This window comes from Stenotrophomonas sp. TWI169 (assembly GCF_039674705.1).
In the GTDB taxonomy this organism is placed as follows: Bacteria; Pseudomonadota; Gammaproteobacteria; order Xanthomonadales; family Xanthomonadaceae; genus Stenotrophomonas; species Stenotrophomonas maltophilia_P.
In genome coordinates this window covers 1-111,550 of the sequence record NZ_JBDJOB010000012.1, presented here as the reverse complement: position 1 = coordinate 111,550, position 111,550 = coordinate 1, and the positions used below count along the sequence as shown (strand labels likewise).

The following is a 111,550-nucleotide window of genomic DNA, read 5'->3' as shown; positions in this document are numbered from 1 at the left end:
CGCTGGCGAACCAGCGGCTTTTCCAGAACAGCGTGAAGAAAGAAGTTATTACTTCTTGGCTTCTTCAGCAGCGTCCTTGGCCTGCTCGGCGGTGCCTTCGGCAGCCTTGGCAGCGTCCTTGGCCTGTTCAGCAGCAGCGTCGGTAGCGGCGCCAGCAGCCTGGGCAGCGGCGTCAGCCGAAGCGTCAGCAGCGGTGGCGGCGGTGTCGGCGGCCTGCTGGGCAGCGTCGGCGGTCTGGGCGCCAGCAGCGGCGGCCTGATCGGCAGCAGCCTGGGCTTCGGTGGCGGCTTCGTTGGCCGAAGCAGCGGCGTCCTGGGCAGCTTCCTGCTTCGAGCAGGCGGCCAGGGCCAGAGCCAGGGACATCGCGACCAGCAGCTTGTTGATGCTCATTGTGTGAATCCTCGTCGTTAGATTAGGCAACGCGCAACTGCGCGCCGACAACATGATGACAAGCCACGTTTGGCTGTCAAGCGATCCCGCATTCATTTTTGCGAAATCGCAGTTAAACCCTTTTAAATCAATTCGATGGCAATTGCGGTCGCCTCGCCACCACCGATGCACAGGGTGGCAATGCCGCGCTTGCCACCGCGCGTGCGCAGGGCGTTGACCAGGGTCACCACCAGGCGTGCCCCGGATGCGCCGATCGGATGCCCCAATGCGCAGGCCCCACCATTCACGTTGAGCTTGTCGTGGGGAATGCCCAGTTCGCGCATCGGGGCCATCGCCACCACGGCGAAGGCTTCGTTGATTTCGAACAGATCCACCTGGTCCAGCGACCAGCCGGTCTTCTGCAGCAATGCGTGGATGGCGCCGATCGGTGCGGTGGTGAACCACTCCGGCTCCTGCGAATGCGTGGCGTGGCCGACGATGCGTGCCAGCGGGGTGATGCCGCGGGCCTTGGCGTCTTCCTCGGTCAGCAGCACCACGGCGGCGGCGCCGTCGGAAATGCTGGACGAGCTGGCAGCGGTCACGCTGCCGTCCTTCTTGAACGCCGGGCGCAGGGTCGGAATCTTGGCGATGTCCGAGCGGCCGGGCTGTTCATCGGTGTCGACCTCGACCTCACCCTTGCGGGTGGCCACCTTCACCGCGACGATCTCGTCGGCGAACGCACCGTTGGTCTGCGCCGCCTGCGCGCGCTTGACCGATTCGATGGCGTAGGCGTCCTGCTCCTCGCGGCTGAACTGGTACTTGTCCACGGCGCACTCGGCGAATTCACCCATGGCCTTGCCGTCGTAGGCGTTGACCAGGCCATCGTGGGCCATGTGGTCCACCGCCTGGAAGTTGCCGAAGCGGTTGCCGGTGCGCGAGTTGGGCAGCAGGTGCGGCGCGTTGGACATCGACTCCATGCCGCCGGCAACCACGACCTTGGCCGAACCGGCTTTGATCAGGTCATGCCCGAGCATGATGGTCTTCATGCCCGAGCCGCACACCTTGTTGAGGGTGCTGGCACCGACGGACAGCGGGATGCCGGCGGCGATCGCGGCCTGGCGGGCGGGCGCCTGGCCAAGGTTGGCCGGCAGCACGCAGCCCATCAGGACTTCGGAAACGTCGCTGGCCGGGACACCGGACTGCTCCAGCGCTGCGGCGATGGCGGCCGCGCCGAGGGTCGGGGTCGGCACACCGTTGAACTGGCCGAGGAAGGAGCCGATGGCGGTGCGTTTGGCGGCGGCGATGACGATGTTGGACATGGCAATCTCGTTGATGCGTAAGCAATGTTCGGAAAGGAGACCGGGGGGCGTTGGATGCGCTCCGGTTTCCCGGCAGACTGCGTGGGGGTCGGCCCAAGTATAGAGGGTCGGGGATGGCTGCCGCTGGATGGCGCCGCATGCCCGCCGGGATGAAGGCGGGCCAACGTTCATGGGATGGAATCGATGGAACGCACGACGATGGCACGGTCGGTCCTGGCAGCGGCGCTGGCGATGGCGCTGACGGCGTGTGGGGGCGGAGGTGGCGGTGGCAACGTGCGCGTTGACCCGCCGCCCACCACGCCGCCGCCTGCACCGCCGCCGCCGACCACGCCGCCCCCGCCCAAACCGCTGGAGCCGGCGTTCGATGCGCACCTGTCGGTCACCCATGCGGGTGCCGCGCAGGCCACCGGTGCCACCGGCAGGGGCGTGCGCATCGGCATCGTCGATTCGGGTGTGCAGCGCGCGGCCGCCGCGCTGAACGGGCGGGTAGTGGCCAACCTCACCTACATCGACCCTGCCCGCAACAATCTGGGCGTGGACGATGTGGTCGGCCATGGCACTGCCGTCGCCAGCCTGGCCGCGGGCGCAGCGGTCGGGCGCTGGCCCGGCGGCATCGCGCCCGGTGCGCAGATCGTGTCGGCGCGGATCATCTCCGACAAGCCGCCGGCAGACGACGGCAGCGGCCAGGGCAATTCGTTCAGCGGCACCCTCGGTGTGGCCCAGGTGCATCGCGACCTGATCAGCTACAACGTCAAGGTGATGAACAATTCCTGGGGCGGGCTGTACTGGACCGACCTGCCCACCACCGCCCAGGTCGCCGGCGAGTACCGGCCTTTCGTCATCAATCACGGCGGGCTGGTGGTGTTCGCCGCGGGCAACGATGCGCGCAGCGAGCCCAGCAGCCTGGCGGCGTTGCCGGGCCAGGCGGGCGTGGCAGGCTCGCGACCGGCTGCGGATCTGGAGCGCGGCTGGCTGGTGGCCACGGCCGTCGATCCCTACGCGCCAGACACGCTGGCCGGTTACGCCAACGCCTGCGGCCAGGCGGCACGCTACTGTCTGGCGGCGCCCGGCAGCGCGGTCTATCCGGATGACGCGGGCACCAGCTATTTCTGGAACTACGGCACGTCCTTCGCCGCACCTCTGGTGTCGGGCGCGGCCGCGCTGGTGTGGGAGCGGTATCCGTACTTCGACAACAACCTGGTACGGCAGACCCTGCTCGGCACGGCCAAGGACATCGGCGCCCCCGGCGTGGACCCGGTGTTCGGCTACGGCCTGCTCGACATCGGCAGGGCCATCAACGGGCCGGGACGTTTCGACTGGGGCGACGTGATTGCCAATGTCGACGCAGCATCCACCGGTTCGGTCTGGAGCAACGACATCGTCGGCAGTGGCGGCCTGGTCAAGCAGGGCGCCGGCGTGCTGGCGTTGACCGGCAACAGCAGCTACAGCGGTGCCACCCGCATCGAAGGCGGTGTGCTGTCGCTGCGCGACGGCGGCGTGATCCGTTCCAGCGTGAGCATCCTGCCGCAGGCCGATCCATCATCCAGCGGCCTGCAGTTCAATGGCGGCACGCCCCGCGTGGTCGGCAACGTGACCAACGGCAGCAGCGTGTTCCTGACCACCGCCAATACCACGGCGACCATCGAAGGCAACTACGTGCAGCAGGCCGGCGCACAGCTGATGATCGCGCTGGGGGCCAACGCGCTGCAGGTCACCGGCAGCGCCCGTCTGGACGGTGGCGTGCACGTCCACGGATTCGTCGATGGCTACGTGCCGCAGGACGGTACCCGGCAGGATCTGATCCATGCCGCCGCCGGCGTGACCGGCACCTTCAGCACCGCAGCCACATCCAGTGGCCTGCAGGGGCTGGCCCTGCTGCAGACCAGCTATGGCTATGACAGCAACAACGCATGGTTGAACCTGACCCGGATCAGTGTCACCGCCGCTGCGCGTGGGCTCGATGCCGGTGTGCAGACAACTGCGGCGCGGCTGGAAGGCGCGTTCGTCGAACTGGACGGCAACCACGCGTTGCAGGATTCGCCATTCGGTGGTGCAGCGGCCGGCCTGCAGCGCAGCACGGGCTTGGCGGCCACGCTGGAGAGCCTGTCCGGCAAGGCCCACGCGCGTGCCGAGGCGGCGACCTTCGACAGCATCGACATGTCGCGACGCGCGGTGGCCGCCCGTTTCGATCGCGTGCAGGCTCTGCCTGCGCTGCGCGGTGCCTGGCAGAGCACGTTGGGCGAGGCAGGGCAGGGCAGTTTCGCTGGCAGCGCCACCGACAGCCGGGGCTGGATGGCCGGTCAAGACGTGCCGCTGGGCAGCCATGGCCTGCTGGGCATGGCGTTCGGTGAAACACGCAGCAACGGTGGCAGTGCCTTCAACGGTGATCGCGGGCAGGACCGCCAAGCGCAGGCGCAGCTGTATGCCGGCTGGAGCGTTGGGCGCGGTTATGCACTGGCGCAGTTCGGCGCAGGGCGGTTCACCCGCGAACTGGACCGGCAGCTGCTGCTGGGTGCAGGTGCCTACGGCGTTTCCGCGCGCTACGGCGGTCGATTCAGCAGCGCCAGTGTCGAAAGCGGCTATCGCTTCGGCACCGTCGGCGCGTCGTTGACACCGTATGTCGGTGCCAGTGCCACGCGGGTGGATACCGCGGCGTTCAACGAGCGCGGCGGCTTCGGTTTCGGCCTGCGGGGTGAAGCCAATCGTGCGCAGCGCAGTCAACTGCTGGCGGGGCTGCGCGGCGAGCGTGGCTGGGGACGCTGGACGCTGCGCGGGCACGCCGAATGGCAGCAGCGCCTTCAGGGCGCCGCCGGGGAGTGGCAGGCCAGCTTCGTCGGTGTCGACGCGTGGGCACCGTTGCCCGGTGCCGACTCATCGCGTGGCAGCGCGCTGCTCGGGCTTGCGCTGGAGTCGTGGTGGGGACGGAGTGGCCGTCTGAGCCTGGGCATCGATCAGCGTGTCGGCGGTGATGACGCACGGCAAGCGGCGCTGCGTTACAGCGCCGGGTTCTGATCCATCATGGGGTTGCCGGCGCCCGGAGGGGCGCCGGGCCGAGGCCCGGCAGGGGCGGTCAACCGCCGCGCAGATTGCCCAGGCGCGGGGTGCTGCGGCCCAGCGGCATCTTCAGCTTGCCGATCGACAGGATGCGGCTCTCGGCGATTCGGTCGGCCGCACGTTGCGGCGCGATGTTCTCGCGCTGCGACAGTTCAAAGATGCGTGTCAGGTTGTGGTAGATGCTGCGGATCAGGCGCATCGCGCGCTCGCGGTTGTAGCCATCGATCTCCAGCGACACGTTCATCACGCCACCGGCATTGACCGCGTAATCGGGTGCGTAAAGGATGCCGCGCGCGTGCAGTTCATCGCCGATTTCCAGGCTGGACAGCTGGTTGTTGGCGGTGCCACAGATGATCTTGGCCTTGATCCGCGGCAGGGTGTCGGCATTGATCGAGCCTTCCAGCGCGCACGGCGCGAAGACGTCGGCATTCACTTCGTGGATCTCGTCCGGCTTCACTGCTTCGGCGCCGAAATCGCTGACTGCGCGATCAACCAGGGCCGCGTCCAGGTCGGTGACATACAGCTTCGCGCCGCGGTCGCGCAGCAGCTTGACCAGTTCCATGCCGATGTGGCCCAGGCCCTGCACTGCGATGCTGGTCTTGCCCACTTCCTCGTGGCCGAACTTGAAACGCATCGACGCCATCAACGCCTGCAGCGCGCCGTAGGCGGTGAACGGTGCGGGATCTCCGGAGCCGCCATGCACCTGGTGGACGCCGGTCACGAACTGGCTTTCCAGGTAGATGTTCTCCATGTCGTTGACGTCGGTACCGACGTCTTCGGCGGTGATGTAGCGGCCACCCAGCGAATCGACATAGCGACCGAAGGCGCGGAACAGGACTTCGGTCTTGTCCGCTTTCGGATCGCCGATGATCACCGCCTTGCCGCCACCGACATTGAGGCCGGCCAGCGCATTCTTGTAGGTCATCGTCCGGCTCAGCCGCAGCACGTCGGCCAGCGCTTCGTCGGTGCTGGCATAGGGACGCATGCGCACGCCGCCCAGGGCCGGGCCCAGGGTGGTGTTGTGGATGGCGATGATCGCCTTCAGGCCGGCGTCATGGCTGTGGCAGAACACCACCTGTTCGTGGCCGGTGGTGGCGAGGGTTTCGAATAGCATGGCGTCTCCGATGGTGCGAACGGCGGCGAACTGCAGCGAACGACCAGTGAACGGTAGGGTCCCAAAACAAAAAAAGCGACGTCGTCGGTGCAGGGGGACGGGTCGCGCGGCGCCATTCTAGTCCATTCCCCGAGTGTCTGCCGTCGACGTCGATGGGCACTGCGGGTTAAAGAAGATGAAAGCGCGGCCGATGCTGCGTCGATGGCCAGTGGCCGGATCGTGTGAAGAGACAGAGACGGGCCATGGCGAGCGCAGTACGACATCGACAGGATCACGGCCGGTGACGCTGGCCTGGGCACGCAGGGTACGCGGCTGGCTTGCGTCGCTGACCGGCGCGGCGCCGTCGCGTCTGTCGGCGGGGCCGCGTCAGGCGGTGGCCGCTGCGGCTGCCCGCCTGCAGGGAGACCCAGTGCCCCCGAGAGAGATCGCCGCGCAGCTGCAGCGTGGCCTGCACGCGCTGGCGCTGTACCCGCGACTGGCGGGCGAGCCCGGCCCTGTCGATGCCGCCAGCGCCGGACTGGCACAGGCGGTGGCGGACGCGCTGCAGGATCGCGACTGGGCGACGCGGCAGCTGCCGCGCCGGCCGCAGCTGCTGCCGCAGCTGATCCAGACCGTCAACGATGATGCCGCCTCGGCACGGGTGATGGCGGCGATCATCGGCCAGGATCCGGTACTCACGGGCAACCTGCTACGCATCGCCAACAGTCCCGCGTACAAGGTGCACGAACGCCCGGTCGAGAGCCTGCAGCGGGCGGTGACCCTGGTCGGCACGGAAGGCGTGCGGCAGATCATCAGTGCGGTGCTGGTGCAGCCGGTGATGCAGGTTCAGTGCGAGCGGTTCCCGCAGTTCAGCACGATCACCTGGGAGCACGCCCTGCTGGCATCGCGTGCTGCTGCCGACCACGCACGCAGCGTGAACTCCGGCGATGCCTTCGCCGCGCAGTGGCTGGGCCTGGTGCAGGGACTCGGTGCGGCGCTGGTGATGCGCCAGCTGCTGCAGGAAGCCCAGGCGCGCGGCGAGGACGTGCAGCCGGCCCTGGCCCTGCAGCTGCTGCAGCAGTGGTCGTTGCCGCTGGCACAGCGGGTGGCCGCCGCCTGGGAGCTGCCCGACCCGGTGCACCAGACCCTGGCGGCCGACGCCTCGGGCCCTCTGTCCGACAGCCTGCGGCTGGGCAGCGCAGCGGCGGCGGCGAGCCTGCTGTGCCGGCATGGCCACGCCACCCAGGGCCGGATGCTGGCCCTGCTGGAGCAGCTGCCGTCGGCACCGCCCCACGCGTTGCGCTGGATCTGGCGGCGCCTGCATGGGCGCAGCGTGGAAACACTGGACGACGCCCCGCATGAAGGCGAGGCCAGGGCACACTGAGCGCTACAGCTGCGATTCCACCGGCAGCCAGCTGATGATCCGCGACAGCCAGCGCTGGCGCCGCGTAGCACCTGGCTCGTCCTCCACCCAGCGCGGCGGAGGCTCACGCTCCAGCCAGCGCAGCCGATCGCGGTTGTCCACTGCCAGCCACCAGCTGTGCCTGGCGTCGGCCAGGCGCAGGTATTCGTCGCGCAGCTGCGCGCCCAGCACGGGGTCGTCGAACAGCACCCCCATTTCGGTGTTGAGATAGGCCGAGCGCGGGTCGAGGTTGAAGGAACCGACAAAGCCACGGCGGTCGTCCACCAGGAAGGCCTTGGTGTGCAGGCTGGCCCCGCTGCTGCCGAACAGGCCTGCATCGCCCGCCTGGCCCTGTGCCTTCAGCTCATACAGGTGCACGCCGGCGTTCAGCAGGGGCACGCGGTAGCCCATGTAGCCGCCGTGCACGGCCGCAACGTCGTTGGCGGCAAGGGAGTTGGTCACTATGCCCACGTGCACGCCGCGCGACGCCATTGCCGAGAGCCCGTCCAGGCCCTCGTTGCCCGGCACGAAGTAGGGCGAAATCAACAAGGCCTTGCTGCGCGCAGACTCCAGTTCACCGATCAGCCCGGTAACGAGCCAGCTGCCGCGGTCGTCGTTGCGGTGTTTCATCGGCGGATCCGAGACGATGCGCACGGTGCTGCTCCAGTGCAGCGGCTCGGGGCTGGGACGCTGCCGATGGCGTGATTCGGCCACGCGCGCAAGATAGGGCCGGGCAGCATCGCGCTGCGCTTCATGGTCGGACTCACGCACCAGAAGGCGAAGCTGCGCGTCGGTATGGAAGGCCAGCGCGGAGACCGGAATCGCCGCCGGGCTGTTCCAGTAGTCGTCGAATATCCGGTTCGCCTGTGCAACGGCAGGGCCGGCGACCAGCAGGTCCAGGTCCTGGAAGTTCACATCCGTGCGCGCGCTGAAATACTCCTCGCCGATGTTGCGGCCACCGACGATGGCAACACGGCCATCGGCGATCCAGCTCTTGTTGTGCATGCGGTGGTTCACGCTGAAGAAGCGCTGCACCATCTCCACCATGCGCAGGATGCCGCTGCGGTTGCGGAACGGATTGTAGAGCCGGATCTCGATGTTCGGATGCCGGTCCAGCGCCATCATCAGCGCGTCCTTGTCCTTGGCATTCATGTCGTCCAGCAGGATGCGCACGCGCACCCCGCGCTCGGCGGCGTCATGCAGCGCTCTGGCCATCAGGTGACCGATCAGGTCGTCGTGCCAGATGTAGTACTGCAGGTCCAGACTGCGCCCGGCCTGCGCGGTGATCATCGCGCGCGCCGCGAATGCATCCATGCCATCGCCGAGGAAGGCCACGCCGGATTGCCCGGGGTGCGCCTCCTGCAGCGGCACGACCTGCTGGTCGATGCGGGTCTGCGCCGGTTGCAACGGCAGTACGTGCGACGGCTCACCGTGCGCCTGTGGCGTCAGGTGGTCGGCCAGCAGCAGTCCGGACAGGACCAGCAGCAGAAGGATGGCGAAGATGATCGCAACGACGCGCAACAGGCGTCGCCACACAGGCGCAGGCGGGCTCATGGCCCCATGCTAGTGGATCGGCGTGCCGCGCGGCGGCGGGCGTCAGAACCGTTCGTCGCTGCCCACGTAGCGCCACTGTCCCGGCGGCAGCGGGCCCAGTGCCACCCGGCCGATGCGCAGGCGGCGCAGGGCGGTGACCTGCAGGCCGGCGGCAGCCACCGCGGTCTTCAGGCCCTTGGCCGTCAGCCCCTTGCCGGCGAAGCGCAGCCGCTGCTCGCTCTGCCAGCTCACCTTGGCCCCGCCCGACTCCTGCTGCAGCCGGGCCAGCAGCCAGGGGCCCCGTTCCGGCCCGCCTTCTGCCACTTCGACCAGATACTCCTGTTCGGTGCGGCCGAGATTGCGCTGCAGGTGGGCCAGCGTGGCCGGGTCCTGGCTGACCACGACCAGGCCGCTGTCTGCCGCGGGCAGGGACGCAGCCAGCTGCAACCCGTGGAAATGGCGCTGCAGTGGCCGGATGCCGCTGGCGTCCAGAGCGCTGTGGCTGTTGCTGCTGACCAGCGCACACAGGGTTTCGGCGGCAGCACCAGCCGGCTTGTGCAGCAGCATGCCCACGCGCTCGGCCTTGCTGTCATTGGCCTGTTCATCGACCACGATCACCGCAGTGTCATCGACCGGGCGCTGTGGCTGTTCAACCACCTCACCATCGACCGTGACCCAGCCACCTTCAATGTAGCGCCGCGCTTCGCCGCGCGGGATGCCGAGCAGGGCGGACAAGCGTTTGTCGAGGCGTATCGGTTCCATGGGCGGGCAGGTCGGGCGGGGGCCGCGCAGTGTAGCCCCTGCGCGCGGTCAGCGCTGGCTGCGGTTGGCCAGCTCGGTCAGGTACAGGCGGGTGTCGAATTCCAGCTGCAGGTAATCGGGCTCCATGTGCTGGCAGAGCTGGTAGAAGGCCTTGTTGTGGTCGGCTTCCTTCAGGTGCGCCAGCTCGTGCACCACGATCATGCGCAGGAAGGCGGCCGGCGCCTGCCGGAACACCGTGGCGATGCGGATCTCACGGCTGGCCTTGAGGCGGCTGCCATGCACGCGGGAAATGGCGGTATGCGTGCCCAATGCATGCTTGATCACTTCCAGCGTGCTGTCGTAGCAGACCTTGTTGAGCGGTACCGACTTGCGCAGGTAGCGGTCTTTCAGCTCCTGGGTGTAGTCGTAGAGCTGGCGGTCGCTGCGCACCTCATGGGGCTCGGGATAGCGCTGCTGCAGCCACGGGCCGAGCCGGCCCTGCGCCAGCAGTTCGCTGACCTGGGCGACCAGGGGTTCGGGATAACCGGTGAGGTACTTCAGGACTGCCATGCAGGGGCGGCGGGGCGTCGGTAGAATGGGGGCATCCAAGATTACACGCGGTACGCACCGACCATGGCAAAGCCCAACGCGCTGCAGGAACAATTGCTCAAGGCCGGCCTGGCCAAGAAGTCGCAGGCCAGCGCCGCCGCACGCGAACAGGCCAAGGCGCGCCAGGGCAAGGCTGAATCGACGTCGGCCGAGGTCCAGCGTGAGGCTGAACGCGCCCGCGCCGAGAAGATCGAGCGTGATCGTGCCCTGGCCGCCGAGCGCAACGCACAGGCCAGGCTGGCCGAGCAGAAGGCGCAGGCAAAGCAGATCATCGCTGCCCATGCCGTGCCGCATAAGGGCGAGGACGAGTATCGCTTCAGCGATGGCAGCACGATCCGCACCCTGCTGATCGACCCCAAGCTGCGCAAGGCGCTGTCGGTGGGCGTGCTGGTCATCGTCGCCCAGGGCGAGGGTTACGCGTTGCTGCCCCGTGCTGCGGCGGAAAAGGTGCGCGAGCGCGCGCCGGAAGCCATCGTGGTCGACCACGGGCAGCCGGGCTCGACGGAGGAGATCTCCACAGGCAACGCCGAAGATGATGCCTACTACGCGCAGTTCCAGATTCCTGACGATCTGGTCTGGTAAGCCGCTGCCGCAGGCGTCCCCACGGGCAGACAGGTAGCTGAAGCACGGGCCGGGCGGGGCACTGCCCGGCCTTTTCCGTGGGTGTATCGTCCCCATATCAGGCCACACACCTGCGGAGGACGGACATGGCTACCGGTTGGGCGGGAGATGGCGCGGTCCAGGACCAGATCGACGCGACGGTAGACGATGCGATTGCCCGCGCGCGGCGCCAGCTGCGCCAGGGCCCGGGTCTGGAGCACTGCGAGGAATGCGACGCACCGATTCCGTTGGCGCGGCGCAACGCCGTGCCCGGCGTACGGCTGTGCGTGGCCTGCCAGCAGGCGCACGATGAGGAAGAGCAGGCGCACAGCAGCTACAACCGTCGCGGCAGCAAAGACAGCCAGCTGCGTTGATGTGGGCGGCTCAGCCGTCGCCCTGGATGCCGCCCGGCGCCTGTGCCGGATCGCGCCAGCGGCGTACGGTGCGCTGGAAGAACAGGTTGTTCGGCAGCTGCAGCACCGTGCCTTCGTGGCCTTCGCCGGTCTCCTGCAACGTGGTGTAGATCAGGTTCACATCGATCACCCGGCCCTTCAGTCCGGGCTTCTCGCCGTTCTCCAGCACCTCGATGTAGTCATGCAGGCGGAACGGGCGGGTAGTGAAGATCAGCAGCGTGCAGAAGATGTTGGAGAGCACGCTCCAGGCCGCGAAGAAGGCCACCGCACCGACGGCTGCAAAGCCCGTGAATGCCGTCCACAGCACTGCCGGTGAGGCCCCCAGCAGGCTCAGGATGTACAGCAGTGCACTGAAATAGACCACGAAACTGGTGATGCGGCGCGCGCCCATCACCATTTCCGGCGGCAGGGTGTAGTGGTCGGCGAATCGGCGGATCAGGCGGCGCGCCAGCAGCCGCAGCAGCCAGGCGGCCAGCAGGACGAGCGCGATCTGCAGGGCGATGCCCATGTTGTGCAGCCAGGGATGGGTCCAGGCCGGCAGGTGATCCTTCAGCGACAACATCATGGGGCGACAGCAGGTAGCGGTGGTGGTCGCCGATGTTACCCGGCACGTGCCGGCGATTCGACCATCGGCCTCCACGCCAGGCACACCAGCTCCTGGCGCTGCTGCTGCAGGCAGGCCCGGCCGCGCTCGGGGTGGAGCTGCAGCGACAGGCCAAGCACCTGCAGCGCGACGCAGGCAGCGACGGCCAGCAGAGCGGCACACGATGGGCTGGACATGGCGGGCTCCCGGACGGTATTTCACGAAGGACCCTCCATGGATGCAGCGGCCGCCGAAAAGGTTGCATCGTGCCTGGCAGGAATCGGATCTAAACCTTCTGCGGGACTGGCGCATCCAAGGACTATGCTCGACACCACCATGCCCGCACCGCCTGCTGCCTCCGACTCCGTCGACGAACCCGCCCTGGTACGGGCGGCAGCCGGTGGCGATACAGCGGCCTACGAACTGCTGTATCGACGCCATGCGCCACGGGTGTTCGCCGTGCTGTGGAGGCTGTGTGGCGGCCAGCAGGCACGTGCGGAGGATGCGCTGCAGGAAGCGTTCCTGCAGGCGTGGAAGGCACTGCCCGGGTTCCGTTTCGAAAGCAGCCTGTCGACCTGGCTGCATCGTCTCGGGGTCAATGCCGCTCTGATGGAACTGCGCGGCCGGGCGGGAGGACACGATCACGACAGCCTGGATGACGTGGACGGTGGTGTACCGGAGCTGGCCGTGCATGACCGCTGCGCCGGCACGGAGCGCGACCTGGAACGTGCGCTGGCGACGCTGCCCCCGCGGGCGCGGGCGGTGCTGGTGCTGCACGACATCGAAGGCTGGAAACACCAGGAAATCGCCGAGCAGCTGCAGATGGCTGTCGGCAGTTCCAAGGCACAGTTGCATCGTGCGCGTGGCTTGCTGCGTGCACGGCTGGGAGACATGACATGACGATGAACGACCCCGACTACGACCACGACCTGCTCGCGCGCCTGCGCGCCTTGCCCCGCGAGCGCAGCGTTCCGGAGGACGGCTGGGCGCGGCTGTCGGCCAGCCTGCCACCGCGCGGGTCCGCCCCCGGACCGCTCCCGGCAGCAGGCAAGGTGGTGGCGATGACGCCGCGTCCGCGACGGCGCTGGTGGCTGCCGGTGGGCGCGGCGCTGGCCGCCAGCCTGGCGGTCTACGCGGTGGCACCGTGGTGGCAGCCGCCGCAGGCCACGCCGGCGCCTTCCGGGCTGCAGCTGCAGGCCGCAGCGATGACCGAGCAGTACCAGCAGGCGGTGGCCTCCCTGCCGCAGGGCGGGGCAGCGGAGTGGCAACCGGCCCTGCACGAACTCGACCGCAGCGCGGAGCAGATCCGCGCGGCGATGGCGCAGGATCCACGTGCGCCGCACCTGCTTGGACAGCTCAAGCGCACCTATGCGCTGCGGCTGGAACTGACCCGGCAGGCGGCGCAGGCCGCCGCCGGACTGACAACCTGAGGAGACCCATGATGCGACCCCTTCTTTTCTGCTGCGCCGCGCTGCTGCTGGTACCGGCTGTGGCACTGGCCGACACGCGCGTCGACGAACGCCATGCACTCGCCACCGGTGGCCGGATTGAACTGAGCAACGTGGCCGGCAAGGTCACCGTGCGCGGCTGGGACCGCAACGAGGTCCAGCTCACCGGCAGTCTCAGCGACGGCCTGCAGCTGCGTCAGGAGAAGAGTGCCAACCGCGTGCGGTGGGAGGTGGAATATCCACGCCGCAGCAACAATGGCGGGGCCACCCTGGTGCTGAACGTGCCACGCTCGGCGGAACTGCTGCTCAGCACCGTCAGTGCGAGCCAGGACATCAGTGGCATCGATGTGCGTCGGCTGCAGGCCGATACGGTCAGCGGCAGCCTGTCCGCGGCAGGCCGCAGCGGCGACACCAAGCTCAACACGGTCAGCGGCAGCGTCACTGCCCGCCTGCAGACGCCGCGGCTGGACGTGAACACCGTCAGCGGCCGCATTGACGCGGGGGGAGGCGTGTCCGGCGACATCGGTGCGCAGACCGTGTCCGGACGCGTGGATGTCGATGCGGGGCGCATCCAGCGCCTGGCGGTGGAGACGGTGTCAGGCAGCATCGAACTGGCCGCTGCCGGTCTGGCGCCGGGGGGGCGCATCAACGTCGAATCGGTGAGCGCATCGGTCAATCTGCGGTTGCCGCGGACCGTATCGGCGCAGCTGTCGGTGAACAGCTTCAGCGGCTCGATCAACAGTGATGCCGGCACGGTGGAGCGGCCGCGTTATGGGCCGGGCAGCAATCTCGACACGCGGCTGGGGGGCGGTGACGGCGATATCCGCATCCAGTCGCATTCGGGCAGCGTGCGGGTCCGACTGGACCGCTGAGCATCGACCGGCAGGCCGCGGCGGCAGCGCCGCCGCGGTCAGGGAGGGTCAGCTGGCTTTCTTCAGCGCCCAGGTCGTACCCAGCACTTCGATCTTGCCACCGGCCTTGCGGAAAGCGGCCAGGTCAGACGCGATCGAGTCGCTGCTGACCACAGTACTGGCGGCTGCACCCTTGCGTTCGCTACGGATGCTGTTGTTAGCCTTCGCGGGGGTCTTTGCCTTGCGGGGCATGGTTGCTCCTGTCAGGTGGAAGGGGAGGAAAGCGCACAGGCATCGGCCTGGCGCAGGTAATCCTGCCGCTCGCGGCGGCAGTCATCGCCGCCCATCGAAAACTGGCGGCAGATCGCCGGGCGCTGCGAATAGATCGTGCAGCGCAGGTGATAGGGATCGATCGCCGCGCACCAGCCTTCCTCGTTGCGCGCCATCACGGCCCGGCCGTGGGCGTCGCGCGCGAGGAACTGGCCGGGCACGTGGTCGCCGGGCTGCAGCAGTACCGGCAGCCGGCAACAGACCGCGTCACAACGGCGGCAGTCGATGGGTGCAGGTGCGGCGTCAGGTTGTAAGGCCACAGGGGCCTGGCGGGTGCCCAAAGCGGGTCTCGATGGCGGCTCGGGTGATGCGCGGCCATGAACGAGCCAGGAAGGCACGGCCGCAAGACCCGCGTGGCGGGCCGCGCTGCACCCGGAACACACACCGGCAGGGCCGATGGAAGGTACAGCTGTGGATCAAGCCTACCGAGGGTAGCAAACCCTGCGTAACGTTTTGTTAATCCCGGCTGGCTGCGGCCAGCGCCAGGCCTTGTACCACCCCGAGTGAAGGCTCCCCGTGGACCATCCGGGCACCCGGAAACGCCTCCGCCACGGCCTGGCGCAGGTAACCCGCACGGGACATGCCACCGGTCAGGAACACCGCGTCCGGGTCGCCGCCGATGTCGCTGCGCACCTGGGCGAGCAGCGTGCGGATCTGTTCCAGGTAGCCATTGGCCGCACTGGCCAGGCCCTCGGCACTGCTGTCGGCGTGCAGGTCGCGGCCGATGTAGTCCAGCGTGCTGCGGTGCGTGGCAGAACTGCTCAGGGCGATCTTGGCGCGCTCGACATCACGGTACAGGCGCGCGGTGTTGCCGGTGTCCTGCAGTGCCTGCAGGCGCGGGCCCCAGGGTGCGTCGACCGCATCGTAGTTGTGCTGGCGGAAGTCGCGCTGGCGGGTCATGTCCTGCACGGTGGCGGCTTCCACGTAGTGGTGGGCGGGCACGCGGGTGATGCCACGACCGAACAGCGGCATGTAGCTGGACAGGCTCAGGGCCAGGTCGATGTCGGTGCCGCCACGGGCGATGCCCCAGGCACGGTGGATATGCGGGGGTACTGGTCCCCCCACTTCGGCATGGGCGATGTCGGTCGTGCCACCGCCGATGTCGACGATCACGGCCTGGTGCCGTGTCGCGCTTCCGGCGTGATAGTGCATCGCCGCTGCGGCAGGTTCTTCCAGGAAATCGATGCGGTCGAAGCCGGCCTGCGCCGCCGCCTCGCGCAGGATGTCCAGCGCCTGCGCGTTGCCGGCCTCGCCGATCGAGCTGCGGAACTGCACGGGGCGGCCGAGCAGGGCGGTGCGCAGCGGCTGGCCGAGCTGCGCGCTGGCGGTCAGGCGGATGTGCTCAAGGATATGCGCGGCAATGCCGGTGATGGTCTGCTTCGCGCGCGGGTGCAGGTTGTAGCCGAGCATCGACTTGGGGCTCTGCACGAGGTTGCCTTCATGCTCCTCGAAATAGGCTTCCAGCGCGTCATCGCCGTAGATCGCGTTCTGCAGCAGGTCGCTGGCGCTGCGCGCTTCGCGGGCACGGGCTTCCATCCATTCGCGGCGCAGTGCGCGCAATGCTTCTCGGCGCAGTGCCTGCGGCGGGCGCTCCTGGCCGGCAGCGCGGGCGGCACGCGCCGCGCTGTCGATCATCTGCTCCAGCGCATGCTGTTGGCTGGCATCGGGCTGGAAGTCGTCCGGATCGGGTACTACGCCTGGGAAATAGACGCTGGTGCGGAACTGTTCGGCATCGCCGAAGCGGATCGGCAACAGGCGGCCCTCGTGCACGATGGCGGCGGCAGAATTGCTGGTACCGAAGTCGATGCCGAGGCGCATGCGGAATTCCAGGGACGGACAAGGGCCGCGCACTCTGCTGCAGTTTGCGGTCCGCTGCAAGCGCCTGCCGGCCATCTCGGGCGGGCAGGGGGAGCGGCCGCGGGAAAACGGGTGAAAAGAGCGGGCGGTTACAATGGCGGCCGTTGATTCATTTTGAGGTACTTGCAATGTCGTCCGTTCCCGCTTGTCCGCAGTGCACCCTGGAAAACACCTATGCCGATGGCGCGCTGTGGATCTGCGCCGATTGCGGCTTCGAATGGACCGCCGAGGAGGGCGCGGGGCAGGCGCTGGTCGTGCGTGACAGCAACGGCAACACCCTGCAGGCCGGCGACACCGTGACCGTGATCAAGGACCTGAAGGTCAAGGGCTCCTCGATTCCGCTCAAGCAGGGCACGGTGATCCGCAACATCCGGCTGGTCGAGGACGATGCGGAGCACATCGAAGGCAACTCGGACAAGATCAAGGGGCTGGTGCTGAAAACCTGCTTCCTCAAGAAGGCCTGACGGGCCCTCAGCGCCTGGCCTGCTGCTGCGCCCGCCAGCGGGCCAGGCTGTCCAGCTTGGCCTGGTAGCGGGCCTGCTGCGGCGCCCCGCCGAGTTCCTGGGCCCGTGTCAGTTCCTTGTCGGCGCGGGCCAGCTGGCCGGCGAGGAAGTACACCCTCGCCAGGCCGAAATGGAACTGGTGTGCGGCATCGTACAGGCGCACCGCCCGGCGGTAGCAGCGGATGGCCTCCGCCAGGTCGCCTGCGCGTTCGGCGCGGGCCCCGAGCATGTACTGGGCAAACGGATCCTCGCGCTGTACGGCGCGCAGGCGGCGCTCCAGCTGCTGCGCTGCTGCCACCAGGCCCAACCGCCGGTAGAGCGCACTGGCGTTGTTCAGTGCTGCATCCTGACGGCCGTCCAGGCGCAGTGCCATTTCCAGCGCACGACGTGCGCCGGCGGTGTCTCCCTTCCGGTTGTCCAGCACGCCCAGGTTGTTCCAGGCCGGTGCGAATCGCGCGTCCTGCGCCACCGCTGCATCGAAGAACACCCGGGCACCATCCAGATCGTCGCTGGCCATGCGTTCGGCGCCACGATTGTTGTAGAAGTGCGCCAACGCACGGGCACGGTCGATCGGCTGCGGGCCGTGGCGGTCGTACAGCACGTTGCGGTCCAGATCGACCGTGCCGAAGCGGCCGCCGACGTCGACCCCGGCATTGACGTGGCCGACGCTGTAGACCACGCCCTGGTCCTGCTCCTGATACCAGGACACCACGCTGCCGACTTCCTGCACCCGGGCCTGGATGCCGGCCTCGCGTGCCAGCGACACGAACAGCAGCGTGAATGCCAGGCAGTTGGCGCGGCGGTACTGCCAGACTTCGCCGACGGTATAGGTCGCGTCGGCGTCGTACTGCAGATCCAGTCCCTGCCGATCAAAGATCATCTCCACCAGGGCCTGCAGGCGCTGGTCGCGCGAGTGGCTGCGCGCGATCACCTGTCGGGTCAGCATCGCGCGCAGCGCCGGCGGAATCGCCAGCACTTCGTCTGCGGTCGGCACGCTCGCTGGGGCGGGGCGGTACTGAGCGGCCGGTGCGGCGGCAGGACCGTCCAAGGCGACGGCGGCCGGCGCCGCCAGCGCGAGCAGGGCGAGCAGCAGGAATCGGGTGGCAGGACGTTGCATGGCAATTCCCGGCAGCGGCGGGCGCATCCGCCTGCCGCCGAGTGTAGTCCTGCCCGTGCGCCGGTGCATCGACCGCCGGTCGGCGGCGCGGTCATCCACAGGCGATGTGGACCAGCGCTCGGCAAAGCTGTGGACAACTGTGCTCCGCCCTTGCCGGACGGCGGCTGTGAGTGCGTGGTGAATTATTGTCCAGCTTGCTGGCCGGGGCGTCTGGCAGGATCATGCCGGCATGGACTTCGCCCCGATTCCGCTCGATCCGGCGCAGTGGCAGGCGTTGCAGGACCGATATGCAACGCCGCCACGCGCGTACCATCACTTCGGCCACGTGCGCGCGGTGCTGCAGCACTGCCAGGACGTCGCCGATGGGCCGGGTTGGCGGCAGCCCGCCGAGGTCTTTCTGGCCGCGCTTTACCACGATGCGGTCTACGAGGCGGGGCGCAAGGACAACGAGGCACGCTCGGCGGCACTGGCCGTGCAGGCCATCGCGCAGGAGCCTGCGCTGGCGGGCATCGACGCCGCCCGCGTCGAGCAGCTGATCCTGCTGACTGCCCGTCATGGCGAACTCGGTCCTGCGGATGTCGACGCCGAAGCGGCGCTGTTCCTGGATTGCGACATGGCGATCCTGGGTGCGCCTGCACCGGTGTTCGATGCCTACGATCGTGGTGTGGCCGAGGAGTACCAGGGGGTGGTCCCGGGTTTCCTGTACCGCGCCGGCCGCCGCCGCTTCCTGCAGGGGCTGCTGCGCGCACCGCGGATCTTCCTCAGCGACTTCTTCCACCAGCGCCTGGATGCCGCGGCACGCGCGAACCTGCGCCGCCGGCTGGACACCTGAGCGGGGCAGTTACACTGGCGGCCTGCATCTGCAAGGTAGCGCCGCCCACCGTGTCCGTTCCCGATCCTGATCCCCGGCCAACCGCACCGGAAGAACCTGGTCCCAACGAGTGCTGCGGCAGCGGCTGCCCGCTGTGCGTACTCGATCTGTATGCCGAAGAGCTGCAGCGTTACCGCAAGGCGTTGGCCGAATGGAAGGCGCGGCACCCGGAGGCCACGCCATGACCGGAGCGCGTCCGGCTGCGCTGCTGGCCCTGGTGGCGCTCCTGTTGTTCGTGGCGACGGCCCTGTGGACGCAGTTCGCGCGCGCTGATCTGGATTGGATGCGCGCGACCCTGAGCCTGTACCTGCACGGTCCCTGGGGTCTGGCGCTGCGCGCCGCCTACTGCCTGCTGGCGGTGGCGATCGCCGCGCTCGGCATCGCGCTCTATCGTCACAGCGTGGGGCCCCGCCGCAGCGCGGCCGCGCCGCTGCTGTTCACCGTGTCCGCCCTGGGCCTGGCGACGGTCGCCATCGGCGACAGCTGGCTGCCGCAGGCGACGCCGCTGCTGGCGCCGCTGGTGCATGGCGTGGCTGCCAACACGGCCTTCCTGTGTGCCAGCGTCGGCATGCTGCTGCAGGCGTGGTACCTGCGTCGCGAGCCGGGCTGGCAGCGCAGTGCTGCCCTGCTGTGGGGCTGGGCCTGGCTGGCCTTCGCGTTGCTGTGGCTGCATGTGCTCTGGCGTGACGGGCCGCCGCGCGGGCTGGGGCAGAAGCTGGTGATCGCCGTGATCGTCGGCTGGCTGCTCTGGCTGGCCGTCACCCTGTACCGGCGCGGTCTGGCGCGCACACGCGCCTGAACCCTGGCCGCGGGCCCGGCGAACGGCCGTGACCGGTACGTGTCGTGCACGCGGTGGCGGCGTATCGTGTGCGCATTCCACTGGGGTTGCGACATGACGCGTGCAGGGTTGGGCAGGGCGATGGGACTGGTGATGGCACTGGCGGCGTTGCCGGCGGTGGCCGCGGCATCCGTGCAGCAGGTCAGCCATGGCCGATTCGAGCAGGTGCCGGTGCATCTGCCGGCGGGAGTGCCGCAGCGGGTGGTGATCTGGTTCCACGAAGGTCCCTATGGCGCTGCCAGCCTGGCGCCGATCGAAGCACTGCGTGCCGACGGTGCGCTGGTGGCGGCGGTGGATGTGGCGCACCTGCGGGGTGTTCTTGAACGCGAAGGCGACAGCACCTGTTCGTTCGGTGCTGGCGACGTCGAGAATTTCTCGCGCTGGGTGCAGGCGTTCCTGCACCTGCCGGGATATCACCTGCCGCTGGTCGGCGGCGATGGTGAGGGTGCCGAGCTGGCCTACAGCCTGGCCGCACAGGCCGACACCCAGGTGTTCGCCGGCCTGCTGACCTCCGGTTTCTGTCCCGACCATGCCCACGAACGCATGGTCTGCGGAGACGGCGTCAAGGAGGGGCGGCTGCAACCGGCCGAACTGAACTTTCCCTGGTTGAATGCCATCGGCGATATGGGCTGCAGGGGTCAGGGAGCGGGTCCGTTCGTGCAGCAGGTCGCGATGGCGCGCGGATTCAAGCGCAGCGCCCGCGGCGATGCCACGCCGGGACTGGTGGCTGCCGCGCGGGTGATCGGTGCGCAGGCCGGCATCAGCCTGGCACCGCCGCCGGCGGCGTTGAAGGGCCTGCCCGTGGTGGAAGTCCCCGCGCACGGTGACGGCGATACGCTGGCGATCTTCGTCTCCGGTGATGGCGGCTGGGCGGGACTGGACAAGGACGTGGCCTCGTCGCTGGCCGAACACGGCGTGGCCGTGGTGGGCATCGATTCGCTGCGTTATTTCTGGAGCGAACGCACGCCGGAGGGGTTTGCCGCTGACCTGCAGAAGATCATCGACCACTACCGCCAGCAATGGCGGCGCGACAAGGTGATGCTGATCGGCTTCTCGCAGGGCGCCGACGTGCTGCCGGCCACCATCAACCGGCTCGATGCCGGCAGCCGCGAAGCACTCGAGCGCATCGTGCTGCTCTCCGTGGGGCGTAAGGCCGATTTCGAGTTCCATGTCAGCAACTGGCTGGGCGGTGGCGGCGATGGCCTGCCGATCGCGCCGGAAGTGGCCAGGCTGCCGGCGGCCAAGACCCTGTGCGTCTATGGCGACAAGGATGAGGACGCGCTGTGTCCGGACCTGCCTGCGGACGATGGCGTGCGCAGGATCAAGCTGCCCGGCGACCACCATTTCGGTGGCGACTACGATCGTCTGGCCGAGGTCATCCTCAAGGGCGGCGCGTAATCAGCACACGCCTGCAGGAGCAGCGCCGGGCCATGCCCGGCGGTCGGGTGGCTCAGCCGCGGCGTGGATCCAGCGAAATCAGGCGGGTGGCGTCCAGCAGGGCTGCCGGCAGGTGCATGCCACCGGGCGCCGCCAGGTAGCGCGGGCGCCACTGCGGATCGAACTTCGACTTGAAGCGGCGCAGGCCACTGAAGCCATAGAAGCGCTCACCATGCCGTGCCAGCAGGCCGGCAAGACGATTCCAGCGGCCCGCCAGGCGATGCTGGGCCAGCCCGGACAGGGGCGCCATGCCCAGCGAGAAACGCGCATGGCCCTGCGCCCGGCCCCACAGGAACAGTTCGATGAACAGGAAATCCATCGTGCCTTTCGGCGCGTCGCTGACGTGCCGCATCAGGTCCACCGACAGCTCGGCACCGGCGGGCGCCTGCCACAGGTTGGCGAAGGCGACGATCCGACCTTCGGCCTCGACCAGCGCGACCGGGAACCGCACCAGGTAATCGGGATCGAAGCTGCCCAGCGAGAATCCTTTCTCGTCACCGGACTTGTCTTCCAGCCAGGCATTGGAGATCGCATGCAGGCGCGGCAGCAGGCTGGGGACCTCTTCCACCGGCGCCACCCGGAACGACAGGCCACTGCGCTTGCCGCGGTTCCATGCCTGGCGCAGGTCGGCGCGTTCGCGGCCTTCCAGACCGAAGTCGTGCAGCGGCACGATCGCTTCCTCGCCCAGCTTGACCAGGCCCAGGCCGAGATCCAGATAGGTCTGCCAGTAGGCTTCGCCCACCTGGTAGAACACCGGGCGCAGGCCGAGGCGGTCGGCTTCCTCACGGAAACGCCAGATCAACGCACGTGCGACCTCCGGCGGGCCGACCGGATCACCCATTGCGATCAACGAGCCGCCGTAGCGCTGCATCATCACGAAGCCCTGCCGGGCATCGTCGCGCAGCACTGCCTTGTCGGCGGTCAGCACCAGGCAGGCCTGGGTGTCGGTGGCGCTGGCCAGCACCGGTGCCAACGCCTGCAGCGTGGCTTCGTCAGCGGCCGGCAGCGGGCTGCGCGTGCTGTGCAGCAGGCGGGCGAGGCCGAACATCACCAGGGCGATGGCTACCACCAGCAGCGCACGCAGCGCACGCGGTGCGTTGCCGGACAGTGCGAACTGCCACCAGAGTTCGTTCTGGTACTCGACATGGCTGTACGTGAAGAACAGCAGCCAGGTGACCGCGACCAGGACCAGCCCCAGGTTGCGCAACCATGGCCACGACCACGCCTCATCCAGCAGCGCACCCTGGCGGTAGAACTCACGGCGTGCGGCCCACAGTGCCATCGCGACCAGTACGGCCGATACCGCGATCAACGGTTGACCGCCGCGCAGCCACAGCGGCAGCGGCGTGATCACGCAGACCGCCATCGCCAGCATCCACGCGGCGTGGCTGCGCCGGGCCAGGCCCTGGCCGATCAGCAGCAGGGCGACACCGCCAAGACTGCCGATCAGGTGCGATGTTTCCAGGATCGGCAGCGATGCATTGAGCAGATGGCGACGCGGGGTCGGCAAGGTGCCATCGATGACCAGGGCGGCGCCGATGCTGAAAGCCGCCAGCGCGATGATCTGCGGCAGCCAGGGGCGCAGCGCGTTCCAGCCGGCGCGGGTGGCGCCGGCGCTGGCCCGCAGCGGTCGCCGCAGTGCAGGCGCAAGCGCGAGCACGGTGGCCAGCAGCAGCGGCAGGACGTAGTAGGTGACGCGGTAGATCAGCGCGGCCGCCAGCACCGCCGCCGGTGCCACCTGCGGCAGCAGCTTGAGCAGGCTCCACTCGAACACGCCCAGGCCGGCCGGAACGGTCGAGACCAGGCCTGCCAGCACCGCCACCAGGTACAGGCCGACGAAGCCGGGAAGCCCGGTGGGCGTGGAGTCCGGAAGCAGCACGTAGAACGCTGCGCTGGCCAGCACCAGTTCGATCACGCTGAGCGCGGTGACGCCGAGCATGGTCAGCCGGTCGGGCAGCCACAGGGCGTGGCCGAACACACGGAACTGGCGTCCGCTGCGGCCGACCAGCAGCACCGTGGCCAGATAGGCGAGCAGGGCGGCAATGCCGACCGCGCGCACGGCGCCGGAATCCAACGGCAGCGCCAGCGCCGCCGCTGAGGGTTCCAGGCATAACGCCAGGCCGATCAACAGCCATGCACCGAACATGAAACCGAGCGTGCTCATCAGCACGACCTGGCCGATCTGGGCCAGATCCAGCCCGGCACCGCGATAGCCCCGCAGGCGCACCGCGCCGCCGGTCAAGGCCGCAAAGCCGACGGTCTGGCCCAGGGTGTGGGCGAGAAACGCGGTGATGCCGATGCGCGCGGGATGCACGCGGATGCCGCTGCGTCGCAGGCCGATGGCATCGAAGCCGATCAGGCAGGCATAACTGGCCAGGCCCAGCGTCACGGTCAGTGCGATCTGCGTTGCGCTGAGTGCATGGAACGCCTGGCGGATGGCGCGGTAGCCATGTTCGTCGAACTCGCCGGCCAGGCCATGCAGGGCCAGGGCCAGGATCAGCAGGGGAACGAAGATGGTAAGCAGCCGCTTCCAGACCGGGATGGACGGAGCGGTTGCGGGATCGGAAGGGACGGTCATCGGCGCAAGGGTGCGGCAGGGAGGGCGAGGGCGGTGTCAACGCGGGCGTGGCGCATCGTGCGCCTCTCGAAGGCATTTGAACAGCGGTGGTGCAGGAGCCCCACCCGCCGCCCGTTTGGAGGACAATGCAGGCCTGATCACCCGCAGGAGCCACGCCCATGATGGAGCGTTACGACGTCGGACCGCGCATGTCCGAAATGACCGTGTACAACAAGGTTGCCTACCTCTCCGGCCAGATTCCGGAGGACACCAGCCAGGACATCACCGGACAGACCCGGCAGGTGCTGGCCGAGATCGACAAGCTGCTGGCACTGGTGGCCAGTGATCGCCAGCATGTGCTGCGCGCGGAGGTGTTCCTGGCCGACATGGCCGACTTCGACGGCATGAACAAGGCGTGGGACGAATGGGTGGTCGAGGGTGCGACCCCGGCCCGTGCCACGGTCGAAGCCAAGCTGGCACACGCCGAGTGGAAGGTCGAGATCGTGGTGACGGCGGCCGTGCCGTAACGGCGGGCGGGTGTCAGCTCCCTTTCCTGCCGGAAGGGAGCTGGCACCGCTACCGTTCCCGCAGCACGATGCAGTCCACCGGACACGGTGGAATGCACAACTCGCAGCCCGTGCACAGGTCGGCGATCACGGTATGCATGTACTTCGCGCCGCCGACAATCGCGTCCACCGGGCAGGCCTGGATGCACTTGGTGCAGCCGATGCAGTCGGCCTCGACGATCACCGCGACCTGCGGCGCCTTGTGTTCGCCGCGCGTACGATCAAACGGCAGTGCCGGCACACCCAGTACCTGGGCCAGTGCACGCGCGCCCGCATCGCCGCCCGGCGGGCAGCGGTCCACGCCCGCCTCGCCGCGCGCCATCGCCTGCGCATAGGGGCGGCAACCGTCATAGCCGCATTGTCCGCATTGCGTCTGCGGCAACAGTCGGTCCAGGCGTTCGGTCAGCGGCGGAATCAGGCTCATGCGTGGCGAAGGCTGCGCGTATGGATCATTTCAGGGGTTTGCCACGGAACCAGCGTTCGTGGGCGAGGGCCAGCATCGGCCGGTCCTCTGCGCTGTCGCCATAAGCGTGGATGCGCGTGTAACGCGACAGATCGAAACGGCGACGGATCTGCTCGACCTTGCGAGGACCGCAATCGCCGCCGTGGTAACGGCCGGTCAGGCGTCCGTCCCGGCTTTCAAGGCGGTTGCAGATCAGTTCAAGACCCAACGTTTCGCACCAGGGACGCAGGTACAGATCCAGCGAACCGGACACGACCACCACGGTGTGCTGCTGTTCCTTGTGCCAGCGGATCTGTTCCAGCATTTCCGGGCGCACCACCTCGGGCAGGAATTCGCGCGAGAAGCCGGTGGCCAGCGCTGCGATGTCGTCGGCGTGGCGCTCGCTGAAGGTGAGGCGGGTGACGCGGGCGCGAATGCGTTCGGCCGAGATCAGTTTCAGCCGGTACGCCGCCAGCCACGGACCCACCTTCCACCACGCCTGCGCAAGCTGCTCGGCGGTGGCCACGCGGCGCAGGAAGCGGCCATAGGTATCGCAGGTGGTGACGGTATGGTCGAAGTCGAACAGCGCCAGTTCCATTCCGATGCCTCCCGTGGTGCGTCCCGTCGTTGCCGTGACCGGCGGGAGCGGCCGTGGCCGCACCCGCGCAGTGCATCAGCGGACCGGCATGCCCGGCTGCGCGCCGCTGTCGGCGTCCAGCAGCGCCAGCGCGCCACCATCGAAACCTGCCGACAGGATCATGCCTTCACTCAGGCCGAAGCGCATCTTGCGCGGGGCCAGGTTGGCGATGAACACGACGCTGCGGCCGACCAGCGCTTCCGGCTCGCCGTAGCTGGCACGGATGCCGGAGAAGATCTGCCGTTTGCCCAGTTCGCCGGCATCCAGCTCGAAGCGCAGCAGCTTGTCCGAACCCTCCACGAACTCGCACACCAGCACCTTGCCGATGCGCAGGTCGAGCTTGGCGAAGTCGTCGATGCCGATGTAGGCCGGTGCCTCGGCGCTGGCCGTTGCGGCACTGGCCGGCACGGCAGCCGCCGGCTTGGCAGCGTCGGCCTTGGCGGCGGGGGCAGCGGCGGTCGGCTGCAGGGTGTCCTTGGAGGCGTCGATCATGGCGTCAATCTTCTTCGGGTCGATACGGGTGAACAGTGGGGTGTAGTCAGCGATTCGATGGGCCAGCAGCGGCTGCGCCAGGTCGGTCCAGTCGGCCACTGGCGCGGCCAGGAACGCCTCGGCCTGGGCGGCGGTGGAAGGCAGTACCGGCTTCAGTGCGGTGACCAGTACACGGAACAGGTTCAGGCCCTGGCTGCACACGGCCTGCAGCTGCGCGTCGGCTCCTTCCTGCTTGGCGATCACCCACGGCTTGACGTCGTCGATGTAGCGGTTGGCTTCGTCGGCCAGGGTCATGGTCAGGCGGATCGCCGCCGCCGGATCGTTGCGCTCGTAGGCTTCGCGGATAGGCGCCAGGCTGTCGATGAAGCGCTGGTACTGGGCGGCATCGGGCAGCTGCGCGGCGAGCAGGCCATCGAAACGCTTGCTGATGAAGCCGGCGCAGCGGCTGGCCAGGTTGACGAACTTGCCGACCAGATCAGCGTTGACGCGGGCGACGAAGTCACCCAGGTTCAGGTCGAGGTCGTCGACGCCACCGCCGGACTTGGCCGCGTAGTAGTAGCGCAGCGCTTCCGGTTCCAGTCCTGCATCGAGGAAGGTGCGCGCCATCACGAAGGTGCCGCGCGACTTGCTCATCTTGGCGCCGTCAACGGTCAGATAGCCGTTGACGTGCAGGCGGGTCGGTGCGCGGTGGCCGGTGCCGTGCAGCACCGCCGGCCAGAACAGGCCATGGAAATTGACGATGTCCTTGCCGATGAAGTGGTGCAGCTCGGTGGCGGTGCCGGCGCGCAGGTGGGCTTGGAAATCCTCGCCGAGCGTGCCGCACAGGGTCTGGAAGCTGGACAGGTAGCCGATCGGCGCGTCCAGCCAGACGTAGAAGTACTTGCCCGGATGGCCCGGGATCTGGAAGCCGAAGTACGGCGCGTCACGCGAGATGTCCCACGCGCGCAGGCCGCCCTCCGCGTCCAGCCACTCCATCAGCTTGGCTTTCACCCCGGGCAGCGCGACGTCGCCGGCCAGCCATTCGCGCAGGAAGCCCTCGAAGCGGCCGACCTCGAAGAAGAAGTGCTCCGAATCCCGGATCTCGGGCGTAGCGCCGGAGATCACCGATTTCGGCTCCTTCAGATCGGTGGGGCTGTAGGTCGCGCCACAGACTTCGCAGTTGTCGCCGTACTGGTCGGCGCTGCCGCAGTTCGGGCAGATGCCCTTGATGTAGCGGTCCGGCAGGAACATGCCCTTGGCCGGGTCGTAGAACTGGGCCACCGAACGGCGGCTGATGTGGCCGGCCGCTTCCAGCTTCAGGTAGAACGCCTCGGTCAGCGCCTGGTTGGCTGCCGAATTGGTCGAATCGTAGTGGTCGAAGGCCACGCCGAATTCGGCGAAATCACGTTCATGGCTGGCCTGGATGCTGGCGATGAAGGCCTCCGGGGTTACCCCGGCCTTCTCGGCTGCGAGCATGATCGGCGTGCCATGGGTGTCATCGGCGCAGACGAACCAGGTCCTGCCGCCGCTCATTCGCCGTGCACGTACCCAGATGTCGGCCTGGATGTAGCCGACCAGATGGCCCAGATGCAGCGGGCCGTTGGCGTAGGGCAGGGCGGTGGTGACGAGCGCGGTACGGGTCATGGTCGCGGGGTGAAGCCGAGGGGAACCGCAGATTATCGCATGCCCGCAACGAGGTGACCCGGCCGGGGCCGGGTCACGGGAATGCACGGACGGGCCGGTGGCTTACTCGCGTACCCAGGTCTGCGCCCGGCAGATGAAGGCGATGCAGCCGGAGACGTCCAGCTTGTTGCCACCCGGCTGCAGTTCCATCTTCGACTTGTAGGTCTTGCCGTTGGCGGGGTCGAGGATGGTGCCGCCGGACCACTTGCTGGCGCCGTCGGCCTTCAGGTTCCAGAGGATGGTCATGCCCTTCACCGGTTTGTTCCTGTTGGCACCCTCACAGCCATCGCAGACCGGGTTCGGACCCTTGTCCGAGTGCAGGATGTCCACCACCTTGCCGGACAGCGTGCCGTTGGCGGCCTGGCTGATCTCGACGATGGACTTCACCTGGCCGGTCTTGTCGTCGATGGTCTTCCAGCGGCCGGCCGCGCCATCGGCGGCCTGCGCCGAGAGCGCCGCCAGGCACAGCGGCAGCGCCAGCAGCAGGGTCTTGAAGGTCTTGCGCATGGTCCCCTCCCAGGGTTCATTCCGGCACGGTGCCGGTACACGCCGACTGTATACCCATTCGGCGGGGTATGGGGAAGGGGGTGCCGGGTCGAGCAGGTGAGTGGGGCCAGATCCTTTCCCGATGGAAAAGGGATCTGACCCCGAGCCATCAGCCGACTTCGTAGAGTTCCAGCGGCAGGCCGTCCGGGTCGGCGAAGAAGGTGAAGCGGCGGCCGGTGTATTCGTCCACGCGGACCGGTTCGCAGTCCACGCCGCAGCTGGCCAGGCGCTGGATGAATGGCTCCAGCGCGGCCACGCGGAAGGCCAGGTGACGCAGGCCCTGTGCCTCCGGGCGGCTGGGCCGGGGCGGTGGTGACGGGAACGAGAACAGTTCCAGCTGGCCGCCATCCGGCAGTGCCAGGTCCAGCTTCCACGAATCGCGCGCGGCACGGTGGTTCTCGGCCAGTACGCGCAGGCCGAGGATGCGCACGTAGAAATTCTTCGAGCGCGCATAGTCGCTGCAGATCAGCGCGGCATGATGGATGCCCAGCAGGGCGGTCGGATCGTCGGTCATTGCAGGATGTCCAGCCAGCGCTGGGCGATCTTCAGCGCCAGCGGATAGGGTTCGGGGTCGTTGCGGTTGCTCAGCACGATCACTGTCAGATGCCGGTCCGGATAGCGCAGGATGACGTTACGGAAGCCGATGCTTTCGCCGCTGTGCCACTGCATGCGGCCGTTGAGGCGCCAGCCGAAGCCGTAATGCGGTACGTCCGGTTCGGTGGTTGCGGTGGCCGGGCTGAACATGGCCCGCCGCGATGCGGCTGACAGCAGGCGGTCGTCGTACAGTGCGGCATCCCAGCGGGCGAGGTCGTCCAGCGAGGAATAGATGCCACCATCACCCAGCACGGCACTGGTGGTGCTCTGGTCGGTGCGCTGCCAGCGACCGTCGAGCCAGCTGTAGCCGTAGGCCCGCGCAGTGACCGTATCGACGCCGTCCTGGTGGGCGACGGTGTGGGTCATGTGCAGCGGGCCGAAGATCCGCTGCTGCAGGAAGGTGGCGAAATCCTGGCCCGACGCGCGCCCGACGATCAGCGCCAGCAGCGCATAACCGCTGTTGCTGTAGTGGTACGCAGTGCCCGGTGTGAAATCCAGCCGGTCCTCGCGCGCGAGCAGCGCCAGCACGTCCGCGTCGTGCACCTGGCGGCTGTCGGCAGGGTCCATCAGGTCCTCATAATCGGGCAGACCGCTGGTATGCGACAGCAGGTGACGGAGGGTGACGGAGGAGGCCGCAGGCGGCAGTTCCGGCAGCCAGCGTCGCACTGGCTGGTCCAGGCCCAGGCGGCCCTCTTCCACCAGCAGCAGCACGGCGGCGGCGGTGAACTGCTTGCTCACCGAGGCCAGCCGGAAATTGCTGGCCGCGGTCACCGCAGTGCCATCTTCCACCACCGCCAAGCCGTACCCGCGGCGGAACACCGCCTGCCCGTCGTGCAGCACCAGTACCGCTGCTCCCGGCACCTGGCCATCGTAGGCCTGCATCAGGCCATCGATGCCCGCATCCGGTGGCATCACCGCCGGTGCGGCAGGCGCGGCCTGCGGCAGCAGGGCCAGTACGGCAGCGAACACGACGGTGGCGGGACGCATGAGGGCTCCGTGGCGATCAGGGGGTGGGCGCGGCCCCCGGCGGCTGTGACAGCCATCGTTCCATCTTCCGCTCCAGCACGTCCAGCGGCATCGAGCCGTCCTTCAGCAGTTCGGCATGGAAACGGCGCAGGTCGAATGCCGCACCCTGGCGTGCCTTGGCCTTGTCGCGCAGTGCCAGCAGGGTCGTCAGGCCGGCCACATTGGACAGCGCTTGCGCAGGCTGGGCCATGATCCGCTCCACTTCGGCATTGGCATCATCGCTGCTCATGTCCACGGTCTTCTGCAGGTAGGCGACGGCCTGCTGCTTGCTCCAGCCCTGGGCATGCACGCCGGTGTCGGCGACCACGCGCGCTGCGCGCAGCAGGCGCGAGGAGAGATAGCCGATGCGGTCGTAGGGATCGGTGTAGACGCCCAGCGTTTCCCCCAGCGTTTCCGAGTACAGGCCCCAGCCTTCGATGAAGGCCAGGTCGCCGCCGGCACGCCGGAAGCGCGGCTGCTTGGCCAGCTCCTGCTGCAGACCCAACTGCACGTGGTGGCCGGGAATGCCTTCATGCAGGTACTGCACCGGCACGTTCCAGCGCTTGCGGCTGGGCAGGTCGCGGGTGTTCACATACAGCACCCCGGCCTCGCCGGGCTGTGTCGGCTGGTAGGAGGCCGCGGCCGCGGTGAGCGCACGCTCGGGCTCCACTGCACGGATGTCCAGGGCAGCCTTCGGCAGCGTGTCGAGCACCTGCGGCAGGCGCGTGGCGACCTGCTGCTGCACCTGGCGGTAGCGGCCGAGCAGCGCGTTGGCGTCGCCATACTGGAACTGGCGATCACTGCGCATGCTGCGCAGAAGCTTGGTCGGCGTGCCGCGCAGCTTCGCATCCTTCATCACTGCGGCGATCTGCGCCTGCAGCTCCTGCACGCGCTGTTCGCCGAGCGCATGCCATTGCGCGGGTGTCTGTTCGCTGGCCGTGGTCTGCACGATCAGGTTGGCGTACCACGCCTGGCCATTGGGCAGGGCCCCCAGACCGCTGCTGGTCCGCGTGGCCGGCAGGTACTCGGTGGCGATGAAGCCGCGCAGGGCGCGGTAGGACGGCATGATGCGCAGTTCGATCATGCGCTTGTACTCGGCACTGATGCGCGCCTTGTCCTCGGCGGAAATCGACTCCGGCATGGTCCGGATCGGCGACCAGAAGATGCTTTCCTCGGCGGTCGGCTTGATCACCGCATCCAGCTGCGGCAGCACTTTTTCCATCAGGTCGCGCGGCTGCACCACCCCGGCCTTCATGCCCTGGCGCATGTTGTCGATGGCCTGGTCGAACAGCGCCGGAATGCCCAGCGAGCGGCGCGACCAGGTGTCGTAGTCCTGCACGGTATTGAACGGCTGCGCACCCGCGCCGGCACCGAGAATGGCCATGATGCTGCCGACGTTGTAGTACTGGCTGATCGGCATCATCCAGCTGGGATACGGCTCGGCGGCCAAGGTCGCGCGCGCGTCGCGCACGAAGATCTCGTAGCTCAGCAGGTCCTGGCCCTGCAGGCCGTCGCTGCCGATCTTCTCGACCTTGCCCAGCCACTCTACGGTGAAGTCATGCGACTGCTGGCGCCACGCCGCGGACAGGATGTTCGGCAGCTGGTCGTTGTAGCGGGTTTCGCCCTGGAAGGTCGCCTGCAGCGGGTTCAACCGCATCGACGCATCCCAGTATTCGTCATAGAGGCGCTCCAGCTGGACCGTTTTGGGCACAGTGCGGGCGGCGGCGACCGGGCGCGCGGGGGAGCGGGTGGCGCTGCGTGCCGGTGCGGTGGCGCGCGTGCTGGGCCGCGCCTTGGGCTTGGCCGCCGGACGGCTCTGCGTCGCAGCGGGCCGGGTGGCCTTCTTCTTCGCAGCTTCGGCCGACGGAACGGCGCTGAACAGGAACAACGCGGCAATGGCGGCGGCCAGGGCGCGGGTGGAATACGGCATCAGGAGCTTCCGTGGAACACAGACCGTGGAGCTTGCACGATCCGGCCGCGTACGGCCAGCGCGGGGGCGCAGTCAGCTGGCGCCCGCTGGGCCTTCAGTCAGCCGCGGCCGCAGCGCGAAGCGCGGCCGCGCGCTCGACACCCAGGTATCGGGTGATCGCACGGCGCATCAGGTACAGCAGGGGAATCAGGGCGATCGCAAAGCCCATCTTGTAGACGTAGTTGACGCTGCTCACCGCAAGGAACAGCGATGTCGGCCACTGCTGCGGGCCGAGCACGAAAGCGATCCAGATCACCACGAAGCTGTCCACCAGCTGCGAGACCGCGGTGGAACCGGTAGCGCGCAACCAGACGTGGCGCTCGCCGGTGGCCTGCCGGATCCTGTGGAACACGGCCACGTCGATCAGCTGGCCGAGCAGGAAGGCCACCAGCGAACCAGCAATGGTCCACATGCCCTGGCCGAACACCGCGGCGAACGCGGCCTGGTAGTCGGGCACGCCATGGGCGTTCATCGAGGTGACCCACCAGCTGGCCGGCGCCAGCGAGATCGCCGCGAAAGCGAACAGGAAGCCGTAGGCGATCAGCACCACCGCCAACCACGAGATGAAACGCACCCCGCGCTTGCCGAAGAACTCGTTGATGGTGTCGGTCATGATGAACACCACCGGCCACAGCAGTGTGCCGGCGGTGAAGCTCAACGATCCGGTCTGGCCGAACAGGTTCCAGTTCAGCGGGTCGATGCCGAGCGTGTCTTCCAGCGCGAAGATCTTCACTCCGATCAGCTCGGCCAGCACGGCATTGCCGCAGAAGAACGCGGCCAGCACGATGAACAGCAGGACCGCGCGGTCCTGCAGCGGGCGCTCGACCGGCGTCGTGCTCATTCGGTGCGTTCGCCCGCGCGGGTGAACGGCACGCTGGCTGGCGCCACAGCACCACCGGAAATGATGAAGCTCATCGCCTGGTCCACGGTCCAGTCGGTGGGTGTGAGCAGTTCCACCGGCACGATTTCAAGATAGCCGGAGGTCGGGTTCGGCGTGGTCGGCACGTACACCGCTGCCAGTTCGCGGTCCGTACCGTGTTCCTTGATCACCCGCGTGACCAGGCCGACCGACTTCATGTCGCGGTGCGGGAAGTCGATCAGCACGACGCGCTGCGTGCTGCCGGGTTCGGTCTGCAGCATGTCCAGCAGCTTCTTGGCGCTGTCGTAGATGATGCTGGCCAGCGGGATCCGCTTGATCACCGCGCCGATCCAGCGCAGCAGGCGCTGGCCGAGCACGCGGCGGCTGGCCACGCCCACGGCCAGGATCACCAGCAGCGTCGCCAGCAGCGCGATGGTGTTCTGGATCCACTCCGCGCGCACCCAGCCCAGGTAATGCGGGAAGCTGGTCGCGATCTGCTCCGACAGGGGCACCACCAGCGGGCTGGAGATGCCCGACAGCAGCACGAACACGAATTTGACCACGACCCAGGTGAGCCAGATCGGCAGCAGGGTCAGCAGGCCGGTCAGGAACAGGCGCTGCAGGGAGGGGCGGGGGACCAGGGAGGGGGCTTCGAGCGACATGGGCGCATTGTAGCGGCCAGCGCTTGCCGATGATGCGGGGGAATGCCGCCGGGATCAGCGTGCGTGCGGCTTCAGCCGCAGGTAGACCTGCTTGCGCACCTGAGCGACCACCTCGCCGCCTTCATCGACCACATCGTTGCTGAACCAGCGCAGCACTTTGCCGCCGCCGGCAGCGTCGGCGCGCAGTTCGTCCAGCAGCGCATCGTCGATGCGGAACGACGTGCGCACGGTGCCGCGCCCCGGCTTGAGGAAGTCGATCGCACCGGCGCGGTCCCACACGTAGTAGTCGCGGCCGAGGATATGCAGCAGGCCCAGCATCCAGAACGGGTCGGTCATCGCGAACAGGCTGCCACCGAAGTGGGTGCCCACGTAGTTGCGGTTCCAGGGGCGCTGGCGCAGCTCGACGTCGATCTGCCGGTAGTCCGGGCTGACCCGGGTGACGTGGATGCCGGTGAACAGGAAGGGCGGCCACAGGTTGATGCCGAAACGGAACAGGCGGGCGTTCATGTGCATCGCGAGGGCGGAGGGCGGGCCCCAAGTCTAACCATTCGCATGCGTATGTTGTAGCTGTGCGCGGCGCGGCGCGTGTCACCCTGCGGCGTCGATCACGTAGCCGTCGCGACCATTGGCCTTGGCCTGGTACAGCGCCGCGTCGGCACCTTCCACGAAATGGTGGGGTTGCAGCTCGCCGTTGGGGATGCGGGTATAGACGCCGATGGTCAGGGTGATGCCGCCGCCATGGCCTTCACCCGGTGCGGGCAGGGCGCGGATGCTCTGGATGAGGTCTTCGATCACCTGCCGCGCGCCCTCGGCCGGCGTATCCGGCAGCACCAGCGCGAACTCGTCACCGCCGTAGCGTGCCGCCTTGTCGCGCGGGCGACGCGCGTGCGTGGCGATCTGCCGCGCCACTTCGCGCAGTACGCGATCGCCGACCTGGTGACCGTGACGGTCGTTGTGGTGCTTGAAGTGATCGACGTCGATCAGCGCGAGCGTGAGTGGCTTGCCGCTGCGCCGTGCGGCATCGCATTCCTGCTGCAGCGACTGTTCGAAACGCAGCCGGTTGCCCAGGCCGGTCAGCGCGTCACGGTTGGCCAGCCGGTGCCAGGCCGCGATCCGCCATATCGCCCAGGCCAGCAGCACCAGCACGATGCCCAGCATCGCGCTGGCCGGTGCCCACCACAGGTTGCCGGCGCGCAGCAGCGCCCAGCTCAGCAGCGGGGCCAGCGGCAGCGAACAGAGCGCCGTCAGCCAGGGCAGGCGCAGGCCGAGGAGGATCACGCACAGCGCCACCAGCAGGCCACCGATGGCGTCCTGGCAGAACCGTGGCAGGACGTGGATCTGCCTGCCCTGCAGCAGCATCGAGGCGATGTTGGCCTGGTACTCGCTGCCGCTCATCCAGTACTCGCGCGTGGTCGGCGTGAGCAGGCGCGGGGCGATGCCGCTGGCGGTCATTCCGACCACGATGCGTCGCCCATGCAGCATCGCCATGTCCACGTGGCCCTCGAGCACGTCGGCATAGGACACCTGCGGCAATCGTTCCGGCGGGCCGGCGTAGCGCACCCGCACGTAATCGTCGCGGCGCCACTGATAGGGGGAATCGACCTCCGGCTCGGGATCCGGCAGGCCGTCGATCGCGCTGGCGGGCAGTCCGGCCAGGGCCAGGCCCAGCGCAGGCCAATGCGGCTGGCCGATGCCGGCGCGCAGGTACACCCCACGGGCGACGCCATCGCCATCCACTTCGACATCGCTGTGGCCGATCGCCGCAGCGCTGGCCGCGATCAGTGGAATGGGCAGCAGTTCCTCGGCCATGCGGTCGCCGGCTGCCGGCGCCGCCAGCACGGGCAGTACGACGTGGCCATTGCGCCGGATCGCGGCGGCCAGGATTTCGTCCTGGCGGCTGTCGCGGCGGTCGGGTTCTGACAGCATCAGGTCCAGTGCGATGCGTTCGGCGCCGGCGTCGGTAAGGCGATCAAGCAGGCGCGCATGTACCGAGCGCGGCCATGGCCATTGGCCGATGCGCTGCAGGCTGCCTTCGTCGATGGCGATGATCAGCACGCTGGGGTCGGGTCGATAGTCCCAGCCGCCGACCATCGCGTCGTAGGCCGCTTCATCCTGGCGCCACAGCCACTGGCCATGGCTGGCCACGGCGGTCAGCACACCGGCCAACACGGCCAGTGCGATCCGTCGGGACCATGGAAGCGGCGAACGCCTCATAACAACAGCCAGAGCAGCAGCGCACCGCCGCCGCCGGCGCCGTAGCACAGGCGGCAGGGCAGCTTGACCTGCTGCGCGGGCGAGAAATCGCCTGCGTGCCCGTCGTCGTCGATGTACTGCACGCGCACGTGCAGGGTGCCGCTCCATGGCCGCTTGAAGCTGACCTGGGGCTGCTCGACGGTTTCATCGAGCATCGGGCTGGCGAAGTCGCCACGACGATCCACCTGCACGCGGTAGCGCTGGCCTTCGCTGCCGGCCTGCCAGCGCAGGGTCAGTTGGCCATGCGCCGCCTCGGGCGGCTGCAGGGCAGGGTCCACCGGTTCGTTGGTCAGCTGCAGTGGCAGCGCTTGTCCATAGCGCCCCTGGTGGCCGTTGTCATCGCGCGAGGCAACGCGCCAGTAGTACTGGCCCGGCGGCAGGGGCTGCGCCAGGCGCAGGTCGGTACCGGTGCTGGCCTGCTCCTGCAGCGGCTGCGTGAACGTCGGTTCTGCAGCGACCTGCAGCACGCTGCTGCTCGCGCCCGGGGCCTGGGTCCAGCGGAACCGGGGGCGATCGCTGTTGACGGTCTGGCCGTGCAGCGGAGAGACGGTCAACGGCGGCGGCGGTTGGTCGCTGAGTTCGAAGTCGGCACTGGCGTCCAGGCCCTCCACGCCCTGTGCGTCGACCGCACGCAGCAGCACACGCAGCTCGCCGGGCGGCAGATCGCCGATCGCCAGTCGCGTGTCGGCGGTGGTGGCGGCGAACAGCAGGATTTCCGGCGTGGCCGCCTGCACCACCTCCACCCGGTAGTGGTCGGCCCCGGCGACCGGGTCCCAGGCCAGCAGGCTCGGCAGGGGGGCCAGTCTCAGCTCATCCTGGCGCAGCGTCGGCGCCGGCAGCAGCGCGGCCACGGCGGCGGGCGCCTTGTCGGCGCTGGCGTTGCGGCTGGCCTGGCCCGGACGGACAAGGCGCTGGCCGTGGGTGTTGGCGACCTGCACCCGTCCTTCCAGCACTTCGGTGGCACCGATCCGGCCGGCCTCGCCATCGCCGGCGCTGACGCGGAAGACCGTGCCGCGCACGCTGCTGGTCGCCGTCGGTGCATCGATGATGTAGCGCGATGCCGGGCCACGTGCCGGGGTGACCCGGTTGCTGGCGCGGCCCTGCTGCAGGCGCAGGCGGGTATCGACCATGCCGGTGCGGCCGTAGCGGCTGAGCTGGTCCAGGCGCAGGCGCGAATACTCGCGCAGCTGCAACCGCGAGGCATCGGCGAATTCGAGGGTGATGCTGGAGTCGCCTTCGGTTTCCACGGTGTCGCCGATGCGCAGCTGCTCTCCGGCCCGCACCGCGCGGGTGGCGCTGCCATCGCCGCCCACCAGCCCGACCTTGCCGCGCACGGACAGGACCCGTGCCGGCGCAGGCTCGGTGCGCAGCCAGCTGATCGGGAAGCGCAGCAGCTGGCCCGGCGGCAGCTGATAGGGATTGGCGATGCGGTTGTGCTGCTGCAGCTGTTGCCAGGGCACGGAAGGCTTCAGGTACAGGCCACCCAGGTCCCAGAGGGTGTCACCGGGACGGACCCGGTAGTTCCAGTCCTGTGCGGCGGCGATGGCCGGCAGCAGCAGGAGGGCACACAGCAGGATACGTTGGAGGCGCGTAATGAAAGGCGAAGTGCGGACGAAGGTCACAGTTTGCAGTCCCGGCAATGCGGAGGCGCAGCAGCAAGACCCAATGGCCCCGACCCTCATCCCCCCGAATGGATCGCGGCGGCCGAACGGCCGCCATCGATCACATTATCGCCCGCGTTCAGTGCAGGGATTCTGAACGGGACAGGCTTCCGTTCAGAACAGCAGCGAGGCCATCTTCCTGCGGTACTGCCCGACCAGGTCCTCGTCGGAGATCACATTGAAGGCGTCGATCAGGGTCCTGCGCGGCAATCCGTCCTCGAAACCGCGGTCGATCCGCAGCATTTCCAGGAACTGGGCCAGGGCCGCCTCGTCCTGACCCTCCAGCAGCAGCTGCACGCCCCGCAGATGGCGCGCCTTGAGGTCGCGGCCATCGGCGGCGATGCGTGATTCGAGCACCTCGGCGGCCGGGGCGTCCTTGAGTGCGGACGCGAAGGCCAGGCGTGCACGGGCGCGCACGGCGCGGTCGTCGGTGGCCAGGTTGGCCGGCAGGCGGTCGATCAGCGTACCGGCTTCATCCACGCCACCGATCTGCAGCAGGGCCAGGGCCAGGTCGAGCTTCAGCTCGTCCTTGTCCGGTTCGGCGGCGATCTGCGCGCGCAGCACGTCCACCTGTGCCTGTGGGTCCAGCGGTGCTTCCTCCTCGCTGACCGTATCGCCGACATCAGCGGGGACGATGCCGTGCTGGGCCAGGAACTCGCGCAGCTGGCCCTCCGGGATGGCGCCGGGGAAGCCGTCCACCAGCTGCCCGTCCTTGACCAGGAAGACGGTCGGTACCGAGCGGATCTGGAAGGCGGCAGCGATCTGCTGTTCCTTGTCGACATCGACCTTGGCCAGCTCGAAGGCGCCGTTGTACTCGCCGGCCAGCTTTTCCAGCATCGGTCCCAGGGTCTTGCACGGACCGCACCAGGTGGCCCAGAAATCGACCAGCACCGGCGTCTGCAGCGACTTCTGCAGGACTTCGGCCTCGAAGGTCGCAGTGGTGGCGTCGAATACGTAGGTCGTCTCGGTCATGGAGGAGGCATCGCTTGGCATCTGGAGAGGGATTCTATGGTGGCGGAACCTGTCCGTCTCAACCCGGGCCGCTGCAAATGGCCGACAATGCGGCCTTCCTGTTGCCGCTGTCATGGAGCCTGCATGTCGTCGCTGTCCCCCTTGCTGCGCCTGTCGGGCGTGATCGCCGCACTCGTCTTCGTGGCTGCGGTCATCGGCTTCGGTGCCGGCCTCGACGGCTATGCGCAGGCCCGCCATCCGGTGGCGTTGCTGGGCGCGCAGGGGATGCCGCATGCCCTGGGCTTCAATCTGCTGGGCTTCATGCTGCCGGGCCTGCTGGCGGTGGTGGTGGCCGAATGCCTGCGCCGGCAGCTGCCGGCCACCGCGGGCTGGGCCCCGCGTGTGGGCAGCCAGATGCTGCTGCTGGCCGGCCTGGCGTTCGCCGCCATGGGCGTGCTGCCGCTGGATGTGGATGACCTGCACGGGCTGGCCAGCCAGCTGCATGCCAGCGCCTGGATGGTATGGGTGCTGGGCTTCGTTGCCGGCGCCCTGCTGCTGGGCACGGCGCGCCTGCGCGACACACAGGGCCGGGCATTGGGCGGGGTGGCGCTGGCCTGTGGTGTGGTTGCCGCGTTGGCAGCCTTCGCCCTGCAGGGCGTGCTGCCGGCGCCTCTGTCGCAGCGGCTGGCCTTCGCCTGCTGGGCGGTCTGGCTGGCGTTGGCGCTGCCGCTGTCGCGGGCCCGTTGAGACGGTCGCGGGGCCGCCACCGGGCCCACAGCCGTCGGACAGGATTGGAGACGTTTGCCGCACTGCGGTACGCTGTACCGCTTTGCCGCCGCATCCGCGTGTTCCATGACCAGCGCTGAACCCAACGCCTACGACCCGCAGCAGGTTGAATCCGCCGCCCAGCAGTACTGGGACGCCACCCGCGCGTTCGAGGTCGACGAGACTTCCGACAAGCCGAAGTACTACTGCCTGTCGATGCTTCCGTACCCGTCCGGTGCGCTGCACATGGGGCACGTGCGCAATTACACGATCGGTGACGTGATCAGCCGCTACAAGCGCATGACCGGCCACAACGTGCTGCAGCCGATGGGCTGGGACGCGTTCGGCCTGCCGGCGGAAAACGCGGCGATCAAGAACAAAACCGCGCCGGCGGCGTGGACCTACAAGAACATCGACCACATGCGCAGCCAGCTGAAGTCGCTGGGCTATGCCATCGACTGGTCGCGCGAGTTCGCCACCTGCCGCCCGGACTATTACGTCCACGAGCAGCGCATGTTCACCCGTCTGATGCGCAAGGGCCTGGCCTACCGTCGCAACGCGGTGGTGAACTGGGACCCGGTCGACCAGACCGTGCTGGCCAACGAGCAGGTCATCGACGGCCGTGGCTGGCGTTCCGGTGCGCTGGTCGAGAAGCGTGAGATTCCGCAGTGGTTCCTGCGCATCACCGATTACGCGCAGGAGCTGCTGGACGGCCTGGACGAGCTGGACGGCTGGCCGGAATCGGTCAAGACCATGCAGCGCAACTGGATCGGTCGTTCCGAGGGCCTGGAGATCCAGTTCGACGTGCGCGACGTCGATGGCAGCGCGCTGGATCCGCTGCGGGTGTTCACCACCCGCCCGGACACCGTGATGGGCGTGACCTTCGTCTCGATCGCCGCCGAGCACCCGCTGGCGCTGCACGCAGCGAAGAACAATCCGGAACTGGCCGCGCTGCTGTCGGAAATGAAGCAGGGCGGCGTGTCCGAGGCCGAGCTGGAAACGCAGGAAAAGCGCGGCATGGATACCGGCCTGCGCGCCATCCATCCGGTCACCGGCGAGAAGGTGCCGGTGTGGGTCGCCAACTTCGTGCTGATGGGCTATGGCACCGGTGCGGTGATGGCCGTGCCCGGCCATGACCAGCGCGACAACGAAGTGGCCAACAAGTACGGCCTGCCGATCGTGCAGGTCATCGCGCTGAAGGATCCGCGCAATGACGACGAGCGCAATTGGGATGGCGCGCGCTGGCAGGACTGGTACAGCGACAAGAACCGTGCCTTCGAACTGATCAATTCGGCCGAGTTCGACGGGCTGGATTTCCAGGGCGCCTTTGAAGCCCTGGCCGAGCGTTTCGAGCGCAAGGCGCAGGGGCAGCGCCGCGTGAACTACCGCCTGCGCGACTGGGGCGTGAGCCGCCAGCGCTACTGGGGCTGCCCGATTCCGGTGATCTACTGCGCCAAGTGCGGCGCGGTACCGGTGCCGGAAGAGCAGCTGCCGGTGGTGCTGCCGGAGGACGTCGCGTTCTCCGGCACCGGTTCGCCGATCAAGACCGACCCGGAGTGGCGCAAGACCACCTGCCCGGAGTGCGGCGGTGCAGCCGAGCGCGAGACCGATACCTTCGACACCTTCATGGAGTCGAGCTGGTACTACGCGCGCTACACCTCGCCGGGCGCGCGTGATGCCGTGGACAAGCGCGGCAACTACTGGCTGCCGGTGGACCAGTACATCGGTGGCATCGAGCACGCGATCCTGCATCTGATGTACTTCCGCTTCTACCACAAGCTGCTGCGTGACGCGCGGATGGTGGACAGCAACGAACCGGCCCGCAATCTGCTGTGCCAGGGCATGGTGATCGCCGAGACCTATTACCGTCCGAACCCGGACGGTTCCAAGGACTGGATCAATCCCGCCGACGTGGAAGTGCAGCGTGACGAGCGCGGCCGCATCACCGGCGCGACCCTGATCGCCGACGGTCAGCCGGTGGTGGTCGGTGGCACCGAGAAGATGTCCAAGTCGAAGAACAACGGCGTGGACCCGCAGGCGATGGTCGGCAAGTATGGCGCCGACACCGTGCGCCTGTTCTCGATGTTCGCCGCACCGCCGGAACAGTCGCTGGAGTGGAACGAGGCCGGCGTGGACGGCATGGCCCGCTTCCTGCGCCGCCTGTGGGCCCAGGTGCAGAAGCATGCCGCCGAGGGCACCGCCCCGGCGCTGGACGTGGCCGCGCTGGACGGTGGCCAGAAGGCGCTGCGCCGCAAGACCCACGAGACCATCGGCAAGGTCGGCGACGACTATGGCCGCCGCCACAGCTTCAACACCGCGATCGCTGCGGTGATGGAACTGATGAACGCGCTGGCCAAGTTCGAGGACGGCAGCGAACAGGGCCGCGCGGTGCGCCAGGAAGCACTGCAGGCCATCGTGCTGCTGCTGAATCCGATCACCCCGCATGCCAGCCACGCCCTGTGGCAGGTGCTTGGCCATGGCGAGACGCTGCTGGAGGACCAGCCGTTCCCGCAGGCCGACGCCAGCGCGCTGGTGCGCGACGCGCTGACCCTGGCCGTGCAGGTTAACGGCAAGCTGCGCGGCACCATCGAAGTGGCCGCCGATGCCGCTCGCGAGCAGGTCGAGGCGCTGGCCCTGGCCGAGCCGAATGCAGCGAAGTTCATGGAAGGCCTGACGGTGCGCAAGATCATCATCGTCCCGGGCAAGATCGTGAACATCGTCGCCGCCTGATGTACCCCGCACCGGCCGCCCTCCCGGCGGCCGGTGTTCCAGCAACGCGGGGGGCATGCGGTTGATGGCCCTGCGTTCACGCGGTCTCGGGCACGCTGTCTGTTGCCGTGATCGCCCGGCTCCGCCAGACTGTTCTCCATGACCCGACTCCTGCTTGCCCTCGTTCTTGTCCTCGGCCTTGCCGGCTGTGGCTTCCATCTGCGCAACAAGCTGATGTTGCCGACCGACACCGCGCCGGTGAAGGTGGTCTCCACGGCCCCGTACAGTGAACTGGTCAAGCTGCTCAACCGCAGTCTGCAGGCGTCCGGCGCCAAGCTGGCAAGCGAGGATGGCAACGAACCCAGCACCCAGCTGCAGGTGTTGTCCGAACGCTGGGGCGACCTGCCGATCGCGATCGACTCGCAGGGTCGTGCGCAGGAATACAGCCTGCGCTACGCGGTGATCTTCATCTTCCGTCGCGAGGATGGCAGCGAACTGGTGCCGCAGCAGGTGATCGAACTGTCGCGCGACTACGTGTCGCCGCCCACCGACGCGACCGGTACCACCACCGAGCGCGAGATCCTGGCCGATGAACTGCGCCGGGAAATGTCGGCCTCGATCATCCGCCGCATCGACAGCGTGGTCCGTGCCGAAGTCGCGAAGGGGGGCAGCCTGTCCGCGCCGAAGCCGGTCGATCCTGCGGGTCCGGCCGAGCCGACACCGGCACCGGCCATCAAGCCCTGACCGGGACCGGCATGGAACTGCGTCCGGAGCAGCTGGCCAGCCAGGGCGCTGATACCCCGCTGTCGCCGGTGTACCTGATCGCCGGTCCTGAGACGCTGCGCGTGCTGGAAGCCGCCGACGCGGTCCGTGCGCGGGCGCGCGCCGCCGGCATCGGTGAGCGCGAGGTGTTCGACGCCGATGGTCGCGACTTCGACTGGGGCCAGCTCGACGCCAGCTTCAACGCGCCGAGCCTGTTCAGTGCCCGTCGCCTGGTGGAAGTGCGGTTGCCCAGTGGCAAGCCGGGCAAGGACGGCGCCGAGGTGATCAGCCGGTTCTGCGCCGATCCGGCACCGGACGTCGTGCTGATGATCACCGCCAACGAATGGAGCAAGGCGCACCAGGGCAAATGGGCTGAAGCGGTGGGCCGGGTCGGCGTGCTGTCGGTGGCCTGGGCGATCAAGCCGCATGAACTGCCCGACTGGATCGAGCGTCGCCTGCGCAGCAAAGGCCTGCGCGCGGATCCGGCCGCAGTGCAGCGCCTGGCCGAGCGCGTGGAAGGCAATCTGCTTGCCGCGGCGCAGGAGATCGACAAGCTGGCGCTGCTGGCCGATGGGCACGCGCTGGACGTGGAACGGATGGAATCGCTGGTGGCCGATGCCGCCCGCTACGACGTATTCCGGCTGGTGGAAGCCACGTTCTCCGGGCAACCGGCGGCGGTGCTGCGCATGCTTGCCGGCCTGCGCGGCGAAGGCGAGGCGGTGGCCGCGCTGATGCCGATCGTGATCCGGGAACTGCTGGCAGGTGCCGGGCTGGCGCGGGTGCAGGCACGCGGTGGCAACCTTGCCGCCGAGATGAAATCGCGCGGCATCTGGGAGTCGCGGCAGGCACCGTACAAGCGTGCGCTGCAGCGGCATCCGGAAGGCAAGCGCTGGGAACGTTTCGTGGCCGAGGCCGGGCTGGTCGACCGCATCGCCAAGGGGCGCGCCGACGGCGACGCCTGGCTGGCGCTGGAGCGCCTGCTGGTGGCCGTGGCCGAGCCGCGCGCCGTGCGGCTGCTGGCCCGGGCCTGATCGATGAGCCTGCGGGTCTATTACGGGGGCACCTTCGATCCGGTGCACCTGGGACACCTGGCGATCGCGCGCGCCGCGCGCGATGAGCTGCAGGTCGCGGTGCGGATGCTGCCGGCGGCCGATCCACCGCACCGCCCGGTTCCCGGCGCGACCGCCGAACAGCGCTGCACGATGCTGTCGCTGGCCATCGGCGACGAGCCGGGGCTGCTGCTGGACCGGCACGAACTGGATCGGGCCGCGCGCTTTCCCGGTCGCCCGTCCTACACCGTCGATACCCTGCGCGAACTGCGCGGCGAGCTCGGTCCCAGCCGGCCCCTGGCCTGGCTGGTCGGCGCCGACAGCCTGCTGGGCCTGCCCGGCTGGCATGAGTGGGAGGCGCTGTTCGGCCTGGCCCACTTCGTGGTGGCGGAGCGGCCGGGCAGTCCACTGCAGGCCTCGGTCGACGGCGAGCTCGGCCGTGTCCTGGAAGGGCGGTGGGCCGACAGCGAACAGGACCTGTTTGCCAGTCCGGCCGGCCGCATCCTGCGCCTGCACCATCCGTTGCGCGGGGAATCGGCCAGCGCCGTGCGCGCGCAGATCGCCGCGGCAGGGCCCTGGCGTGCCCTGCTGCCGCCGGCGGTGGCCGACTACGTGGCCGCGCAGCGGCTGTACCATCCGGCAACACCGTGAATGCCGCGACCGCGCCATCCCCGTATAATCGCCCCCACGTTTATCGAGTCGATCCACTTTGAGCAACCAGACCCAGCCCCAGACCATCAAGGTCGATCTGCCCAGCCCGCCGCCGTCCGTGCCGGAACTGCTGGCCAGTGTCCGTCAAGCCACCGAAGACCTGAAGGCCAAGGACCTGGTCGAGATCGACGTGCGCGGCCGGTCCAGCGTTGCCGATTACCTGGTGATCGTCTCGGGTACTTCGACCCGCCACGTCAAGTCGATCGCCGACGAGGTCGTGCGCTTCGCCAAGAAGATCGACGTGATGCCGCTCGGGGTTGAGGGCGAGCGCGAAGCCGAGTGGGTACTGGTCGATCTGGGCGACGTGATCGTCCACGTGATGCTGCCGCGCGTGCGTGAGTTCTACGCCCTCGAGCGCCTGTGGACGGTCGGTGACCAGCCGCCGTCCAGCGACGACGAAGTGGCCTGAGCCGCACGTTGATGCATCCCTTCGACGGCGCCGATGGCGCCGTCGACGTTTTCGAGGAGCGCTGATGAAAGCCCGCCTGATCGCCACCGGTGAACGCGCACCCAGTTGGGTCGCGCAGGGGTTCGCCGAGTACCAGAAGCGGCTCTCGCACTGGCTGCCGTTCGAGCTGGTCGAGATCGAGCCCGGCCTGCGCGGCAAAGGCCGCGATCCACGCCGTGCCACCGAGGACGAGGGCCGGCGGGTGATCGCCGCGCTGCCGAAGAATGCCTACGTCGTGGCGCTGGATGTGCCCGGCCGCCAGCTCAGTTCCGAACAGCTGGCGCAGCGCCTGGAGCATTGGCGGGGACAGGGCAGGGACCTGGCGTTCCTGATCGGCGGTCCCGAGGGGCATTCGCCCGAAGTTTCGGCATTGGCCGACGAGAAGTGGTCGATTGGTCCGCTCACGCTGCCGCACATGCTGGTGCGGCTGGTCGTGGCGGAACAGCTGTACCGGGCCGCCGCAATGATTGCAAATCACCCCTACCATCGCGCGTGAAGAGCCGTTATACTGTTCGTCTGCCCGAATAGCTCAGCCGGTTAGAGCACTTGACTGTTAATCAGGGGGTCGTTGGTTCGAGTCCAACTTCGGGCGCCACTTTCAGAAACCTGCATCGCGAGATGCAGGTTTTTTTTTTGCTCTACAGAGTCAGCGCTCCTCGCCAGAACGCCATCAGTGTGGCGATCGCAACGGCCAGGATGGCGCCGAACAGCACCCACTCCCAAGGCGTGAACACCTGTTCGCCACGCTGGCGACGGGTCAGCGCGAACAGCGCTACGCCCGGCACATACAACAGCACCGACAGCAGCAGGTTGTGCAGGCCACCGGCATACACAAGCCACAGCGCGTATGCGCTCGCCAGCAGCGCGACGCTGAAGTCGCGCCAGCGGATTCCCGCTTCGCCGCCCGCATAGGCCTGACCACGCCAGGCCAGCTGCACGCCGAATGCCGTGGACAGGAAATAGGGCACCAGACTCATCGATGCAGCCAGCAGTACCAGGCCGGTATAGCTGCCGGAATTCACCAGCACCAGCAGCAGGAACAACTGGATCAGGCCGTTGCTCAGCCAGAGCGCATTGGCCGGCACGCCGCGCGCATTCTCGCGGCCAAGGAACGCGGGCATGGTGCCGTCACCGGCAGCCGCATACAGCACCTCGGCGCACAGCAGTACCCAGGCCAGCAGGGCGCCAAGCACCGAGATGATCGAACCGATGATGATCACGGTCGCGCCCCATTCGCCGACGATGGCGCGCAGCACGTAGGCCATCGATGGATTGGGCAGGGCGGCCAGCTCGGCCTGCGACAGCACGCCCATCGACAACAGGCTCACCAGGACCAGCAGCAGCCATACGCCGAGAAAGCCGATCACGGTCGCGCGCCCTACATCGGCACGACGCGCAGCGCGCCGGGAATAGATGCTGGCGCCTTCGATGCCGATGAACACCCATACGGTCACCAGCATCATGCCGCGCAGCTGCTGGCCGAGATCGCCGAGTGCGGGGGTACCCAGGAAATCGGCGCCGAACACGTCCATGCGGAACGCGCCGGCGGCCAGGATGAGGAACAACGCAATGGGCAGCAGCTTGGCCACCGTGACCAGGCCGTTGACGATGGCGGCAGTGCGCAGGCCGCGCAGCACCAGCAGGTGCACGGTCCATAGCAACAGCGACGAGGCGGCCACCGCTGCCGGCGTATTGCCTTCACCGAACACCGGCATGAAGTGGCCGAGGCCACTGAAGATCAGCACGAAGAAGCTGGCGTTGCCGAGTACCGAGGCAACCCAGTAGCCCCATGCCGCGGAGAAGCCGATGTAGTTGCCGAAGCCTTCCCGCGCATACGCGTAGATGCCGGTATCGAGGTCCGGCCGGCGGTTGGCCAGGGCCTGGAACACGAAGGCGAGCATCAGCATGCCGGCGCCACTCACCGCCCAGCCGATGATCGCGGCGGCCGGACCGGCGCTGCGCGCCACGTTCTGTGGCAGGGAAAAGATGCCGGCGCCGACCATCGAGCCGACCACCAGAGCGGTCAGTGCAGCCAGGCCCAGCCGTTGTGAGGTCGCAGCCATGAATCTCCCCTGCGGCAGCGCGGCCGCAGGGGCACAGTAGCGGCAGTGCCGTGAAGCCGCATGCAACATCTGCAACGACGGAGGCCCGGGCATGTGCCCGGGCCTCCGAAGGTGATGCTGCAGCGACGATCAGTTGAAGGTGTACTTGGCACCGACCGTGAAGTAGCGGCCGATGGCTCCGCTGAAGTGCAGCGGGTTGTAGTTCACGCCGCCATAGGTGGTCGGATCGAGCGGTGCGATGCGATCAAACACGTTCTGCACCGATGCGTTCAGTTCAAAGGCTTCGGTGATGTTCCAACGACCGGACAGGTCGAAGGTGGTGAACGAGGAGATCTTCTCGACCGGCGAGCCATCCTCGTAGAACGCCAGGTAGTCGCCGCCACGGCGGTCCTTGTTCTCCAGCTTGCTGATGTAGTTGGCGACGCCGCTGACACTCCACGGGCCCTGCCTCCAGGTGGTGCCGAAGTTGATGCGGTCCTTCGGCGTGCCGATGCAGTTGGTGACGTCGCAGTTGCCGTGGGTGCCGGCGTAGTCGACCGTCACATCGGCATCGGTGCGCTCGAACTTCAGCACATGGCTCCACTGCAGATCCATTTCCAGCTGGCCCGGACCGATATCGAAGGTCTGGCGGATATCGGTGTCGATACCGCGCACGCGGGTGGAAGCGGCGTTGATGTACTGCGTGTTGACCGCCAGGATGCTGCCGGTGCCGGCAATGCCGTTGAGCAGGTTGGTGTCGCGCAGGACGTTGCCGGCGGCAATGGCGTCGGCGGTGCTGCCCTGGGCGATTTCGTTGGTGCGCTTGATCTGCCACGCATCCACCGTCATCGAGGTGGAGGAGGTCGGCTGCAGCACGATACCCACCGAATAGCTCTTGGATTCCTCCGGCTTCAGGTCGCTGTTGGGGCGGGTGATGATCGCCACCGAGCGTGCGGTGCATTCGGCTTCACTGATGGCGCAGCGCACCGGGTCGCGGGCGTTGGAGAAGGCGGCCAGGCCACCGTCGCCGTTCTCGGCCGGGTTCGGCGCGCGGAAACCTTCGGCGTAGCTGGCGCGCAGCGCGATCCAGTCAGCCGGTGTCCACTTCACGCCCAGCTTCGGCGTCGCCTTGCCTTCACCGCTCTCGTACTTGTCGTAGCGCAGTGCACCGGACAGCTCCAGCTGTTCCAGCACCGGCGCGGACAGTTCGACGTATCCGGCATACACGTTCTGGGTACCGTCATAGGCCGAGTAGCCCAGGCCGATGATGTCGCCGGTGTCGGTGAACGTCTGCGGGGTCAGGCTGTTGCTGGTCTTGCGCCACTCGGTGCCCATCGCCAGGCCGAGCGGGCCACCCTTGAGGTCCATCAGGCTGCGCGACACGGTGAAGTCGAACATGTCCAGGCTGGACTTGGCGCGTGCACTGATCTCCGGCGAGATGAAATCGTACAGCGCCTGCGAGTTGAGGTTGGCGTTGTCGCCGATGCGCCATACGCCACCGGCACAGTTCGGGTTGGCCAGTGCACAGCGGACGTTGTCGTAGTGCAGGAAACCAGTACGACGGTTGATCAGGTCGGTGCCCGAGTGCAGGTAGGCGGTGTCATAGTTCCAGTCGCCCCAGTTGCCCTTGACGCCCACCAGGAAGCGGTTGAACTCGTTGGTGTTGTTGGTCACGCGCGGACCAACGTCCCAGGCCGAATAGCGCAGGCGCGAGGCCTGGCCGGGAATCGGGTTGTCCGGATGATCCGGGCCGAGCACGGTGGCACCGGAACCGCTGTTGGCGTTGACCGGTCCTTCCGGGTAGCCCCAGCCGCCGGACACGCCCGAGGGCGTGTTGCTGAAGGTGGTTTCCTTCTTCGAGTAGCCGATCTCGGTGTAGATCTCGCCGCCTTCGCCGAAGGCGAAGCTGGCACGTCCGAACACGTTGATGTACTTCTCTTCCGGGCTCAGGTCACGGAACTTCTGCGCCGGATCCCACAGGCAGCCCTGCTGCTGTGCGGTCGCATCGGTCTGGCCGGGAATGCTGGTCAGATTGGCACAGCCCGGCAGAGCCACCAGGAACGCGGGATTGTCGTCGTCGACATTGCGGTCGTCGAACACCGAGCCGTTCGGGCCCACGCCACCGGCAGTACCACCGGACAGGTAGGCACCGCCCAGGAACTGCGCGTCGGCGGCGGAATAGCCCCAGCGACGGATGTCACCGGTGCCGATCCACTTGCGGTTCTTGCGATCGCCGATCTTGATCGCGTCGGTCTTGCCGACGTCCAGGCTGAAGAATGCGTTCCAGCCATCGGTGGCCAGGTCGCCGGTGCCTGCGGTCAGCGTCGCCTTCTTGGCATCGCCGTCGCCGTCGCCGGAGACGCCGTAGGAACCGCGCAGGATCGCGCCCTGGAAATCGCTGCGCAGGATGATGTTGACCACGCCGGCGATGGCGTCGGAGCCATAGATCGCCGATGCGCCGTCCTTCAGAACTTCCACGCGCTCCACCGCATCCAGCGGAATGGTGCTCAGATCGGTGAAGACCTTCTGGCCATCGTCAGCCAGGCCGTAGGTGGCCATGCGGCGGCCATTCAACAGCACCAACGTCGAGCCGGCGCCGAGGCCACGCAGGGAGATGCCGGCGCCGCCGCCGGCAAAGCCGTTGCCGAAGGTCTTGGGAATCGAGCCGGAACCGTCGGCGGTCAGGGTCTGCAGGTATTCGGCGACCGTGGTCTTGCCGGTGCGGTCGATCTCCTGGCGGGTCACCACCTGCACCGGGGACGGTGTCTCGGTATTGGTGCGCGGGATGTTCGAGCCGGTGACCGTGATGCGGTCGAGATTGGTGGCCTGCTCCTGGGCGAAGGCGGAGGAGGAAACCACGGCGCCGGCCAGCAGCAGGGTGCTGCCGGTAAGGATGTGAGTGATGGACGATGCCAGGGTGTCACGGCGGCTGGCGGGCCGATGGATCGGGTGTTTCACAGCTTCTCTCCTAACTGGAAAACCTTGCGTTGAGGGCTGTCGCCGGATCAGGTCCGGGACGGGCCAATCTAGGTTTCCGGCAGGTGACGGAGTCGTGAAATTTTGCTTAATCGGCAGCGCGCGGACGGGCGGTGTGCGGATTCGCAAACCCGGTCGCGGATTCCGGCCCGGCCTGAGGCCGGGCCGGTGCAGCGGTCAGTCGGGCAGCGAGAACTGCACCGGCACCATGCCGATGGCAGGCACCGCCACGCCGTCACGCTGGGCGGGCTCAAACCGCCAGTGGCGCAGCACCTGCTGGCGTGCGGCCTGGTCCAGGCTGCGCGAGCCGCTGCTGCGTTCGATGCTGACCGCAACAGGCTGGCCGTTGCTGTCCACTTCCACGCGCAGCAGGACCGTGCCCTGTTCGCGGTTGCGCAGCGCGGGGATGGGATAGGCCGGGGGCGGCGCACTGCGGTACTGCAGCTGGGCTCCCGCCAGCGGCGTAGCTGCCGCCAGCGTCGGCGGCGCCATCACGGCGGTCGGTTCGGCGGCCGGCAGGACGATGCCTGGCGCGTCTTCGACCGTTGCGGTGGGGGCTGGCAGCGCCGGTGCGGTCGGCACTGCCTGGGAGCGGGGGGCGACCTTCACCTGTTCGGGTTCGGTGGGCAGGATCGGCGGAGGTTCCGGTGTCTCGACCTTTTCGATCCAGCGGACCGTGGTCGTGTCACGCGGGGCCTGTACCGCCTGGTAGGTGGCGGGGATGAGCAGCAGCAGCAACGCCAGCAGATGCAGTGCGATGGCCGCGCTCCAGGCGGCGATGCGGGCGGGGTCGAAGTGCGCGGATGCAACGGGATACGTACGAACCATGGTCCACCTCCGTGCCAGTGTCGAAAGACGTCAACGCACCAGGGCCGCCATCGGGGTTTGCCGCACGCGGCTGGCAGCCAAGCATTAGCGCGTCGTGGCCGCCATTGCCTAGAGGCATGTCAGGCGATGTTGAACTGGCCTTCATCTACGCAACGGGGCCGGAGACCTTTCCGCTGGAAAGGCATCCGGCCCCGTGGGCAGCAGATCAGGGCAGGGCGCTGTCCGGCGGACAGTGCCCCCGCCGTGCCGGGTCGTCAGCGACCCAGCTCGAACACCACGTCCAGGTTGACCGAAACGGTGGATTCGCCCGGCGCGACCGGCGTGGCCTTGTCCATGGCGGCCGAGGCCATCTGTGCCCGCATCATCGGCACCGGGCGGAAGCCGCCGTTGCTGTTTTCAGAGATGCTGACGATGCGGCGCACCTGCAGGCCCAGCGACTTGGCATAGGTCTGGGCGCGCGCCTGTGCCTTCTTCAGCGCGGCCAGGCGGGCTTCGTCATAGACCGGCTCCGGCTGGTCGATCTCGAAGCTGGGGCCGTTGATCTGGTTGGCGCCCTGGGCGGCCAGCGCATCGAGCACCCGGCCCAGCTTGGCGATGTCGCGGACCTTCAGGCTGACGGTGTTGCTGGCCTGGTAGCCGGTGATCTTCGGCGCTTCGTTGTCGGCATAGCGGTACTGCGGGTTGAGGCTGACGCCGCTGGTCTGCACATCGCGCTCGGCGATGCCGGCCGCCTTGATCGCGGCCAGCACCTTGTCCATCTGCTGCGCATTCTGGCGCATGGCGCTGTTGCCGTCGGCGGCCTGGGTGACCACGCCGGCCGACAGGGTGGCCACATCCGGCACACGGGTCGCTTCGGCGTTGGCCGAAATGTTCAGCAGGGTGCCCTCGGCCGGGGCGGCGATCGGCGGCGGCGGGGCGGCATGGGCGGACATCGAGGCTCCAAGGGCGAGGGACAGGGCAAGCAGCAGCGGGGAGGCGGTCAGGCGCATGGGATCTCCTTGTTGTGGCGTGAGGGTGGTGTCGTAGCGATGAACGCGCTGTGAGTCCGTTCGGGGTTGAAGGCACGCGGGAGCAGGTTGCCGACGATTCAGGCGGCGGCCTCAGGTTATGCTGTGCCGATGCTCTATCTTGCTTCCCGCTCCCCCCGACGCAACCAGCTGCTGGCCCGACTCGGACGCCCCTTCCAGGCGCTTGACCTGGAGGTTGTCGAGCAGCGCGCGCCCAGTGAAAGCGCCGAGCAGTACGTCTGCCGGGTTGCGGCCGACAAGGCGCGCGCCGGGTTGGCCCGGGTGCTGGCCGACGACCCGGACGCACGGGTGCTGGGCTCGGACACCGAGGTCGTGCTTGATGGCGAGGTGTTCGGCAAGCCGGTCGATGCCGCCGATGCCCGGGCAATGCTGACGCGCCTGGCCGGACGCACGCACCAGGTGATGACGGCCGTGGTGGTGGTCGGCGCGGCCGGGCTGGACAGCGAACTGGTGGTGTCCGAGGTCACGTTCGCTGCGATCGGCGCCGCCGACATCGCCGCCTATGTGGCCACCGGTGAGCCGCTGGACAAGGCCGGGGCCTACGCCATCCAGGGTGGGGCCGAGCGCTGGATCGAACACCTGTCCGGCAGCTACTCCGGTGTGATGGGGCTGCCGCTGCTGCACACCGATCGTCTGCTGGCGCGCTGCGGCGTGCCGGCTCCCATTGCCAACGCCGCCAGGGAGGCTGCAGATGTCTGAGGAAATCCTGGTCAATGTGACCCCACGCGAGACCCGGGTCGCGGTGATCGAGAATGGCATGCTGCAGGAACTGCACATCGAGCGCGGCTGGCGCCGGGGTGTGGTCGGCAACATCTACAAGGGCAAGGTGCAGCGGGTGATGCCGGGCATGCAGGCCGCCTTCGTCGAGGTCGGCCTTGAGCGCGCTGCGTTCCTCCATGCCAACGACGTGGTGCGGCCAGCGCCGGTGGCCAGTGCCGACACCGAGAACACCACGCTGCCACCACCGGCCAGCGTGCCGATCGTCGAGCTGCTGCGCGACGGCCAGGACATCGTGGTGCAGGTGGTGAAGGATCCCATCGGTACCAAGGGCGCGCGGCTGACCACGCAGATCAGCATCCCGTCGCGCTACATGGTGCTGCTGCCGCAATCGAAAGTGGTGGGCGTGTCCGCGCGCATCGAGGACGAGGCCGAGCGCGCGCGCCTGAAGGCGCTGGTGACCGAGTTGTCGGCACAGCACGGCGGCTACGGCTACATCGTGCGCACCAACGCCGAAGGGCAGCCGGCCGAAGCCATCGCCGAGGACATCGCCTATCTGTCGCGGGTCTGGAACGTGGTGGAGCGCCGCGGCCGCGACGCCACCCCCTGCAGCGTGATCTATGAAGACCTGAGCCTGCCGCTGCGTTCGGTGCGCGACCTGATCCGCAAGGACGTGGACAAGGTGAAGGTCGATTCCAAGGAAACGTTCGCGCAGCTGCAGGCTTTCGTGGCCAAGTACATGCCGGTGCTGGCCGAGAAGCTGGAGCTGTACTCCGGCGATCGCCCGATCTTCGACATGTTCGGCGTGGAGGACGAGATCGGCCGCGCGCTGGACAAGCAGGTGCCGCTGAAGTCCGGTGGCTACCTGGTGATCGACCAGACCGAAGCGATGACCACCATCGACGTCAACACCGGGTCGTTCCTCGGCCAGCGCAACCTGGAGGAGACGGTGTTCCGCACCAACCTGGAGGCGGCGCAGGCCGTGGCCAGGCAGCTGCGCCTGCGCAATCTCGGCGGCATCATCATCATCGACTTCATCGACATGGACGATGCCGAGCACCGCCGCCAGGTGCTGCGGACCCTGGAAAAGGCGCTGGCGCGGGACCATGCCAAGACCACGGTCTACGACTTCTCGCCGCTGGGCCTGGTGGAGATGACCCGCAAGCGCACGGTCGAAAGCCTGGAGCGCCAGCTGTCGGAGACCTGCCCGCAGTGCAGCGGTCGCGGCACCATCAAGACCACCGAAACGGTCACCTACGAGATCTTCCGCGAGATCACCCGCGCGGTGCGCCAGTTCGATGCCGCGCGCCTGCTGGTGATCGCGTCGACCAAGGTGGTGGCGCGCATCACCGATGAGGAATCCGCGGCGGTGGCCGAGCTGGAAGAGTTCCTCGGCAAGAGCATCCGCTTCCAGGCGGATGAGCAGTACCTGCAGGAGCAGTTCGATGTTGTGCTGCTCTGATCCACGCCGGCCGAAGGTCGGCGGCGGCCGATGAGCGCGCCGCCGCGCCTGCGACTGCGAAGGATCCGCCGTCATCTCATTGCTGCCTGTGCGGTGGCCCTGGTCGGGCTGGCGCTGCTGGTGGGCACCTTCAGCCAGCTGCTGCCGCTGGCCGAGCGACACCCCGACAGGATCGCCGCCTGGTTGAGCGAGCGCGCAGGCCAGCCGGTCCGTTTCGACCAACTGGACACGGCGTGGACCCGTCGTGGCCCGCTGCTGCAGCTGAAGGGCCTGCGCATCGGCGCCGGGCAGGGCCTGGCGGTCGGCGAGGCTGAAATCCTGGTGTCGATGTACAGCGGCCTGCTGCCGGGCCGTTCGTTGACCGAGCTGCGTCTGCGCGGCCTGGCCCTGGATCTGCAGCAGAGCGAGGACGGTCGCTGGTCGGTGCGTGGCCTGCCGCAGCCCAGCAGCGGTGGTGACCCGCTGGAGGCGCTGCGCCGGCTGGGCGAGCTGCAGGTGATCGGCGGCCGGCTGGGCGTGCAGGCCCCGGCACTCGGCATCGACACCGTATTGCCGCGCGTCGATCTGCGCCTGCGCGTCAATGGCGACCGCCTGCGGGTAGGCGTGCGGGCCTGGGCCCAGACCGACGCACTGCCGCTGACCGCCGTGCTGGATGTGGACCGTGTGCGTGGCGACGGCGAGGCATGGCTGGGCGCCGATCCCATCGATTTCCGCGCCTGGTCGCCGTTGCTGGCGGCCGGCGGCGTGCGCCTGCGTGAAGGACGCGGCGAACTCAATGTGTGGCTGACCCTGCGCGATTTCGTCCCCGTGGCGCTGACCACCGATTCGGATCTGCGGGATCTGCGCATCGACGGCGCACCGATGCCGGGGCTGGCAGTGCCGCGGCTGCAGTTGCAGCGCATGCAGGCGCTGCTGCGCTGGCAGCGGCAGGCGGACGGATGGGCGATGCAGGTACCGCGCCTGCGGCTGGTGGACGACACCGGCGCGCAGCAGCTTGATGGACTGCAACTGCAGGTCGGCACGCAACTGGGCATCCGCAGCGGGGCGGTGCAGGCCGGCACCGCGCTGCGTGCGCTGGCGCTGAGTGACCGCCTGGACCCTGGCCTGCGGCGCTGGCTGTTCCTGTCAAAGCCGCAGCTGGATCTGCGGGAACTGCAGCTGGCCGGCAAGCGCAACGGTCCGCTGTGGGCCCAGGGCGAGCTGCAGTCGCTGGGTTTCGCCAGCGTCGGTGACGCACCCGGCCTGCGAGGGCTGGGCGGCCATTTCGAAGGCGACGCCGATGGCTTCCGCCTGCAGCTGCAGCCGCAGCGCGAGCTCCAGTTCGATTGGCCGACCGGCTTCGGCGTGCGCCATGACCTGCACCTGGCAGGCCAGGTGGTGGGGTGGCGCGACGAAGGCGGCGGCTGGCGCATCGGCACGGCCGCCCTGCGTGTGGAAGGCACGGATTACGCAGCCGATCTGCGCGGTGGTGTCTGGTTCCAGGGCAATGGCACGCGTCCGTGGCTGCAGCTGGCGGCCAAGCTGGACGATGTACCGATGACGGCCGCCAAGCGCTTCTGGATCCATTCCAGGATGAGCAAGGGAGCCACCGACTGGCTGGACATGGCGCTGGCCGGCGGCCAGGTGCGTGATGGTATCGGCCTGGTCACCGGTGACCTCGACGACTGGCCCTTCGACAACAACGACGGGCGGTTCGAGGCCACCGGCCATATCACCCGCGGCGACATCCGCTTCCAGCGCGACTGGCCGCTGATGAGCCAGGTTGACGCCGACATCGCCTTCATCGGTCCTGGCTTCCACATGCAGGGGCGCGGTGACCTGGCAGGCGTGCCGGTGCAGCACTTCGAGGCCGGCATCAAGGATTTCGGCCAGCAGCCGCTGTACGTGCGTGCCGATACCCGCAGCGAAGCCGGAAAGCTGCTGGCGCTGCTGCGGCAGAGCCCGTTGCACCAGGAATACGGCGAGACGCTGGACAACCTGACCGCCACCGGGCCGGCGCAGGTGACCTTCGACCTGCTGCAGCCGCTGCATGCCGACGAAGGGGGAGGTCACCTGCAGGGCACGGTCGATCTGGCCGGCGTGAAGCTGGTGGAGAAGCGCTTCGCGCTGGAATTCGACAACATGCGTGGGTTGGCCCGCTACGGCAACGGTGGTTTTGCCGCCGAGCAACTGGCGGTGCGCCATCTGGGCCAGGACGGCCAACTGAGCCTGCGCGCGGGTGGGTTCGTGCGTGACCCGAAGCTGGCCTTCGAGTCGGAGCTTTCGGCGCGCCTTGATGCAGGCGTGCTGATTGACCGCGCGCCGGAAATGGCCTGGCTCAAGCCCTACATCACCGGTACCTCGCCCTGGACCATCGCCGTCAACCTGCCGAAGGTCGCGCCAGGCGCGCCCGCTCCTCCCAGCGAACTGCGCCTGCGCTCGGATCTGGCAGGCACGCGCCTGGATCTTCCCGCCCCGCTGGACAAGCCCGCCGACGAGCCACTGGCCACCACCGTGACTGCGCAGCTGCCGATGGGGGATGGCCGCATCGACGTGGCGTTTGGCCAGCGCCTGGCCCTGGCCGCGCGCAGCCATAACAATCAGACCGGCGTGCAGGTGACCCTGGGCAGCGGCCAGGTCGACCGCGAGCCGCCTTCCAGCGGGCTGGCGGTCAACGGTCACAGCCCGACCCTGGACGCGTTGGAGTGGATCGGCCTGGCCCGCGGCGGAGACGGCGACGGCGATCCGATGCCGTTGCGGGCGATCGACGTGCAGGTCGGCCGCTTGATGCTGATCGGAGGGGTGTTCGAGCAGACCCGCCTGCAACTGCGCCCGGGCGCGCAGGCGCTGGATGTGCGCTTGGACGGCCCTTCGCTGGCTGGCCGCCTGAGCGTGCCCAATGCCGAGGGCGGCACCATCAGCGGCCAGCTCGACCGGGTGTACTGGCAGTCACCGCCGGCCGCGTCCGGTGCGCCAGCGGCACCGGCCCGGGTGCAGGCCGGCGCCAACGACATGGATCCGGCCAGACTGCCGCCGTTCGCGCTGGACATCGCCGACCTGAAGTTCGGCAAGGTGGCGCTCGGCCAGGCCGTGCTGCGCACCCGCCCGCGGGGCAACGGCCTGGAGGTGCAGACCCTGCGCTTCCGCGCGCCCGACCAGGAGATCGATATCACCGGCCGCTGGCTGGGCAGCAGCAGCGGCGCCCGCACCGAGCTGAACGCGCAGGTGCGCAGCGAGGATCTCGGCGCGCTGATGCAGAATCTCGACTACGGTGGCCAGCTGCGTGGCGGCGCCGGCCAGGCGCAGCTGCAGGCGTCGTGGAATGGCGGGCCGTCGGACTTCCAGCTGGGCAATCTGCAGGGCCAGCTGGATATCCATGCGCGCAACGGTCAGCTGCTGGAACTGGACCCCGGTGCCGGTCGCGTGCTGGGTCTGCTCAGCGTGGCCCAGCTGCCGCGGCGGCTGATGTTCGACTTCCGTGATTTCTTCTCCAAGGGCTTCGCGTTCAATCAGATCGAGGGCAGCCTGCAGTTCGGCCAGGGCGTGGCCCGCACCGACAAGGTGCTGATCGAAGGGCCTGCGGCGAACATCACCATCCGCGGCCAGGCCGACCTGCGCCAGCAGCAGTTCGACCAGACCATCGACGTCAATCCGCGTGCCGGCAATCTGCTGACCGTGGTCGGCGCAGTGGCCGGTGGCCCGGTCGGGGCTGCGCTGGGGGCGGCGACCAATGCGGTGCTGTCCAAGCCGCTGGGTGAGATCGGCGCCCGTACCTACAAGGTGACCGGTCCCTGGAAGGAGCCGAAGGTGGAGGTGATCGAACGCAGCCGCGAACGGACCCCGCCGGCTCCCGCACCTGCGCCGACCCTTCCACCGGCCGTGACCGACCTGCCGCGGTCGCGCTGAGCGCGGCCTCCCATTCCCCGGGGCTTGCCTGAGTGCCCCTGCATCCCCAGATCGAGAGCCATGACTGATATCGCCCTGACGCTTGCCCAAGACCGCCTGCTGCGCCCCGGCGGCCTGGATACCGCTGGACTGGAGCGCACCTTCGGCCAGCTGCTCGGCCCCGGTGTGGATTTCGGCGACCTCTATTTCCAGCACGCCCGGCGTGAGAGCTGGAGCGTGGAAGACGGCATCGTCAAGGACGGTGCCCATTCCATCGAGCAGGGGGTCGGCGTGCGTGCCATTGCCGGCGAGAAAACCGGCTTCGCCTATTCCGATGACATCCATGCCGATGCGCTGCTGGCGGCGGCGCAGTCGGCACGCGCGATTTCGCGCGAGGGCGGTGCCCAGGCGGGCCGCTCGCTGCTGCGCGGCAATGCACGCGCGCTGTATCCGGCGCTGGATCCGATCGATGGGCTCGGCAACGAGGCCAAGGTTGAAGTGCTCAAGCGCCTGGATGGCTATCTGCGTGCCGCCGATCCGCGGGTGAAGCAGGTGATGGTCAGCCTGTCCGGTGGCGTTGACACCGTGCTCATCGCGCGCAGCGACGGCGTTCTGGGTGCCGACGTCCGCCCCCTGGTGCGCTTGAACGTGCAGGTGATCGTCGAGCAGAACGGTCGCCGCGAGTCCGGCTATGCCGGCGGTGGTGGCCGTTATGGCTACGAAGAACTGTTCGCCGATGGCCGGCCGGAAGCGTTCGCCCGCGAGGCGCTGCGCCAGGCGCTGGTGAACCTGGACGCGGTGCCGGCGCCGGCCGGTGTGATGCCGGTGGTGCTCGGCCCGGGCTGGCCTGGCGTGCTGCTGCATGAAGCGGTCGGCCATGGGCTGGAGGGCGACTTCAACCGCAAGGGCACCAGCGTCTACGCCGGTCGCATCGGCGAGCGCGTGGCGGCCCCGGGGGTGACGATCGTCGATGACGGCACCCTGGACGGCCGTCGCGGCTCGCTGAACGTCGATGATGAAGGCCATCCGACCCAGTGCACGACCTTGATCGAGGACGGCATCCTGGTCGGCTACATGCAGGACAGCCTCAATGCACGGTTGATGGGCATGGCACCGACCGGCAACGCGCGCCGCGAGTCGTTCGCGCACCTGACCATGCCGCGGATGACCAATACCTACATGCGCGCCGGCCAGCACGATCCGCAGGAGATGATCCGCTCGGTGAAGAAGGGGCTGTACGCGGTCAACTTCGGCGGTGGCCAGGTCGACATCACCAGTGGCAAGTATGTGTTCTCGGCCACCGAGGCCTATCTGATCGAGGATGGCCGCATCACCACGCCGGTGAAGGGCGCGACCCTGATCGGCAACGGCCCGGAAACCATGCAGAAGGTGCGCATGGTCGGCAACGACCTGGCCCTGGACGAGGGCGTGGGCATCTGCGGCAAGGACGGGCAGAGCGTGCCGGTGGGTGTCGGCCAGCCCTCGCTGCTGATCGAGGGCCTGACCGTCGGCGGCACCCAGGCCTGAACATGGCAACGGCCCCGGCCAGCGCCCCGGCCGGCGGGGACTCAGTCCTCGTCGGTCGCGTCGTCCAGATCGGCGCCGGTGTCGTCGTCGGTGGCGACCTTCAGGCCAAGCGCGGCCGGCAGCATCAGCCCGCGCAGCACCTGGTAGATCTCGCGGTAGGCGCGCGGCGGCTTGTTCTTCGCCTTCTCGGCCTGGGCGTTGCGCACCAGCGTGCGCAGCTGCTGGCGATCCGCCTGCGGATACTCGTCCAGCAGCGCGGTCAGCGCCTTGTCGCCGTCGTCCAGCAGGCGCTCGCGCCAGTCTTCCACGCGGTGCATCATCGCCACTTCGCGGCGCGAGGTTTCGCTGTTGGCGTCCAGCGCATCGCGGATCGCCTCCAGGGTTTCGTCTTCCTCGCGGCGCATGTGCTTGGCCAGGAACGCCAGCTGCCGCTTGTGGGCGATGTGGGCCGTGATGCGCTTGCACTCGGCGATATGCGGCAGCAGATTCTCCGGAATCGGCAGGCGCGCCAGCTGGGCCGGGGTCAGCGACACCAGCTTCTCACCCAGGGCCAGGACTTCCAGGGCTTCGCCGCGCTTCTGCTTGCGGCTCTTGTCAAGGAATTCACCGGTTTCTTCGTCGCGTCCGCGCATCGTCCACACCTGCTTTCAAAAAAGTCGCCCGGCGTGATGCCGGGCCCAACCTGTACAGGATAAAGCATTGAACGTGATCGCCCCTGAAGTGGTTGTCGGCGACGACAGCCCGGCCCGCCTGGAACGGCTGGCCGACCTTTCCCAGCAGCTGCTCGAGCGTGCCCGTGCGCTGGGGGCCAGCCAGGCCGAGGTCAGCTGCAGCGAGGACCGCGGCCTGGAGGTCAATGTGCGCCTGGGCGAAGTGGAAACCGTACAGTCCACCCGCGACCGCGGCATTGCCGTGACCGTGTACTTCGGCCAGCGCAAGGGCAGCGCCAGCACCGGCGACCTGAACGAGGCCAGCCTGTCGGCCACCGTGGAGCAGGCCTGCGCGATCGCCCGCCACACCGAGGATGATCCGGCCGCCGGACTGGCCGATGCCGGCCTGATGGCCAATGACTTTCCCGACCTGGACGGCTGGCATCCCTGGGCCCTGCAGGCCGACGAGGCGGTGGACCTGGCGCTGGCCTGCGAGGCCGCCGGGCGCGAGGCCGACGCGCAGATCCGCAACTCCGATGGCGCGGCGGTGTCCACCTCGCAGAGTCTGTCGGTGTACGCCAATTCGCACGGTTTCATTGGCCGTGAGCGCGGCACCCACCATTCGATCGGTTGTGCGCTGATTGCCGGCCAAGGCGATGGCATGCAGCGCGACGGCTGGTACACCAGTGCGCTGGCCAGGCAGGACCTGGAAGATCCGGCCCAGGTCGGCCGCCAGGCCGCCGCGCGTACCGTCGCCCGCCTGCAACCGCGCTCGCTGGCTACGGGCAGCATGCCGGTGCTGTTCGCCCCGGAAGTGGCGCGCAGTCTGGTGGGCCATCTGCTGTCGGCCGTGTCCGGTGGCGCGCTTTACCGCCAGGCCAGCTTCCTGCTGGACAGCGCCGGGCAGCGACTGTTCCCGGACTGGATGCAGATCGACGAGCTGCCGCACCTGCGCCGCGGCCTGCGCTCGGCTGCCTTCGACGGCGATGGCGTGGCGACCCGCGCGTCGCCACTGGTCCGCGATGGCGTGCTGCAGCGCTACGTACTGGGCAGTTACTCGGCCCGCAAGCTGGGCCTGCAGACCACGGCCAATGCCGGCGGCGTGCACAACCTGCAGCTGGCGGCCAACGCCGGGCCGCTGGAAGACATCGCCCGGCAGATGGGCAGCGGCCTGCTGGTGACCGAGCTGATGGGGCAGGGTGTCAATGGTGTGACCGGTGACTACTCGCGGGGGGCCGGTGGCTTCCGTGTCGAGAACGGGGAGATCCAGTACCCGGTGGACGGCATCACCATTGCCGGCAACCTGCGCGAGATGTTCATGGCGATCGAAGCGGTGGGCAGCGATGTCGATCCGCGCTCGCACATCCGGACCGGTTCGATCCTGGTGGGGCGGATGACCATCGCCGGTAATGATTGATGGCGTCGATGGCGTAAGCTATGGCCGCCTGACGCAACCGGCCTGATGCCGGTGGGTCAAGACCACCCAATGAAAAGGAGTTTTGTCGTGAGTGAATTCGATAACGTCCCGCCGCCGCCGCCGGTCACCGCCGATGTCCCGGCAGACCAGCGCACCATGGCCCTGGCCGCGCACCTGCTGGGCATCTTCACCGGTTTCATCGGCGCGCTGATCATCTGGCTGATCAACAAGGACGACGCCGGCAAGTCCTTCGTCACCGACCAGGCCAAGGAAGCGCTGAACTTCCAGATCACCGTGGCCATCGCGATGGTGGTCTGCATCATCCTGACCATCGTGGTCATCGGCGCGATCCTGATGCCGATCGTCGGACTGGTCAGCTTGGTGTTCTGCATCATTGCCGCGGTCAAGGCCAACAACGGCGAAGCCTATCGCTACCCGTTCGCATTGCGCCTGATCAAGTAAGACCGGCTGCATGCGGACATGAAAACGCCCGGCATTGCCGGGCGTTTTCGTTGCGCACCACGTCAGTGATCGCGCTCCACCGCAAGCCTGGCCAGCGCGCGCAGCGCATCGGCCTCTTCGTGGTAGCCCGCCAGAGCAGCCTGCATGCGGGCCGCCAGCTCGCGCAGCTGCGCCTTCGCTCCCTCCATGCCGAGCAGGGCGGGGAAGGTACTCTTGTCCTGCGCCTGGTCCTTGCCTGCCGTCTTGCCCAGCTGCTCGGAGCTGGCTTCGACATCGAGGATGTCATCGCGGACCTGGAACGCCAGGCCGAGTGCATCGGCGAATGCGTCCAGCTGCACCCGCTGCGGCTCCGGCGCATCGCCGCACAATGCGCCCATACGTACCGCGGCACGGATCAGCGCGCCGGTCTTGAGCGCATGCATCCGGGTCAGCGCGGCCAGCGACTGCCGCTGTCCGGTGGCATCGATATCCAGCGCCTGGCCGCCGCACATGCCGGCGGCACCGGAGGCGTGTGCCAGCGCCTGCAGGCAGTCCACGCGCAGTGTTGCCGGCAGTGGTGCCTCGGCCAGCAGGCTGAAGGCGCGGGTCTGCAGGGCGTCCCCGGCCAGGATCGCGGTGGCTTCGTCGAAGGCGATGTGGGTGGTGGGTCTGCCACGGCGCAGTGCATCGTCGTCCATCGCCGGCAGGTCGTCGTGCACCAGCGAATAGGCATGGATCAGTTCCACCGCCATCGCGGCCGCGTCGAGCCTTTCCGGTTGAGCGCCGAACAACTGGCCAGTGGCATAGACCAGCAGCGGACGCATGCGCTTGCCACCGCCGAGGACGGAATGGCGCATGGCCTGGTGCAGCCGCTGCGGTGCATCGGCCGGCGAGGGCAGGGCGGCATCGAGCAGGCTTTCGATCCGGTCGCGCCAGCGCGCGAACGCCGCCTCAGCCGTCATGGCTGGGCGGATCGAAGGGTTCTGCCGTATCGGGCTGTGCCGGATCGCTGAGCAGCCGGACGCGCAGTTCGGCCTGCTCCAGCGCCTGCTGGCACTGGCGGTACAGGCCCACGCCACGTTCGTAAGCACTGAGCGACGCTTCCAGGCTCAGCTCGCCGGTTTCCATCTGCTCCACCAGCTGCTCCAGCGATTCGAGCGACTGCTCGAACTGGGCAACAGGGGAGGCGTTTTCGGGGGACTTCTTGGCCATGCGGCAAGTGTGGACGGCACGCGCGCAGGGGTCAATTCACCAGCCACCCGGCTGCCACCGCAGCTGGGCGTCGTGAGCGTGCAGCCAGGCCTGCAGCGGTGCGGCGATCACCACATCGGCGGCGGCCAGCAGGTTGCCGTCAGCAAACAGCAGCGGCAGCTGCGCGCGCCGCCAGGGGGCCAGATGTTCACGCTGCAGGCAGTCCTTCAAGGCATGTGCGTGGCTGCGTCCCGGCAGCACGATGCGCTCGCCGCCACGCCGTGCACGCACCTGCATCGGCTGCTGGAACATCGCGGCGCCCAGCAGGCGCAGCTGGCCGCCATCTGGCAAGGCCAGAGGCACCCGGCCGTCCCACTCCTCCTGCCAGTCCAGGGGCAGGGCAGGCAGCTCGGCCGGCAGCAGATAGGCATGCTCGCGCCATTGCTGGATGACGTGATCCTGCCAGCGCACCTGCGCCTGCCGGTCGCAAGCGGAGGGCAGCATTTCCTCGAGCATCTGCTGCAGCACCCGCCCCGGCAGCGGTGCCGCGCCATGGCTGGCCACCCAGGTGCGCAGGACGCGTGCGGCGCGTTCCGGCGATACCTGCCGCAGCAGCTGCAAGGACAGCACGCGCGGGGCTGCTTCCAGGTGCGCGAGCAGCTCGGTGTCCTCTTCCTGCAGAAGGCCACGGGTGCGCGCGCAATGATCGGCACTGCCGGCCAGGGCCGCTGCGGCGTGCGGCCAGCGCTGGCGCAGCAGCGGCAGCACCTGCAGGCGCAGGAAGTTGCGGTCGGCGTACGCGTCGTCGTTGCTGGGGTCTTCGATCCAGTGCAGATCGTGGGCCCGCGCATAGTCATGCAGAGCGTCGCGCGGGACCTGCAGCAGCGGCCGCCACAGCCGGTGGCCGGCGAGCATGCTGTCCCTGCTCATTGCCGCCAGGCCATCAACACCGGAACCGCGCAACGCGCGCAGCAGGAAAGTTTCAGCCTGATCGTCCTGATGCTGGGCCAGGGCCAGCGTCTCTCCGTCGCGCAGAGAGGCGACGAAAGCAGCGCGACGCGCCTGCCGGGCTGCACCCTCCAGGCCCAGACCGGTGCCGGTCTCGACCTGCACGCGGTGTACGACCAGTTCGATTCCCAGGGCCGCGCACTGCTGCTGGCAATGCTGGACCCAGGCATCGGCGTCGGGCTGCAGCCCGTGATGTACGTGTACAGCGCGCAGTCCCACGCCGGCCGCCTGCGTGCAGCGCCGTAGCCAGTGCAGCAGGACGGTCGAATCTAGGCCGCCGCTGTAGCCGACCAGCAGCGGTGCATCGAGGGAAACCAGGGCGGGGAAGGCAGTCACGGGTGAAGTGTAGGGTGATCGCCGGGGTCGCGCCGCGCCTTCGACTCAAGGGCGGGATGCAGCCGGGCATGGCCCGGCTGCACACTGCGTCCGCCGTGCCGTTACTTTCCGTCGACGCTGCGTTCGAAGGCCTTGGGCGCCGGCAGCTGCACCGGTACGCCCTTGTCATCGCAGGTGCCCGCCTGGCACAGGCGATCGCGCAGCGCCGGCGTTGCCTGCACGATCATGTGATAGATCGTGTTCTGCTCCAGCGTGCCGCGGATCGCCTTGCTGCCGGGACCGCGCGCCCAGATGCCGACGTCCTCGCCACCATGCGATTCGGACTTCATCGGCACCAGCGCTTCCTGCATGTAGTCCGGATGCTCGGTGTCGACATCATGCAGGTCCGGACGCCCCTTGGCCGGCTCGAAGCTGCTCGGGTTGTGCGGGTAGCGCTTGCTGCCCGCCGGCTGCTGGTTGGTGCTGCCGGTGTGGCCCGGTCCATTGGCGTAGCTCAAGGTGGTGTAAGGCTGGCCGTTGCCGTCCAGCGCGTAGTCCAGCTTGCCGGCGCCGTCCTCACCGCCCTTGTCCTTCACCTTGCCCAGGATCGGGTTGCCGCGTGCGGGGTAGCCGACGAAGTTCAGGGTGTGCGAGTGGTCGGCGGTGACGATGATCAGCGTGTCGTCGGCCGACGTCATTTCCGACGCCACCCGCACCGCATCGGACATCGCCACGGTTTCGGTCAGTGCGCGATAGGCATTGCCGCTGTGGTTGGCATGGTCGATGCGAGCGCCTTCGATCATCAGCACGTAACCTTCCTGATGGCGCGACAGACTGGTGATCGCAGCAGCGGTCAGCTCGGCCAGGCTCGGCTCACCGGCCGGATCCTGTGGGCGCTCGTACTCGTAGCGCATGTGGTCCGGCTCGAACAGGCCGAGGATGGCCGGCGCATTCGCGGCGGCGGCCAGCTGCCTGCTGTTCCACACGTAGGCACCCTGCGGATGCGCCTGCTGCCATTCCTGTACCAGGCTGCGGCCATCCAGGCGCTGGCCGACCTTGTCGTCGTATTCCGGATCGCGCTCTTCCACGGTGGTGAATTCACCGCGACCACCGCCGAGCGCGACCAGCGGGCCGCGGCCATAGCGCGACGTGGACAGCAGCTGCTGGGCGATGTCCTTGCAGCCGGCGGCCTTGGCCGCTTCGGTCAGATCGGTGTCATTCTCCCAGTTGCGCTCCGGCGAGTGCGCGTAGGTGGCCGCCGGGGTGGCGTGGGTCAGGCGCGCGGTGGACACGATGCCGGTCGCCAGGCCGGCGCTGTCGGCCAGCTGCAGCCAGGTGAGCAGGCCCTTGGACAGGCTGTCGGCACAATCGGTGCGGGCGCCTGCGCTGACACCGATCGCGCCCATGTGGGTCTTCACGCCGGTGGTGATGGCGGTCATGGTGCCCGCCGAATCAGGGGTCTGCGAGTCGGTGTTGTAGGTCTTGCTGAACGCGGTGGCGGGGAAGCGTTCCCAGGACAGCAGGTTCTCTTCACCCGATCCGCCCTTCTTCTGGCCTTCGTAGATGCGCGCAGCGGCCACGGTGGTCAGGCTCATGCCGTCGCCGAGGAACAGGATGACATTCCGGGCCTTGCCGGCCATCGCGCCATTGGCGGCGGCCTGGGCGGCGCCGCTGCGGTACCACCATTGCGGCGTCTCGCCGGCCGGGTGTGCAACCGGCTCGACGGCGACCTTCAGGCCTGCCGGCGCGGAAGCGGGGGGGGGGCTGGCGCAGGCGCCGAGCAGCAGGGTGGTGGCACACGTGGCCAACAGGGAGACGGAACGGCGCATGGACGCTGGGATCTCACAAACTGTAACGGGACGTTCATTATGCCCGCCCTCGCAAGGCACGCCGATGACACACTGATTTGCCGGGCGGACGGTCGTTCTGCGGGCCGCCTTGGGCTATCGTGCCAGCATCCCTTCCTTCCCCTCTGGATTGCCTATGACGCTGGTCTCTGCCTGGCTGCGGATTCCATTCTGGCAGCGCGTGGTCGGCGGCTTCGTGCTTGGTGCGCTGGCCGGCTGGGCGCTCGGCCCCGCTGCGGAAACGTGGTTCGGTCCGCTCGGTGAGCTGTATGTCACCCTGATCAAGATGATCGCGGTGCCGCTGGTGTTCTTCGCGGTCATCAACGCGATCTCGTCACTGCATGGCCAGAAGTCGGTTGCAGCGCTCAGTGGCCGCACCTTCCTGTGGTTCGTGATTACCGCGGCGTTGGCGGTGTGCGTGGGCCTGGGCGTGGGCACCGTGCTGCAGCCCGGTGCTGGTGGCCTGCAGCTGTCCATGGCCAGCAACTATGTACCGCGCGAGGTTCCCAGCGTGGTACAGGTGCTGCTGGATGTGGTGCCGGCCAACGTCTTCTATGCACTGTCCGGCATCGGCACCCGCGTCAATGCTGCCGGCGAGACCGTGCTGGCCGCTGGCAGGGGCTCGATCCTGCCGGTGATCTTCTTCGCCGGCCTGGTGGGCTTTGCCATCGTCAAGCTGGGCGAGAAGGTGACCGAGGCGCGGAAGCTGGTCGGCCAGATGAGCGACATCATGATCCAGGTGACCCGCTTCGTGCTGGAAGTCACCCCGATCGGTACCTTCGGCCTGATTGCCGGCCTGGTGGGCAGTTACGGTTTCGAAAAGCTGCTGCCGCTGGGGCATTTCGTGCTGGCCCTGTACGTGGCCTGTGCGTTGCACATCGTGGTCGTCTACAGCGCGCTGCTGCTGGCGCACGGCCTGAACCCGCTGAAGTTCTTCCGCGGCGCGGCGCCAGGCATGCAGGTCGCCTTCGTCAGCTCCTCCAGCTTCGCCGCGATGCCGGTGGCGCTGCGTTCGATCACCCACAACCTGGGCGTCAACAAGGACTACGGTGCATTCGCGGTGCCACTGGGTGCGAGCATCAAGATGGACGGCTGCGGCGCGATCTACCCCGCGTTGTGCGCGGTCTTCATCGCCCAGTACAGCGGCGTGCCTTTGACGCCGGAGCAGTACGTGGTGGTGCTGATCGCCTCGGTGCTGGGCAGCTTCGGTACTGCCGGTGTGCCGGGTACGGCCGTGATCATGGCCACCGTGGTGCTCAGTGCCGCCAATCTGCCGCTGGAGACCATCGGTTACCTGTATGCCATCGACCGTATCCTGGACATGATGCGCACCATGACCAACGTGACCGGTCAGATGCTGGTGCCGGTGCTGGTGGCCAAGGAGACCGGCCTGCTCGACCAGTCGGTGTACGACAATCCCTCCAGCAACGTGGGCGTGGATGACCCGGACCCTACGCCGCCACGCAGCTGAGACGCCGCGCAGCGGCCTGTCATGCGAGAGATGAAGGCCCGCCGGACTGGCGGGCCTTTTCGTTGGGGGCGTGCCCGCCGGGCCAGGGAAGGGAAGACGCATCCCAGGCATTCCGCGGGCAACGAAAAAGCCGCTGCAGGGCAGCGGCTTTCAGCTATCAGGCGGTGCCTGGAAAGGCGGCGTCAGAGCTCGACGCGGCGCGCCTGCATGAACTTGTTGCCCCAGTAGCCGCTGAGCAGGGTGTCCACCCGGACATCCTTGCCTGCGCTCGGGGCATGCAGGAAGCGGCCGTCACCTACATAGATGCCGACGTGGTCGACCCGGCCCTTGCGACCGAAGAACACCAGGTCACCCGCGGCCAGGGCGGCACGGTCGTTGATCAGCTCGGCGTTGTTGTCGTGTGCCATCTCGCGGGAGACGCGCGGCAGTTCGATGCCCAGCGCCGAACGGAAGACGTAGCCGACCAGGCCGCTGCAGTCGAAGCCGCTGTCCGGATTGCTGCCACCCCAGCGATAGGGGGTGCCGAGCAGGGTCATCGCCCGCCGCAGCAGCGACTGCACCTTGCCATTGTCGGCGGCGCTGCCGACAACGCTGCCATTGGCAGCGCTGCTGGTGTCGTAGTTGGCGAGCAGGCGGCTCAGATCGCCGGCGACCATGGCCGAGCGGTCCATCAGCGGAATGGTGTCGTTGGCGGCCAGGTGCGGCAGCAGGGCGGCCAGCGTGGCACTGGCGGCTGCATCGGTGCGGCTGCGCTGGGGGGCCGCGACTTCGGTCTTGCCCGTCACACGTACGCCATTGTCGGTCGCCGGGACCGGAACAGCGTCGGCGCGTGAGGGAACGGTCTGCGACCAGGCGGGGAGGCTGGTCAGGCACAGTGCCAAGCCCAGAAGAACAGGGCGGACACTACGCGGAGAAGCGGCGGTCTGGCCTTTGCACGTCAGGTCGTCAGTCGTCACGCGTCGGTCACAGAAAAAAAACGATGGGGCATCATGCCCTGTAAAAGCACTGATAAGTTAAAAATTCCGTTATAAAAACGTTATTTTCACTGTGACGCAATTCTCAATTTTGAACATGACGCCTGTTCATTTTAGCGAAGGACGCGTTTGGCCCCTGTGTAGTGGTCCTTCCAGTAGGGCCCGCTGAGCGAGTCCAGGCGCACCGTGCCGCCGGTGCTGGGGGCGTGCACGAAGCGCCCCTCGCCGACATAGATGCCGACATGGGTGACGTTGCCGCGGCTGCCGAAGAACACCAGGTCACCCGTGGCCAGACGCTTCGGATCGATCCTCGGGCCCTGTACGGCGGCCAGGTCGCGCGAGGTGCGCGGCAGCTTCAGATCCAGCATCTCGCGGTAGACATAGGCGACCAGGCCGCTGCAGTCGAAGCCTGATTCGGGGGTGTTGCCGCCGTAACGGTAGGGCGTGCCGACCAGGCTGATGGCACGCATCAGTACTGAATTGGCGGCCTCGGGATTGTCCGGGGTGGTCGCCGGCCAGTGCGCCGACGGCGGGGGCGCCGCCGTCCGGGTGGCCTTGCCGCCGCCGCAGGCGGTCAGCAGCAGGGGCAGGACCAGCAGCAGGGCGGGCACGGACAGCCGGCGCGGGCCGGACGAAACTGGCGTGATGTGCATGTTCTCCGGATAATGCGCCACCTTGGATTGGCCGTCATGATGGCGGCGTCCCCGCCGGGCGACAACCCGCCCCAACCCGTCTGCCTCCGGCAGAACCAGACAGAGTCGCGCATGAAGATCGAAAAAGACCGCGTTGTCCGCTTCCACTACACCGTTTCCGAAGTCGGCCAGGAGCCGATCGAATCGTCCAAGGACCGCGGCGAGCCGCTGGCGATCCTGATCGGTCACGGCAACATCATCCCGGGCCTGGAAAACGCCATGATGGACAAGGAAGCCGGCGCCACCTTCAGTGTCGACGTCACGGCGGCCGACGCCTATGGCGAGCGCCGCGAAGGCCTGTCCCAGCGCGTGCCGAAGAAGCACTTCGGCAATACCAAGCTGGCGCCGGGCCAGCAGGTCGTGCTGCAGACCAACTTCGGCCCGCGTGCGGTGACCGTGCAGAAGGTCGGCATGAGCGTGGTCGACGTCGATCTCAACCATCCGATGGCCGGCAAGGACCTGCACTTCGACGTGGAAATCGTCGACGTGCGCGAAGCCGGCAAGGAAGAGATCGAGCACGGCCACGTTCACGGCGACGGCGGTCACGCGCACTGATCGCCCTGCGATCGTGACGGCAGCAACGGCCCGCTTCGGCGGGCCGTTGCATGTCTGGAACACCGCGCGCTCGTCCACGGCGCGCAGGCGGGCTGCATAATGAAGGACCTGCCCGCCGGATGTCCTGTGAACAGCGCTTCGTCTTCCCTGCAGCCGGTCGCCTCCGGCGACCGCATCGCCGTGCTGGACATACTGCGCGGGGCCGCGTTGCTGGGCATCCTGCTGATGAACATGGAGGCCTTCAGCGGACCGCTGGACCTGGCATTCACCGGTATCGACGTGCGTTGGCAGGGGATCGATTACTGGGCCGACGCCTTCGTCTATGTGTTCGTGCAGGGCAAGTTCTTCACCCTGTTCTCGCTGCTGTTCGGCGCCGGATTCGCAGTGATGGCACAGCGCGCCGAGACCGCCGGCCGCGAGTTCACTCCGTTCTATCTGCGCCGCAGCGCCGGGCTCATGCTGATCGGCCTGTGCCACGCGCTGCTGGTCTGGTCCGGCGACATCCTGGTGCTCTACGCGCTGGCGTCGCTGCCCCTGCTGGCGTGCCGCGAGGCACCGCGCAGCTGGCTGCCGTGGATGGGCGTCATCGTCTACCTCGGTGGCGCGGCGATGATGATGCTGCTCGGTGCCATGGTTTCACTGGCGACGCCGCAGGACGCGCAGCAGATGCTGGTCGACGCGCAGCAGAGCATCGCCCGGGAGCGCATGGTCTACGGACACGGCAACTGGATCCAGGCCTGCATCCAGCGCCTGCATGAGTTTGGTTCGTCGATGGGGGCGCTGCTGATCACCGGCCCGGCGGTACTGGGCATGTTCCTGATCGGCAGTGGACTGGCCGGCAGTGGCGCGCTGGCCGCGCCGGAACGCCATCCGCGCCTGTTCGCGGCGCTGCGCTGGGTCGCCTTGCCGCTGGGCCTGCTGGTCACCGTGCTGGGTGTGGCCTGGAAACCCTACCTGGCACCCGGTGCCTACGACCTTGGTGTGACCTCGGCGATGGCGCTGGTGATGATCGGCGCGCTGCCGATGTGCCTGGGCTACCTCGCCTGGATCGTGCAGTGGCGCGCGCGGCTGGGCTGGCTGGCGCCGGTCGGCCGGATGGCGCTGACCCACTACCTGGGGCAGTCGCTGTTGTGCACCTGGGTGTTCTACCACCATGGCCTGGGCTATTTCGACGTGATGCCGCGCAGCGTGCAGCTGCTCTTCGCTGTGCTGCTGTTCGCCGCGCAAGTCGCGCTTTCCCATGCCTGGCTGCGCCGCTTCCGCTTCGGACCGATGGAGTGGCTGTGGCGGGCGATGACCTATCGCCAGTGGCCGCCGATGCGCCGCGAGGCTGGAAGGGGCTGACCGATGCAGGGGGCGCGCGATGACGTGATCGTGATCGGTGCCGGTGCCATCGGCCTGGCGACTGCGCTGGCGTTGTGCGGACAGGGACGGCAGGTACGGGTGATCGATCGTGGCCGCGTGGGCGCAGCGACGTCGTACGGCAACTGCGGCACCGTCACGCCCAGTCATGCACCGCCCCTGGCCGCGCCGGGTGTGCCGCTGCGTGCGTTGCGCTGGATGCTCGACCCACGCGCGCCACTGTATGTGCGCAGCCGCCTCGATCCCGCGCTGTGGCGCTGGCTGCTGCAGTTCAGCGCGCGCTGCAATGCGCGGCATTGGCTGCAGGCCACGCGCGCGCGCGCTGCGCTGTTGAATGATTCCCGTGTGCGCCTGGCCGAATGGGTGGGAACCCATGGGCTGGACTGTGAATTCGAGACGCGCGGCCTGGATTACGTGTTCGGTGATGCACGCAGCTTCGATCAGCATATCGCCCAGTGCGAGGCGCTGGATGCGCACGGCATTGCGACCCGCTGCATCGATGGCGGCCACTACGCACGCGACAATCCGGCGTTCCATGATCGGCTTGCCGGTGCGATCCATTTCCCCGGCGACGCCCAGCTGCGCCCGGACCGTTTCACTGCGGAGCTGGCGCGGGTACTGCGTGCGCAGGGCGTCGAGATCGACGAGCAGGTCGAGATGCAGGGTTTCAGCGGCGACGTACACGGGGTCCGGGTACAGGCCGGCGGACGCACGCTGCGCGCGCGCGAACTGGTGCTGGCCACCGGCCCGTGGTCGCCGCGATGGGCACGGCTGCTCGACCTGCGGGTGCCGATCCAGCCCGGCAAGGGGTACTCGCTGACCTGGTCACGCCCGCCGCTGGTGCCGGCCCGTCCGGTGGTGCTGAAAGATCACTCCGTGTTCGTGATCGCCTGGCGCGACGCGCTGCGACTGGGGGGCACGATGGAATTCGCCGGTGCCGACCCGCAGCTGCGTGCGCAGCGCCTGCAGACGTTGCAGCTGGCCGCTGATCGCCACCTGCGCATGCCTCGTGGCGCGCAGCTGCAGGAGCAGTGGTGCGGCTGGCGTCCGATGAGCGTGGACGATGTACCGTTGATCGGCCGCGCGCCTGCGCATCCTCACGTCTGGCTTGCGGCAGGGCATGGCATGCTCGGCATCAGCATGAGTGCCGGCACCGGCCAGCTGATCGCCGATCTCGTCTGTGGCCGCACGCCAGCGATCGATCCTGCCCCTTACCGACCCGAGCGATTCCGATGAACACGGCTTCACATGATTACGACCTGATCGTCCTTGGCGGCGGCTCTGCCGGCCTGGCCGGCGCCATCCGTGCCGCGCAGTACGGCAAGCGCGTAGCGCTGCTGGAACCCGGTGAACTGGGCGGGACCTGCGTCAATGTTGGCTGCGTACCGAAGAAGGCGATGTGGCTGGCCGCCGATCTGCACGAGCGTATCGGCCTGGCAAGCGCGATGGGCTTCGATGTGCCGCCACGACCGGCACTGTCGTGGAAGGAACTGGTGATCCATCGCCAGGCCTATATCAGCAACATCCATACCAGCTACCACAAGCGTCTGGATGAAACCGGCGTCGTCCGCATCCCGGCGCGCGGCCACCTGCTCGACGCGCACACGGTGGCCTGCAGCGACGGGGTGCGCTACACCGCCGACCACATCCTGATCGCCACCGGAGCGCACCCGCAGCGTCCGGACATCCCCGGCGCGGAGCTGGGCCTGGTATCCGACGACTTCTTCGAGTTGCGTGCGGCCCCGGCCGAGGTCGCGATCATCGGCGGCGGCTACATCGCGGTGGAGCTGGCCGGGCTGCTGCAGGCGCTGGGCAGCCGGGTGAGCCTGCTGGTACGCGGCAAGCGCCTGCTGGAACGCTTCGACTACGAGCTGACCGATCAGCTGGCAGAAAACCTCCGCCAGCAGGGCGTGCGCATCTACTTTGATTACCGCCTGCGCGAACTGCAGCGCGACGGTGAGCGCGTCCGCGCCTTCGGCCATGATGGCCCCATGGACAGCGTGTTCGACGCGGTGTTCTTCGCCACCGGCCGCCGTGGCAACAGCCGGGGCCTGGGCCTGGAGGCGCTGGGCATCGACATCGGCGAGCACGAGCAGGTGCAGGTGGATGAATGGCAGACCACGGCGGTACCCAGCATCCATGCCGTGGGGGATATCGCGGGCAAGGTGGGCCTGACCCCGGTGGCGGTGGCTGCATCGCGTCGGCTGATGGACCGTCTGTTCGGTGGCCGCCCACAGTCGAAGATGGACTATGAGAATGTGGCCAGCGTGGTGTTTTCGCATCCGCCGCTGGGGGCGGTGGGCATGGGTGAGGAGGAGGCGCGTGCCTGCTTCAAGCAGGTGACGGTCTATCACAGCCGTTTCCGGCCGATGCTGCAGGCACTGGCCAACGGTACCCAGCGCAGCCTGTTCAAGATGGTCTGCGCCGGGCCGGAAGAGCGCGTGGTGGGGGTGCACCTGCTGGGCGAGGCCGCGGACGAGATCCTGCAGGGCTTCGCGGTGGCGGTGAAGATGGGAGCGACCAAGGCCCAGTTCGATGACACGGTGGCGATCCACCCGACCTCCGCAGAGGAAGTGGTGCTGATGCGCTGACGCTGCGGTTGCCGCGTCGGGCCATGCGACAATGGGCGTCCACACGCACCCCCGGGCCGCCCTGCGCGGCCCGCCGCTGTTCCCATGTCAAGCTCCTCCCCGCGCATCGCCACCGCATCCCCACGCATCGCCCTGGGGGGAATCGGCCTGGCGGCGATCGGCGCCGTTGCCGCATCCGGCAAGGCGGTGATCGTCAAGCTCGGCCTGCGCCACGGTGTCGATGCGACCACGCTGCTGGCGCTGCGCATGCTGATGGCACTGCCCCTGTTCGCACTGATGGCGGTGTGGGCTTCGCGCCGTGTCGAGCCGCTGTCGTGGGCAGACCGGGCGCGCGTGCTGTGGCTGGGGTTCACCGGCTACTACCTGTCCAGCCTGCTGGATTTCCAGGGTCTGCAGTACATCAGCGTCACGCTGGAACGATTGATCCTCTACCTCAACCCGACGCTGGTGCTGCTGATCAACGTGCTGCTGGCGCGGCAGCGGCCAGGGCGCTGGCAGGTCGTCGCGCTGGTGCTGAGCTACCTGGGGGTGCTGCTGGCGTTCGGCCACGATCTGCAGCGGGAGGGCGGGCAGATCATCGTCGGCAGCCTGCTGGTGCTGGGCAGCGCGCTCAGCTATGCGCTGTACCTGTTCGGCAGCGGCCAGGTGGTGGCACGGATCGGCGCGGTGCGTCTGACCGCCTATGCCAGCTGCGTGGCCAGCGGTCTGGTGCTGCTGCATTTCGCCATCACCCATCCGCTGCCACTGCTGTGGCAGGCACCTGCACCGGTGCAGTGGCTGTCGCTGATCAACGCCACGGTCTGCACCGTGCTGCCGGTGCTGGCGATCATGCTGGCGGTGCAGCGCGTGGGTTCCTCGCTGGCAGCGCAGGTCGGTATGCTGGGGCCTGTTTCCACCATCGTGATGAGCCTATGGCTGCTCGACGAACCGATGGGGCCGGCGCAGATCGCCGGCACCGTGCTGGTCCTGCTCGGCGTGCTGCTGGTGACGCGTCTGCGCCGCTGACGCCGGACCAGGCGCGCGCGCGCATCCTGGCGGTGATCCACGCGATCCCGCCGGGACACGTGATGGGCTATGGACAGGTGGCGATGCGCGCGGGCCTGCCGGGGCGGGCACGCTTGACGGCACGCATTCTCGGCCAGAACGATGACCCGACACTGCCCTGGCACCGCGTGCTGCGCTCTGACGGGCGCATCGCCATGGCGGAGGGGTCGGCGGGCTGGCGGGAACAGTCGCAGCGGCTGCGCGCGGAAGGCGTGGTGGTGGAGAACGGCCGGGTGCGGATGCCGGCGTCCGACCCGGCGGCGGCGCTGGATGCCGCCGTGTGGGGACCGGGCTGAGCGCGACCGGGGTCTGAACGGGCCGCACGCGGCAGTCGCCGACACGACACGACGGTGCGGCTATGATGGAGACCGTTCCATGCCGGTGTCCCCATGTTCCCGCGACTGCCAACCGTCACCAAGGCCCTGCTGATCGCCAACGCGATCCTGTTCCTGTTGCAGCAGCCGTTCCTGCTCGGCAACCAGACCTTCGAGCCGTTCATGCTGCAGCCGCTGCAGCAGGGCTTCGATGCGTTCTCCCCGGGTGGCAACTTCCAGCCGTGGCAGCTGCTGACCTACGGCTTCCTGCACGGCAGCTTCGGCCACCTGTTCTTCAACATGCTGGCCGTTTTCATGTTCGGTGCGCCGCTGGAACAGACCTGGGGCGAGAAGCGCTTCCTGCTCTACTACCTGGTGTGCGTGGCCGGCGCCGGCGTCTGCCAGCTGCTGGTGGGGACGCTGCTGGAGAATCCGGCCACGGTGCTGGGCGCGTCCGGTGGTGTGTTCGGCCTGCTGCTGGCGTACGGCATGTTGTTCCCGAACCAGCGGGTGATGCTGCTGTTCCCACCGATTCCGATGAAGGCGCGCACGTTCGTGATCCTGTTCGGTGTCGGTGAACTGGTGCTGGGCATGACCGGCTGGCAGCCGGGCGTGGCGCACTTCGCGCACCTGGGTGGCATGTTGTTCGGCTGGCTGCTGATCCGCTACTGGCGCGGCCAGCCACCGTTCAACAAGCGCCGTCCCCCCGGCCCGCCGAACCGTCCGAATCATCTGCGCAGCGTCAAATGATCCGCAGGGTCATCTGGTGCAGCAGGTGCCAGCCGTGGTTGGCACACCCCTACAGATCCTGCAGGATCACCTGCGCGGCATTGTGGCCCGGCGCGCCGGTCACGCCGCCGCCGGGATGCGTGCCTGAACCACACAGGTAAAGCCCGGGCAGGGCACCGCGGTAGCCGGCCTGGCCGATCATCGGCCGCGCCGAGAACAGCTGGTTGGGACTGAGCGCACCGTGGAAGATGTCGCCGCCCACCAGGCCGAACGTCCGCTCCAGATCCAGTGGTGACAGCACTTGCCGACCGAGCACGCTGTCGGCGAAGCCGGGCGCATACCGATCGACGGTGGCGATCATCAGGTCGGCGACGGTATCGCGATGCGTGTCCCAATGCCTACCCCCGGGCAGGACCGGTGCCACATGCTGGCAGAACAGGCTGGCGACGTGCTGGCCCGGCGGCGCCAGCGAATCGTCCAGCGTGCTGGGAATCAGCATCTCCACGATCGGCTCGCGCGACCAGCCGTCGCGCCGCGCATCCAGCCACGCGCGGTCCATGTAGTCGAGGCTGGGCGCCATGATGATGCCGGCACTGAGGTGCTCACCGGCGCCGGGCAGGGCGTGGAAGTCCGGCAGCCGCGACAGCGCCACGTTCATCCGGAAGGTGCCCGAACCGCAGCGCCACTGCGCCATGCGTTCGCGCGTCGCCGCGGGCACCTGCTCCGGGTCCAGCAACTGCTCGTAGAGCAGTTTTGGATTGACGTTGGCCACCACCACGTGCGCGCGCAGTACGTCCCCGCCGGCCAGCTCAACGCCCACCGCGCGTCCGTGCTCGACCAGCAGCCGCTTCACGCCGGCATCCACGCGCAGTTCTGCGCCGGCCGCGCGCGCCGATGCAGCGATGGCCTGGCTGATCGCGCCCATGCCACCGATCGCATGGCCCCAGGCGCCCTTCACTCCGTTGCATTGGCCGAACACGTGGTGCAGCAGGACGTAGGCACTGCCGGGCGTGTACGGACTGGCGTAGTTGCCGACGATGCCATCGAATCCGAACAGGGCCTTGATCGGCTCGCTTTCAAACCAGCGGTCCAGATAGTCGGCGGCCGACAGGGTGAACAGATCAAGCAGCTCCTGGCGCAGGGCAGGGGACAGTGCCGCCAGTTCCCGGCCGAGCCGGCCCATCCGCCACAGTGCCGGCAATGCGCGCCAGCCGCCTGCGACGCCGAGGTCCGGCGGCGCGCGCAGGGCCCAGGCGCGCAGCACGTCGGCGAAGACCTCCAGCCTCGCCTCATAGGCTGGCAGGCGCTGCGCATCCCGTTCGGAGAACTTCGCCACCTCGGCCTGGGTACGGCCGGGTGCCGACAGCAGATAGCGGCCGTCAGGCAACGGCAGGAAATTGTTGGCCGGGCGGGCGACGACGCGCAGGCCATGCGCGTGCAGCTGCAGCTCGTCGATCACCTTAGGCTGCAGCAGCGAGACGGTGTACGAGGCGACCGAGTTGCGGAAGCCCGGGTGGAATTCCTCGGTGACCGCTGCGCCGCCGAGCACGCCACGGCGTTCGAGCACCAGTACTTTCCTGCCGGCACGGGCAAGATAGGCCGCGCAGACCAGGCCATTGTGGCCGCCGCCGACGATGACCGCATCCCACGCGGTCATGCGGTGCGGATCGCCGCTTCGATGGTGGCGATGTCGATCTTCTTCATCGGCATCATCGCGTTGAAGGCGCGCTTGGCCAAGGCCTTGTCCGGGCTGGTCACCGCTTCGATCAGCATGCGCGGACTGATCTGCCATGAGATGCCCCAGCGGTCCTTGCACCAGCCGCACTGGCTCTCCTGCCCGCCGTTGCCGACGATCGCGTTCCACAGGCGGTCGGTCTCGGACTGGTCCTCGGTCTGGATCTGGAACGAGAACGCTTCGCTGTGCCTGAACGCGGTGCCGCCGTTGAGCCCGACGCAGGGAATGCCGCAGACGGTGAACTCGACCGTCAGCACGTTGCCCTCCTTGCCGTCCGGATAGTCACCCGGTGCGTGATGCACGGCCGTTACCGCGCTGTCGGGCAGGATCCCGGCGTAGAACGTGGCGGCCTCGAGTGCTTCGCTGTCGTACCAGATGCAGATCGTGTTCTTGTGGGCCATGGTCGGGCTCCGCTGCAGGACGAAGGCGCAGCGATAGCATGCCGCGTGTTAATGGCGGATCGTGCTGCATGCGCAAAAAAAAGGGCGCCCGAGGGCGCCCTTCGTGTCACGGCCGGCTGGCTCAGCGCCAGACCTTGATCTGCTCGGCATCGCTGCGCTGCATCGGCTGGCCGGCCTTGCAGCTGAAGGTGGCGCCGAACGCCGGGAGGTTGGCCAGCGTGCCGTTGGTGCGCCACATGCCCGGCGCGCGGATGTCGGCGGTCAGGCGGCGTGCGGCTTCGTTGGGCGACAGCTGCTGCGCCCACAACGCGGCCCAGGCACGGAAGAAGCCCTGCTGCTGGGCCGGCTTGGCCTTCGGCTCCTGTGCGGTGTAGGCCGCCCAGGCCAGTTCCAGGCCGGCGATGTCGGCCAGGTTCTCTTCCTGGGTCAACGTGCCATTGACCTTGGCGCCCTTCACGCCCGGGAACTCATAGGCGCCGTACTGGGCGGCCACGCGGCTGCCGAGCAGGGTCCAGGCCGTCTTGTCGGCCGGCGTCCACCAGCTGCGCAGTTCGCCCTTGGCATCGACCAGCGCGCCCTTGGCATCGATGGCACGGGTCAGCTCGTGGCCGACCAGGCCGCCGAAGCTGCCGAACTTGTCGGCGCTGTCGGCCTTGGCGTTGAACACCGGGCCCTGCAGGATGGCCGCGGTGACGATCAGGCGGTTCTGCGCCAGGTCATAGGCCAGCGACGGCTGTTGCGGCAGCACGTCCCAGCGACGGTCGGCATTGCCCTTGCCGATGCGCTTCATCTCCTCGCGATGGCGCCAGGTCGAGGCGATCAGCATGTTGCCACCGAACGAGCCGCGGCCCATCGGCTGCACGGTGTAGTCGAGGTCGCGCAGCGGGGTGCCGATCTCGATCTTCAGCGCCGCCAGCTTGGCCTGTGCTTCAGCCTTGGCTTCGGCACTCATCCACGTGCTGTTCCTGACGGCCTCGATCTGCACCTCGCGGACCTTGTCGACGATCCATGCCGCCTGCCGGCGGTCCTCGGCCGAGAGATGGCGGGCAGCGTACTCGCGGCCGACCATCGGACCGGCCGCCACATTGATGGCATCGAGCACCGCTTCCCAGCGCTGCGGCGGCAGCGTCTGCCCGCGCAGTACGCGGCCGCGGAACTCAAACTCGGCGTCCCGGTAGGCCTTGGACAGGTACGGCGCCATCGAGTCGCCCACGCGCCAGCGCAGGTAGGCCTTCCACTGGTCCGGCTTGAGCTTGGTGACCATGCCATCCAGCTGCTGGAACAGGCCCGGGTCGGCCAGCGATACCAGATCGTCGTTCACACCCTGTACTTTCAGGAACGCCTCCAGCTGCAGGTTGCGGTAGCGGCTGTTGAGTTCCTTGGTGGAGATCGGCGCGTAGTTGTTGAACGGGTTGTTGATGCCGGCCAGCGACTGTGCATTGCGCGCCAGCTCGGTTTCCAGCGCGATCACCGCCTGCGACTCCGCATCGAGCTTGGCTGCCGGCGTACCGGTCAGTGCCAGGATCTGCTTGACGTAGGTGCGGTAGCGGCCCATCAGCGCCACGGTATCGGCATCGGTGCGGGTATAGAACGCCGGATCCGGCAGGCCCATGCCGCCCTGCATGAAGTAGCCGATATGACGGTCCAGTGCCTTCAGGTCGACGTCCGGACCGAAGTTGAAGGCGACCGGGATGCCGACCTGATGCAGTGCAGCGATCGACGCCGGCACATCCTTGGATTTCTTGATCGCATTGATGCGGGTCAGCAGCGGCGCGATCGGATTGGAGCCATCGGCTTCCACCGCCGCCTCGTCCAGGCCGCTGGCCCAGAAGTCGCCCAGCAGCTTCTGCACGTTGCCCTGCGGCGACGTCATGGCCGCATCGAGCAGTTCGCGCTGTTGCTGCCTGCTGCGCTCGACCAGCTGGCCCAGCGCGGTAGTGGCTCCGGTCTGAGGTACCGGGTTGGCCTTCAGCCAGCCAGCGTTGGTGGCGCCGTAGAAGTCGCTGCACTGGGCACTGACGGCCGGGGCGCGGGCGGCCTTTTTCTTTGCGGCGAACGCATCATGGCTCGGGACCAGGGTCGCCAGGCTGATGCCCAGGGCGATGGCAAGCGGACGGAAATTGGGCATGTAGAACGAATCCATGATGGATTGAGGGCGGGCGCACTATAGCAAGCCGCGCATGGGCGCAGCATGCACGTATCACGGTATGCCTGGCGGCCGTGGCGGGTCGCGCAAAAACAAGGGCCCGGGAGATCCCGGGCCCTTGCAGGTCTGCCTTGGCGTCAGCCGTGGCTTACCAGATCACCACCTGCTGCTCGCCGCTGCGCGCCATCGGTGCACCGGCCTTGCACTGGAACGCGGCCGCGAAGGTCGGCAGGTTCGAGGGCGCGCCCATCGCGCGGAACTGCGCCGGGGCGTGCGGATCGGTGGCCAGGCGGACCTTGGCGTTTTCCGGGGTGTACTTGGTACGCCACACGGTGGCCCAGTTGAAGAAGAAGCGCTGATCGCGGGTGAAGCCGTCGACCTTCGGATCTTCCTTGCCGGCCGAGGCCTTCTGCAGCGCATCGTAGGCCGTGGCCAGGCCACCCAGGTCGGCGATGTTCTCGCCCAGGGTCAGGTGGCCGTTCACGGCCTGGCCGTCAACCTTGTACTGGTCGAACTGCTTGACCAGCTTGCCGGTCAGGCCTTCGAAGTTCTTCTTGTCGGCCGGCGTCCACCAGTCTTCCATGTTGCCGGTCGGCCCGAAGCGCGCGCCCTGATCGTCGTAGCCATGGGTCATCTCATGGCCGATCACCGCACCGATGCCACCGTAGTTCAGCGCATCGTCTGCCTTCGGATCGAAGAACGGCGGCTGCAGGATGGCGGCCGGGAACACGATCTCGTTCTGCAGCGGGTTGTAGTAGGCGTTGACCGTCTGCGGGGTCATGCCCCACTCGGTCTTGTCCACCGGCTTGCCGATCTTGGACAGGTTGAACTTGTAGTTGAACTCATTGGCCGCACGCACGTTGGCCAGGTAGCTGTCGCGCTGGGTCTGCAGGCCCGACCAGTCACGCCACTTGTCCGGGTAGCCGATCTTCGGAGTGAAGGTTTCCCACTTCGCGATGGCCTTGGCCTTGGTTTCCTCGCTCATCCAGCTCAGGCCCTGGATGCGTTCCTTCAGCGAGGCAGCCAGGTTCTTCACCAGTTCTTCCATCTTCGCCTTGGCTTCCGGCGAGAAGGCAACCTTCACGTACAGCTGGCCGAACGCTTCGCCGGCATCGTTCTCGATGGTGCCCAGCACGCGCTTCCAACGCGGCTTCTGTTCCTTCTGGCCGTTGAGGGTCTTGCCGTAGAACGCGTAGTTCTCCTGGACGAAGGCATCGGCCAGGTACGGCGAGGCGCCATCGACGGTGTGGAAGCGCAGGTAGGCGCGCCAGACCGACGGGTCGGTGTCGCCCAGCGCCTTGCTCACTTCCTCATGGAAGGCCGGCATCGCCAGCGAGAACTTCTCCGGCGCAGCAACGCCCTGCGACTTGAAGAACTCGGTCCAGCTGAAGTTCGGGGTCAGCTTGTCGGCGTCAGCCAGGGTGACCGGGTTGTAGTACAGCTCCACATTGCGCGACAGTTCGACGCGCGACTTGGATGCCTTGGCCAGGCGGGTCTCGAACTTGACCACGTCCTCAGCCTGCTTGGCGGCGTCGGCTGCCGGGACGCCGGACAGTTCCAGCACCTTGGCGACGTGCGCCTGGTAGGCCTTGAGCTTGTCGGCGTTCTTGGCGTCGGTGTAGTACGTGCTGTCAGGCAGGCCCAGGCCGCCCTGGCTGGCGTAGGCCAGGTTCATGGTCGAGTTCTTGAAGTCGGCCTCGGCGCCGAAGCCGAACAGCACGTTCTCGCCCTTGGCTGCGCTGGTGCGCAGGTAGTCGGCGATGGCGGCCTTGTCCTGCAGGCCGTCGATGGCGGCCAGGTCGGCCTTCAGCGGCTCGATGCCCTGGGCGTTGATCTTGGCCTCATCCATGCCGGTGGCCCACAGGTCGCCGACGATCTTCTCGATGTGGCTCGGGTTCTTGACCTGCGCGACCTGCTCGGCCAGCTGGTGCTGCACTGCCACCGAACGCTCGTCGAGGATGGTGAACGCGCCCCAGCTGGTGCGGTCGCCGGGAATCTCGTTGGCGGCCAGCCACTTGCTGTTGACGTAGTCGCCGAATGCGGTGCAGGCGTCCAGGTTGGTGTCCAGATCGCTAGGCTGGAAGGCGTTATAGGCCGGCAGCTTGCTCTCATCCAGGGTGTAGGTGGTGGCTTCGGCGGCGGCCGGGGCAGGCGCGGCGGCCTCCTTGGCCGGGGTTTCGTTCTTGCCACAGCCGGCCAGCACGGCCGACACGGCCAGGCTGAGCAGCACGATCTTGGGAGTACGCGTGATCACTATGTTTGGCCTCCAGGCCGAGTGAGTCAGGGAAGAGCCGCGGGGACGGCCGTGGGCCGAACGATACGCCGCCAGCCTACCCCGCAAGGGTGTCGAAGGTCATGGGCGGGTGCAAGGGCCAGAACGGGCAAGGGCGCCCGTGGGCGCCCTTGCCTGGCAGCGACGGGGCTTACAGGCCGCCGCCGCCGCAGCCTTTGGTCAGGTAGTCGTCGATCAACTTGAGCTGGTCGCCCATGATCGCTCGGGTCCAGGCGGGGCCATGCGCGTAGTCGGCGATGGCGTGGAATTCGATCGGCTGTCCTGAATTCTTGGCCTTGTTAACGAACCACTCCGACTGCTCGATCGGCACCGTACGGTCGCGGTCACCGTGGTAGACCATCAGCGGGATCTTCATCTCGCCGGCCTTGTCCAGTGGATTCAGGCCGTCAACGGTCTTGGACTGCGCCTGGCGGAAGAACGGGTTGGTATAGAAGCGTGCCCAGATCTTCTTGATGTCCGAGACGCCAGCACCGGCGATGGCACATTTGTACAACCCATTGGGGCGGACCGAGGCGGCGAACGCGGAATAACCACCGTAGGAGAAGCCGAACATGGCGATGTGGCCAGGCTGGGCGATCTTCTGCTCGATCATCCACTTGGCGCCGTCGTCCTTGTCATCCTGCATCTTCTGGCCCCACTCGGCGTCACCGGCCATCCACAGCTTGCGGCTCCAGTCGGCCGAACCGCGGAACTGCGGGCGCAGGACCGCCATGCAGCGTGAGGCCATCAGCGGTACCCACATCGAACCGTCGAAGTCCATGCCATCGCGCGCCCACGGCCCACCATGGGGATGCACCACCGCCTTCCACGGGCCGGCACCGCATAGTTCGGTGTTCGGTGTGGTCAGGAACGCCGGAATATCCAGACCATCGCGGGCCTTGTAATAGACCAGCCTGGTATCGCCCAGCGCAGCCGGATCGATCTTCGGATAGGACTTGGCCAGCAGGGTCAGCTTGCCGTTGCGCAACAGGTGGTATTCCGGCGGGTTCGCCGGCCCGGAGACGGCCAGCACAAAGGTCTTCAGGTCCTTGCTGTAGTCGATCACGCGCACCGCGCGGCCGGTGTCGGCCTGGGTGACCGCGCGCTGGCCCGTTGCGGGATCGACAAGGGTGACGTCGCTGGACTGGATGCCCAGGGCCTGTCGGACGCCCTGGTTGAGGCCCTTGAACACCGGATGGGTCCATTCAACCTCGTTCTCGCGCGGACCACTGTAGGTCACGCCGAGCAGTGCGCCGAACGGCACGCCCTCGACGTCCTTGTAACGGTTCACATGAACGGTGCCTGCATTGAAGAATTTGTGCTCGAACAGTACTTCCCTCTGTTTGCGGGCCGTAATGTCGTACTCATAGATGATGGTCTTGTCGCGTCCGACGTTGCTCTGGATGAAGGCGATGTTCGGATCATCGGCGAAACCGACGACCTGGGTGATATCGCGGTCCTTCACGTGCGAGCGGAAATGTTCTTCCCACGCGTTGGTGGCAGGGTTGCGGAACTCGGTGGCGACGTAGGCGCCGGTACCGTCCACGTCCTGGCGCAGGCGTGCGCGCAGTTCGCTGTTCAGATCGGTGAGGTAGCCAGCGACACGTTCTTCCGTCTTCTGGATGCGCTGGGACGTGAAGCTGCGCAGGTTGACCTTGTAGACGTCACCGGAATTGCTGCCCGAGCCGTTGACCACCAGGATGTGGTCGGGGTCGTTGGGCAGCGTGTCCAGCACCGTGGCATTGGACAGCGCCTGTTCCAGTTCTTCGTTGCGGCTGGTGGCGCGCGGAACGCTGATCGGTTCCTTCCACTGCTTGCCTTCGGTATCGGTGATGAAGAACTTGCTGATGAAGGTCTTGTTGACCCGGTCGGTGCGCAGGTCGAAGGGCTGCCACAGCGTGACTGCCAGCAGCCCGTTCTTGATGAAGCCCACGCTCTGGAACTTCATGCGGCCCGCACCGATCGTGGTCGGTGCTGCGCTGAGATCATCGGTCTTCCAGACCAGGATCACGCGCTCTTCGCCGCGGGCCTGCAGACCGGCGATCTGCGTGCCGTCAGGCGACACGGAAAGGCTTGAAATATCCGGGAAGGCGGCCAGTTGTTCGATCGTGGGGACCGCGGGTTTGGCGTTGAGGTGCAGCGGCGCGGCGACGGCCAGCGCGGCCAGCAGCAGGTAGTGCTTCATGCGACGTCTCACTGTGTCCGTGCAATGGGAAGGCGGGCATTGCACCCACCCCAAAAGCAGCCGCCGCCCTTGCGGGCGGCGGCTGTTGACGCATGGCTCAGAACTTCTTGCTGAGGTTCACGAAGAACGTACGGCCGAAGTAGTCGTAGCCACTGTACAGCGGGGCGTTGCCGACGGTGTTGTAGATGCCGGCGCCCGGGCTGATGGTCGGCGGTTCCTTGTCGGCGAAGTTGCGCACGCCGGCAGTGGCCTGCCACTTGTCGGCGGTGTACTGCACCGAGAAGTCCTGGGTGATGTAGTTCGGCACGGCCAGCTTGTACGCCGAGGTTGCGGGATCTTCCTCGTAGTACGCGTAGCTGGACATGTTGTCCACCCAGTTCAGGCCATAGCGCACGCGCCATTCCTTGACACGATAGGTCAGGTCGAGCTGGCCGGTGAACTTCGGGTTGTTGATCAGGCCGTTGGAGTCAACCAGCGGATCGTCCTCGAACACCTTGCCGGACTGCTCCAGGAACCGCGAGACCTGCACATTGGCGCGGAATTCGCCCGGACCGATGTCGCGCACGTAGCGGGTCGTGAAGTCGAGGCCGCGCACCTTGTCGGTGGCCAGGTTGGCATAGCCGTTCTGGACCGTCAGCGTGTTGTTGGGCGAACGGCTGATCAGACGGCACAGACCGTTGTTGGCGGCGAAGTCGCCGGTGGTGCCGTTGTAGCAGGTGCTCAGGATGTAGGTGGCACCCATCTGGGCAACGCCGTTCTCCACTTCGATGTCGTAATAATCGACGGCGAAGGACAGATCACCGAAGCCGCTGCCGAACTCCGGCTGGAACACCAGGCCAACGGTGAATGCGTCGGAGGTTTCAGCCTTCAGGTTGGCACCGACCAGGCCGCCACCGATGGAGTCCACGCGTACCGAGTTGGTCGCGGTGAAGCTGGTGGGCAGGCCCTCAGAAGCGCAATTGATGTAGCGTGGGCTGGTCGGATTGCGCGAGCCGTAGTTGTTGCAGGGATCGCTGGAGGCGTTCAGGAAGCCGCTGGTGGCACCCAGGAACTGTTCGAACAGCGCCGGAGCACGATACGAGGTGCCGTAGGAAGCACGCAGCGACAGCCACTTGACCGGCGTCCACAGGCCACCCAGCTTCCAGGTGGTGTCCGATCCGTAGGACTGGTAGTCGGTGTAGCGGGCCGAGGCGTTGAAGGTCAGCTCTTCGGCAGCGGTGACGCCGGACAGCAGCGGCAGTTCGATTTCGCCGTAGGCTTCCCACACCGAGTCGCTGCCGCGGGTCGGGTCGGAGCTGGTCAGGTTGTACAGGTTGCGGTTGATCGAGTGGATGCTCGGGGTATCGTCGATCTTGGCCTTGCGGTACTCGACACCAAAGGCGCCTGCGGCGGTACCGCCCGGCAGATCGAACAGCGGACCATTGACGTTCAGGTTCGCGGTCGATTCCTGGTAGCTGGTGTTGCCGGTGACCGGGGTATAGACGAAGTTCTTCCACTCGTACGGCAGATTGCCGGCCAGGGTCTGTGCGTTGAGCATCGGTGCGGCAACGCAGCCATTGGCCGGGTTCACGCAGTTGAAGCCGCCTGCGCCGTCGGACACAACATCCAGGCTCTGTGCCAGGCGGTCGGTCAGGAACGAGTTGAAGGTGTAATCGGCATCCGAGTCGGCGTGGCTGACCATGAAGTCATAGTTCCACTCCGAACCGAGCCGGCCGCGCACGCCAGCGGTGGCGCGGAAGAAGTCCACCGACTGCTTGCTGCGGTCGTTGCCGAAGCCGATGAAGGTGCGGGCCGCTACGTTCTTGCCATTGGACGTTTCCGTCGGCAGGGCGAAGGCCGGCAGGTTGGACAGGTTACCGAGCAGCGGATTGCCGACCGAGTAGTCATACGACAGCTGGCGGTAGCCGGTCTGGGTGGAGTCGCGCTTGTTGCCGAGGAACTCGTAGTAGAACTCGGCGTCGCCCATCACGCCCAGATCCACGCCACCCTGGAAGAACAGGGTGTGGGTTTCGGCCGGGGACACCAGCGATTCCTTCAGCAGGCCCGGATCGTAGGTGTCGCGGTCGTAGTAGCCGACGGACTCATAGCCCGGCAGGCGGCCGGTGGTGACGGCCGGATTCGGACGCCAGCGGTTGAACCCGCCAAAGGTGGCGGTGCCCAGGGTGTTGATGGTCACGCCGCCGGAATCGAGGGTGAAGCACTTCGGCTTACCGGTGGTCGGATCGATGTAGTCGCCGCTGCCGAAGTAGTTGCCCACGTCCATGTCGCGCAGGTTATCGGTCGGGCAGCTGGCCCAGCTGCGATCGCCAATGGTCATCTCATTGCGACGGTAGTTCTCGTACGAACCAGAGAAGTGCGAGCGCTCACCGGTGCTGCCGAACACGATCGAGTACCGGGTTTCGTCGCCGCCGCCGCCCTCGGTGGCGTTGTGCTGGAACTCGGCTTCAACACCGTCCACGTTCTTGCGGGTGATGATGTTGACCACGCCGGCCACGGCGTCGGAACCATAGATGGACGAAGCACCGTCCTTCAGGATTTCCACGCGGTCGACCATCGCGCTGGGCAGCACGTTCAGGTCGGCCGAGCCGACCGAGCCGCGCGAGCCCGCCGGTGCAACGCGGCGGCCGTTGAGCAGGATCAGGGTGCGGGTAGCGCCCAGGCCACGCAGCGACAGGGTGTTGGCACCCGGGCCGCCATTGGTGACGTATCCGCCGAAGGAGTTGTTGATCTGTGCGCTGCCGGCAGTGACGCTGTTGCTCTGCAGCGCGGCGGCCGTCGAGTTGAAGCCCGCCAGGGTGGTCTCCTCACGGGTCACGACCTGCACCGGCGAAACCGAGTTGAACACGTCGCGACTGATGCGCGAACCGGTGACGGTCACTGTGTCCAGATTGGTCGCCTTGGACTTCGGCGCTTCCTGCGGCGTGTCCTGTGTCGTCTGCGTCGAGCCCGACGCATCCTGGGCAATCGCCGGGGCGGCTGCGGCGAGCAGCACGGCAGAGGCGAGGGCGAAGCTCAGCGGGTTCCTGCCGAGCGACTTGCGATTGATCATCTGAAATCCCCTTGAATCGAATGATTGCGTCGTACACCGGGGACATGACCTTGCGGGCGTCTCCGTGTGCCCCTACCCCGGTATCGGCAGCGTGCCGCCGCCCGGTTCTGGTACCGGCTTCACAAGCCAGTGACTCGAGATTAACACGCCATTAACCAAGCGTGTCAAACGTTCACAACGCAGTCATCTTTCTGTGGTCGATTTCCTGTCGGAACGTATCAAGGCGTGTCGAAAACCGCGCAGTGTATTGATTCAACTGGTTTTTCTGTTCCTTCGCAAATCGTGTCTGCTTCCTTAACGGGGGGGGGGCTGGGGTGAACAGGGAGCGAAAATTCTCCGCGGCGCCCACATCTTCGACCAACGCGATCCTGCGCGCCGGTCCTTGAGGCTCCGGCGGTATGATGTCGGGTTCTCCTTCCTGACTTTCCGCCGGAGCCCGCAGTGAACAGTCCGACCCGTCGTCCCCATGCAAGCCAGGTGCAGAAGGGGCTGGCACCGCACGCGCGCATCCGCAACGTGATCGCGGTGGGCTCGGGCAAGGGCGGTGTCGGCAAGTCCACCACGGCCGTCAATCTGGCGGTGGCGCTGCAGCAGCTGGGCGCGCGGGTGGGCGTGCTCGATGCGGACATCTACGGCCCCAGCGTTCCCGCCATGCTGGGCCTGTCCGGCCGCCCGGAAAGCCCGGACAACAAGAGCATCGAACCGCTGCGTGCCTTCGGCGTGGACACCATGTCGATCGGTTACCTGATCGAGGAAGACACGCCGATGATCTGGCGTGGGCCGATGGCGACCTCGGCAATGACCCAGCTGTTCAACGACACCCTGTGGGACGACCTCGACTTCCTGTTGATCGACCTGCCGCCCGGCACCGGTGACATCCAGCTGACGCTGACCCAGAAGATTCCGCTGGCCGGTGCGGTGATCGTCACCACGCCGCAGGACATCGCCACGCTGGATGCGAAGAAGGCACTGAAGATGTTCGAGAAGGTCGAAGTGCCGGTGCTGGGCATCGTCGAGAACATGGCGGTACATACCTGCAGCCAGTGCGGCCACGTCGAGCACCTGTTCGGCGAGGGCGGCGGGGAGCGCATGGCGGCGCAGTACGGCGTGCCGCTGCTGGGATCGCTGCCGTTGCAGATCGGCATCCGTGAGCAGGGTGACGCAGGCACACCGATCACCGCCGCGCAGCCGGATTCCCTGCCGGCCCAGGCCTATCGCCACGCCGCGCAGCGGCTCATCGAGGAAGTGGGCAAGCGCCCGCGTGCCTCGATCCCGATCCTGTCGTCGCTGCTGTAGGGACCGGGCGGGGAGGGCGGTGGCGCCCGGCCCCCTGCTAGAATCCTCGCGCCCCCTCGCACCCAGGACAGAGCATGAGCATCAAGAGTGACCGTTGGATCCGCCGCATGTCCGAACAGCACGGCATGATCGAGCCGTTCGAGGCCGGGCAGGTGAAGCAGGTCAACGGCCAGCGCATCGTCAGCTACGGTACCTCCAGCTACGGCTACGACGTGCGTTGCTCGCGCGAGTTCAAGGTGTTCACCAACATCAACTCGACCATCGTGGACCCGAAGCACTTCGATTCGGGCAGCTTCGTCGACATCACCGCCGACGAATGCATCATCCCGCCCAACAGCTTCGCGCTGGCGCGTACCGTGGAGTATTTCCGCATTCCGCGCGACACCCTCGTGGTGTGCCTGGGCAAGAGCACCTACGCGCGTTGCGGCATCATCGTCAACGTCACTCCGCTCGAGCCGGAGTGGGAAGGCCATGTGACCCTCGAGTTCAGCAACACCACGCCGCTGCCGGCGCGCATCTACGCCAACGAAGGCGTGGCCCAGATGCTGTTCTTCCAGGCGGCGGCCGATGATATCTGCGAAACGTCCTACAAGGACCGTGGTGGCAAGTACCAGGGCCAGACCGGCGTCACCCTGCCGCGCACCTGACGGACCGGTAGCGCCGGGTCATGCCCGGCGTCGCTCGATCGAAGGCGGCGCTTGCGCCGCCTTCGCTTATTTGCCGCGGCCGAACAGCATGGCGATGCCGACGCCGACCAGGGCCACCGGCCACCAGGTCAGCAGCAGCTTGGACAGGTTCAGGTGCGTCCAGCCCAGGTTGCTGGCAAGCATGAACAGCCCGATCAGGATCAGCAGGATGGCGGCGACGAGGTTGAATCGCATCGTGTCGGCACGGTCTCAGGAGTGGGCCGGATATCCTAGCCGTTCCTTCCAGTAGGCGACATGCTGCTGCAGCGCGTCCGGTTCGTAGCGGTGCGCAGGACCGCTGCCCCACACCGGTCCCGGCCACGCCGGATCGCCGTCGTGGCGGCCGATCACGTGGAAATGCAGCTGGCGCACGATGTTGCCCAATGCGCCGATGTTGATCTTCTCCACCCCGTCGGAGCCCTTCAGGGCCTTGCAGGCGCGGTTGAGTTCGGTGCGCAGCTTGTCCTGCTGGTCGCCGTCCAGTTCTATCCACTCCGTTACCCCGGCCAGACGCGGCACCAGGATCAGCCAGGGAAACCGTTCGTCGTTCATCAACCGCACTTGCGACAGCGGGCCTTGCGCCACCAGAACGCTGTCGGTGGCCAGGCGGGAATCAAGTTCGAAATCGCTCATCCAAGATGCTCCGTGAAGAAGTCCAGGGTGCGTTGCAGCGCCAGGGTGGCGCTGTCTGGATCATACGCATGTCCGACCTCGCGGTTGAAGGCATGGTCGGCCGGGTAGACATAGGTCGCCATCTGCGGCAGCTTCTGGCGATGCGCCTCCACGGCCTCAGGTGGGATGCTGCGGTCCTGCGCGCCGAAGTGGAAGATCACCGGCGCCTTCGGTGTCTCGTCCAGATACTGCACGTTGCGTGCGCCGTAATAGCTCACCGAGGGCAGGCCGAGGCGCAGCGCGGACAGCATCGCCACCGTTCCGCCCCAGCAGTAGCCGACCGTGCCGACCTTGCCGAAGGGGGCAAGCCGGGTTGCTGCGGCGCGCACCACTTCCAGTGCCCGTTCAATGCCCAGCGCACTTACCCGTTCCAGGCCCTGTTTCACCCCTTCAGGGTCATAGGGCAGGGCATCGGGGTCGGCGTCCGGGCCATCGACCAGGTCGAAGAACGACGGCGCCAGCACGGCATAGCCTTCGGCGGCGAAGCGCTCGGCCACGCCACGGATGTGCGGATTGGCGCCGAAGATCTCCTGCACGACCACCAGGCCGCCACGCGGCGTGCCCGCCGGCAGGGCCTGCCAGGCCCGGACCGGGCCATGATGCGTATCCAGGGTGATCCATTCGGACATCGTCGGGTTCCTCATAGCAGTGGACAGGCCTGCATTGTCGGCGCTGGGCGGGTTAGCGCGGCGTCTGCGGCTGTGCGTGATCGGGCGGCTGATGCATCGAGCGACGTCGGATCGCGACTTGACCGAATGCGTCGCGGACGATCCTGCCAGGGATTCTGACATCTGATCCGGCCTGGCTCTGACAGTAGATTCAGTAAAGCACCTGCTGAAGCCAAGAGGGCGAGCAGATAGCATTTCGTTCGCGGAACTCCAGTCTGGAGGGGCGATATGGGGCTGATCATAACTCGGCATGTTTCCGGGGCGCGGCGTGAAGGCGCAGGCGCCCGATAAATGGAGTTTCGTGAAATGAAAAAGGAATTCCGCCTTCTGTGTGCATTGGGGATGGCAACAATGCACACGGTGGCTATGGCCAACCAATCGTCGTACCAGGACCGCCAGATGGCGTCATCGGATGGCAGGCAGTGGGTTGAGCGGACGGTGCGCCTTTCTGATTTCGAAGGCGGCGACGTGGCTGTCCAGGTGCGCCTTTTCAAGGATGGAAAGGGCGGTTTTGTATATCGTTACGATGATCAGAATGAAGCCACAAAGCTCTACCACCAGGCCGCCTGCGAAGTCATGAACTCCAAGGCGCGCCATGGCGAAACCGTGATATCTGGCGAGTCGGCCGTCGTTGGTTGGTCCTGTGAGGGTGATTCAGATCCGGCGGAGGATTCGAATCCAGCCTCCAGCGACATGACGCAGCCCAAGGCGGGGTACTACGTCTTTGCATTGGCGCCCAGTGGGAGTGCGCCAATCGGAGTCAATTTCAATTCGGTGGTAACTGCTCGTTTCGAGAATTCGTTGGCAGGGAAATCTACAGGCGCTGCATGACCTCCGCGAGCGATGAATACGCGGGCCCAACAAACAACGGACCAATCAACGTCTATTGATGTCGCAATCAACGCTCCCGTGCGGCCGTGGCGACGGTGGACCGTGAGACGATTGCCGCTCCGTGAGCGTCGAGCCTTCGCAGCGCGTTCCGCCGGGTCGAGCCGGAGCTCCAGCTCAAGCCGCCGGGGGCCTTGACGCGTTCACGGGTACCCCGCTGATGGAGATGGCACGTGGGGCAGAATCCGGGGCGCTCCCCTCAGTACACCCCGGGGCCGTTCAGAGCGCGGCCCTCAACCCCGGTATACTGGCGCCCTTTCAGGCCCCGGCCCCCAGGAACCCCTGCCACTCCGGCAGGGGCCCAGGCCCCCAGAGTCCCGCGATTCCATGTCCCAGCTGAACCCCAAAGTCGGCTTCGTCAGCCTTGGCTGCCCGAAGGCCCTTGTCGATTCCGAGCGCATCCTGACCCAGCTGCGGTCGGAGGGATACGACATCGTCCCGTCCTATGACTCGGCCGACGTGGTGGTGGTCAACACCTGCGGCTTCATCGACTCGGCGGTGACGGAGTCGCTGGACGCCATCGGCGAGGCGATGAACCAGAACGGCAAGGTCATCGTCACCGGCTGCCTGGGCAAGCGCCCCGAACAGATCCGTGAGGCGTACCCGAACGTGCTGGCGGTGTCCGGCCCGCAGGACTACCAGAGCGTGATGGAGGCGGTGCATGAGGCGCTACCGCCCCGGCATGATCCGTTCGTGGACCTGGTGCCCGACTACGGCATCAAGCTGACCCCGCGCCACTACGCCTATCTGAAGATTTCCGAAGGCTGCAACCACGCGTGCAGTTTCTGCATCATTCCGTCGATGCGCGGCAAGCTGGTCTCGCGCCCGGTCGATGAAGTGCTGCGCGAAGCCGAGCGCCTGGTCCGGGGCGGTGTGCGTGAGCTGCTGGTGGTATCGCAGGACACCTCCGCTTACGGCGTGGACGTGAAGTACGCCGAGAAGATGTGGCGCGACAAGGCCTACCAGACCCGCCTGAAGGCGCTGTGCGAGGGCCTGTCCGAGCTGGACGCGTGGGTGCGCATGCACTACGTGTACCCGTACCCGCACGTGGATGACGTGGTGCCGCTGATGGCCGAGAACCGCATCCTGCCGTACCTGGACATTCCGTTCCAGCACGCCAGCCCGCGTATCCTGCGACTGATGAAGCGCCCCGGTGCGGTGGAGAAGACGCTGGAGCGCGTGCAGAACTGGCGTCGCATCGCGCCGGACATCACCGTGCGTTCGACCTTCATCGTCGGTTTCCCGGGCGAGACCGAAGCGGAGTTCGAGGAGCTGCTGTCGTTCCTCGATGAGGCGCAGCTGGACCGCGTGGGTGCGTTCGCGTATTCGCCGGTCGAGGGTGCTACCGCCAACGCTCTTCCGGACCCTGTCCCGGAAGAGGTGAAGCAGGAGCGCCTGGCGCGCTTCATGGAAAAGCAGGCACAGATCTCGGCCGCACGTCTGGAGGCCAAGATCGGCACGGTGCAGCAGTGCCTGGTCGATGCCATCGAAGGTGACATCGCCGTGGCCCGTTCCAGGGCCGATGCACCGGAAATCGATGGACTGGTGCATATCCAGAATGCCGACCAGGTGCCGCTGCGCGTAGGCGAATTCATCAACGTGGAAATCACCGAGAGCGACGAACACGATCTGTATGGCGACGCGCTGCCGCCGACCACGCGCCCGGCCTTCGACCTGAAGGTGCTCTGATCATGGCCGAGGGTGCTGCCGGCCACGCTGGCAGCCCTCGGCGATTCGTGCCGCCGCCGCGCGCGGCGGTGGACCCGGCGGTGTTCGATCATCCGCTGTTTGCCCGGGTGCGTGCCTTCCGCGATCTTCTGTCCGGCGACCGCTGGCCGACCGTTGCCGAGCTGGATGCGCGGCTGGCGTTGCGCGGGCGGCGACTGGTCGAGCAGGATGCGGCGTTGCTGGCCGATGGCCTGCACTACGAAGTGCGCATCGCGCAGGGGCGTATCGCCACCCGTGCGGCGAGCTGGCACGATCTGTTCAATGCACTGGTGTGGGCGTGTCACCCGCAGCTGAAGCACGTGCTCAACAGGCGGCAATGCCTGCATGTCGCCACGATGCCAACCGGTCAACGCAATCGCGCGCAGGCGGCGCTGACCCAGTTCGACGAGACCGGCGTGATCGTGTGCGTCCAGGACGATGCGCTGATCGCTGCGTGGGACGCCCACGACTGGCCGATGCTGTTCGCGCCGCCGCACTGGCAGGCCGGTCGCATCACCATCGCCGCGGTGTTCGGCCATGCACTGATGGAACAGGCGTTGCTGCCGGGGCGCCTGCTGGTCGGCAAGTGCGTGGTGGTGCGCGGCGATGATGAGGGTGCCTGCATCGAGACCGTGGCCCGGGCGATCGAGCAGGGCGCGACGGTGACCGATCCGCTGCAGCTGCGCCCGCTGCCACTGGCCGGAATCCCCGGCTGGCACCCGCAGCAGGACGCCGCCTTCCATGGCAACGCCGACTACTTCCGCCCGCTGCGGCAGGGCCGCCTGTACCCGCCGCCGCTCTTGCCCCGGTAGCGCCGGGCCATGCCCGGCGCTGGATTGACAGCAACGCCGGGAGGGCTCGGTGTTACGAAGACGGGTACTCGACGCTGATCACCGCGAAAGTGAACCGGCCGCCCGGCAGTTCCACCGAGAATTCATCGTCCAGGCGCTTCTTCAGCACGGCCCGCGCCAGCGGCGAGTCGATGCTGATCCAGCCCAGGCCGGCGTCGGTTTCATCCGGCCCAACGATGCGGTAACGGCTGGTCTCACCACTGTCGATGTTCTCCAGTTCGATCCATGCACCGAAGAACACCGCTTGTGGATCGGTCGGCGTGGTATCGACCACACGCAGCGATTCGAGCCGCTTGGTCAGGTAGCGCACGCGGCGGTCGATTTCACCCAACTGCTTCTTGCGGTAGGTGTACTCGGCGTTCTCCGAGCGGTCGCCCTCGGCGGCGGCAGCGGCCAGCGCCTTCACCACCTCGGGCCGGCGTACCCGCCACAGGTCGTCCAGCTCGGCTTTCAGCCGGGCGTGGCCGGCGGCGGTGATCAGGGCGGTGCTTTTCTCTGCGGGCGGACGCCAACGGGACATGTAATACAGCTTCTTCTCAGGAATACGAAAGGGCCTCAGCGCTTGCCGCCGAAGATGCCGCCCAGGATGCCGCGCACGATCTGGTTGCCCAGCTTGGTCCCGACCGTGCGCGTGGTCTGCTTGGCCATGGTTTCAATCATGCCCTGGCGACGCTTGGTGCCGAAGATCGCATCCTTGATCGCCTGGCCGAATCCACCTTCCTGTGCCTCGTCCTGCTCGCGGCTGCGCGCGGCCGGGGTCTGGGCCTGCTCCACGCTCTTCTGCGCCCGCTGGGCCAGCAGCTCGGCGGCCGATTCACGGTTGACCGCCGTGTCGTAGCGGCTGCCGACCGGGCTGCCGGCACGCACCTGTGCGCGCTCGGCCTCGGTGACCGGCCCCATCCGGCAGCGGGGCGGCGCGATCATCGTCTGCTGGACCGGCATCGGCACGCCCTTGTCCTGCAACGTGGAAACCAGTGCTTCACCGGTGCCGAGCTGGCTCAGCACCTTGGCGACATCCAGCTTCGGGTTCGGCACGAAGGTTTCGGCGGCGGTCCTGACCGCCTTCTGGTCGCGCGGCGTGAAGGCCCGCAGCGCGTGCTGCACGCGGTTGCCGAGCTGGCCCAGGATGTTGGAGGGCACGTCGTCGGGGAACTGCGAGCAGAAGTACACGCCCACGCCCTTGGAGCGGATCAGCCGCACCACCTGCTCGATGCGCTGCACCAGCGAGGAAGGCGCATCGTCGAACAGCAGGTGGGCCTCGTCGAAGATGAACACCAGCTTGGGCTTGTCGAGGTCGCCCACTTCCGGCAGTTGTTCGAACAGTTCCGACAGCAGCCAGAGCAGGAAGGTCGAGTACAGCTTGGGCTTGAGCACCAGCTGGTCGGCGGCGAGGATGCCGATCACACCGCGGCCGTCGTGATTGACCCGCATGATGTCGGCCAGTTCCAGTGCCGGCTCGCCGAAGAAGTTCTCACCGCCGTCCTGCGCCAGCCGCAGCACGGCACGCTGGATCGCTGCGATCGACTGCGCGCTGACCAGTCCGTACTCGGTGGAAATGTCCTTGCGCTCTTCGGCGACCAGGCCGAGCAGGGCCCGCAGATCATCCATGTCCAGCAACAGCAGGCCGCGGTCGTCGGCCAGCTTGAACACGATGTCCAGCACGCCGGCCTGGGTGTCATTCAATTCGAGGATGCGCGCGAGCAGGGTCGGCCCCATCTCGCTGACGGTGGTGCGCACCGGGTGGCCGAGTTTTCCGTACAGGTCCCAGAAGATGGCCGGGCTGCCCGCCGGCGCATAGTCGGCCACGCCGATGTCCGCGGCGCGCTTCAGCAGCGCTTCGCTGCCCGTGCCGGGCACGGCCAGGCCGGACACATCGCCCTTCACGTCAGCGAGGAACACCGGAACCCCGAGCCGCGAGAATCCTTCGGCCAGGGTCATCAGGGTCACGGTCTTGCCGGTGCCGGTGGCGCCCGCCACCAGCCCGTGGCGGTTGCCGAGTTTCGGCAGCAGGGTGACGGCCACATCGTCGGTGATGCCTTTGCCGAGCAGAATCGGATCCATGGTCCAGCCCTTGTGGTGAATGCGCCCAATGTTAACCGGCAGCGATGACGGCCCGAAGGTCGGCTTGCCCCGACCTTGGCGGCGCCGCTACTCTGCCTGCCTGTTTCGCACACAGTGCCAAAAATGCCCGTTCCTGTCCTGATTTCCCGCACCTGGCCGTTGCTGGCCCTGGCTGGCCTGGTTTCCCTGGCCCCCGATGCCCACGCCCAGCGGGTTTCCGCCCGGGACAAAGTGAAGGTAGATGCCCTGCAGCAGCGCATGACGGCTGCCGAGAAGCGTTACAGCGATGCGCTGCTGCTGGTGGCCAACGCCGACCCCAAGGGCAGCAACGAGGCCGACGCGGCGCTGGAGGACATGGAGGATGTCATCAGTGAGTGCGTGAAGCAGAAGGGTTGCCAGATGAGCAACATGCTGGCCACCTACAAGCGCCTGCTCAAGCGCGATGCCGATGCGGCCGCGGAAGACGAGGGCGGTGAACTGCCCGCCGAGCGGCTGGAAGCCGACCCCGACCATATCGGTCCGTTGACCGCCGACGTGCCGGAAGCCGCACGCGCAGCGGCACTGCTCAACGACAAGCGGCACGCCTTCGACAACATGGTCGAGTACAACCCGGCCGTCCAGGCCGGCATCCGCCGCTGGCTGACCGACATGCGTCCGGCGCTGCTGACCAGCTACGAGAACTACCAGAACCTGCGTGCCGTGATGTGGCCGGAGTGGGAGAAGCGCGGCCTGCCCGAAGCGCTCCTGTTCGGCATCATGGCCAAGGAATCCAATGGCCGCGTGCATGCGTCCTCGCGCGCTGGCGCCGCCGGCCTGATGCAGTTCATGCCGGCCACCGGGCGGCGTTTCGGCCTCGGTCCGGACGGCACCGGGTTCGATACCCGCTTCGATGCCCACAGCGCTGCTGAAGCCAGTGCGACCTATCTCAACGAGCGCATGCGCGAGCTCAACAACAACATCGAGTTGTCGCTGGCCGGGTACAACGGGGGTGAAGGGCGCGCCCTGCGCGTGGCGCGCGAGAATCCGGGGCAGAGCTTCTGGGTCGACCGTGTCTACAACCAGTTCCCCGGTGAAACCAAGGATTACGTGCCGATGGTGATCGCTGCGGCGTGGATCTTCCTGCACCCCCAGCAGTACGGCGTGGAGTTCCCGAAGATCAGCGCGCAGCCGGCCACCCTGCGCCTGGCGCGCTCGACCACCATCTACGAGCTGACGATCTGCCTGGGCAGCCACGGCACCCGTGATGGCTACATGCGTGCGCTGCGCAACCTCAATCCGCGTTATGAGGCTGATGGCTGGATTCCGGCCGGCACCCTGATCAACGCAACCACCCGCATCGCGAGCCTGTATCAGCGCAACTGCGTGAGCGGACCGCGTGCCGACCTGGCGCGCACCCTGATCACGGCCGACCTCAATGCCGCCATCGTGCGGCCAAGCGCTGCCAGCTACACCGGCAGCGTGGCGGTGGGCGGCGTGGTGCCGGTGGCCGATGCAGCCAGTTCGACCAGCGTACCGACCGCACCGGTGGCGGCAGTGGCCGCGCCTCGGCCGGCACCGGCCGCGCGACCGAAGCCGGCACGCAGCTACAAGGTCGGCCGCGGCGAGACGCTGGGCCGCATCGCGGCCAAGTTCCAGTGCGACGTGCCGACGCTGGCACGCGCCAACGGTCTGAAGGCACCGGCCTACAGCCTGCGCCACGGCCAGGTGCTGAAGCTGCAGGGCTGCGAAAAGTAATCTCCACGACCTCTGGAACTGCCATGGACCTTGAAGCAACCCGCAACCTGTTCGCCAATCTGCGCGAAAACACCGACTGGGACATCAGCGGCCCGCTGCTGTGGGGCTATTTCTTCGTGCATTCCACTGCCGAGCCGCTGCAGGCACTGGCCGCGCATCTGCAGGCGCAGGGCTACACCCTGGTGGAGGTGTTCGAGCAGGAGCCGGACGACGGGGACGCGCCGTTCCACGTGCTGCATGTGGAGCGCGTGGAGGTCCACGACGAAGCGTCGCTGGATCGCCGCAACCAGGAGCTGGCAGCGCTGGCAGCGCAGATGGGTGTGGAAGACTACGACGGCATGGACGTCGGCCCGGCCCCCACCCTGCAGTAGGGGCCTGTGCGTAGTGCCGGGCGCGTGCCCGGCGCTGCGCAGCAACCCGGTGGCGGGATTGTCAGCGCAGCGTGGCCAGGGCCTGGCCGAGCTGCACCGGTGACTCCGCCGCCAGGTGTGGAGCGAACTCCGCCACGCCCGGCGGCAGCAGCACGACCACGGTCGAGCCATAGTTGAAGCGTGCCATCTCCGCGAAGCGCTCCAGGCGGATGCCTTGGCCGCGATAGTCCTTGCGGGTGATGCGGTCACCGTACTGAGGGATCTCCTCGCCGCTCCACACTGTCTCCACGCCGGAGACCAGCAGCGCGCCGACCATCACGCTCACCATCGGGCCGAAGCTGGTATCGAAATGGCAGACCAGGCGCTCGTTGCGTGCGAACAGGCGTGGCACGCCTGCCACGGCGGCCGGACCCACGCTGAAAAGGCGGCCTGGCACATGCACGGTCTCGCGCAGGGTGCCGGTCCAGGGCATGTGCACACGGTGGTAGTCGCGCGGGGACAGGTAAACGGTCGCGTACAGGCCGTCGTTGAACGGCTTGGCGTCCTCGGCGCTGCCCAGCAGCTCGGCGGCGGTGAACGACTGGCCCTTGGCCTGGAAGATGCGGCCGGCCTCGATGTTGCCGAGCTGGCTGACACGGCCGTCGGCCGGCATCACCAGGGTGCGCGGATCGGCATCGGCCACGCGTGCGCCCGGTTTCAGCGCACGGGTGAAGAACTGGTTGAAGGTGGCGTAACTGCGCGGGTCGGGGTTGGCGGCTTCGTCCAGATTGACGTTGAACCTGCGGCTGACGGTGTCGATCAGCCAGCGCGACACGCGCGGGTTGTCCGAGTACGCCAGCGAGCGCGCCATCGAGGACAACAGGCGATGGGGCAGGGCGTATGTCAGGGCGGTGGTGAGGCTCATGGGGCGGTTTTCTCGGTCAGCTTCTGCAGGTCGCGGGCGATCGCCGGCGCGTTGAACGGGGGGCGCACCAGGCCGGCGAGCCGGCCCTGCGGATCGAGCACGGCCAGGCTGGCCGAGTGCTCGACGGTGTAATCCTCGGGATTCTCATCGAAATGCTTGCCCGGCACCTTCTGGAACACGAAGCCCAGTGCGGTGGCGAAGCGTTCCAGCGAAGGGACGTCGGCGGTGGCCGCCAGGGTGTCCTTGTGGAAGCCGTGCGCGTACTCGCCAAGGCGGGTGGCGCTGTCGCGCTCGGGATCGACGGAGACGAACAGCACCCGCGGACGCAGCCCGTCGGGCAGTGCTTCCCACTGCTGCTGCGCACCGGCCAGTTCGGCCAGGGTGGTCGGGCACACGTCGGGGCAGAAGGTGAACCCCAGGAACACCAGGGTCCAATGGCCCTTCAACTCGCCCGGAATGAGCCGCGTGCCATCGGACTGGGCCAGGTTGAAGTCGGGCAGCTCGCGCGGCTGCGGGTACAGGGTGATCGCTTCGGTGGCCGGCTGGCCGGCCGGGGGCTTCGGAGCAAAGACCTGCTGCGCGGCGAGCAGGCCCAGGCCCGCCGCCAGGGCGATAAGCAGGATGATGCCGACGTTGCGATTGAACATGGGAGCCCCCGCGCGAAGTGGTCCCCATCATACCGGCTGCGGCCTGATCGTTTCCGTCGCAACGGATGCCGGCGCAGGCGCCAGCCCCTATAATCGGGGGCCACTTTGCCCGCAGTACCGCCATGACCGCTGAAACGGCCGCCGAACTCCACACGATCATCGACCTGATCCGCTACGGCACCAGCCGTTTCAACGCCGCCGGGCTGACCTTCGGGCACAGCTACGACAACGCCCTGGACGAGGCGACCCAACTGGTGCTGCACAGCCTGCACCTGCCGCATGACCTGGGCCCGGCGTATGGCCAGGCGCGGTTGCTGCAGGAGGAGAAGGTGCGGGTGCTGGAGCTGTTCCAGCGCCGCATCGACGAACGTATTCCGGCCGCCTACCTGACCGGCGAGGCGTGGTTCGCCGGCCTGAGCTTCAAGAGCGACGCGCGCGCCCTGGTGCCGCGTTCGCCGATCGCCGAGCTGATCGAGTGTGGTTTCGAACCATGGCTGGCCGGCCGCGACGTCAGCCGCGCGCTGGATCTGTGCACGGGTTCGGGCTGCATCGCCATCGCCATGGGCCACTATTACCCGAACTGGGAGGTGGACGGCGTGGACCTGAGCGACGACGCGCTGTCGCTGGCCGAAGAGAACAAGGAGCGCCTGCAGGCGCACAACGTCACGCTGATCAAGTCCGACCTGTTCAGTGGCCTGATCGGCCGCCATTACGACCTGATCGTCACCAACCCGCCGTACGTCACCAACGACGAGACCGATGCCCTGCCGCAGGAATATTCCTACGAGCCGGAAATGGGCCTGCGTGCCGGCGATGACGGCCTGGACCTGGTGCTGAAGATCCTGCGCGATGCGCCGCTGCACCTGAGCGAGGACGGCCTGCTGATCTGCGAAGTGGGCGAGTCCGAGCAGCACCTGGTCAAGCTGCTGCCGGAAGTGGACTTCGCCTGGATCGAGTTCAAGGTCGGGCAGATGGGCATTTTCGCGGTCGAATGCCGCGAGCTGATCGCCCACAGCGCCCGCATCACCGAACTGGCGGCGCAACGGCCGTGAGCTCCAATTCGTTCGGCAAGCTGTTCACCGTCACCACGTTCGGCGAGTCGCACGGGCCGGCCATCGGCTGCGTGATCGATGGCTGTCCGCCCGGGCTGGCGCTGGATGCGGCCGAATTTGCCCACGATCTGCAGCGCCGTGCCACCGGCAAGAGCCGGCACACGTCGGCGCGGCGCGAGGCCGACGAGGTCGAGATCCTGTCCGGCGTGTACGAGGGCCTGACCACCGGCACGCCGATCGCGCTGCTGATCCGCAACACCGATCAGCGCAGCAAGGACTACGCGAACATCGGCCAGCAGTTCCGGCCGGGCCATGCCGACTACAGCTACTGGCACAAGTACGGCATCCGCGATCCGCGGGGCGGTGGCCGTTCCTCGGCGCGCGAGACCACCATGCGCGTGGCCGCGGGCGTGGTCGCCAAGAAGTGGCTGGCCGAGCGCTTCGGCGTCACCGTGCGCGGGTATCTGTCGCAGCTGGGCGGGATCACTCCTGCAGGTTTCGACTGGTCGGCGGTGGAAGACAATCCGTTCTTCTGGCCGCACGCCGCGCAGGTGCCGGAGCTGGAGGCGTACATGGATGCGCTGCGCAAGTCCGGCGATTCGGTCGGCGCGCGCGTGGACGTGGTTGCCGACAACGTGCCCCCGGGCTGGGGCGAGCCGATCTACGGCAAGCTCGATGGCGAGCTTGCGGCGGCGCTGATGAGTATAAACGCGGTCAAGGGCGTGGAGATCGGCGACGGGTTCGCCAGCGCGGCCCAGAAGGGCACTGAACACCGTGACCTGCTGACCCCGCAGGGTTTCGCCAGCAATCACGCGGGCGGCATCCTGGGCGGCATTTCCACCGGCCAGCCGGTGGTTGCGTCGATGGTGTTGAAGCCGACCTCCAGCCTGCGCCTGCCGGGCCCATCGCTGGACACCGCCGGCAACGTGGTCGAAGTGGTCACCACTGGCCGCCATGATCCCTGCGTCGGCATCCGCGCCACGCCGATCGCCGAAGCGATGGTGGCGCTGGTGCTGATGGACCAGGCATTGCGTCACCGCGCGCAATGCGGCGATGTCGGCACCATCACGCCCCGCATTCCCGGGCAGGTCGATGGCTGAAACGCGGCCGACGGTGTGGGTGAGCCAGCCGCTGATCGAGGCGGCCATCGCGCCGCTGCGTGATCGCGTGCAGCTGCGCACCACCGACGCCGTCACCGTGTGGTCGCCTGAGCAGATCGCCGCACAACTGGCCAGCGCCGATGGCGCGATCATCACCCTCAACGAGCGTATCGGCGCGGCCGAGCTGGCCAATGCCTCGCGGCTGCAGGTCGTTGCCAACGTCGGCGTGGGCTACAACAACCTGGATGTGACCGCGCTCAGCGCGGCGGGCATCCTGGCCAGCAATACCCCCGACGTGCTTACCGAGACCACCGCCGATCTGGGCTTCGCACTGCTGATGGCCGCCGCGCGCCGGATCACCGAATCCGAACGCTGGCTGCGTGAAGGGCACTGGCAGCAATGGTCGTTCCAGACCATGCTCGGTGCCGACATCCACGGCAGCACCCTGGGCATTCTCGGTATGGGGCGGATCGGCCAGGGCATCGCCCGTCGCGGCGCGCATGGTTTCGGCATGAAGGTGCTGTACCACAACCGCTCGCGACTGCCAGCAGATGCCGAAGCAGCAGTCGGTGCCGCTTATGTCGATCTGGATACGCTGCTGGCGCAGTCCGACCATCTGGTGCTCGTGCTGCCTTACACCCCGGCCTCGCACCACCTGATCGACGCCGCTGCGCTGGCGAAGATGAAACCGACGGCCACGCTGGTGAACATCGCGCGCGGAGGCCTGGTCGACGAAACAGCGCTGGCCGATGCACTGGCTCATGGGCGCCTGGCCGCTGCCGGGCTGGACGTCTACGAAGGCGAGCCGGCCGTACGCCTGGAACTGCTGGCGCTGCGCAACGTCGTGCTGACCCCGCACATCGGCAGCGCTTCGCTGGCCACGCGTACGGCGATGGTGCAGCGGGCCGTGGACAACCTGCTGGCCGCGCTCGGCCTGGCCGGCGGGCCGGCGCACATGCCGAGCGCGATCAATGCCGACGCGGCGCTGGCCGCACGTGCCGCCCTGGGCAAAAAAAACGGGAAACGATAGGGAGCCTCCGCGCGTTCCGTCCGAGGAGGTTCCCCGAACCCAGCTGTCGTGCGTGAATTTTTCCCATCCGTTTTCTTGAGAGTTCCCCCCATGAGCAATGCACAACGCCGCTTCCATGTCGCCATCGTCGGTGCCACCGGCGCCGTCGGCGAGACCATGCTGGCCATCCTGGCCGAGCGCGGTTTCCCGGTCGGAACCCTGAGCCTGCTTGCCTCCGAGCGTTCGGCCGGTGGTGAGGTCGAGTTCAACGGCGAGAAGGTCAGGATCCAGGACCTGGCGAGCTTCGATCCGAAGGGTGTGGAGATCGCCCTGTTCTCCGCAGGTGGCAGCGTCTCCAAGGAGTACGCACCGAAGTTCGCCGCCGCCGGTGCGGTGGTGATCGACAACTCCTCGGCCTTCCGTTACGACGATGACGTGCCGCTGGTGGTATCGGAGGTCAATCCGGACCAGATCGGCAATCGTCCGCGCGGCATCATCGCCAACCCCAACTGCTCGACCATGCAGATGCTGGTCGCGCTGGCGCCGCTGCATCGTCGCTATGGCATCGAGCGCATCAACGTCTCCACCTATCAGTCGGTGTCCGGCGGTGGACGCTCCGCACTGGAGGAGCTGGGCAAGCAGACCGGCCAGCTGCTGAGTTTCCAGGAGATCGATCCGCAGCGTTTCCCGGTGCAGATCGCCTTCAACCTGATCCCGCACATCGACGACTTCCAGGACAACGGCTTCACCAAGGAAGAAATGAAGCTGGTGTGGGAAACCCGCAAGATCCTGGGCGACGACAGCATCCTGGTGAACCCGACCGCGGTGCGCGTGCCGGTGTTCTACGGCCATTCCGAGTCGGTGGCGATCGAGACCCGCGACAAGGTCACCGTGGCCGAGGCCCGTGCGCTGCTTGAACAGTCGCCCGGCATCGAGGTGGTCGACCGCCATGAAGCCGGCGGCTATCCGACGCCGGTCACCCACGCATCGGGCACCGATGCGGTGTACGTCGGCCGCATCCGCGAGGATCTGTCGCATCCGCGTGGCCTCAATCTGTGGATCGTGTCGGACAACGTGCGCAAGGGCGCAGCCCTGAACGCGGTGCAGCTGGCAGAGCTGGTCGCTGCCGAGCAGCGTTGATCGACAGCCCGGGCGCCCTGGGCTGCTCTGTGCGTGCGGACCCCGGTCCGCACGCTTTATAGTGTCGCCCATGAATAAACGGGCCAAGGGCGCATCGCGCCCGCTCACCTATCTGTCTGCCGCACTGCTGGCTCTGGCCAGCAGTCCGGTGTTCGCGCTGGGGCTGGGCGACATCCGCGTCCTGTCCAGACCCGGTCAGCCGCTGCTGGCGGAGATTCCGGTGGTGTCCGCCGATCCTTCGGAGCTGGAGAATCTGCGCGTGGCGCTGGCATCGCCAGCCACGTTCGAACGTGTCGGCCTGCAACAGCCGACCGGCCTGGTGGGCGAGCTCCAGTTCGAGCTGACCCGCAATGCGCAGGGGCGGGCCGTGGTGCGGGTCACCTCGCAGATGCCGGTGGAGACGCCGTCGCTGAGCTTCCTGGTCGAGGCCGACTGGGGGCAGGGGCGGTTGGTGCGCGAGTATTCGGCCCTGATCGATGCGCCCTCCAGCGCGCTGGCCGTGGCGGAACCGGAAATCGTCGCACCGGCGGGCACGCTCTCCAATACCATCGCCCGCGATCCGCCCGCCGAGGCGGCGGTACCGGCGCCTGCACAGGGCGGGACGCCGGCCAGTGCGACCACGGCGGCTGCACCGGTGCGTCCGCGCGCTGCCGCTGCACCGTCGTTGCCGCCGGCTGCCGATGGCAGCATTACCGTGCAGCGCGGGCAGACCTTGTCGCAGATCGCCAGCGCGGTCGCCCGCGGCAACCAGGTCAGCCGCGACCGGGCGATGATTGCGCTGCTGCGTGCCAATCCCGAGGCCTTCATCCGGGGCAACATCAACCTGCTCAAACAGGGTGCGGTACTGCGCATGCCCGGCAGTGACGCGCTGGCGGCGGTGGATGCGGCCGAAGCCGGTGCCCTGGTCCGCGAACACGCCGCGCAGTGGCGGCAGGCGCGTACCGTGCCGCAGCCGGCAGGCGTTCCTGCACCTGCGGTCGCTGCGCGGGCCACTTCTCCGGCCGCCGCGGCCGGGGCACGACTTGAGATCGCCCCGGCGCTGGCGTCCGACGCCGCGCACGCGGGCACAACCACCGGCACCGGAGCCGGCAGCGAGGGTGACATGCTGGGCAACGAACAACTTCGCCAGGCGCGCGAGGACATCGCCACCCGCGATGCCGAGATCGGCGAGCTGAAACAGCGTGTGGCCGAACTGGAAACGCTGAAGGCACAACAGCAGTCGCTGATCGCGATGAAGGACAACGACCTGGCGGCGGCCCAGCAACGGCTGGCACAGGCGCCGGGCGCGCGTGACGCCGGAACGCCGTGGCACTGGCTGGGACTGCCGGTGCTGCTGGTGCTGGCAGGCGCCGCATGGTTGCTGCGCCGTCGCAAGCCATCGCCGCTGCCGCCGCTGCGCGAGGAAGACGATGCCACAGCTCTGGCGGCGGCCGTGCCGGCCGGTGCCGCGCTCGATACGCTGGCCGAGCAGTCTGCGTGGTCTACCGCCGATGCCGACAGCGGGCGCCAGGAGCCGGCGATGCCGGCCTGGGCGACGATCGCCGACGCCCGATCCGAAGACGGATCGGGCGGCACGGACGAGCAGCCGTCGGGCGATGGCAAGGACGAGGCACCGTTGCCGGAACCCGTGACCGACCTGCCGCGCTGGGACGAACCGGTGGACGAGAGGGGTGTTGGCCGGCCGACGGCCCAGGAAGCGGATTCCGGGGTTTCGGTCCCGGACTACGCGCTGCATGCCGAGCAGCAGCCGCACTTCCGCGGCGTGTTCGACCTGCCCGCCGATCTGCAGGACAACGACGCCCCGTCGGTGGAGGATGCCGGCGACACCTGGTCGCCCCGCGCTGGGCAGGAACGCCTGGAGCTGGCGATCGCCTACCTGGATCTGGGCGACGCACAGACCGCGCGTACCCTGCTGCTGGAGGTTGCCGAAGGGGGCGACCCGGACTGCCAGGCGCAGGCGCGCGAGCTGCTGGCCCGGCTGCCGTGACCGATACCTTCGACAAGGACCCTGCCATGACCCGCGAGCGTCGCATCGACTATGTTGAGTTCGCGTCCCGCGACCCGGCCGCCAGCCGTGCCTTCTTCGAGAAGGTGTTCGGCTGGTCGTTCGTCGATTACGGCAGCGACTACACCGCCTTCGACGATGGTCGCCTGCAGGGGGGCTTCTTCCGCGGCCAGCCGCAACGCGCCACCGAAGGCGCCCCGCTGCTGGTGCTGTACGCCGATCAGCTGGCCCCGGTCGAAATGGCCGTGCGCCAGGCGGGTGGTGAGGTGGTGCGGCCGGTGTTCTCCTTCCCGGGCGGCAGCCGCTTCCAGTTCGTCGAACCCGGTGGCAATGAACTGGCGGTCTGGTCGGAACGCGATCCGGCCTGAGCGTCGTCCACTCCGCAACATCGAGGTAGCACATGCGTTATGCGCTTGGCGTCGAGTACGACGGCAGCGATTTCAGAGGCTGGCAGAACCTGGGAGAGGGCGGTCCCAGCGTCCAGGCCAGTCTTGAGCAGGCCCTGTCTTCGGTGGCCGACGCGCCGCTGCAGGTGGTCTGCGCTGGCCGAACCGACGCCGGCGTGCACGGCCAGTGCCAGGTCGTGCATTTCGATACCGACGTAGTGCGCGACCCGCGCGCCTGGATGCTGGGTACCACCACCCGCCTGCCGCGCTCGATCGCGGTGCGCTGGTGCGTACCGGTGGCGGAGGATTTCCATGCGCGGTTCTCAGCGCGGGCGCGCCGCTACCGTTACCGGCTGCTCAATCGCGAAGTACGGCCGGCGCTGGACCGGCAGACGCTGAGCTGGGAGCGTCGTGCACTGGACGCAACGCTGATGCACACGGCCGGGCAGGCGCTGCTGGGTGAGAACGACTTCAGCGCGTTCCGCTCGGTCCAGTGCCAGGCCCTGCATGCGCGGCGCGAGCTGCAGTCACTGCAGGTCAGCCGCCACGGCGAGGTGATCGAGGTGGCGGTACAGGGCAATGCATTCCTTCATCACATGGTTCGCAATATCGTCGGTTCGCTGATCCTGGTCGGCAGCGGCGAGAAACCGGTGGAGTGGATCGCCGAGCTGCTGGCCGGAAGGGATCGCACCGTAGCCGGTCCCACTGCACCGCCGCAGGGCCTGGTGTTTCTTGGACCGCTGTACCCCGACAACTGGCATCTGCCCGCCGAGGTCACGCTATGAGCCGCTCCTACTACCGTACACGCATCAAGTTCTGTGGAATGACCCGTGCCGGCGACGTGCGCCTGGCCGGCGAGCTCGGCGTGGATGCGGTGGGTTTCATCTTCGCCCGCGAGAGCAGCCGCCGGGTTGCGCCCGCCGAAGCGCGCGCGATGCGCCAGGCGATCGCGCCGATGGTCGACGTGGTGGCGCTGTTCCGCAACAACAGCAAGGAAGAGGTGCGCGAAGTGCTGCGCACCGTGCGGCCCACCCTGCTGCAGTTCCATGGCGAGGAGGACGAGAGCTTCTGCCGCAGCTTCAACATGCCTTACCTGAAGGCGGTCGCGATGGGGGGGCGTGAGGAAGTCAACGCGCGTACCCTGCAACTGCGCTATCCGAGCGCGGCCGGCTTCCTGTTCGACAGCCATGCACCGGGGGGCGGTGGCGGTACCGGTGTTGCATTCGACTGGACCCGCATCCCGACCGGGTTGCATCGGCCATTCCTGCTGGCCGGCGGTCTGACCCCGGACAATGTGTACGACGCGGTGCTGGCGACCCTTCCGTGGGGCGTCGACGTCTCCAGCGGCATTGAACTGGAGCCGGGCATCAAGGACGGCTACAGGATGCGCACCTTCGTCGAGGAAGTGCGCCGCGCCGACTGCACCGTGCTGGAGTAGGACCGGGAGGCTGCGGCGTCACGTTACCTCAGCTGGGCCGCGACCCAGTCCGCCAGGGCGTCGACGCGTGCGTCGGCCTGGCCCTCCGGCCGCGCCAGGACCCAGAAGCCGCCCGTGGCGGCGAAACCCCATGGGGCCAGCAGCCGGCCTGCCGCGAGATCCTCAGCGACCAGCGGCTCCGGCGCGATCGCTGGACCCAGCCCGGCCACCGCCGCTTCCAGCAGGTAGTAAAGGTGTTCGAAACCCGTGCCCAGCCGCAGCCGGGCGGGGTCGAGATCGTGCGCCTGCGCCCACGTCGGCCACGCCTGTGGCCGTGAGCTGGTGTGCAGCAGCGTCTCCTGCAGCAGTGCCGAGGGCGGCACATGGCGCAGGCGCTGCGCCGCCGGATGTGACGGTGCCACCACCACGCCCACCCGCTCGGGCGCCAGCTCGCGCACCTGCCAGCCCCGTGGCCACGGCCCCTGCGCCAGCAGCAGGACCGCATCCAGTGCCGCCTGCGCCTCGGTGAAGCTACCGTCCAGTGCCGACCACTGCAGGCGCACACCGGGCAGTGCGGCCTGCAGGGCGGGGAGGCGCGGAATCATCCAGCGCGCCAGCACGCTGCCGCTGCAGCCCAGTACCAGCGCTGGCGACGCCGCGGGCCGCCGCAGCTCGCGCACGCAGTCTTCGATGCCGGCGAAGGCTTCGCTGCAGGCCGCCTGCAACAGTGTTCCCGATGCGGTCAGGCGCAGGCCACGCCCGGCGCGCTGGAACAGGGCCAGGCCCAGATGATCCTCCAGCAGCTTCAGCTGCCGGCTGACTGCACCGTGGGTCACATGCAGGTCCTGCGCGGCGCGGCCCACACCGCCCAGACGGGCGGTGGCCTCGAACGCGCGCAGGGCATTGAGTGGCGGCAGCAGGGATCGGCTCATGTGAGATTTCCTGACGATATGTGCCAGATAATATCCATTTTCCGGTCATGACCCGTGCGCTAGAGTATCCACCTGTCTGAATCACCGGTCCCTGCCATGTCTGCCTCCCCCATTGCCGACTACCACGCCTTCCCGGATGCCCAGGGCCACTTCGGCCGCTATGGCGGCAGCTTTGTCGCCGAAACCCTGGTCGGTCCGCTGCAGGAGCTGGCCCAGGCCTATGACCAGGCCCGCCAGGACCCCGCGTTCCAGGCGGCCTACGACCGCGATCTGGCTCATTACGTGGGCCGGCCGAGCCCGATCTATCATGCCCAGCGCCTGAGCGACCACGTCGGCGGCGCACAGATCCTGCTCAAGCGCGAGGACCTGAACCACACCGGCGCGCACAAGATCAACAACACCATCGGCCAGGCGCTGCTGGCGGCGCGGATGGGCAAGACGCGCATCATCGCCGAGACCGGCGCCGGCCAGCATGGCGTCGCCAGCGCCACCGTTGCCGCACGCCTGGGCCTGGAGTGCGTGGTGTACATGGGCGCCACCGACATCGAGCGGCAGAAGATCAATGTCTACCGGATGAAGCTGCTCGGCGCGACGGTGGTGCCGGTCACCTCCGGTTCGGCGACCCTGAAGGATGCGCTCAATGAAGCGATGCGCGACTGGGTGACCAACGTGCAGGACACCTTCTACATCATCGGCACCGTGGCGGGCCCGGACCCGTATCCGCGCATGGTGCGCGATTTCAATGCCATCGTCGGCCGCGAAGCGCGCGAACAGATGCTGGCCGAGTACGGCCGGCTGCCGGATGCGATCACGGCGTGCGTGGGCGGTGGCAGCAACGCGATCGGCCTGTTCCATGCCTTCCTCAACGACCGCCAGGTCGAGATCGTCGGCGCCGAAGCGGCCGGTGACGGTATCAACACAGGCCGCCATGCCGCCTCGATCGCGGCAGGGCGTCCAGGCGTGCTGCATGGCAACCGCACCTACGTGCTGTGCGACGACGACGGCCAGATCATCGAGACCCACTCGGTGTCGGCCGGCCTGGATTATCCGGGGGTCGGCCCGGAGCACGCGTTCCTGGCCGACAGCGGGCGCGCGCGCTATCTCGGCATCACCGACGAAGAAGCGCTGCAGGCGTTCCATCTGCTGGCACACACCGAGGGCATCCTGCCGGCGCTGGAGTCCAGCCACGCGCTGGCGCAGGCGATCAAGCTGGCGCGCGAGCGTCCGCGCGACCAGATCGTGCTGTGCAATCTGTCCGGGCGTGGCGACAAGGACGTGCATACCATCGCCGCACGCGAAGGGCTGGTGCTGTGAGTCCCATGCTGCGCCATGGTGGCGCGCTGGTACTGGCAGTGGGGCTGGGCGGCTGCACGCCGCCCGATCCGCCGGTGCTGGCGCCCGCGCCGACGTCTCCGGCGGCCATCGCCCCGGCCCGCCAGGTGGCCAGCAACGACGACGATGCCGCCCATCACCCGATCGAGGATGCACCGTTGCCTGCAGCAGGGGAGGTCGCAGATGACGGGCCCGCGCCGACGGTGGCTTCGGTCGCGCTGGACCATGCCGGCGAGGTGCTGATCGGCCAGCCTTTCAGCGAACTGCAGGCCGAGGCGCAGTGGCACTCGGCTGGCCTCGCCGAGGCGACGGCCGGGCGCTGCGACTATTACGAGCGCGGCACGCTGCCCGAGGGCGTGGCGATGCTGGTGCAGGACGGCAACGTGGTGCGTTTCGACCTGGCTCCGATCGACGATTCGGGCCTGGTGGTGACCCAGCCCGGGCCGTTCGGACTGCGCCTGGACATGCCGCGTGCGCAGGTGCTGCAGCAGATGCCGCGGGGCGTCATCGCAGCTGCGCTGGGCGTTGATGCCGACGCCGGCGAATCCCTGCTCTGGCAGGACCCCGGTTCCGATCTGGCGATCCGCGTGGAGATCGTGGATGGCACCGTATCCAGAATGCATTGGGGCGCCAGCGGCGCCGTTGACCTGATCGAAGGATGTATCTGACATGCCCGTATCCCGACTCGACGCCTGTTTCCAGCGCCTGCGCGAACAGCAGCGCAAGGCACTGATTCCCTTCGTCACCGCTGGCGATCCTCTGCTGGAAGCAACCGTGCCGGTCATGCATGCACTGGTTGAGGCGGGCGCCGATGTGATCGAACTGGGGGTGCCGTTCTCCGATCCGATGGCCGACGGCCCGACCATCCAGCGCAGTTCCGAACGTGCGCTGGCGCGCGGTGCAGGCAGCCGTTACGTCCTGCAGGCGGTAGCGCAGTTCCGCCAGCGCGATGCGCAGACGCCGGTGGTGCTGATGGGCTATCTCAATCCTGTGGAGATCCATGGCTACGCGGCATTCGCCAAGGCCGCGGTGAGCGCCGGCGTGGATGGCGTGCTGCTGGTCGACCTGCCGCCGGAGGAAGCCGGCGAAGCCCAGCAGGCCTTTGATGCGGAAGGCCTGGCCCTGGTCCTGCTTGCCTCCCCGACCACCAGCCCGGCACGCGCGGACAAACTGCTCGCGCTGGCGCGGGGCTACCTGTACTACGTCAGTTTTGCCGGTGTCACCGGTGCGTCCGACCGCCTCGACAGCGAGGCCGCCAGCGTACGCCTGCAGGCGCTGCGTGAACGGGCCACGGTCCCGGTGGTGGCCGGCTTCGGCATCCGCGATGCCGCCAGTGCGGCGGCCATGGCGCGCGAGGCAGACGGTGTGGTGGTGGGCAGCGCCCTGGTCGCGGCACTGGCCGAAGCAACCTCGGCCGAAGAGGCGGCCCAGCGGGCGCACGCATTCCTGGCGCCCCTGCGCCAGGCCCTGGACGCCTGACGGCAGCGCCCGGCCATGCCCGGCGGGGGGGCCGTCGGCGGTTACGCCGGGCCGGGGCCGGGGCGGCCGGCGCGAAACGGACGTGCCCGCAGGGTTTTTACGCCGCCGCCCC

General features: G+C 67.8%; 103 protein-coding genes and 1 tRNA gene. 53 read left to right on the top strand and 51 right to left on the bottom strand.

The window, feature by feature from the left end; translation table 11 throughout:
* Window positions 1-48 precede the first annotated feature (48 nt).
* Together ABE543_RS11330 and ABE543_RS11325 are read right to left on the bottom strand one after the other, a co-directional pair.
* Window positions 49-390 (bottom strand): hypothetical protein, encoded by a 342-nt coding sequence (locus ABE543_RS11330; RefSeq protein ID WP_053519549.1) that lies wholly within the window; start codon window positions 388-390, stop codon window positions 49-51.
* A gap of 122 nt (window positions 391-512) precedes the next feature.
* Window positions 513-1,688 (bottom strand): thiolase family protein, encoded by a 1,176-nt coding sequence (locus ABE543_RS11325; protein ID WP_180876121.1) that lies wholly within the window; start codon window positions 1,686-1,688, stop codon window positions 513-515.
* A gap of 183 nt (window positions 1,689-1,871) precedes the next feature.
* Here ABE543_RS11325 and ABE543_RS11320 point away from each other — a divergent pair, with 183 nt between their 5' ends.
* Window positions 1,872-4,700 (top strand): S8 family serine peptidase, encoded by a 2,829-nt coding sequence (locus ABE543_RS11320; protein ID WP_346475686.1) that lies wholly within the window; start codon window positions 1,872-1,874, stop codon window positions 4,698-4,700.
* 58 nt (window positions 4,701-4,758) lie between these two features.
* Here ABE543_RS11320 and ABE543_RS11315 read toward each other — a convergent pair whose 3' ends face one another.
* Window positions 4,759-5,856, bottom strand: a complete 1,098-nt coding sequence (locus tag ABE543_RS11315; RefSeq protein ID WP_053519551.1) for a Glu/Leu/Phe/Val dehydrogenase dimerization domain-containing protein — start codon at window positions 5,854-5,856, stop codon at window positions 4,759-4,761.
* Between the two features lie 280 nt (window positions 5,857-6,136).
* Here ABE543_RS11315 and ABE543_RS11310 point away from each other — a divergent pair, with 280 nt between their 5' ends.
* On the top strand, window positions 6,137-7,219 hold the full coding sequence (locus ABE543_RS11310) for an HDOD domain-containing protein (RefSeq protein ID WP_346475685.1): 1,083 nt from the start codon (window positions 6,137-6,139) through the stop codon (window positions 7,217-7,219).
* A gap of 3 nt (window positions 7,220-7,222) precedes the next feature.
* On the opposite strand, the gene ABE543_RS11305 is transcribed toward ABE543_RS11310, so the two are convergent.
* From ABE543_RS11305 to ABE543_RS11295, 3 genes are read right to left on the bottom strand one after another with little or no spacing between them, the layout of a single operon-like run.
* Entirely contained in the window at window positions 7,223-8,791 is a 1,569-nt protein-coding gene (locus ABE543_RS11305) for a phospholipase D family protein (protein ID WP_197601114.1), read from the bottom strand.
* A gap of 42 nt (window positions 8,792-8,833) precedes the next feature.
* Complete coding sequence (locus ABE543_RS11300) at window positions 8,834-9,532, bottom strand: RNA pseudouridine synthase (RefSeq protein WP_065181817.1); 699 nt, start codon at window positions 9,530-9,532, stop codon at window positions 8,834-8,836.
* Window positions 9,533-9,580: 48 nt separating this feature from the next.
* Window positions 9,581-10,081 carry a M48 family metallopeptidase gene (locus ABE543_RS11295; RefSeq protein WP_065181818.1) on the bottom strand — a complete coding sequence of 167 codons (501 nt, stop codon included), beginning with the start codon at window positions 10,079-10,081 and terminating at the stop codon, window positions 9,581-9,583.
* Between the two features lie 63 nt (window positions 10,082-10,144).
* On the opposite strand from ABE543_RS11295, the gene ABE543_RS11290 reads away from it, so the two are divergent.
* Together ABE543_RS11290 and ABE543_RS11285 are read left to right on the top strand one after the other, a co-directional pair.
* Window positions 10,145-10,702 carry a DUF2058 domain-containing protein gene (locus ABE543_RS11290; protein WP_053519556.1) on the top strand — a complete coding sequence of 186 codons (558 nt, stop codon included), beginning with the start codon at window positions 10,145-10,147 and terminating at the stop codon, window positions 10,700-10,702.
* 125 nt (window positions 10,703-10,827) lie between these two features.
* A complete protein-coding gene (locus ABE543_RS11285) occupies window positions 10,828-11,094 on the top strand; it encodes a DksA/TraR family C4-type zinc finger protein (RefSeq protein WP_053519557.1) in 267 nt (88 codons plus the stop codon).
* 10 nt (window positions 11,095-11,104) lie between these two features.
* On the opposite strand, the gene ABE543_RS11280 is transcribed toward ABE543_RS11285, so the two are convergent.
* Together ABE543_RS11280 and ABE543_RS11275 are read right to left on the bottom strand one after the other, a co-directional pair.
* Window positions 11,105-11,698 (bottom strand): mechanosensitive ion channel family protein, encoded by a 594-nt coding sequence (locus ABE543_RS11280; protein ID WP_080375333.1) that lies wholly within the window; start codon window positions 11,696-11,698, stop codon window positions 11,105-11,107.
* A 35-nt stretch (window positions 11,699-11,733) separates the two neighbouring features.
* On the bottom strand, window positions 11,734-11,913 hold the full coding sequence (locus ABE543_RS11275; protein WP_053519558.1) for a hypothetical protein: 180 nt from the start codon (window positions 11,911-11,913) through the stop codon (window positions 11,734-11,736).
* A gap of 124 nt (window positions 11,914-12,037) precedes the next feature.
* On the opposite strand from ABE543_RS11275, the gene ABE543_RS11270 reads away from it, so the two are divergent.
* From ABE543_RS11270 to ABE543_RS11260, 3 genes are read left to right on the top strand one after another with little or no spacing between them, the layout of a single operon-like run.
* A complete protein-coding gene (locus tag ABE543_RS11270) occupies window positions 12,038-12,616 on the top strand; it encodes an RNA polymerase sigma factor (RefSeq protein ID WP_053519559.1) in 579 nt (192 codons plus the stop codon).
* A complete protein-coding gene (locus ABE543_RS11265) occupies window positions 12,613-13,146 on the top strand; it encodes a hypothetical protein (protein WP_053519560.1) in 534 nt (177 codons plus the stop codon). Before ABE543_RS11270 ends, ABE543_RS11265 begins: the two co-directional genes overlap by 4 nt.
* A gap of 8 nt (window positions 13,147-13,154) precedes the next feature.
* Complete coding sequence (locus ABE543_RS11260; RefSeq protein ID WP_053519561.1) at window positions 13,155-14,036, top strand: DUF4097 family beta strand repeat-containing protein; 882 nt, start codon at window positions 13,155-13,157, stop codon at window positions 14,034-14,036.
* A gap of 48 nt (window positions 14,037-14,084) precedes the next feature.
* Here ABE543_RS11260 and ABE543_RS11255 read toward each other — a convergent pair whose 3' ends face one another.
* The 3 genes from ABE543_RS11255 to ABE543_RS11245 form a co-directional block, all read right to left on the bottom strand.
* Window positions 14,085-14,267: a hypothetical protein gene (locus ABE543_RS11255; RefSeq protein WP_053519936.1), complete on the bottom strand. Its 183-nt coding sequence runs from the start codon at window positions 14,265-14,267 to the stop codon at window positions 14,085-14,087.
* Window positions 14,268-14,278: 11 nt separating this feature from the next.
* On the bottom strand, window positions 14,279-14,572 hold the full coding sequence (locus ABE543_RS11250; RefSeq protein WP_080375345.1) for a YkgJ family cysteine cluster protein: 294 nt from the start codon (window positions 14,570-14,572) through the stop codon (window positions 14,279-14,281).
* Between the two features lie 229 nt (window positions 14,573-14,801).
* Window positions 14,802-16,163 (bottom strand): Hsp70 family protein, encoded by a 1,362-nt coding sequence (locus ABE543_RS11245; RefSeq protein WP_262218619.1) that lies wholly within the window; start codon window positions 16,161-16,163, stop codon window positions 14,802-14,804.
* 167 nt (window positions 16,164-16,330) lie between these two features.
* Between ABE543_RS11245 and ABE543_RS11240 the strand changes: the two genes are divergently transcribed.
* Window positions 16,331-16,666, top strand: a complete 336-nt coding sequence (locus ABE543_RS11240) for a zinc ribbon domain-containing protein YjdM (RefSeq protein ID WP_053519938.1) — start codon at window positions 16,331-16,333, stop codon at window positions 16,664-16,666.
* Between the two features lie 7 nt (window positions 16,667-16,673).
* Here ABE543_RS11240 and ABE543_RS11235 read toward each other — a convergent pair whose 3' ends face one another.
* Window positions 16,674-17,822 (bottom strand): tetratricopeptide repeat protein, encoded by a 1,149-nt coding sequence (locus ABE543_RS11235; RefSeq protein WP_065181978.1) that lies wholly within the window; start codon window positions 17,820-17,822, stop codon window positions 16,674-16,676.
* A gap of 229 nt (window positions 17,823-18,051) precedes the next feature.
* Here ABE543_RS11235 and ABE543_RS11230 point away from each other — a divergent pair, with 229 nt between their 5' ends.
* From ABE543_RS11230 to ABE543_RS11215, 4 genes are all read left to right on the top strand, one after another.
* The gene (locus ABE543_RS11230; RefSeq protein ID WP_053519939.1) at window positions 18,052-18,654 is read left to right on the top strand and encodes a hypothetical protein; all 603 of its coding nucleotides are present in this window, start codon (window positions 18,052-18,054) and stop codon (window positions 18,652-18,654) included.
* 50 nt (window positions 18,655-18,704) lie between these two features.
* Window positions 18,705-18,878 (top strand): oxidoreductase-like domain-containing protein, encoded by a 174-nt coding sequence (locus ABE543_RS11225; RefSeq protein WP_065174857.1) that lies wholly within the window; start codon window positions 18,705-18,707, stop codon window positions 18,876-18,878.
* The gene (locus tag ABE543_RS11220; RefSeq protein ID WP_053519940.1) at window positions 18,875-19,492 is read left to right on the top strand and encodes a DUF998 domain-containing protein; all 618 of its coding nucleotides are present in this window, start codon (window positions 18,875-18,877) and stop codon (window positions 19,490-19,492) included. Before ABE543_RS11225 ends, ABE543_RS11220 begins: the two co-directional genes overlap by 4 nt.
* A gap of 93 nt (window positions 19,493-19,585) precedes the next feature.
* On the top strand, window positions 19,586-20,929 hold the full coding sequence (locus ABE543_RS11215; protein WP_262100422.1) for an AcvB/VirJ family lysyl-phosphatidylglycerol hydrolase: 1,344 nt from the start codon (window positions 19,586-19,588) through the stop codon (window positions 20,927-20,929).
* A 52-nt stretch (window positions 20,930-20,981) separates the two neighbouring features.
* On the opposite strand, the gene mprF is transcribed toward ABE543_RS11215, so the two are convergent.
* On the bottom strand, window positions 20,982-23,546 hold the full coding sequence (gene mprF, locus ABE543_RS11210) for a bifunctional lysylphosphatidylglycerol flippase/synthetase MprF (protein ID WP_065174859.1): 2,565 nt from the start codon (window positions 23,544-23,546) through the stop codon (window positions 20,982-20,984).
* A gap of 158 nt (window positions 23,547-23,704) precedes the next feature.
* Here mprF and ABE543_RS11205 point away from each other — a divergent pair, with 158 nt between their 5' ends.
* Window positions 23,705-24,052, top strand: a complete 348-nt coding sequence (locus ABE543_RS11205; protein WP_049426796.1) for a RidA family protein — start codon at window positions 23,705-23,707, stop codon at window positions 24,050-24,052.
* A 49-nt stretch (window positions 24,053-24,101) separates the two neighbouring features.
* On the opposite strand, the gene rnfB is transcribed toward ABE543_RS11205, so the two are convergent.
* The 13 genes from rnfB to trxA all read right to left on the bottom strand — a co-directional run bounded on the left by rnfB (window position 24,102) and on the right by trxA (window position 37,845).
* The gene (gene rnfB / locus ABE543_RS11200; protein WP_080375344.1) at window positions 24,102-24,515 is read right to left on the bottom strand and encodes an Rnf electron transport complex subunit RnfB; all 414 of its coding nucleotides are present in this window, start codon (window positions 24,513-24,515) and stop codon (window positions 24,102-24,104) included.
* Window positions 24,516-24,540: 25 nt separating this feature from the next.
* Window positions 24,541-25,131 (bottom strand): HAD family hydrolase, encoded by a 591-nt coding sequence (locus tag ABE543_RS11195; RefSeq protein ID WP_065174860.1) that lies wholly within the window; start codon window positions 25,129-25,131, stop codon window positions 24,541-24,543.
* Between the two features lie 75 nt (window positions 25,132-25,206).
* Window positions 25,207-27,285 carry a methionine--tRNA ligase gene (gene metG, locus ABE543_RS11190; RefSeq protein ID WP_065174861.1) on the bottom strand — a complete coding sequence of 693 codons (2,079 nt, stop codon included), beginning with the start codon at window positions 27,283-27,285 and terminating at the stop codon, window positions 25,207-25,209.
* Window positions 27,286-27,387: 102 nt separating this feature from the next.
* Window positions 27,388-27,831, bottom strand: a complete 444-nt coding sequence (locus tag ABE543_RS11185; RefSeq protein WP_053519945.1) for a DUF2147 domain-containing protein — start codon at window positions 27,829-27,831, stop codon at window positions 27,388-27,390.
* Window positions 27,832-27,979: 148 nt separating this feature from the next.
* Window positions 27,980-28,384, bottom strand: a complete 405-nt coding sequence (locus ABE543_RS11180) for a VOC family protein (RefSeq protein WP_346475684.1) — start codon at window positions 28,382-28,384, stop codon at window positions 27,980-27,982.
* The gene (locus ABE543_RS11175) at window positions 28,381-29,451 is read right to left on the bottom strand and encodes a serine hydrolase domain-containing protein (protein ID WP_065181824.1); all 1,071 of its coding nucleotides are present in this window, start codon (window positions 29,449-29,451) and stop codon (window positions 28,381-28,383) included. Before ABE543_RS11175 ends, ABE543_RS11180 begins: the two co-directional genes overlap by 4 nt.
* Before the next feature lie 16 nt (window positions 29,452-29,467).
* Window positions 29,468-31,399 (bottom strand): DUF885 family protein, encoded by a 1,932-nt coding sequence (locus ABE543_RS11170; protein WP_346475683.1) that lies wholly within the window; start codon window positions 31,397-31,399, stop codon window positions 29,468-29,470.
* Window positions 31,400-31,493: 94 nt separating this feature from the next.
* On the bottom strand, window positions 31,494-32,279 hold the full coding sequence (locus tag ABE543_RS11165; RefSeq protein WP_053520127.1) for a queuosine precursor transporter: 786 nt from the start codon (window positions 32,277-32,279) through the stop codon (window positions 31,494-31,496).
* Window positions 32,276-32,959: a DUF502 domain-containing protein gene (locus tag ABE543_RS11160; RefSeq protein ID WP_053520126.1), complete on the bottom strand. Its 684-nt coding sequence runs from the start codon at window positions 32,957-32,959 to the stop codon at window positions 32,276-32,278. Before ABE543_RS11160 ends, ABE543_RS11165 begins: the two co-directional genes overlap by 4 nt.
* Window positions 32,960-33,013: 54 nt before the next feature.
* A complete protein-coding gene (locus tag ABE543_RS11155; protein WP_277380949.1) occupies window positions 33,014-33,466 on the bottom strand; it encodes a DUF4442 domain-containing protein in 453 nt (150 codons plus the stop codon).
* 81 nt (window positions 33,467-33,547) lie between these two features.
* Complete coding sequence (locus ABE543_RS11150; RefSeq protein ID WP_346475682.1) at window positions 33,548-35,173, bottom strand: CHASE2 domain-containing protein; 1,626 nt, start codon at window positions 35,171-35,173, stop codon at window positions 33,548-33,550.
* Window positions 35,170-36,879 (bottom strand): FecR domain-containing protein, encoded by a 1,710-nt coding sequence (locus ABE543_RS11145; RefSeq protein WP_315973556.1) that lies wholly within the window; start codon window positions 36,877-36,879, stop codon window positions 35,170-35,172. The genes ABE543_RS11150 and ABE543_RS11145 overlap by 4 nt, the downstream gene beginning before the upstream one ends.
* A gap of 108 nt (window positions 36,880-36,987) precedes the next feature.
* Complete coding sequence (gene trxA, locus ABE543_RS11140) at window positions 36,988-37,845, bottom strand: thioredoxin (RefSeq protein ID WP_262218626.1); 858 nt, start codon at window positions 37,843-37,845, stop codon at window positions 36,988-36,990.
* A 123-nt stretch (window positions 37,846-37,968) separates the two neighbouring features.
* Here trxA and ABE543_RS11135 point away from each other — a divergent pair, with 123 nt between their 5' ends.
* The 8 genes from ABE543_RS11135 (at window position 37,969) to ABE543_RS11100 (ending at window position 44,863) form a co-directional block, all read left to right on the top strand.
* On the top strand, window positions 37,969-38,571 hold the full coding sequence (locus tag ABE543_RS11135) for a DUF998 domain-containing protein (RefSeq protein WP_111186402.1): 603 nt from the start codon (window positions 37,969-37,971) through the stop codon (window positions 38,569-38,571).
* A gap of 105 nt (window positions 38,572-38,676) precedes the next feature.
* Window positions 38,677-41,319, top strand: a complete 2,643-nt coding sequence (gene leuS / locus ABE543_RS11130; protein ID WP_111186412.1) for a leucine--tRNA ligase — start codon at window positions 38,677-38,679, stop codon at window positions 41,317-41,319.
* A gap of 138 nt (window positions 41,320-41,457) precedes the next feature.
* On the top strand, window positions 41,458-42,042 hold the full coding sequence (gene lptE / locus ABE543_RS11125; protein WP_128990301.1) for an LPS assembly lipoprotein LptE: 585 nt from the start codon (window positions 41,458-41,460) through the stop codon (window positions 42,040-42,042).
* A gap of 11 nt (window positions 42,043-42,053) precedes the next feature.
* Window positions 42,054-43,091, top strand: a complete 1,038-nt coding sequence (gene holA / locus ABE543_RS11120) for a DNA polymerase III subunit delta (RefSeq protein WP_053520121.1) — start codon at window positions 42,054-42,056, stop codon at window positions 43,089-43,091.
* A gap of 3 nt (window positions 43,092-43,094) precedes the next feature.
* Window positions 43,095-43,760 carry a nicotinate-nucleotide adenylyltransferase gene (gene nadD / locus ABE543_RS11115; RefSeq protein WP_053520120.1) on the top strand — a complete coding sequence of 222 codons (666 nt, stop codon included), beginning with the start codon at window positions 43,095-43,097 and terminating at the stop codon, window positions 43,758-43,760.
* A gap of 58 nt (window positions 43,761-43,818) precedes the next feature.
* Complete coding sequence (rsfS, locus tag ABE543_RS11110; protein ID WP_053520119.1) at window positions 43,819-44,229, top strand: ribosome silencing factor; 411 nt, start codon at window positions 43,819-43,821, stop codon at window positions 44,227-44,229.
* A gap of 64 nt (window positions 44,230-44,293) precedes the next feature.
* Window positions 44,294-44,764 carry a 23S rRNA (pseudouridine(1915)-N(3))-methyltransferase RlmH gene (gene rlmH, locus ABE543_RS11105; protein WP_019662111.1) on the top strand — a complete coding sequence of 157 codons (471 nt, stop codon included), beginning with the start codon at window positions 44,294-44,296 and terminating at the stop codon, window positions 44,762-44,764.
* Between the two features lie 22 nt (window positions 44,765-44,786).
* Window positions 44,787-44,863: transfer RNA gene (locus ABE543_RS11100), tRNA-Asn, on the top strand.
* A gap of 43 nt (window positions 44,864-44,906) precedes the next feature.
* Here the strand turns inward: ABE543_RS11100 and ABE543_RS11095 are convergent.
* The 4 genes from ABE543_RS11095 to ABE543_RS11080 form a co-directional block, all read right to left on the bottom strand.
* Entirely contained in the window at window positions 44,907-46,331 is a 1,425-nt protein-coding gene (locus tag ABE543_RS11095) for a basic amino acid/polyamine antiporter (protein WP_128988847.1), read from the bottom strand.
* A gap of 129 nt (window positions 46,332-46,460) precedes the next feature.
* Window positions 46,461-49,268, bottom strand: coding sequence for a TonB-dependent receptor (locus ABE543_RS11090; protein WP_065174869.1), 2,808 nt, complete (start codon window positions 49,266-49,268; stop codon window positions 46,461-46,463).
* 195 nt (window positions 49,269-49,463) lie between these two features.
* The gene (locus ABE543_RS11085) at window positions 49,464-50,114 is read right to left on the bottom strand and encodes a TonB family protein (RefSeq protein WP_197600349.1); all 651 of its coding nucleotides are present in this window, start codon (window positions 50,112-50,114) and stop codon (window positions 49,464-49,466) included.
* Between the two features lie 254 nt (window positions 50,115-50,368).
* A complete protein-coding gene (locus ABE543_RS11080) occupies window positions 50,369-51,103 on the bottom strand; it encodes an SIMPL domain-containing protein (protein WP_053516775.1) in 735 nt (244 codons plus the stop codon).
* Window positions 51,104-51,232: 129 nt separating this feature from the next.
* Between ABE543_RS11080 and ABE543_RS11075 the strand changes: the two genes are divergently transcribed.
* The 4 genes from ABE543_RS11075 to tldD are packed head-to-tail and all read left to right on the top strand — an operon-like array spanning window position 51,233 to window position 58,712.
* The gene (locus tag ABE543_RS11075; RefSeq protein ID WP_065174871.1) at window positions 51,233-51,841 is read left to right on the top strand and encodes a Maf family nucleotide pyrophosphatase; all 609 of its coding nucleotides are present in this window, start codon (window positions 51,233-51,235) and stop codon (window positions 51,839-51,841) included.
* Complete coding sequence (gene rng, locus ABE543_RS11070) at window positions 51,834-53,321, top strand: ribonuclease G (RefSeq protein ID WP_053516779.1); 1,488 nt, start codon at window positions 51,834-51,836, stop codon at window positions 53,319-53,321. The genes ABE543_RS11075 and rng overlap by 8 nt, the downstream gene beginning before the upstream one ends.
* Before the next feature lie 30 nt (window positions 53,322-53,351).
* Entirely contained in the window at window positions 53,352-57,206 is a 3,855-nt protein-coding gene (locus tag ABE543_RS11065; RefSeq protein ID WP_262218632.1) for a YhdP family protein, read from the top strand.
* 60 nt (window positions 57,207-57,266) lie between these two features.
* Window positions 57,267-58,712 carry a metalloprotease TldD gene (gene tldD, locus ABE543_RS11060; protein ID WP_065174873.1) on the top strand — a complete coding sequence of 482 codons (1,446 nt, stop codon included), beginning with the start codon at window positions 57,267-57,269 and terminating at the stop codon, window positions 58,710-58,712.
* A 41-nt stretch (window positions 58,713-58,753) separates the two neighbouring features.
* Here the strand turns inward: tldD and yjgA are convergent, their stop codons facing one another.
* Window positions 58,754-59,344, bottom strand: a complete 591-nt coding sequence (yjgA, locus tag ABE543_RS11055) for a ribosome biogenesis factor YjgA (protein WP_065174874.1) — start codon at window positions 59,342-59,344, stop codon at window positions 58,754-58,756.
* A 67-nt stretch (window positions 59,345-59,411) separates the two neighbouring features.
* Here yjgA and pmbA point away from each other — a divergent pair, with 67 nt between their 5' ends.
* Window positions 59,412-60,779 carry a metalloprotease PmbA gene (gene pmbA / locus ABE543_RS11050; protein WP_346475681.1) on the top strand — a complete coding sequence of 456 codons (1,368 nt, stop codon included), beginning with the start codon at window positions 59,412-59,414 and terminating at the stop codon, window positions 60,777-60,779.
* Between the two features lie 87 nt (window positions 60,780-60,866).
* Window positions 60,867-61,241, top strand: coding sequence for a DUF4870 domain-containing protein (locus tag ABE543_RS11045; RefSeq protein ID WP_053516791.1), 375 nt, complete (start codon window positions 60,867-60,869; stop codon window positions 61,239-61,241).
* Window positions 61,242-61,303: 62 nt separating this feature from the next.
* Here the strand turns inward: ABE543_RS11045 and ABE543_RS11040 are convergent, their stop codons facing one another.
* The 4 genes from ABE543_RS11040 to ABE543_RS11025 form a co-directional block, all read right to left on the bottom strand.
* Entirely contained in the window at window positions 61,304-62,182 is an 879-nt protein-coding gene (locus ABE543_RS11040; protein WP_164152010.1) for a farnesyl diphosphate synthase, read from the bottom strand.
* Complete coding sequence (locus ABE543_RS11035) at window positions 62,172-62,432, bottom strand: exodeoxyribonuclease VII small subunit (RefSeq protein ID WP_065174877.1); 261 nt, start codon at window positions 62,430-62,432, stop codon at window positions 62,172-62,174. The genes ABE543_RS11040 and ABE543_RS11035 overlap by 11 nt, the downstream gene beginning before the upstream one ends.
* Before the next feature lie 36 nt (window positions 62,433-62,468).
* Complete coding sequence (tilS, locus tag ABE543_RS11030) at window positions 62,469-63,755, bottom strand: tRNA lysidine(34) synthetase TilS (RefSeq protein ID WP_197572518.1); 1,287 nt, start codon at window positions 63,753-63,755, stop codon at window positions 62,469-62,471.
* A gap of 101 nt (window positions 63,756-63,856) precedes the next feature.
* Window positions 63,857-65,563 (bottom strand): alkaline phosphatase, encoded by a 1,707-nt coding sequence (locus ABE543_RS11025; protein ID WP_346475680.1) that lies wholly within the window; start codon window positions 65,561-65,563, stop codon window positions 63,857-63,859.
* A gap of 154 nt (window positions 65,564-65,717) precedes the next feature.
* On the opposite strand from ABE543_RS11025, the gene ABE543_RS11020 reads away from it, so the two are divergent.
* Window positions 65,718-67,052: a dicarboxylate/amino acid:cation symporter gene (locus ABE543_RS11020; protein WP_065181834.1), complete on the top strand. Its 1,335-nt coding sequence runs from the start codon at window positions 65,718-65,720 to the stop codon at window positions 67,050-67,052.
* A gap of 182 nt (window positions 67,053-67,234) precedes the next feature.
* Here the strand turns inward: ABE543_RS11020 and ABE543_RS11015 are convergent, their stop codons facing one another.
* On the bottom strand, window positions 67,235-67,939 hold the full coding sequence (locus tag ABE543_RS11015; RefSeq protein WP_283219932.1) for a C40 family peptidase: 705 nt from the start codon (window positions 67,937-67,939) through the stop codon (window positions 67,235-67,237).
* Between the two features lie 200 nt (window positions 67,940-68,139).
* The gene (locus tag ABE543_RS11010) at window positions 68,140-68,679 is read right to left on the bottom strand and encodes a C40 family peptidase (RefSeq protein WP_053516860.1); all 540 of its coding nucleotides are present in this window, start codon (window positions 68,677-68,679) and stop codon (window positions 68,140-68,142) included.
* A 111-nt stretch (window positions 68,680-68,790) separates the two neighbouring features.
* Between ABE543_RS11010 and ABE543_RS11005 the strand changes: the two genes are divergently transcribed.
* From ABE543_RS11005 to ABE543_RS10975, 7 genes are all read left to right on the top strand, one after another.
* Entirely contained in the window at window positions 68,791-69,273 is a 483-nt protein-coding gene (locus tag ABE543_RS11005; protein WP_053516805.1) for a peptidylprolyl isomerase, read from the top strand.
* A 99-nt stretch (window positions 69,274-69,372) separates the two neighbouring features.
* Window positions 69,373-70,617: a DUF418 domain-containing protein gene (locus tag ABE543_RS11000; protein WP_346475679.1), complete on the top strand. Its 1,245-nt coding sequence runs from the start codon at window positions 69,373-69,375 to the stop codon at window positions 70,615-70,617.
* 3 nt (window positions 70,618-70,620) lie between these two features.
* Entirely contained in the window at window positions 70,621-71,871 is a 1,251-nt protein-coding gene (locus tag ABE543_RS10995) for an FAD-dependent oxidoreductase (RefSeq protein ID WP_263175210.1), read from the top strand.
* Window positions 71,868-73,226 (top strand): glutathione-disulfide reductase, encoded by a 1,359-nt coding sequence (gene gorA / locus ABE543_RS10990; RefSeq protein WP_065181838.1) that lies wholly within the window; start codon window positions 71,868-71,870, stop codon window positions 73,224-73,226. Before ABE543_RS10995 ends, gorA begins: the two co-directional genes overlap by 4 nt.
* Window positions 73,227-73,310: 84 nt before the next feature.
* Complete coding sequence (locus tag ABE543_RS10985) at window positions 73,311-74,231, top strand: DMT family transporter (protein WP_197572721.1); 921 nt, start codon at window positions 73,311-73,313, stop codon at window positions 74,229-74,231.
* A complete protein-coding gene (locus ABE543_RS10980; protein WP_253118674.1) occupies window positions 74,138-74,566 on the top strand; it encodes an MGMT family protein in 429 nt (142 codons plus the stop codon). The genes ABE543_RS10985 and ABE543_RS10980 overlap by 94 nt, the downstream gene beginning before the upstream one ends.
* 93 nt (window positions 74,567-74,659) lie before the next feature.
* A complete protein-coding gene (locus tag ABE543_RS10975) occupies window positions 74,660-75,334 on the top strand; it encodes a rhomboid family intramembrane serine protease (protein ID WP_053516819.1) in 675 nt (224 codons plus the stop codon).
* 49 nt (window positions 75,335-75,383) lie between these two features.
* Here ABE543_RS10975 and ABE543_RS10970 read toward each other — a convergent pair whose 3' ends face one another.
* From ABE543_RS10970 to ABE543_RS10945, 6 genes are all read right to left on the bottom strand, one after another.
* Complete coding sequence (locus ABE543_RS10970) at window positions 75,384-76,970, bottom strand: NAD(P)/FAD-dependent oxidoreductase (RefSeq protein ID WP_346475678.1); 1,587 nt, start codon at window positions 76,968-76,970, stop codon at window positions 75,384-75,386.
* The gene (locus ABE543_RS10965; protein WP_065181841.1) at window positions 76,967-77,449 is read right to left on the bottom strand and encodes a VOC family protein; all 483 of its coding nucleotides are present in this window, start codon (window positions 77,447-77,449) and stop codon (window positions 76,967-76,969) included. The genes ABE543_RS10970 and ABE543_RS10965 overlap by 4 nt, the downstream gene beginning before the upstream one ends.
* 121 nt (window positions 77,450-77,570) lie before the next feature.
* Window positions 77,571-79,577, bottom strand: a complete 2,007-nt coding sequence (locus ABE543_RS10960) for a M13 family metallopeptidase (protein ID WP_053516862.1) — start codon at window positions 79,575-79,577, stop codon at window positions 77,571-77,573.
* Window positions 79,578-79,743: 166 nt separating this feature from the next.
* Entirely contained in the window at window positions 79,744-81,846 is a 2,103-nt protein-coding gene (locus tag ABE543_RS10955; RefSeq protein WP_180876129.1) for a M13-type metalloendopeptidase, read from the bottom strand.
* A 172-nt stretch (window positions 81,847-82,018) separates the two neighbouring features.
* A complete protein-coding gene (locus ABE543_RS10950) occupies window positions 82,019-84,052 on the bottom strand; it encodes a prolyl oligopeptidase family serine peptidase (protein WP_053516826.1) in 2,034 nt (677 codons plus the stop codon).
* A 97-nt stretch (window positions 84,053-84,149) separates the two neighbouring features.
* Complete coding sequence (locus tag ABE543_RS10945; RefSeq protein WP_053516828.1) at window positions 84,150-87,101, bottom strand: TonB-dependent receptor; 2,952 nt, start codon at window positions 87,099-87,101, stop codon at window positions 84,150-84,152.
* 441 nt (window positions 87,102-87,542) lie between these two features.
* Between ABE543_RS10945 and apbC the strand changes: the two genes are divergently transcribed.
* A complete protein-coding gene (gene apbC, locus ABE543_RS10940) occupies window positions 87,543-88,397 on the top strand; it encodes an iron-sulfur cluster carrier protein ApbC (protein ID WP_053516830.1) in 855 nt (284 codons plus the stop codon).
* Window positions 88,398-88,471: 74 nt separating this feature from the next.
* Window positions 88,472-89,044 carry a dCTP deaminase gene (dcd, locus tag ABE543_RS10935; RefSeq protein WP_065174891.1) on the top strand — a complete coding sequence of 191 codons (573 nt, stop codon included), beginning with the start codon at window positions 88,472-88,474 and terminating at the stop codon, window positions 89,042-89,044.
* Window positions 89,045-89,110: 66 nt separating this feature from the next.
* Here the strand turns inward: dcd and ABE543_RS10930 are convergent, their stop codons facing one another.
* From ABE543_RS10930 to ABE543_RS10920, 3 genes are read right to left on the bottom strand one after another with little or no spacing between them, the layout of a single operon-like run.
* Entirely contained in the window at window positions 89,111-89,278 is a 168-nt protein-coding gene (locus ABE543_RS10930; RefSeq protein ID WP_005410498.1) for a DUF5668 domain-containing protein, read from the bottom strand.
* 15 nt (window positions 89,279-89,293) lie between these two features.
* The gene (locus tag ABE543_RS10925; RefSeq protein WP_053516834.1) at window positions 89,294-89,716 is read right to left on the bottom strand and encodes an HIT family protein; all 423 of its coding nucleotides are present in this window, start codon (window positions 89,714-89,716) and stop codon (window positions 89,294-89,296) included.
* Complete coding sequence (locus tag ABE543_RS10920) at window positions 89,713-90,384, bottom strand: dienelactone hydrolase family protein (protein WP_065174892.1); 672 nt, start codon at window positions 90,382-90,384, stop codon at window positions 89,713-89,715. The genes ABE543_RS10925 and ABE543_RS10920 overlap by 4 nt, the downstream gene beginning before the upstream one ends.
* Window positions 90,385-90,729: 345 nt before the next feature.
* On the opposite strand from ABE543_RS10920, the gene ABE543_RS10915 reads away from it, so the two are divergent.
* The 3 genes from ABE543_RS10915 to ABE543_RS10905 all read left to right on the top strand — a co-directional run bounded on the left by ABE543_RS10915 (window position 90,730) and on the right by ABE543_RS10905 (window position 93,830).
* Complete coding sequence (locus ABE543_RS10915; protein WP_346475677.1) at window positions 90,730-91,254, top strand: hypothetical protein; 525 nt, start codon at window positions 90,730-90,732, stop codon at window positions 91,252-91,254.
* A gap of 384 nt (window positions 91,255-91,638) precedes the next feature.
* Complete coding sequence (gene rimO, locus ABE543_RS10910) at window positions 91,639-93,000, top strand: 30S ribosomal protein S12 methylthiotransferase RimO (RefSeq protein ID WP_053516842.1); 1,362 nt, start codon at window positions 91,639-91,641, stop codon at window positions 92,998-93,000.
* Between the two features lie 2 nt (window positions 93,001-93,002).
* A complete protein-coding gene (locus ABE543_RS10905) occupies window positions 93,003-93,830 on the top strand; it encodes a DUF3025 domain-containing protein (RefSeq protein ID WP_346475676.1) in 828 nt (275 codons plus the stop codon).
* A 52-nt stretch (window positions 93,831-93,882) separates the two neighbouring features.
* Here ABE543_RS10905 and greB read toward each other — a convergent pair whose 3' ends face one another.
* Both greB and ABE543_RS10895 read right to left on the bottom strand, forming a co-directional pair.
* Entirely contained in the window at window positions 93,883-94,389 is a 507-nt protein-coding gene (gene greB, locus ABE543_RS10900; protein WP_053516845.1) for a transcription elongation factor GreB, read from the bottom strand.
* A gap of 35 nt (window positions 94,390-94,424) precedes the next feature.
* Window positions 94,425-95,930, bottom strand: a complete 1,506-nt coding sequence (locus ABE543_RS10895; protein WP_053516846.1) for a helicase HerA-like domain-containing protein — start codon at window positions 95,928-95,930, stop codon at window positions 94,425-94,427.
* 123 nt (window positions 95,931-96,053) lie between these two features.
* On the opposite strand from ABE543_RS10895, the gene ABE543_RS10890 reads away from it, so the two are divergent.
* Both ABE543_RS10890 and ABE543_RS10885 read left to right on the top strand, forming a co-directional pair.
* Window positions 96,054-97,664, top strand: a complete 1,611-nt coding sequence (locus ABE543_RS10890; protein WP_065174896.1) for a transglycosylase SLT domain-containing protein — start codon at window positions 96,054-96,056, stop codon at window positions 97,662-97,664.
* A 23-nt stretch (window positions 97,665-97,687) separates the two neighbouring features.
* Complete coding sequence (locus tag ABE543_RS10885) at window positions 97,688-98,035, top strand: ribonuclease E inhibitor RraB (RefSeq protein WP_346475675.1); 348 nt, start codon at window positions 97,688-97,690, stop codon at window positions 98,033-98,035.
* Between the two features lie 61 nt (window positions 98,036-98,096).
* Here ABE543_RS10885 and asd read toward each other — a convergent pair whose 3' ends face one another.
* Window positions 98,097-98,939, bottom strand: coding sequence for an archaetidylserine decarboxylase (gene asd / locus ABE543_RS10880; protein WP_053516850.1), 843 nt, complete (start codon window positions 98,937-98,939; stop codon window positions 98,097-98,099).
* Window positions 98,936-99,586, bottom strand: a complete 651-nt coding sequence (locus tag ABE543_RS10875) for an SCO family protein (protein WP_065174897.1) — start codon at window positions 99,584-99,586, stop codon at window positions 98,936-98,938. Before ABE543_RS10875 ends, asd begins: the two co-directional genes overlap by 4 nt.
* Window positions 99,587-99,708: 122 nt before the next feature.
* Between ABE543_RS10875 and prmB the strand changes: the two genes are divergently transcribed.
* The 8 genes from prmB to ABE543_RS10835 all read left to right on the top strand — a co-directional run bounded on the left by prmB (window position 99,709) and on the right by ABE543_RS10835 (window position 107,716).
* Complete coding sequence (gene prmB, locus ABE543_RS10870) at window positions 99,709-100,638, top strand: 50S ribosomal protein L3 N(5)-glutamine methyltransferase (RefSeq protein WP_065174898.1); 930 nt, start codon at window positions 99,709-99,711, stop codon at window positions 100,636-100,638.
* Window positions 100,635-101,738 carry a chorismate synthase gene (gene aroC, locus ABE543_RS10865; protein ID WP_053516854.1) on the top strand — a complete coding sequence of 368 codons (1,104 nt, stop codon included), beginning with the start codon at window positions 100,635-100,637 and terminating at the stop codon, window positions 101,736-101,738. Before prmB ends, aroC begins: the two co-directional genes overlap by 4 nt.
* Window positions 101,731-102,768, top strand: coding sequence for a D-glycerate dehydrogenase (locus tag ABE543_RS10860; RefSeq protein WP_197600337.1), 1,038 nt, complete (start codon window positions 101,731-101,733; stop codon window positions 102,766-102,768). Before aroC ends, ABE543_RS10860 begins: the two co-directional genes overlap by 8 nt.
* Window positions 102,769-102,858: 90 nt before the next feature.
* Window positions 102,859-103,887, top strand: a complete 1,029-nt coding sequence (locus ABE543_RS10855) for an aspartate-semialdehyde dehydrogenase (RefSeq protein WP_053516858.1) — start codon at window positions 102,859-102,861, stop codon at window positions 103,885-103,887.
* A gap of 70 nt (window positions 103,888-103,957) precedes the next feature.
* Window positions 103,958-105,874, top strand: coding sequence for a FimV/HubP family polar landmark protein (locus ABE543_RS10850; protein ID WP_346475674.1), 1,917 nt, complete (start codon window positions 103,958-103,960; stop codon window positions 105,872-105,874).
* Window positions 105,875-105,900: 26 nt separating this feature from the next.
* Window positions 105,901-106,260 (top strand): VOC family protein, encoded by a 360-nt coding sequence (locus tag ABE543_RS10845; protein ID WP_065174912.1) that lies wholly within the window; start codon window positions 105,901-105,903, stop codon window positions 106,258-106,260.
* Window positions 106,261-106,292: 32 nt separating this feature from the next.
* Window positions 106,293-107,063 (top strand): tRNA pseudouridine(38-40) synthase TruA, encoded by a 771-nt coding sequence (gene truA / locus ABE543_RS10840; RefSeq protein WP_053520070.1) that lies wholly within the window; start codon window positions 106,293-106,295, stop codon window positions 107,061-107,063.
* Window positions 107,060-107,716, top strand: coding sequence for a phosphoribosylanthranilate isomerase (locus ABE543_RS10835; RefSeq protein ID WP_053520071.1), 657 nt, complete (start codon window positions 107,060-107,062; stop codon window positions 107,714-107,716). The genes truA and ABE543_RS10835 overlap by 4 nt, the downstream gene beginning before the upstream one ends.
* Window positions 107,717-107,739: 23 nt before the next feature.
* Here ABE543_RS10835 and ABE543_RS10830 read toward each other — a convergent pair whose 3' ends face one another.
* Window positions 107,740-108,627 (bottom strand): LysR family transcriptional regulator, encoded by an 888-nt coding sequence (locus ABE543_RS10830; protein WP_053520072.1) that lies wholly within the window; start codon window positions 108,625-108,627, stop codon window positions 107,740-107,742.
* 96 nt (window positions 108,628-108,723) lie between these two features.
* Here ABE543_RS10830 and trpB point away from each other — a divergent pair, with 96 nt between their 5' ends.
* From trpB to trpA, 3 genes are read left to right on the top strand one after another with little or no spacing between them, the layout of a single operon-like run.
* Window positions 108,724-109,941, top strand: coding sequence for a tryptophan synthase subunit beta (trpB, locus tag ABE543_RS10825; protein WP_053520073.1), 1,218 nt, complete (start codon window positions 108,724-108,726; stop codon window positions 109,939-109,941).
* The gene (locus ABE543_RS10820) at window positions 109,938-110,627 is read left to right on the top strand and encodes a hypothetical protein (protein ID WP_262218642.1); all 690 of its coding nucleotides are present in this window, start codon (window positions 109,938-109,940) and stop codon (window positions 110,625-110,627) included. Before trpB ends, ABE543_RS10820 begins: the two co-directional genes overlap by 4 nt.
* Window position 110,628: 1 nt before the next feature.
* A complete protein-coding gene (trpA, locus tag ABE543_RS10815; protein WP_065174902.1) occupies window positions 110,629-111,438 on the top strand; it encodes a tryptophan synthase subunit alpha in 810 nt (269 codons plus the stop codon).
* Window positions 111,439-111,550: the final 112 nt, after the last annotated feature.

What these genes read in the sequence shown, in the direction of transcription:
- ABE543_RS11330 (WP_053519549.1), bottom strand. Translation starts at nt 390, where the DNA reads ATGAGCATCAACAAGCTGCTGGTCGCGATGTCCCTGGCTCTGGCCCTG.
- ABE543_RS11325 (WP_180876121.1), bottom strand. Translation starts at nt 1,688, where the DNA reads ATGTCCAACATCGTCATCGCCGCCGCCAAACGCACCGCCATCGGCTCC.
- ABE543_RS11320 (WP_346475686.1), top strand. Translation starts at nt 1,872, where the DNA reads ATGGAACGCACGACGATGGCACGGTCGGTCCTGGCAGCGGCGCTGGCG.
- ABE543_RS11315 (WP_053519551.1), bottom strand. Translation starts at nt 5,856, where the DNA reads ATGCTATTCGAAACCCTCGCCACCACCGGCCACGAACAGGTGGTGTTC.
- ABE543_RS11305 (WP_197601114.1), bottom strand. Translation starts at nt 8,791, where the DNA reads ATGAGCCCGCCTGCGCCTGTGTGGCGACGCCTGTTGCGCGTCGTTGCG.
- ABE543_RS11300 (WP_065181817.1), bottom strand. Translation starts at nt 9,532, where the DNA reads ATGGAACCGATACGCCTCGACAAACGCTTGTCCGCCCTGCTCGGCATC.
- ABE543_RS11295 (WP_065181818.1), bottom strand. Translation starts at nt 10,081, where the DNA reads ATGGCAGTCCTGAAGTACCTCACCGGTTATCCCGAACCCCTGGTCGCC.
- ABE543_RS11290 (WP_053519556.1), top strand. Translation starts at nt 10,145, where the DNA reads ATGGCAAAGCCCAACGCGCTGCAGGAACAATTGCTCAAGGCCGGCCTG.
- ABE543_RS11285 (WP_053519557.1), top strand. Translation starts at nt 10,828, where the DNA reads ATGGCTACCGGTTGGGCGGGAGATGGCGCGGTCCAGGACCAGATCGAC.
- ABE543_RS11280 (WP_080375333.1), bottom strand. Translation starts at nt 11,698, where the DNA reads ATGATGTTGTCGCTGAAGGATCACCTGCCGGCCTGGACCCATCCCTGG.
- ABE543_RS11275 (WP_053519558.1), bottom strand. Translation starts at nt 11,913, where the DNA reads ATGTCCAGCCCATCGTGTGCCGCTCTGCTGGCCGTCGCTGCCTGCGTC.
- ABE543_RS11270 (WP_053519559.1), top strand. Translation starts at nt 12,038, where the DNA reads ATGCTCGACACCACCATGCCCGCACCGCCTGCTGCCTCCGACTCCGTC.
- ABE543_RS11265 (WP_053519560.1), top strand. Translation starts at nt 12,613, where the DNA reads ATGACGATGAACGACCCCGACTACGACCACGACCTGCTCGCGCGCCTG.
- ABE543_RS11260 (WP_053519561.1), top strand. Translation starts at nt 13,155, where the DNA reads ATGATGCGACCCCTTCTTTTCTGCTGCGCCGCGCTGCTGCTGGTACCG.
- ABE543_RS11255 (WP_053519936.1), bottom strand. Translation starts at nt 14,267, where the DNA reads ATGCCCCGCAAGGCAAAGACCCCCGCGAAGGCTAACAACAGCATCCGT.
- ABE543_RS11245 (WP_262218619.1), bottom strand. Translation starts at nt 16,163, where the DNA reads ATGCGCCTCGGCATCGACTTCGGTACCAGCAATTCTGCCGCCGCCATC.
- ABE543_RS11240 (WP_053519938.1), top strand. Translation starts at nt 16,331, where the DNA reads ATGTCGTCCGTTCCCGCTTGTCCGCAGTGCACCCTGGAAAACACCTAT.
- ABE543_RS11235 (WP_065181978.1), bottom strand. Translation starts at nt 17,822, where the DNA reads ATGCAACGTCCTGCCACCCGATTCCTGCTGCTCGCCCTGCTCGCGCTG.
- ABE543_RS11230 (WP_053519939.1), top strand. Translation starts at nt 18,052, where the DNA reads ATGGACTTCGCCCCGATTCCGCTCGATCCGGCGCAGTGGCAGGCGTTG.
- ABE543_RS11220 (WP_053519940.1), top strand. Translation starts at nt 18,875, where the DNA reads ATGACCGGAGCGCGTCCGGCTGCGCTGCTGGCCCTGGTGGCGCTCCTG.
- ABE543_RS11215 (WP_262100422.1), top strand. Translation starts at nt 19,586, where the DNA reads ATGACGCGTGCAGGGTTGGGCAGGGCGATGGGACTGGTGATGGCACTG.
- mprF (WP_065174859.1), bottom strand. Translation starts at nt 23,546, where the DNA reads ATGACCGTCCCTTCCGATCCCGCAACCGCTCCGTCCATCCCGGTCTGG.
- ABE543_RS11205 (WP_049426796.1), top strand. Translation starts at nt 23,705, where the DNA reads ATGATGGAGCGTTACGACGTCGGACCGCGCATGTCCGAAATGACCGTG.
- rnfB (WP_080375344.1), bottom strand. Translation starts at nt 24,515, where the DNA reads ATGAGCCTGATTCCGCCGCTGACCGAACGCCTGGACCGACTGTTGCCG.
- ABE543_RS11195 (WP_065174860.1), bottom strand. Translation starts at nt 25,131, where the DNA reads ATGGAACTGGCGCTGTTCGACTTCGACCATACCGTCACCACCTGCGAT.
- metG (WP_065174861.1), bottom strand. Translation starts at nt 27,285, where the DNA reads ATGACCCGTACCGCGCTCGTCACCACCGCCCTGCCCTACGCCAACGGC.
- ABE543_RS11185 (WP_053519945.1), bottom strand. Translation starts at nt 27,831, where the DNA reads ATGCGCAAGACCTTCAAGACCCTGCTGCTGGCGCTGCCGCTGTGCCTG.
- ABE543_RS11180 (WP_346475684.1), bottom strand. Translation starts at nt 28,384, where the DNA reads ATGACCGACGATCCGACCGCCCTGCTGGGCATCCATCATGCCGCGCTG.
- ABE543_RS11175 (WP_065181824.1), bottom strand. Translation starts at nt 29,451, where the DNA reads ATGCGTCCCGCCACCGTCGTGTTCGCTGCCGTACTGGCCCTGCTGCCG.
- ABE543_RS11170 (WP_346475683.1), bottom strand. Translation starts at nt 31,399, where the DNA reads ATGCCGTATTCCACCCGCGCCCTGGCCGCCGCCATTGCCGCGTTGTTC.
- ABE543_RS11165 (WP_053520127.1), bottom strand. Translation starts at nt 32,279, where the DNA reads ATGAGCACGACGCCGGTCGAGCGCCCGCTGCAGGACCGCGCGGTCCTG.
- ABE543_RS11160 (WP_053520126.1), bottom strand. Translation starts at nt 32,959, where the DNA reads ATGTCGCTCGAAGCCCCCTCCCTGGTCCCCCGCCCCTCCCTGCAGCGC.
- ABE543_RS11155 (WP_277380949.1), bottom strand. Translation starts at nt 33,466, where the DNA reads ATGAACGCCCGCCTGTTCCGTTTCGGCATCAACCTGTGGCCGCCCTTC.
- ABE543_RS11150 (WP_346475682.1), bottom strand. Translation starts at nt 35,173, where the DNA reads ATGAGGCGTTCGCCGCTTCCATGGTCCCGACGGATCGCACTGGCCGTG.
- trxA (WP_262218626.1), bottom strand. Translation starts at nt 37,845, where the DNA reads ATGACCGAGACGACCTACGTATTCGACGCCACCACTGCGACCTTCGAG.
- ABE543_RS11135 (WP_111186402.1), top strand. Translation starts at nt 37,969, where the DNA reads ATGTCGTCGCTGTCCCCCTTGCTGCGCCTGTCGGGCGTGATCGCCGCA.
- leuS (WP_111186412.1), top strand. Translation starts at nt 38,677, where the DNA reads ATGACCAGCGCTGAACCCAACGCCTACGACCCGCAGCAGGTTGAATCC.
- lptE (WP_128990301.1), top strand. Translation starts at nt 41,458, where the DNA reads ATGACCCGACTCCTGCTTGCCCTCGTTCTTGTCCTCGGCCTTGCCGGC.
- holA (WP_053520121.1), top strand. Translation starts at nt 42,054, where the DNA reads ATGGAACTGCGTCCGGAGCAGCTGGCCAGCCAGGGCGCTGATACCCCG.
- nadD (WP_053520120.1), top strand. Translation starts at nt 43,095, where the DNA reads ATGAGCCTGCGGGTCTATTACGGGGGCACCTTCGATCCGGTGCACCTG.
- rlmH (WP_019662111.1), top strand. Translation starts at nt 44,294, where the DNA reads ATGAAAGCCCGCCTGATCGCCACCGGTGAACGCGCACCCAGTTGGGTC.
- ABE543_RS11095 (WP_128988847.1), bottom strand. Translation starts at nt 46,331, where the DNA reads ATGGCTGCGACCTCACAACGGCTGGGCCTGGCTGCACTGACCGCTCTG.
- ABE543_RS11085 (WP_197600349.1), bottom strand. Translation starts at nt 50,114, where the DNA reads ATGGTTCGTACGTATCCCGTTGCATCCGCGCACTTCGACCCCGCCCGC.
- ABE543_RS11080 (WP_053516775.1), bottom strand. Translation starts at nt 51,103, where the DNA reads ATGCGCCTGACCGCCTCCCCGCTGCTGCTTGCCCTGTCCCTCGCCCTT.
- ABE543_RS11075 (WP_065174871.1), top strand. Translation starts at nt 51,233, where the DNA reads ATGCTCTATCTTGCTTCCCGCTCCCCCCGACGCAACCAGCTGCTGGCC.
- rng (WP_053516779.1), top strand. Translation starts at nt 51,834, where the DNA reads ATGTCTGAGGAAATCCTGGTCAATGTGACCCCACGCGAGACCCGGGTC.
- ABE543_RS11065 (WP_262218632.1), top strand. Translation starts at nt 53,352, where the DNA reads ATGAGCGCGCCGCCGCGCCTGCGACTGCGAAGGATCCGCCGTCATCTC.
- tldD (WP_065174873.1), top strand. Translation starts at nt 57,267, where the DNA reads ATGACTGATATCGCCCTGACGCTTGCCCAAGACCGCCTGCTGCGCCCC.
- yjgA (WP_065174874.1), bottom strand. Translation starts at nt 59,344, where the DNA reads ATGCGCGGACGCGACGAAGAAACCGGTGAATTCCTTGACAAGAGCCGC.
- ABE543_RS11040 (WP_164152010.1), bottom strand. Translation starts at nt 62,182, where the DNA reads ATGACGGCTGAGGCGGCGTTCGCGCGCTGGCGCGACCGGATCGAAAGC.
- ABE543_RS11035 (WP_065174877.1), bottom strand. Translation starts at nt 62,432, where the DNA reads ATGGCCAAGAAGTCCCCCGAAAACGCCTCCCCTGTTGCCCAGTTCGAG.
- ABE543_RS11025 (WP_346475680.1), bottom strand. Translation starts at nt 65,563, where the DNA reads ATGCGCCGTTCCGTCTCCCTGTTGGCCACGTGTGCCACCACCCTGCTG.
- ABE543_RS11020 (WP_065181834.1), top strand. Translation starts at nt 65,718, where the DNA reads ATGACGCTGGTCTCTGCCTGGCTGCGGATTCCATTCTGGCAGCGCGTG.
- ABE543_RS11010 (WP_053516860.1), bottom strand. Translation starts at nt 68,679, where the DNA reads ATGCACATCACGCCAGTTTCGTCCGGCCCGCGCCGGCTGTCCGTGCCC.
- ABE543_RS11005 (WP_053516805.1), top strand. Translation starts at nt 68,791, where the DNA reads ATGAAGATCGAAAAAGACCGCGTTGTCCGCTTCCACTACACCGTTTCC.
- ABE543_RS11000 (WP_346475679.1), top strand. Translation starts at nt 69,373, where the DNA reads ATGAAGGACCTGCCCGCCGGATGTCCTGTGAACAGCGCTTCGTCTTCC.
- ABE543_RS10995 (WP_263175210.1), top strand. Translation starts at nt 70,621, where the DNA reads ATGCAGGGGGCGCGCGATGACGTGATCGTGATCGGTGCCGGTGCCATC.
- gorA (WP_065181838.1), top strand. Translation starts at nt 71,868, where the DNA reads ATGAACACGGCTTCACATGATTACGACCTGATCGTCCTTGGCGGCGGC.
- ABE543_RS10985 (WP_197572721.1), top strand. Translation starts at nt 73,311, where the DNA reads ATGTCAAGCTCCTCCCCGCGCATCGCCACCGCATCCCCACGCATCGCC.
- ABE543_RS10980 (WP_253118674.1), top strand. Translation starts at nt 74,138, where the DNA reads ATGGCTGCTCGACGAACCGATGGGGCCGGCGCAGATCGCCGGCACCGT.
- ABE543_RS10975 (WP_053516819.1), top strand. Translation starts at nt 74,660, where the DNA reads ATGTTCCCGCGACTGCCAACCGTCACCAAGGCCCTGCTGATCGCCAAC.
- ABE543_RS10970 (WP_346475678.1), bottom strand. Translation starts at nt 76,970, where the DNA reads ATGACCGCGTGGGATGCGGTCATCGTCGGCGGCGGCCACAATGGCCTG.
- ABE543_RS10965 (WP_065181841.1), bottom strand. Translation starts at nt 77,449, where the DNA reads ATGGCCCACAAGAACACGATCTGCATCTGGTACGACAGCGAAGCACTC.
- ABE543_RS10960 (WP_053516862.1), bottom strand. Translation starts at nt 79,577, where the DNA reads ATGCCCAATTTCCGTCCGCTTGCCATCGCCCTGGGCATCAGCCTGGCG.
- ABE543_RS10950 (WP_053516826.1), bottom strand. Translation starts at nt 84,052, where the DNA reads ATGAAGCACTACCTGCTGCTGGCCGCGCTGGCCGTCGCCGCGCCGCTG.
- ABE543_RS10945 (WP_053516828.1), bottom strand. Translation starts at nt 87,101, where the DNA reads ATGATCAATCGCAAGTCGCTCGGCAGGAACCCGCTGAGCTTCGCCCTC.
- dcd (WP_065174891.1), top strand. Translation starts at nt 88,472, where the DNA reads ATGAGCATCAAGAGTGACCGTTGGATCCGCCGCATGTCCGAACAGCAC.
- ABE543_RS10930 (WP_005410498.1), bottom strand. Translation starts at nt 89,278, where the DNA reads ATGCGATTCAACCTCGTCGCCGCCATCCTGCTGATCCTGATCGGGCTG.
- ABE543_RS10925 (WP_053516834.1), bottom strand. Translation starts at nt 89,716, where the DNA reads ATGAGCGATTTCGAACTTGATTCCCGCCTGGCCACCGACAGCGTTCTG.
- ABE543_RS10920 (WP_065174892.1), bottom strand. Translation starts at nt 90,384, where the DNA reads ATGTCCGAATGGATCACCCTGGATACGCATCATGGCCCGGTCCGGGCC.
- ABE543_RS10915 (WP_346475677.1), top strand. Translation starts at nt 90,730, where the DNA reads ATGAAAAAGGAATTCCGCCTTCTGTGTGCATTGGGGATGGCAACAATG.
- rimO (WP_053516842.1), top strand. Translation starts at nt 91,639, where the DNA reads ATGTCCCAGCTGAACCCCAAAGTCGGCTTCGTCAGCCTTGGCTGCCCG.
- ABE543_RS10905 (WP_346475676.1), top strand. Translation starts at nt 93,003, where the DNA reads ATGGCCGAGGGTGCTGCCGGCCACGCTGGCAGCCCTCGGCGATTCGTG.
- greB (WP_053516845.1), bottom strand. Translation starts at nt 94,389, where the DNA reads ATGTCCCGTTGGCGTCCGCCCGCAGAGAAAAGCACCGCCCTGATCACC.
- ABE543_RS10895 (WP_053516846.1), bottom strand. Translation starts at nt 95,930, where the DNA reads ATGGATCCGATTCTGCTCGGCAAAGGCATCACCGACGATGTGGCCGTC.
- ABE543_RS10890 (WP_065174896.1), top strand. Translation starts at nt 96,054, where the DNA reads ATGCCCGTTCCTGTCCTGATTTCCCGCACCTGGCCGTTGCTGGCCCTG.
- ABE543_RS10885 (WP_346475675.1), top strand. Translation starts at nt 97,688, where the DNA reads ATGGACCTTGAAGCAACCCGCAACCTGTTCGCCAATCTGCGCGAAAAC.
- asd (WP_053516850.1), bottom strand. Translation starts at nt 98,939, where the DNA reads ATGAGCCTCACCACCGCCCTGACATACGCCCTGCCCCATCGCCTGTTG.
- ABE543_RS10875 (WP_065174897.1), bottom strand. Translation starts at nt 99,586, where the DNA reads ATGTTCAATCGCAACGTCGGCATCATCCTGCTTATCGCCCTGGCGGCG.
- prmB (WP_065174898.1), top strand. Translation starts at nt 99,709, where the DNA reads ATGACCGCTGAAACGGCCGCCGAACTCCACACGATCATCGACCTGATC.
- ABE543_RS10860 (WP_197600337.1), top strand. Translation starts at nt 101,731, where the DNA reads ATGGCTGAAACGCGGCCGACGGTGTGGGTGAGCCAGCCGCTGATCGAG.
- ABE543_RS10855 (WP_053516858.1), top strand. Translation starts at nt 102,859, where the DNA reads ATGAGCAATGCACAACGCCGCTTCCATGTCGCCATCGTCGGTGCCACC.
- ABE543_RS10850 (WP_346475674.1), top strand. Translation starts at nt 103,958, where the DNA reads ATGAATAAACGGGCCAAGGGCGCATCGCGCCCGCTCACCTATCTGTCT.
- ABE543_RS10845 (WP_065174912.1), top strand. Translation starts at nt 105,901, where the DNA reads ATGACCCGCGAGCGTCGCATCGACTATGTTGAGTTCGCGTCCCGCGAC.
- truA (WP_053520070.1), top strand. Translation starts at nt 106,293, where the DNA reads ATGCGTTATGCGCTTGGCGTCGAGTACGACGGCAGCGATTTCAGAGGC.
- ABE543_RS10835 (WP_053520071.1), top strand. Translation starts at nt 107,060, where the DNA reads ATGAGCCGCTCCTACTACCGTACACGCATCAAGTTCTGTGGAATGACC.
- ABE543_RS10830 (WP_053520072.1), bottom strand. Translation starts at nt 108,627, where the DNA reads ATGAGCCGATCCCTGCTGCCGCCACTCAATGCCCTGCGCGCGTTCGAG.
- trpB (WP_053520073.1), top strand. Translation starts at nt 108,724, where the DNA reads ATGTCTGCCTCCCCCATTGCCGACTACCACGCCTTCCCGGATGCCCAG.
- trpA (WP_065174902.1), top strand. Translation starts at nt 110,629, where the DNA reads ATGCCCGTATCCCGACTCGACGCCTGTTTCCAGCGCCTGCGCGAACAG.